Origin of the sequence: uncultured Imperialibacter sp., assembly GCF_963974565.1 — a bacterium.
Taxonomy (GTDB): Bacteria; Bacteroidota; Bacteroidia; order Cytophagales; family Cyclobacteriaceae; genus Imperialibacter; species Imperialibacter roseus.
In genome coordinates this window covers 172115-287457 of record NZ_CAXBCJ010000008.1, presented here as the reverse complement: position 1 = coordinate 287457, position 115343 = coordinate 172115, and the positions used below count along the sequence as shown (strand labels likewise).

Genomic DNA, 115343 nt, shown 5'->3' with positions numbered 1-115343 from the left:
GGGTCAAGTCCAAAAGGAGGACTGACTGCTACAGCAAGTCCAAACGGGCTGTTTTATGGTGTGTGCTACAGTGGGGGCCCGGATGAAAACTCCGGCACCATCTATTCCTTTGACCCCACGTCGAATGAGTTAGCCCTGGTCCATGATTTTGTCTATGAAGAAGGTGGCTATCCGACCAGCGGGCTCATTCTAACCACCGATTCTATTCTCTATGGAGTAACAAGCGAAGGTGGAAACCTTTCCGGCAACCTGGCGCTGGGTACATTATATAGTTTCGATCTGAAGTCGGGAGTTTACACTCAGCTATACAATTTACCCCTTTCTAACGGCGAAAAGAGTGAGCTTATTTTGCTCAACAACAAGCTGTATGGCACCGTGAATGACGGTGGCCAGTACAACAAGGGAATGATTTATGAGTATGACCTCACTTCGGGAGTATTCAGTATTATTTACGAGTTTGACGCAGAAGGCTACCTGCCAGTGGGGCATCCAATCGTTGCCAGCGACGGTAAGCTTTACGGGATGACAAAAGCTGGTGGCTCGGGTAACTATGGAGTGATTTACAGCTTCAGTATCAACAGTTCTGCCTATACTGTAGAGCATGAGTTTGTTGCGGGATTGGCGGGTGGTAGTCCTGCCGGAACACTGGTGGAAGGTGCCAATGGTATTTTTTACGGCACTACCGAGAACGGAGGGGATCAGACAGGAGGCATTTTGTTTAGGTTTACACTCGCCAGCGGAAACATCTCAGTTCTGCGTGAGTTTTCGGATGGTTTTGATGCTTACTTCCCTTTTGGGGAATTAACATTGTCTTCAGAAGGCATCCTTTACGGGCAAACTTCCCAGCAGCAACAGAATATATCTGATGCAATTGGAGGCATTTTTACCTACGACCTCAATAACTCCACCTATGCCAGGCTCACCGATTTTCCTGGCGACATACCTAACGATGCGCTCAATACCTATTGTCTGTATCCAGTTTACGATGTTGTGGGGTCAAAACAAGTTAATCTTTGCCCGGGAGAAGACCTGGCGATTTCAGTTAGTACCGACAACACCGACACCTTCGTTTGGAAGAAGGACGGCGTTGAGGTTCCTGCTGCTACTGCCAATATATTTTTCAAAAGCGCAGCAACGGTGTCTGATGCTGGTACTTATACGTTTGAACTTACCAACGCCTGCGGTACTATTAGCGGCGAGGTGAAGGTTTTCGTAAGTGACATATCTGCCACTTTCACAAAGACCGACATCCTTTGCTTCGGAGAAGCGACCGGAGTAATAGCCATTGTGCCATCTGGAGGTGTGGCTGGTTATGAGTTCAGCCTCGACGGCATCAATTTCCAGACAACTGATTTCACGGAACTGGCGGCCGGTACTTACGATATTACCATCAGGGATGCCAATAACTGTTCAATAGAAATTCAGCAAACGCTTTCGCAACCTGCTGCGGCGTTAAGTGCCTCCTTTACTTCTTCAGCCGTTGATTGCAACGGCAATAATACGGGAAGTATTGAAGTGGACGCAAATGGCGGAGTGGGGCCTTACGAGTACTCGTTAGATGGGGCGAACTTCGTTAGCTTCGCATCGTTCGGAGCCCTTCCGGCAGGTGCCTACCCGGTGACGGTAAGAGATGCCAACGGATGCTCAGTAACTGAAACGGTAGACGTAATCGAGCCAGTGGCATTGTCCGTTGCACTGGTTGAGCAGCCGATTTCCTGTGTTGGTTTAGTAGACGGAAGCCTCTCTGCTACTGGTCAGGGAGGAACTGCTCCCTATGAGTATAGCATCGATGGTACCAACTTTCAATCGGACGTGCTATTTGGACAATTGACGGCTGGAGACTACACCATTACCATAAAGGATGCCAATGGCTGCATAGCTTCCGCTGATGCTTCTATTATTGAGCCCGAAGTTTTTACCGTCTCTGCTTCAGTAGCGAATGCCTCTTGCCATGGCACTGCCAGCGGCTCCATTTCCATTGCTGTGACCGGCCCTGACGCCACTGCTTACACTTATAGCATCGACGGAGAGGCGTTTCAGGATACCCCTACTTTCGGATCTCTTGTATCCGGCAGCTATACGATTAGTGTGAAAAGCGCCGCAGGGTGCGTGGTTGAAACGGACGCAACGGTCAGTCAGCCTGACCAGCTTTTAGCTTCCACAACTGTGGTCAACACCACTTGTGGAGAAAACAACGGGTCTGTCAGCATTTCCGCCGCAGGAGGTTCTGGCACTTATTCCTACAGCCTGGAGGGAAGCGATTTCGTTGCGGATACTTCATTCGCTGGTCTTGCCGCTGGGAACCATACAGTACAGGTGAAGGATGAAGCCGGTTGCGTCACAGATGTTGCATTTACCGTAGCAGCAAGTACTGGTATTGCGCTGACACTGACAGAAGCAGAGGGATTGGTAACGGCGACGGCTGAAGGTGGAACAGCCCCCTATCAATTCTCAATAAACGGCGCAGAGTTCCAGGAAGGCAATGTTTTCAACCTTGCTCCCGGCGACTATTCCATCAGTGCGCAGGATGCCAATGGCTGCGGCGCAGGTCAGGAAATAACCATTGAAGTGGAAACTGGCATTGGCGACCAGTTTCTGCAAAATGAGATGCTTGCATATCCTAACCCATCCAGTCAATCGATCTCTTTTAATGCTACCACCATAAAAACTGTGCGCTTATTTGACCTGTCGGGTAACAAGGTGATGACAGTGAATAATTATCGAACACGGGAAAGTATCGATCTGTCTCATCTTGTGCCTGGCGTGGTCATCGTGGAACTGGAACTATCAACCGGCAAAAGGATAAAACAAAGACTGATTATCGAAAGATAGTCCACAACAACCGTGATCATTACGAAAGACCCTGCCATTGGCGGGGTTTTTTGTTGTCTATTACATAACATCATTACCTAAAACCTGATATTCTCACTATCTTGATTGTTCAAAAAACTAATAGCCAATGTCTACCTACTCACGCCGCAAATTTTTAGATACCATGAAACTGGGTGCTGGTGCTGCACTCGGAGCTTCTTTGCTCACTTTTCCATCTGCCACTGCTTTGGCTTCTGTTTCTTCATTTCCCCGCCGCAGGCAAGGAAAGAAGTTGGGGATCGCTCTGGTTGGGCTGGGTTATTATGCCAAAAATCTGTTGGCACCAGCGCTGGAGAAAACCGAAGACTGTTACCTGGCCGGTATCGTCACAGGCACGCCTTCGAAGATTCCCGAATGGAAAGAGAAGTACAATATTGCCGATAAGAATGTTTACAGCTACGACACATTCGACAAAATCAAGGACAACCCCGACATCGATATCATTTATGTGGTGCTGCCCAACAGCATGCACAAGGAATACACCATCCGTGCTGCCAAAGCTGGTAAGCATGTGATTTGCGAGAAGCCCATGGCGCTCAACCCCGCTGAATGTCGGGAAATGATCGCTGCCTGCGACAAGGCGAAGGTGAAGCTGGCCATTGGGTACCGACTGCACTCGGAGCCGCATACACAGGAGATCATGCGTTTGGCGAGAGAAAAAGATTTTGGAGCTGTGAAACTCGTTGAAGCAGCCGACGGCTTTAAAATAGGCGATCCAACTCAGTGGAGGTTAAAGAAAGCCCTTGCCGGAGGCGGTGCCATGTACGATGTGGGTGTGTACTGCATCAACGGCGCTCGTTATGCCACGGGCGAACAACCCATTGCCGTTACGGCCCAGGAGTACAAAACCGACCCTGTCAAATTCAAGGAGGTGGATGAAACGATCACCTGGCAAATGGAATTTTCCAGCGGAGCAGTCGCTACTTGTACCACCACTTACGCTGCATCAACTGAAAGACTTTATGTAGCTTACGAAAAAGGTTGGGCTGAGCTTCGTCCGGCTTTCGGATACGGGCCCATCAAAGGCAAAACAAACAAGGGAGAAATGGACATTCCTCATACAATCCATCAAGCCCTGCAAATGGACGATTTCAGCCGCTGTGTGAAAGAGAACAAGGAATCACCGGTCACCGGCTATGAAGGCCTGAAGGACTTGCTGGTAGTGGAAGCGATTTACAAGTCGATTGCTTCTGGTAAGAAAGAGAAAGTAATGCCTGTTTAAATGATCATTGAGGCAGCTACGGCCCGGAAGCCAGCTGCCTTACATTATACCGGTTATTGCGAGGGACGAAGCAATCTTCTGGTTGTAAGCAGAATCATATTGTACGGTGATTTTCTTCGAATATTGAAAAATTCAGAATGATTGGTAAACAACAAACCATCGAAAACCTACTGCCCCACAGAACTCCTTTCCTGTTTGTTGACGACATTGTTTCGGTAGACAAAGAAGAGATCGTGGCAGTCAAAACCTTCGATAGTGAAACTAACCTTTGGCTGAAGGGAAGTTTTCCGGAGCATAACTTCGTGCCAGGCACTATCCTGATTGAGTCGATGGCGCAGTGTGGAGGTGCCGCCATCAAGCAAATGGGTATTATGGACGGCCTGTTTGCCCTGACCAGTATTGAACACGCAGAGTTTTTCAAAGGAGTTGAATACGATCAGCCAGTAAAATATGTGATCAAAAACATCCGCATCAGCGACAAGCTGATCAAGCAGTCTGGCATCGCCTATGTAAACGAGCTGCTGGCTTTGGAGGCAACCTGGTTGTGCGTGAGGATGGGGTGAATCGAGGCCGGCTTTTTCTATTCATGAATTTGCCCGCCACCATTTCCTAACAATCCCTATTTTTACCCCATGAAGCTATTCTTCAACCGGCTGTATGTAGGATACGCCCTGCTGGTATTTTCTATTACGTTTCTGATTCTTTTTCCCTGGTTCCTGCTGGGAATCTATTACCCGCCGGCATCCAGAATGGTGCTAAAGGTGAACTATTGGTGGGCGATTGTTTACTTCTTTCTGATTGGATTGCCCATTAGTGAGGAGTGGCGCTTCAAACGGGACGGCCGCCAAAACTACATCTTCTGCTCCAACCATTTTTCCTACCTCGACATCCCCGTGATGGGGTTTGTTCATTCACCTTGTGTTTTTGTCGGCAAAAGCAGTATTGCCAAAGTACCGTTGTTCGGCTTTATGTTTAGAAAGTTGCACATCATGGTCGACAGGGAGAGAGCCAGAAGCAGGGCCGAAGTCTACAAAAGAGCAGCCATGGCACTGGATGAAAAGAAATCCGTGATCATTTTTCCCGAAGGAGGCATTAAGGTCGTGCATTCGCCAAAGATGACACCTTTCAAGGATGGGGCCTTTCGTATGGCCATTGAGAAACAAATTCCAATTGTTCCAGTGACCATTCCATACAATTGGATAATTTTACCGGACGACAATCGTTTTGTCATTCGTTTCAAACGCCCTAAAATTGTGCTCCACGAGCCCATCGACACCAAAGGGATGACAATTGATAAGGTGGACGAACTGAAGGATGAATGTTTTAGGGTGATAGATGAAGAACTCAGGAATCGCTTCCCTGAAAAATTTGCAAAAGATACTGAATGAAAATAGATAAAGACACCTTGCACAAACTGGCTCACCTGGCCAGGCTTGAATTGGATCCTTCCAACGAAAAGGAAATGCTCAACAGCCTGAGCGAAATCCTCACTTGGGTGGAAAAGCTCAATGAGTTGGACACAAAGGCTGTGGATCCCCTGGTAAGCATGTCGTATGAACTGAATGCTTTCAGAGAGGACAAGGTAACGGAAGAGCTTCCACGGGAAGAAGGTCTTGCCAACGCACCTCAGCATGACGACAAGTTCTTTATCGTACCCAAGGTAATCGAATAATATGAACGAAAGCTGGGCTTTCTGGAAGGAGTGGCCTTTCGAACTCAGGCGGCTTTTTGTTGCCATAGCAGCCATCGCCAGCCTCCTTATACTAACCGTTTTAGGTTTCGAAATTGCGGGGCACCACCTCGTGCTCGACTGGTACCTCACTTCCGAAACAGAGACTGTTAAACTTGCGCTGGACCATGTTTCCGTTGGGCTTTTCGATCTGGACATCCCCGCCGATGTATACCTGGTCAAGCAGCATTTCGAGGGCAGCACCTGGATCATCCGCCCCTGGGCGGGTGTGGTTTATCTGGGGCTTCTTTCTCTGTTTTACAGCCTGCTGCTGGCTGCTTCTACTTACCTGCCCCGGTTTTGGTACATGGTAGCTTCCGTGGTTTTCATAGGTTTACTGATTTCGATGCGCCTGGAGCAGCTCCTTCTTTTTGGCTGGTTCGACTACAAACCTCTGGCGATTGGCATACTGCTTTTTCTGCCGCTTAGCTATTATTTTCATGCTTTTAAAAACCATATTCCTTTGGTGAAAAGGTTTTTTGCCTTTACCGGAGCATTCACGCTCCTTGCAGTAATTATTTACTTTGGTTCTCAAATTGAAGATCCCTTTTATACGCTCGCTCAATACAATTTCACAGCTCCTGTAATCATTGTCGTTGTGTTTGCTTTGTTGGTGGGCCACGAAGTTGTCTATTTCATCCTGCGAATGATCACCAGTGGCAAGGCGCAGGCAGGCTCAAAAAACTGGGTGCACTTTTTCACATTCAGCATATTCTATCTTGTTAACGTGGGGCTGGCCTACGCACACAACGGCCGCTACCTCACTTGGGATATTCTCTATCTCAACGAATTTCTGATGCTCGGCCTTGCCGCCGTCTTGGGTCTTTGGGGGTTGAAAGCCAGAGAGGCCAAGTACGAACGGACAGCTCCTTTTTATCCTGTCGCTGCTGTTTTCTATGTCGCCCTATGCGGGATTAGCTTCACTACTATTGGCTACCAACTGTTGCAGGGCAACGACCCCGTGCTGGAAGCATTTGAAGACGCCATTCTGTTCAGCCAGCTTGGCTTTGGCGTTATCTTTTTGCTATACATTATCGTCAACTTCATCACACCTTTGATGAGGAACATGGCTGTGCACCGCATTGTCTTCAAAGAAGGGGCCTTGCCATATCCAACTTACCGCCTGGCAGGCGCCATTGCTGTAACCGCTTTGTTTTTGCTGTCCAATCGTGTCGCACTCAATCAGTCAATTGCAGGGTACTACAACTCATTGGGCGATTTGTACAAGGTGAGAAATGAGCAGCTGCTGAGTGAACAGTACTATCTTCAGGGGGCATTGTATGGTTATCAAAACCACAAGTCTAACTATCAGCTGGGCTTCATTGCCAACAGCAAAGAGAAGCTGGGTGAAGCACTGTATAGATTTGAACTGGCAGCTGGTAAGAACCCTTCTCCTCACGCTTTTGTCAATCTGAGCAACCAATATCAAAATACCGACCAATTCTTTAAAGGCATTTTCGCTTTGCAGAAGGGGAAGAGCAAATTCCCTTCTAATGGCTACATCGGCAACAACCTTGGCGTTCTTTATTCTTCGACCAATATTCTCGACTCTGCGACATTTTATTTGCGGCAGGGTCTCGGCGAAGAATTTTCCCGCCGTGCTGCTAACACCAATCTTGGATATGTGTCGTTCAAGGCGGGCCAGCAAATTGGTGCCGATGAAATAGAGGAGGTAGTGAACGACCAGCTTCCTTTTGGCTTCCTGACCAATGCATTGGCAGCCATGGCTAAAAATGCCACGAACCAATTACCAGAAGTAGTGAAGCCTTTTCTACCCGACTCAACACTATCTGGCTTCACTTTCCCCTTTGTTTACAACGCTGCCATAGTAGATATGGGGCAGACGGAAGGAAAACTGACCGACAGGTTGCCTGCTATGGTGGATGCTTCTTCGAATGCAGGCTTTTACGGCCCCTTGTCCATCGCACATGCGCTGCATCTTTACTACCAAGGCAAGGCTTCCCAAGCCATTCAGATCCTCAACCGGGTGCAGCAAGGGTTTCCCACCTACAGGGGCTATTGTTTCCATTTGATGAGCGTGATGGCGCTTGATCAGGGAGCAGCTATGAAAGCAGCTGAGTATTTTGAAAGTGCTTCTGCTGAAAGCTATCCTGATGCTGATATCAACCAGGCGATTGCATTATCTGAAGCTGGAAACTGGGAGCAGGCGACTTTGAAGTGGATTTTGTTGGAAACCCATGAGGGCACGTCAACGCTTGCTGAATCTATGCTCAAATTGTCGGAGACATCGGATTTGAGCAGCTTGGCAACCGACCAACAACGATACCAGTACTTTCGTTGGTTTGGGCGGCGACTAAACGAAACGCAGCAGGATGATGTTCTGGCCGCTTTCGAAAGCGAAAGCATGAAGAAGGCAGCCTTGGTTTGTCTTGCACAGGCTTATTTCAACGCCGGAGACACACAAGCCGCACAGCAGCTAATAGACAATCCATTGCTGAACGACTGGGCACAGTCCGAAATGACGATTTTGGAATTGGAACTGGCGATTAAAGAGGGTGGGCTGCCAAAACTGGGTAATAGTGATTTGATCAACAGCCTGCCGCCAAAGTATGGCCAGGTGTGGGTAAGAGCTGCTCAGGCCGTGAAGGTGAACGATGCAACTGCTTTGAAGGAGGCGATTGTTAGTAATCCTTTCAATGCCACCCTCGCAATGGCTGCCGCCGAATTTTTACGGGAAATGAAAGAAGACGAAGCAGCTTACGATGTGCTTGTAGCCAGCATTGAGACCAATCCCTACAACCCGGAAATAATCAGGAAATACATTTGGCTGGCACTCGATATGGGATTCCAAAACTACGCTGAAAATGGAGTGATTCAACTCCTCGACCTGCTTCCACCAGAAGAATACAAGGCCTTCGAAAGAGAATACGCCGACCGGGTCGCAGAAATAGAAGCAGAACGGGAAAGCTGGAACTTCGATTGATTCCGATTTAAGACATTATACCTATCCTTGCAGGCAAGGAGACCAGGCATTTAACTTAAAAGGGCAAATGATTTGGGTACTTCAAAGCCTCATCGGGGCGATATTCTTTAGCGTTGGGTTTCAACCCGACGCTGTTTCAGTTGCAGTCCGTCCCAAAATCCCACTACGGTGATCTTTTTCAGCGCTGGGTTTCAACCCGGCGCAATTTCGGTATAGTATAGTGCAATTCCCATCTGGACTAGCGCTGGCTTTTGCCCCGGAAGCCGATCAACGCATTTCAAAGCCCCATCGGAGCGATCTTTTTCAGCGTTGGGTTTCAACCCGACGCTGGAAATTTGATTGCCATTTAGGAACGTCATGCCTGCGAAGGCAGGCATCTCAATTAAAAAGACAAGAGGTTACCGCTGTTCCCCCAACATCACCTCCAAAAACTTCCGCAACGCTGGATTCTCGTTGTCCTTCTTCCACATCGCCGACAACCTGGCCGTTTGCTTCCCATTTTTCAACTCGATAAACTTCACTTTCAGACTGAAACCCTCTTTCAATGTCGTCGGTACTATTGCAATCCCAAGCTTATTCTCCACCAATCTGAAAATTGTACTGGCGTGTACCGAACGATGTGAAACCTTCGGACGGAAGCCGCTGGCTTCGAATATATTCATGAACTGATTAAAATAGTCGACGCTATAATCGCTCGAAAACAAAATAAAGTTTTCTTCCTTTAGCTGATGCAAATCCACAAAGCTGTCTTCATTCATTGGGTGATCATGAGGGAGCACCAGAGAAAATGTATCCTCGAAGACCGTAATTAATTGCATTTCCTTCGGTGCATGTTCCAGCCTTACAAAACCGATATCGAGCTTTTCGTGCATGACCCCTTCCAGTTGTTCCTGGTTAGCCATTTCCGTCAATGTGGTATGAATCGAAGGGAATCGCTTGTTAATTTCAAGTAGCACCCTTGGAATAACATTTTGCATGGCCGATCCTACAAAGCCAATCCGTACCTCACCGTCGTCTCCGGCTTCAATCATTTTGAGCTGCTTGACTATGAAGTCCAGATTGTTGATAACACCCTTGAGCTCTTGTTGAAGGTATTTCCCAGGTGCCGTCAGTGCTACGTTCCGCTTGTTTCTTACAAACAGTTTTACGTCCAGCTCTTCTTCCAGCTGCTGTATCTGGCGGCTAAGCCCCGGCTGGGTGATAAACAGCTTTTCGGCCGCTTTCCTGAAATGAAGCTCCTCCGCCACTTCCAGAAAATACTTGAAATGACGAAGCTCTAACTGATTACTTATAGGCATTAGTTATTGATATAAAAGGTATTTTTAGTAATTAAAGGTAGTGAGTAGATTTGAGAAATGCTTACATCGGTTAGAACTGATTGATTTTCATAGGTCTAGGGGTCAGTTCGTTCCGAATAGGCAACTTTAACCCAAATTATGCCCACGTCAGTGAATTTTCACCCTGGAGAGGACCGGCTGTCTGTCGGTCTTCTCATGAGGGTTTGCCAACAGGAAGTCGGTGTTGAGATCGCCAGAGCCGCCAGAGAAAAAATTGAACAGAGCCGAAGTTATGTTGACCAAATTGTAGAAAGCAATAAGGTTGTATATGGCATAAATACCGGTTTTGGGCCTTTGTGCAATACCCAGATAGCCGCCGGCGACACTCGAAAACTGCAGGACAATATCCTGCGCAGCCACAGTGTGGGGGTAGGGGCTCCCGTTCCTTTGGACATTGTCCGGCTGATGCTCATTACCAAGCTACAGTCCCTGAGTCAGGGCTATTCCGGCATTTCTACCGAAGTGTTGGAACGCATGATCTGGCACCTCACAACCGGATACTTACCCTACGTTCCGTCGCAAGGCTCAGTAGGTGCGTCCGGTGATTTGGCACCCTTGGCTCACATGTTCCTTCCTTTAATCGGGCTCGGAAAGGTGTGGGACGGAAACAACTGGGTCGAAACTGAAGCGATATTCCAAAAAGAGGGCATCAAGCCTATTGAACTTGGCGCAAAAGAAGGTTTGGCGCTGATCAATGGTACCCAGTTTATTGCTTCCTATGCCGTACTCGGTTTGCACCGTCTTCATAATTTGCTTGAAACAGCCGACATCATCGGCGCCATGAGTCTCGAAGGCGTGCTTGGTTCGGCCAGCCCGTTCGATCCGGCACTGCACAAACTCCGGGCCTTTCAGGGCTCAACGCATGTGGCCCACCGGCTTAAAATAATGCTGCAGAACTCTGAGATGGTGGAGTCACACGCCAACTGTGGCAGGGTGCAGGATCCTTACAGCTTCCGCTGTATGCCACAGGTGCACGGTGCTTCCCGCAATGCATGGCTGCACTTGAAAGAGTTGACTGAAATAGAAATCAACAGCGTCACCGACAATCCCGTCATCTTTAGTGCAGAAAAAACCATCAGCGGAGGCAACTTCCATGGGCAGCTGCTGGCCATGCCACTGGATTACGCTACACTGGCTGCCGCCGAAATTGGTAGTATCTCCGACCGTCGAACCTACCAACTGCTGGAAGGAGATGTCGAAGGCCTTCCGAAGCTACTGATGCGCAATACCGGTATCAATTCCGGTTTCATGATTCCCCAATACACCTCTGCTGCTTTGGTGAGCGAAAACAAAAGCCTTTGTTTCCCTGCCAGCGCCGACAGCATTCCTACGTCACTCGGTCAGGAGGACCATGTGAGTATGGGCTCCATCAGCGGCCGAAAACTGAACACCGTGCTGGATAACCTCGAAAATATTTTGGCCGTAGAGTTGGTATGTGCCGCACAAGCTTTCGACTACCGCAAGCCGATGAAGTCGGGGGTGATCCTGGACGCCTGCCATGAGCTGGTGAGACAAAAAGTAGACCACGCAGAAGAGGACAGGATATTTGGCGATGACATCGCTGTAGCAAGGGAGATAGTTGCGTCGGGGGAACTAGTCCAACTCGCCAACGAGGTAGCTTTGGAAAACCATATTGATATTGGAGGGCAACTGGGTGACCGCTTTACTCTTAAATAGATTACTTTGTTGAGGAGAAACGTTAAATTGTAAATAAGAAAAGAAGGTAACCATGAAGGACATCATATTATCACTGCCTGATGATCTTGCTTCCAGGCTTAGCGATCTCTCAGAAGATGAAAAAAGACAGGTCAATAAGTTGATCGAAGATACATTGTATCCGACGGGAGGAGATCAGACAGTCATGGCTATAACTTTGTTGGAAAAGGGGTTCAAGATTCCTCTTATTGCTAAACTAACCCGGCTCGACGAATCTTTTCTTGAAGACCTGAATGCTGGGGTCAAACTTCCCAGGGCTTGAAGGTTGTTTTGGACACAAATGTGCTGATAAGCTGGGTATTTGGTAAGGGGTCTGCCATTAACCTTATGGTCGAAGAGGTACTGACAGGGCATCATTTATTTACCTGCGATGAAATTCTGGATGAGGTGAACGAAAAGCTGGCTTCGCCACGGTTGCAGAAATATATTGACTCCGAACGGGCCCAACAGCTTGTGGCTCACTATACATCCAAGGCAACCAGATTTGAAGTGATAAACCATGTTCAAGTGTGCAGAGACCCCGATGACGACATCGTTTTGGCACTTGCAGTAACCGCCGAAGCAGACTGTATCATAACTGGGGACAACGACCTCCTGATTCTTCATCCTTATCAAAATATTCAGATAGTAACACCGGCAACTTTCTCTGATAAATTTTTGTAGTTGCTTTTTCTAACGCTAATAGCAGCCAAATCGATAGCAAAAAATGAATCTTTCAGCCTTTCTTAATACTTACGCCAGCCACCCAAGCTACAAAGCGCCCACTGGCTCAACCCTGAACGCCAGGTCGTGGCAAACTGAAGCGCCATTGCGCATGTTCCTCAACAACCTAGACACCGAGGTGGCCGAAAATCCTGCCGAATTGGTAGTGTACGGCGGCACTGGTCAGGCGGCCAGAAATGTGGAAGCAACGAAAAAAATCATTGAGATGCTCCTGCAGTTGGATGACGAGCATAGCCTGCTGATCCAGTCCGGAAAACCTGTTGGTGTACTTCGGACACACCCCGAAGCACCAAGGGTGCTGATAGCTAACAGCAATCTGGTGCCAGCGTGGGCCAACTGGGAGCATTTTCAGGAATTGAAGGAGCGGGGACTGATGATGTATGGCCAAATGACCGCAGGAAGCTGGATTTACATTGGTTCTCAGGGCATCCTTCAGGGAACCTACGAAACCTTTGTGGAATGTGGCAAGCAGCATTTTGGTGGCGGCCTCAAGGGGAAACTGCTGGTTTCCGGGGGCCTTGGAGGAATGGGAGGTGCTCAACCGTTGGCAGCGACCATGGCAGGGGCTACTTTCCTGGGCGTCGATATCGATCCCGAAAGAATAAAGAAGCGCCTGCACACCCAGTACATTGATAAAATGACCGACTCCTATGACGAAGCGGTGAAATGGGTGCTGGAAGCCAGGGAAAGGAAGGAAAGCATCTCGGTCGGCTTAGTGGGCGACATTGGCGACGTGCTGGAAAGGCTTTTGAAAGACAATATTACGCCCGATGTACTCACCGATCAGACATCTGCGCACGACCCTGTTTTCGGCTATGTGCCCAATGGGCTGTCGCTGACCGATGCGGAAATTCTTCGAATGAAAAATCCGGTGAAATACAAGGAGCGGTCATTGAAAAGCATGGCCCGCCATGTTGGCTTTATGCTCGAAATGAAGAAAAGGGGTGCCAAAGTATTTGACTACGGCAACAACCTCCGTGAATTTGCCCGACAGGGAGGTGAAGCCAATGCTTTCGATTTCCCCGGGTTTGTGCCTGCTTATATCCGCCCGTTGTTTTGCGAAGGCAAAGGCCCTTTCCGTTGGGCTGCCCTTTCTGGTGATCCTGATGATATTTACACAACCGACAAGGCGCTGATGGAAGCTTTTCCGGAAAATGCCCACCTCATCAACTGGTTGCAGCAAGCCAGAGAGAAAATAGCCTTTCAGGGGCTGCCCTGCCGTATTTGCTGGCTGGGCATGGGAGAGCGGGAAAAGGCCGGGCTGATCTTTAACGACCTGGTGAAAACAGGCAAAGTAAAAGCTCCGATCGTCATTGGCCGTGATCACCTCGACTGTGGTTCTGTAGCATCACCCAACAGGGAAACGGAAGGCATGCTCGACGGCTCCGATGCGGTGTCCGATTGGCCATTGCTTAACCTCATGGGCAATACAGCAGGCGGTGCCACGTGGGTTTCTTTCCACCACGGGGGAGGTGTTGGCATGGGCTATTCTCAGCATGCCGGCATGGTGGTGCTGGCCGATGGTACCGAAAGAGCCGAAAAATGCCTTCGTCGTGTGCTTTTCAACGATCCGGCCATGGGCGTTTTCCGCCACATGGACGCCGGCTACGAACTCGCCAACGACGTCGCCGCCACCCATCATTTGAAATTTTAGTTTGTATTATACTAAAATGTAAATTTAGCAGAAAAGGCCAGCCCTGTAGGGGCGACATATCATAGCGATGGGTTTAAACCCATCGCTCCAAAGACATATATCAAAAAAAATGCATACCCCCCAACTCACCGGCCCGTTCAAACAAGTCGTCACCCTGGCCAACCTGCCAACAAAGGGCCCAATAACGGACGATCAGCTTCAGGTGGTACCGAACGCAGGTATTGTGCTCCACGGCGATCGTATTGTCGAGATAGTTGACTTCGAAGAAGGAACGAAAAAGCACAAGAATGTTTTTGAAATGGAAGGCGACTATGTGGCTCTTCCCGGCCTCATCGACTGCCACACCCATATCTGCTTTGCGGGCTCTCGGGCAAAAGACTACCAGCTGAAGGTGGGTGGTGCAGGCTATCAGGAGATACTCAAAGGCGGCGGTGGTATCCACGACACTGTGCAAAAGACGAGAGCGGCTACTCTGGCAGAATTAGAGAGGCTGGTAGCCGGGCGGGCCACACGGCACATCACAGAAGGTGTGACAACCATTGAAGTGAAAAGTGGTTATGGCCTTAACCTGGCCGACGAGCTTAAGATGTTGGAAGCCATCAGCCGCACGTCAAAGGAATATTTGCTCGACCTTATCCCCACTTGTCTGGCGGCCCATGTCAAGCCGGGTGAATTCGACCAGGCTGACGAATACCTCGATTTTCTGGTCAACAACCTATTGCCTCAGGTAAAACAGGAGGGTCTTTCCAATAGGGTAGATATTTTTGTGGAAGACGGTGCTTTTGATGTGGCGCTTAGCCGAAAGTACCTAACACAAGCCAAAGAATTGGGTTTTCACCTCACTGTGCACGCCGACCAGTTCAGTTCCGGCGGTAGCAAGCTGGCAGCAGACATCGGCGCTCTCAGCGCTGACCACCTCGAAGCTTCCACCGATACCGATATCAAGCACCTGGCTGGGAGCAACACCGTTGGCGTCGTATTGCCGGGTGCTTCCATGGGTTTGGGCCTGCCATTTGCTTCAGCCAGAAAATTGCTCGACTACGGGGGCTGTCTTGCCATCGCCACCGACTGGAACCCAGGCAGTGCTCCTATGGGTGATTTGCTGATGCAGGCGGCGGTGTTGGGAGCTTCGCAGAAGCTTTCCATGGCCGAAACCTGGGCAGGCATCACCTTCCGGGCAGCGAAAGCCCTTGACCTGGACGACCGAGGAAGCCTAATGTCCGGCAATTTGGCAGATTTTATTGCTTTTGAAACAACGGACTACCGGGAGGTGCTATATCACCAGGGTAAAATGAAACCAGTGGCCGTATGGAAAAATGGGCGGCTGGTTGAATAAAAAGTGGGCGAATAAACTGTCATTTGCTCAGTAGGTTTAACACCCAACAATATTCACTATCGGAGCCTTCATTAAATCTTTTAACTTCGCTCCACATAAACAAAACGATTGGCTTTCTGATTTAAAGGCATGTACAGATTACCTGACAGAAACATTTGGCGAGGAAGAACTGATAAATATGATGGGCCGGATGGCGCCCGCTGGCACCATGTCATTCAAATGCTCGATCTGTCAAGACCTATTGCTTCGGCTGCGGGTGAAAGAAAATTTGCGCTGCTAGGCTTTTGTTCCGACGAAGGAGTAAGAAAAAACTTTGGTAGGAGAGGAGCCTCTGAAGGGCCATATGTTATCAGGAAAATGGCAGCCAATTTACCCTGGCACGGCAAATCATCTGTTTCCCTTTTCGATGCCGGCGATGTGCTTTGCCCCAATGGCAACCTGGAAACGGTTCAGAGGCTATTAGGACAAAAAGTGGCGACACTGCTAGATACCGGCTATTTCCCTATTTTGCTGGGAGGTGGACATGAAATCGCCTACGGACATTTTCTTGGGGCTTTTGCCCATTGTCCGGATAAGAAGATCGGTATCATCAATCTCGATGCACATTTCGATCTGCGAAACGACCCGCATGCACCCACCTCGGGGACGCCATTTTTGCAAATAGCTAATTTCCTTGCCCAGGAAGGAAAGCCGTTCGACTATATGTGCCTCGGCATTCAGCCGTCCGGCAATACCACTGCCCTTTACAAGACTGCCCACCGCAAGAAAGTAAAATACCTGGAAGCAGGAACGCTCTTTCAGCTTTCTACGGCCGAAATAGAAAAGGTGATCCATAAATTCACGAAGCCCCTCGATCATATTTACCTCACCATATGCCTCGACGTAATGGATGGCGCATTTGCTCCGGGTGTCAGTGCTCCGGCTGTAATGGGGCTGGCACCACAGCAGGTAGCCGAGCTACTGCGCATCATTATGGGCACAGGCAAAGTGCTTACCTGCGATATTGCAGAAATGAACCCAGCCTTTGATCAGGACAATAGAACAGCGAAACTAGCGGCAAACCTCGTATTTCGAATCATGAGCGAACTAAAACCTACAAAGTAGCAAGCGCTTCTTCGTGCCTTTGAGTCTTTGAGTCTTAAAAAAAGAACCTTCCCTAACACTGTGAAGAGGATTCTACTACCTAAGTGTGTGTTGAGGGAAGGTCACAATCAATCGAAAACCGAGAGCAAGATGGTCAGGCTTTCGAGGTTTGTAATCCCCCAAACTGAGGGAATTTTCAATTTCTCCGAAGAAATGATTTTTTTTTACGTCCGATGAAAGTTTTTTTTAAGCTGTTTTTGAGCCTTGCCATCCTCAGGATTTATTCCCGTGCTAATCTACTCGGGTTTATTTCAACCCTCTAAAACTTTCATTTCTGCAAATCCTCTTTTTTTGGATTAAAAAAGAACCTATAGAGGACTCATTTGTAAATTACTGACTAACAGGCCGTTATATGAAATTATAATCCTTCTGCTTATAATTGAGAGGAAATAGGAATTAACCCCAATAATGATTGATATGGAACGACACCTTAATCACACAGTTGTAGCAGATCTTGAAAACGAATTGAAAGATACTTTCGCTAACATAGAAATGAGTGACCTGAACCTTCAGGACATTACAATGGATGAGTTTGTTGAGCAGTTGAGCAAAAAATCAAAGCTTAGCAAAGAGGAAGTAACTGAGATGGTAGAAGAAAAGATCAACTACATCTACTCAAAGAGACTAGGATAATACCTTTTCTACTTAAATTACACCCTGATTAATGAAGAGGCTGCCCAAAAGGCGGCCTTTTTTTTATGAGTGCTTTTCACTCCAGCACGATCGATTCCCAACATCTGGAACTGTCTTTTGTATTTCTCAGGTTCAAATCTGAACACAACTGTACGGTATTCGTACACATTTCTTCATAAACATGAACTTTAACTGATTGATAATCAAATATTTAAATAAATGGCATATTCATTGGTAAATAGGAGATGGACTTGAAAAAATGGATATGTTTATAATGAGAAAAGTGAATGTGTGGCACCTTCTGTTTGTGCTCTTGTTTTCAATATTGGTGAGCCCGGCCTTTTCGCAAGCCGAACCCGAAGTTCTCACTCTAGAAAGGGCTATGGAGCTGGCGCTTCAGAATAATATAGATTTGAAGAGAGCGCAAAACAACGTAATTGCAGCCACGTCAAACAAGCGGCAAGCAGTGATGAATTTTCTCCCGAATCTTAATGGCTCTATTGGCTATACTGTTTCTAATGGAACTAACTTTGACAATAACTCCGGCCAGTTCGTAACGACAACTTTTGAGCAGTCAAGCCCTACTTTAAGCTCTAATATGAACTTGTTTAGCGCTTTCTATAATCATCATTTGTTGCATAGAAGGGAGAATGAGTTGGAGTCGTCAGTTTACGCACTTAGGTACTCTGAATTAATTGTCAGGGCGAATGTCTTGCTAAGGTTTCTGAACGTTTCACTTGATAGAGAAAATATCAAAAACTCCGAACGCAGGCTTGAACTGCTTCAATCGCAGCTTGAACGTGAAGAAAAGCGTGAATCTGTCGGTGTAGCCAGTTTGGAGAATGTGTACAACTTCAGATCCCAGGTTGCAAACCAGAAGCTAACGCTTGTGGGCCTCGAAAACCAGTACAAAAGTGATTTTCTAGCGCTGATTCAAACGTTACAACTAAATGATCCTGAGAACTATGTGCTTCAGGATATCGAAGTGCAGGTTTCTGCGGAGGATACTCAGGTGGAACCATTTCAGCAAGTAATGGCGGAAGTTTTAGAGAACTCTTACAATGTCAAGAGCTCTTTTTATACCATGCAAGCGGCAAAAAATGCCTTGAAGGTGAGCCGCACCAGTTACTATCCTTCCGTTGGTATTGGAGCCGGAATCGGCACTCGATACTCAACCAACAATGATGGAGAGTTGTTCTCTCAGTACAAGACGTTTACAAACAATTACTACGGATTCCAGATAAGTGTGCCAATTTTCAACAACTTTTTGGTTAAAAACCAGGTTGCGCAGGCAAAGGTGGGAATGTTTAACGCTGAATTGAATTACAAGCAGGCAATTTTGGATATAACAAATAGAATTCAGAGGGACTATCTGGATTTAGTTTCATCCATTACCTCCTATGAATCTGCTTTGGAAAACTTCGAAGCACAGGAGCAGACATTCAATTTTGTTCAAACCCGATTCGACACTGGTGCGACAGATTTCTATACATACCTTGAAAGTCTGAATAATAAGAACAATGCCGAGATTACACTTATTAATGCCAAGTATAGTATTGCATTTAGGAATAAAATTCTCGATCTGTTCAGAGGAATGTCATCCACTACAGAGTAGTACATCTGTATAACTGATATCAACGAAGGAGGTCAAAGCCTCCTTCTTTTTTTGTCCCAACCACACGATGGCCAATCAGCAGGACATGCAAATACGTGTCAGGTAAACTGATCTCGTTTTTCTCGCTACTGTATAGATCCTGGATAAAAACACTGTCGTTACTTGTCAGGTAGAGCTGATTCTTCGAAAAGCAAAAAAAGTCGCAAGACGGGCTGTCGATGATGCCCTGATAATTTCCGAGGTTGTCAAAATAAACAATGCCCCCGCTGTCCAGAGAAGCAAACAGCACGTTCTGATATTCCCTGATGAAAAGAATCTTACCATCAACGGGTATTGATGCGTTGAAAGGGATTTTCGACTGAATTTTTTGATCAATAGGGTCAAATTTAATCAAGCCGTTGTACGACTCGTCGATCAGCCAGAACGAGTTATCCTGCGAGGGGCAGGCGAGCCGTATAAAGCTCTGAGACTTGCCAGTGAGGTCATACTCAGTAGTAGGCGACATGAACCTGTCGAGTATGACGATAGATTGAAATTCTTCGTAAAACAGAAAAGTCTTTAGCGGATTCCAGGGATCAATCAGCGTGACCTGCCCCAGCCTTCTCGGAGAGTAGTTCACAATCTGCCTGCCCGTGGTGTCGTATTTGGCAACCGTACCGTTCTTGAATGCAAGATAGAAGTCGCCTCGTCTGTCAACCGACTGAGCCGTGACAACTGGCCCAGGCACATTTTTTTCAATCACTAGCTGGGCCTGGCACACCAAAACAGACTCGAGTAGGGCCAGACATAGGACAACTGCCTTATTCAAACCTTTTGAGCGCAACTTTTTTTCCGTCAAATACCGCATAAGTACAGTGGTTGATCCACTCTCCTAAGTTAATGTATCTGCTGCTCTTCCCAACTTCCAGGTCAAGGGGCAGGTGTCTGTGCCCGAAAATATAGAAGTCGTGGTGCTCTTTGGCTTCAGCTTCTTTGCAATATGTCCAAAGCCACTCGTCATCCCCCAGAAAGGCCTCGTCATACTTCAGGTTGCTGATCCTGCTGTTGCTCGACCATTTGTGAGCGATGGCCATTCCCACATTGGGGTGCAGCCATTTGAATGCCCATTGGCAAAGCTTGTTCCTGAAAATCTTCTTAAGAAATTTATATCGATAGTCGCCTGGCCCAAGGCCATCGCCGTGCCCCACCAGCAGCTTTACACCATTGACGACGTAGCGCTTGTTTTCATGGTACACGGGTATTCCAAACTCTTCAGTAAAGTAGCTGGCCATCCACATATCGTGGTTGCCTGAGAAAAAGATGACAGGAATGTCTTTATCGACCAGTTCAGCAATTTTTCCCTGAAACCGGGCAAAGCCTTTGGGGATCACATGGTTGTACTCAAACCAGAAATCAAAAATATCGCCAACAAGAAAGATGGCGGCGGCAGAGTCTTCGATACTTCCCAGCCATTCCACCACTTTGTTCTCCCTTTCCCGGCTCTTTGTTTGGTTGGGGGCTCCAAGGTGAAAATCACTGGCGAAATAGATCAATTTCCCGTCCGGGAGGGTACCGTTGTCAAACTGCATATGGGTACAAAATAAAAAGATCAGGCGTTAACCTGATCTTTGAATCAAATATTATTTAAAGAAGATCACTTTTTGGTTGTATCCTCAACTACGTCTGAGGTTTCCTCATTTGTAACTTCCTCTGCTACCGACTTTTTCAAAGCTTCAACTTCATCATCGGTTTTTTCTTCGCCTTCGACTACTGCTTCTACTCCCTCTCCGTTGGCGTTATTGTTGGTAAATGCCTGGTAGGTGGTTTGCTTTTCAAAAGGGCGTTTACCTATCAGCCTTTCCAAATCATTCTGAAAAATGATTTCCTTCTCCAGAAGTTCTTTAGCGATAACCTCAAGCTCCTTTTTGTGATGAGTCAGCATCTTCTTCGTACGCTCATAAGCAGTAGAAATAATGTTTCTCACTTCAGAGTCTATCGTTTCAGCGGTTGATTCCGAATAGGGCTTGTTGAAGGCATATTCCGACTGCTTTGAATCATAGAACGACACGTTGCCAATTTTGTCATTCATACCATAGATCGTTACGATGCTGTAAGCCATCTTGGTTACCCTCTCCAAATCGCTCAGCGCCCCGGTTGATATCTTACCAAAAATAATCTCCTCAGCGGCACGACCACCCAAAGCCATACTCATCTCATCAAGCAACTGCTCAGTTTGGTACAGGAACTGCTCTTTCGGCAGATACTGCGCATACCCAAGCGCCGCAATACCACGGGGAACGATGGATACTTTCACCAACGGATCGGCGTGCTCAAGGAACCAACCGGCCACTGCATGACCAGCTTCATGGTAGGCAACAATTTTCTTTTCTTCCGGCGAAATGATTTTTGTCTTCTTCTCCAAACCACCAATAACTCTGTCAATGGCATCCTGAAAGTCTTGCATGTCAACGGCTTCTTTGTCTCTTCTGGCTGCGATAAGTGCGGCCTCGTTACACACGTTGGCAATTTCAGCACCGGCAAAGCCCGGAGTTTGTGCAGCCAGTTTTTTCACGTCTACGTCTTTCGACATCTTAATAGGCTTCAAATGCACTTTGAAAATAGCCTCTCTGCCAATTACATCTGGCTTGTCAATACTAATTTGACGGTCAAACCTGCCCGGGCGCAGCAAAGCGCTGTCAAGCACGTCAGGGCGGTTAGTAGCCGCCAGGATGATAACACCTGAGTCCGTGGCAAAGCCATCCATTTCAACCAGCAGCGAGTTCAGCGTATTCTCTCTTTCATCGTTGGAGCCAGGCACCTGGCCTCTGCCCCTTGAGCGACCAATAGCGTCAATCTCGTCTATGAACACAATACATGGCGCTTTCTCTTTCGCTTGCTTAAACAGGTCACGTACCCTTGCAGCACCTACACCAACAAACATTTCAACAAAGTCAGAACCCGAAAGTGAGAAGAAAGGCACAGCAGCTTCACCAGCTACCGCTTTCGCCAAAAGTGTTTTACCCGTGCCCGGAGGGCCTACAAGCAAAGCTCCCTTTGGTATTTTACCACCCAGCTTAGTAAACTTGGCTGGATTCTTAAGAAAGTCTACAATTTCTTTTACCTCTTCTTTGGCCTCGTCAAGTCCTGCCACATCCACGAAGGTGATCTTTACCTTGTTTTCTGCATCAAACAATGCTGCTCTTGATTTTCCAATATTGAAAATCTGTCCGCCAGGTCCACCGCCACCGGTCATCCGGCGCATCAAGAACCAGAAACCGAACAGGATCAGGAACAAGAAACCCCAATTAAAGAAAATGTTGGTGATGTCAGATCCCTCCTCGATTTTGTACTCAATTCTCTGGTTGTCAGGCAACCCTTTCTCAATCTCCCTAAACTTCTCATCGAAGTTGTCGGCCGAAATGATCTTGAATTTGTAATGTGGCCCCTGGCTGAGCGAGAAAGGATTTCTCTGCTCCAACTCTACTTTGTACTTACTGTTATTGAGTGCTTCTTCTTTTAATGTTACTTCAACAAGGTTTTGCGTTCTTAAAAGCACCACCCCTTTCACATCATTGCTGAGCAGCATTTGCTCGAACCTTTTTTGCGAAATAGTTACTGATGAAGAGCTGTTGTTGAAATAAGTAATTCCCAGCACTACCGCCAGAAGCGTTAGAATCACCCAAATTTGATAATTGGGTCTCTGCGGAGGCTTTGGAATTAGGTTTTTCCTCGGTCTATCTTGATTTGCCATTCTTTAATCTTTCTAAATCTAAATCTATTGTACAGATTGATAAAACGCTTTTCTATCGCTAATGTTCCTTAAATGGATGAGCTTTCCACCGGAGTGATCACTGCATCTCCCCAAAGCTCTTCCAGCGAATAGAAATCACGCTTATCTTTTTTGAATATGTGAGCTACCACATCTATGTAATCCAAAAGGATCCACTCTTTGTTTTGCTTGCCTTCTTTTTTCCAGGGGGACTGTTTTGAAGCTTTAAAAACGAATTCTTCTACAGAATCACAAATGGCATCTATTTGAGTGTCCGAGTTGCCAGAACAGATAATGAAATAATCAGCTACAGCATTTTTCACATTTCTCAGATCCAAAACTACTATGTCGTGGGCTTTCTTTTCTGCCATTCCCTGCACCACCAAATCATTGAGTTCAACCGTTTTAGGTTCAACTGGCATTTTGCCCTTTTTTACTGTCATTCAAAACATTTTACTTTGTCTACAAAACTACGAAAAAAGATTGCACAAAATTTTCTCCAAAAATCTCTTTATCGGCAAAAAGGTTGTTTACCTGCCAAAATGTCACTCAACCAACTCGATAGCTACACAATTGGCCGAAATAGAGCATGTCAGCGAAGGTGCAGTTGTGATAGCCGACGAGCAATTGGCAGGCCGGGGTCAAAGAGGCAACACCTGGGAGTCGGAGCCAGGTAAAAACATCATGATGTCGGTGGTGCTGAAACCCACGTTCTTAAAGCCCTCGCAGCAGTTTTTTTTAAACATCATTGTATCAACCGCAGTTAAAAAGACGCTAAGCGAATTTGGGCTTGAGAATGTAAAAGTCAAATGGCCTAATGATATATATGCAGGCAACAAGAAAATTACCGGCATCCTGATTGAAAGCACGCTGAAAGGAAGCATGATCGAAACTTCAGTTGTGGGAGTAGGGTTAAATGTGAATCAACTGGTATTTACCTCAGAGAAAGCAACCTCAATGGCGCTTGAAGTGGGAAACGACCTGGACAAGGAGCTTGTGCTGGAGAAGCTGTCCCGGAATATTGAGTCTTTGTACCTTCAACTTAAGGGTGGCGCCTCTGAAAAACTGAAGGCAGACTATTTGAAGTCCATGATTGGATGGGGAGAGCGGCGGTCATACCGTGACAAAGAGGGGACGTTTGAGGGCGAAATTCTTGGCGTTTCTGAACTTGGAAAACTTAAGGTCGAGCGAGGCGGGAACGTAAGGGAGTACGACTTAAAAGAGATAGAGTTCTTATGGAAGTAGTCACTCCTTAAAAACTTCTTCCGTTTGGCTTACAAAAAGTTATGCGCTACTTTTGCATCGATTTATAAATCAATATTATCATAAAATGATTGAAACAAGTCTTAATTACAAAGTAAAAGACATTTCACTGGCCGATTGGGGCAGGAAAGAAATCCGTCTGGCAGAAGCCGAAATGCCTGGTTTGATGGCACTTCGGGAAGAATATGGCGTTTCCAAGCCTCTTAAAGGAGCCCGTATAGCAGGTTGTTTGCATATGACCATTCAAACAGCCGTTCTTATTGAAACGCTGGTTGAACTGGGTGCGGAAGTTACCTGGTCTTCCTGTAATATCTTTTCTACACAGGATCATGCCGCCGCTGCTATTGCCGCCGCTGGTGTTCCCGTGTTTGCATGGAAAGGCATGAATGCCGAAGAGTTTGACTGGTGTATCGAGCAGACACTATTTTTTGGTGAGGACAGGAAACCTCTCAATATGATCCTTGACGATGGTGGCGACCTTACCAATATGGTGCTGGACAAATACCCTGAGATGGTACCAGGCATTAAAGGTCTTTCTGAGGAAACTACCACAGGTGTTCACCGCTTGTATGAAAGAATGAAAAAGGGCACCTTGCCCATGCCTGCGATCAATGTGAACGACTCTGTGACCAAGTCTAAATTTGACAATAAATATGGTTGCCGTGAGTCGTTGGTGGATGCCATTCGCAGAGCTACCGACGTGATGATGGCCGGTAAAGTGGCTGTTGTTGCTGGATTTGGTGACGTAGGAAAAGGTTCCGCCGAGTCGCTTAAGAGCTGTGGTGTCAGGGTGATCGTATCTGAGATCGACCCTATCTGCGCTTTGCAGGCAGCTATGGAAGGGTACGAAGTAAAGAAAATGGCCACTGCCGTTAAAGAAGCTGATATCATCGTAACCGCTACAGGCAACAAGGACATCATCAAAGAAGAGCACTTCAGAAGCATGAAGGACAAGGCTATTGTTTGTAACATTGGCCACTTTGACAATGAAATTGACATGGCATGGCTAAACAGCAACTACGGTCAGACAAAAGTTGTAATAAAGCCGCAAGTAGACCTTTACAATATCGAAGGATCAGAGATACTTGTTTTGGCTGAAGGGCGTTTGGTGAACCTTGGTTGTGCCACTGGTCACCCATCGTTTGTAATGTCAAATAGCTTTACCAATCAGGTGTTGGCGCAATTGGAGCTTTGGACAAATACCGACAAGTACGAAAATGCGGTGTACACATTGCCTAAGCACCTCGACGAGAAGGTAGCAAGGCTGCACCTGGCTAAAATTGGTTGCGAACTTGATACACTTAGCCCCGATCAGGCCGAATACATAGGGGTTTCTCTTGAAGGCCCATACAAGCCTGATTATTACCGTTACTAAAATTACTGACATAATTTCATGACAGAGAAAAGGCCCGCAAAAGGGCCTTTTTTTATTATTTTGAATGAAAGTAGGTGAAAACAGTCCGTATTTCGCAAATTAGGCTGGTTAACAAACTTGGGTGATTTGTCGTATTATGTAAAAAGAGATTGATTCTAAATAGCCCGCCAGTTGGGCAAGGAATTTGCTGAATTCATTGACATGTCAACAACCGTAACAGAAACCATGGAAGGGCCAAAGCGGCACAGCTATAGTGACTCAAAGAAGATGAAAATCTTTAACGGGGAATTTTTGCCGCATATTGACTCGATGTACAATTTTGCCTACCGTCTTACTTTTGACGACGATGAGGCAAAGGATCTTGTGCAGGAAACTTATTTTAAAGCTTTTCGATTTATAGATTCCTTTCAGGAAGGAACCAACGCCAAGGCGTGGTTGTTCCGAATCTTGAAGAACAGCTTCATCAACGACTTCAGGAAGAAAAGTAAGGAGCCTGCCAAAGTTGATTATCAGGAAGTTGAAACTTATTACAACTCAGATGATGTTGATGAACATATAACGGTCGACCTGCGAGTAGACGCTCTGCAAAACATGATTGGTGACGAGGTCTCCAATGCGCTGAATGCGCTGGACGTTGACTTCAGAACAGTAATCATACTTTGTGACCTGGAAGGTTTTACCTACGAGGAGATGGCGAAAATTCTCGACATCCCGATAGGTACCGTGAGATCGAGATTGCACAGAGCCAGAAATCTACTGAAGGAGAAGCTAAAATCATATGCTCAGACAATGGGCTACAAATAATTTTTTTCGTAATTTTCGTGATTGAAATTGACAGAGAATGGAACAAAGTTCTGCAAAGGAAGGCTGCAAGGAGTCAGTGAAATGTATTGAAATTTTGCATCTGCTACTTGATAATGAGGCGTCGCCAACTCAGGAGGATTATTTGCGGAGTCACCTCGACAGTTGCCTGCCCTGTTTAAAAAACTACAAAGTTGAAACGGAGATTAGAAACATCTTGCGTACTAAGCTTGAGAAGCGTGAAGTCCCTGCAGATTTGCTCAACGCCATAAAATCGAAAATTTCTGTTTCTCTTGCCCCTGAAGGTTAATGCGCAAAGCAATTATTTTTACTGCTCCGTCAGGCTCTGGTAAAACAACTCTGGTAAAACATCTTTTAGATCATATCCCTTCCCTTGCCTTTTCTATTTCGGCCACAACAAGGAAACCTCGAAACCAGGAGGTGAATGGAAAAGACTATTACTTTCTCTCGTTTAGCGATTTTCAGAGTAAAATTGAACGGGACGAATTTATAGAATGGGAGGAGGTCTACAACGGATCTTTTTACGGCACACTCAAAGAAGAGATAGACAGAATATGGGCTTTGGGAAAAGATGTTATTTTTGATGTGGAGGTGCACGGTGCGCTCAACCTCAAGAAATACTTTGGAGACGATGCCCTGGCGGTATTTGTGAAAGTGCCTGATTTAAGCACCCTTCAGGAACGACTTCAAAAGCGTGACACAGAAACAGTAGACACGCTCGAAAAGCGCCTCCAGAAGGCTAAATATGAAATGACCTTCGAAAAGCGACTGGATGTGACCGTGCTCAATGATGACCTGCAGAAGGCTAAAGACATGTCGCTCCAAATTGTGAAAGATTTTTTAGCTTAGCTTTTCGAATCACTTTCGCTGGCGTGTGACGAGGTACTGCCAGGAACAAAACATCAATCTATTGGATATCGGTCTCTATTTTGGTTCATTCAATCCTATCCATGTTGGGCACCTCATTATTGCCAACACTATGTTGGAGAATACCGAAATTGAAGAGGTGTGGTTTGTTGTCAGCCCTCAGAACCCACTGAAGAAGCGAAGCAACCTGGAGCATGAGTTTGACAGGTTTGACCTGGTGCAGGCGGCTATACACGACAACTATCATTTCAAAGCCACTGATGTCGAGTTTCATATGCCCAAACCCAGCTATACAGTGGATACCCTGGCATATTTAACCGACAAGCTCCCGCAGCATAAATTCAAGCTGATAATAGGGGAGGACAATCTCGCCTCTTTTCCTAAATGGAAAAATTTTAATGTCATTTTAGAGAACCACGGGCTGCTCGTGTACCCACGGCCCCAGTCGAACCCGTCAGGCCTCAAAGATCATCCAAATGTGAAAATTGTTGATGCTCCTTTACTGGACATATCGGCCACATTCATTCGGAAACAAATAAAAATGGGCAAGTCGGTGAAGTACCTGATCCCCGACAGCGTGAATGAAATGATAGAACGGAAGAAGCTTTATCTGTGAAACGGAAGGTTATTTCCCTTAGTTGTTGAACCCGACAGTATTTTTCGCTAGGCCCCCGCCGTATCCTCTTGAAGTGGTATGGCCTGTAATTTAATGGAACCAGTTAAATCAGAGCAGCCTCATATATGGGCTACTCTTACGAGTGCAGTGGTTCCGAAACTCAGAATACATATTGCTTAAATTCAGTTCACATTGCTTCAGTTATCCGCTTTTTTTAGCTGAAAATGAGGAGCCTAACAAAACACATTTGTAGGAATCGGGCTATTTACGCACACAATGAAAATTTCGAATAGCCAAGTCAGTATCTGCAAACCTTAGACAGAATTCGCTTTACAACCCTGTGCTGTATTGTTTTCCGCCAAATAAAGTCCTCTTCCCACATTGACGGGCTTTCTACTGATTCAGTTTTATAAACCGCACGACGGTAGTCGTATTGTGTTGTTTCACAACCGCAAAGTATTTCCCCTCATGTAAGGTATCAACCTCCATTGTGATTGTTGCCTGGCCTTTAGTAGTATATGATTTGACTGTTCTTCCGGTCATATCAATGACTGATATACTGACAGGTTGATTGCTGTCGAATCTATCAAACTGAATGGCAAGTGTATTAAATACCGGGTTTGGATACAGTTTCACCCCAGATGTGCCCCAAGATCCCTCAACGGAGGTAATTACTACCTGCTTTGGTTCTGACATTTCGCTTAAACAACCGTTTTTTGTTATCCTGACCGTATAACTCCCATCCACAGTTACTATGTGGTCTGCACTAGTTGCTCCTGTGATTGTTACACCATTTTTGAACCATTCATAACTGTCTCCTCCTTCTGTTTGCAATATGATCGCTTCCGGATTTGATGCGTTTATCGTTATTTCCGGCTTAGGAGGACTCGTTATCTGAAGTTGAGCAGGGTTAGAAATTGTACCCTGACAGCCCCCTCCAAGAACGCATCGATAGCTGCGGCCATCCAGGAGGCTTGTAACTCCGCTGAGGGTCAGGCTGGCTGTATTGACATTGGAATAGATGCCTGTGGTGGTTAAGTCTGTAAATCCTTCCCCGCTGTCTTCCTGCCATTGATACGTTAAACCATCACCTGAAGAAACTTCTACAAAAAAAACTACATCGGTGCCACCGCATTCGGAGACATTTATTGGGTGACTGCTGATGACGACTGGGTTGGTAACGACCAATTCAGCTGATTCGGAAATAGCTTGATTTGAGGTGCCGCTTTGGCAAGAAGTACTGACGACACACCGGTATTTTTGGCTACTTTGGCTGCTCGAAATATTTGAAATCGAAAGATTTGCTGTATTAACACCGGAATAATTACCGTCTTCTGTAAGATCATGGAAATCAGTTCCGTTGCTTTCCTGCCATTGGTAGACGACGGTATTGGTGCCTGCGTCTATCGAAAAGGTTGCTTCTTCACCTGAACAGACCTGGGCGGTGGAAGGATGTCTTATTATTGCCACACTTGCGGGCTGGACGGTAAGATGCGCTTCATTGGAGAAGAGAGGAGAGGCGCAGCTGTTCGAAACAGAACAAACAAATGCAGCCTCGTTAACAGCAGAGGTTACGTTCGTAAGCGTGAGGGTCGATGTTTTGGTTCCAGAGTACATACCTCCATCTGATAAAGCACTCCCATTTACAGTCCATTGATAATTCAACTCTGACCCGCCTGCCTCAACAGCGAAGGCCACTGTGCCTCCCTGGCAAATAGTTTGTGCTACTGGTGACGTGATAATACTTGGGAGAGCATTTACTTTTAATGTGACGACATCCGTAAACGACTCTGGAGTACAGGTGCCTATTCTGCAACGAAATTTGTTGCCATTCAAGGCCGCCGGGATGTTTTGGATGGTAAGCTGGCGTGAATTGGTGGTTAGGTAGGTTTCGTTGGTTGTTAAATCGACAAAATTTCCGTCACCTGCAACGTCCGCCTGCCACTGGTAGGTGGTAGAGGTATTTTCGACTGAAAAAGAAAGAGTTGTGCTTGCTCCCTCGCAGACCGTTTTGCCAACTGGCTGACTAGTGATATTGGGAAGGAGAACTACTGACAACTTCCGGGGAGCGACATTTACTTCACTACATAGCCCTTTTTCTGTACTCAAAACACAACGATAATTTCGACTATTAAAACTGCCTCCTGCATTTGAAATACTGAGTTCGTTACTTTGGGATCCAAAAAAAGTATCGTCGTCTTCTATGTTAACGAACCCTAAGCCAGTGTCTTGTTGCCACTGATATAGGACTCCAGGCCCGCTTGCTTCCACAGAAAACTTGGCCGTCTCATTTTGACAAACTGTTACATTATCTGACTGCGATATTACGGAAGGCCTGCTGTCTACAATAAGTTCGGCCTCAAAAGAAGCATGTTCGGTTTGGCAATCCCCGACTAAACACCTGAATTTGTAGCCGCTCATATCAGTAGTGATTCCGCTGTTGGCTATATGAAGTGTACGGGTAAGCACTCCGGAGTAAGGAGAAGAATCTTCCAAATTCACAAAACCTGACCCATTATTCATCTGCCACTGATATGGAACTGGTGCACTTCCCAAACCCGTAGTTATATTGAATACTGTTTCGCCTGACAATGAGGCACATAATGAAACATCAGAAGGTTGAGAAGTAAACGAGACATCATCGTAAACTCTCGCTGAAGCCACAGTAGAGTAGATAGCGCAATCATTCGCAGTTTTCACCTTTATCTTGTATATGTAAGAATCGGGAAAGTTGGCTGGGGCGTCGGCAATTGAAAGTGAGGAGGTGTGAACTCCTGAATAGGTGCCGGACGCTATATTAGCAGAACCAGCATTTGCTCCATCTGAAAGGTCGGCGTAGATGGGGCTCCCCACATATCCCTGCCATTGATAGCTGAGGCCGTCTCCCAGCGCTTCTACAGTAAATTCCAGATTGCCATTTCCAAAGCATTGATAAACGCTAGCTGGCTGCTGGGTTATGACTGGGTTAAGGTTTACAGTGAGGGTAGCAGAGGCTGAAGAAACTGGAGGTGAACAAAGCGAAGCCACCAGTCGATACTGAAAGCCGTTCATCGATGCGGTTACTCCAGTGAGAGTAAGTGTTGTCCCGGTTACTCCCGAATATATCCCTCCATTTGACAGATTTGCAAAACCGGATCCCTGGTTTTCCTGCCATTGGTATCCGCCGAATCCACCCGTTACAGTTGCACTAAGAGTAGTATTGGTACCCTCACAGACTGAAGAGTTGAGCGGATCAGCAGTTATTACTTGCAAAGCATTTACAGTGAGTGATGCCAGCGCTGAGGTGTTAAGGCATGATGCATCCTGAACAATACACCGGTAAAGATATGAACTCATTTCTGCCGTGGCTCCGGTAATGGCGAGTGTTGAAGTAGCTGTACCAGAATAGACCCCGCCGTCGGTGACGTTTGAATAGATTCCAATCCCGTTGTTGGTGTTTACTTGCCACTGGAAAGTTAAGCCCGTGCCAGATGCGATTACATTGAATGATGTATTGCCTCCTTCACAAATTGCCTTATTTGCAGGTGGTGTGGTAATCGACACAGTTGTACATGATCGAAGCCTGGCTATGTTTTTTTTGGCTAATCCGTAGTATGAAACAAAGCTGCCGGCAGAGATTACCTTGCCGTCAGATTGCACAGTAATGGTATTTATTTCATAGGAGCTTCCTTCAAACCCGTTGCCGCCAATAAATACATCTGTGACACCTGAAGCAGAAAGTCGGATCAGCCCGTTGGTGAAAAAACCTCCCGCTAAAATCTTGCCGTCAGGTTGAATGGCGAGTGACTTAATAAGTGAGTTAAAAAGAGGAGGAGTAAACGTGCCATCAACTGCACCGGAGCTCCCTACTCTCGTTAAAAAGCCAAAACCGCCACTATTGCCTGCGGCGAGTATTTTGCCATCAGCCTGAACAGCTACCGCATAGATTTGGGTGACCGAGCCGGCAGCGGAGAATGTACCATCTAAGGCCCCGCTTGTATTTAAGCGAACGAAGTTACTTGTGCTTGTTCCATTATAGGATGTGAAGCCTCCCCCAGCAATTATTTTTTCGTCGGATTGAATAGCTATGCTTCTGACGTAGGAATTAAATCCGGTGCCCGGGTCAAACGTTTCGTCCAGGGTTCCGTCGGCATTCAAGCGGGCGATGCTTTTTCTTGATGTACCGTTATAACTTGAAAAATCGCCCCCAACAATAATGCTCCCATTCGACGCTACAACTGCTATGGAAGCCACAGTACCGTTCAACCCTGTACCTGTTGAGTTGAAAGTGCCATCAAGTGTCCCGTCAGCATTTAAGCGGGCAATAGAATAACGGGTGGTTCCATCGAAGGAACTGAACAAGCCCCCGATCAAAATTTTGTCATCTGACTGAATAGCTATTGCCAAAACTCCCGCATTTAACCCAGTGCCGATGTTTGCAGTAAAATCTGGATCAATCACGCCGTCTGTTCCTAATCGAGCTATACGGTTGACAGTTGTTCCATTATAGGAGGTAAAGTAACCTCCAACAATGAGTTTTCCATCTGCTTGAAGTCCAGATGCATACACGGTATTATCGAAGCCTGTTCCTGTAATGTAGGAATTGTCTGGTTCGGCAATTTGAGCTCTTATCGTGGTAGACAAGCAAAGAGCAATCGAAATCAACAGTAGCTTCTTCATAGTTGTTGTAAAAGAATAATTCTAAATCTTCGATAGCGAAACCTCTTCGATATTACAGACTACTCAATTCCTAAGGCATTGTAAGTTTCAAGCACAATTCCACAATAGCTCGTGCTTCAAATAGTACGTTTTTTGAGAGTCTGGAGAGGGCTAATAAGTAAATCTAGATAGCCGGAAGATATGTTTGCGACCAATCTTGCGAGCAGGCCTGTTTTCTTTGTGAGGATATAATATTCCTTTACAAACGCCACTAAGATTGACGATCTCGATGGACATGAAACTGAACTTGCCATCTAACAGAAACAAAATGGATGCTGCGGACGGGGTAAATTCCCGTTCTTCTTGAATTATTCAATAACTGTTGGAGTGTGATTTCCTAAAAAATAGTATTCAACAAAATAGCTGGCCTAATCATAGAAGGTGTTGAGGTACGCTAGTATCCTCTTCCTATTGGCTTGAGCTTAATGGTGTATTTTGCAACCTACTGTGGGTAATTCGACGGAGGATACGATTGAAGAAGGTGCCAGGCACAGCTGGATGATCCTATGACGATAGCTGAAATCTTATTGAAACGCATCTTTTGCAAGCACCCTAATTTGAAACATAGGATTGCTTGATGGCTCAAATGTGTATAGAAGTTTAAACCGTCATGATCTCCACCTCTTTTGCATCTACCAGCTTGTCGATTTTGACTGAGTGCGAATCGGTAAGTTTTTGAACTTCATCTTCAGCCCTTTTTACATCGTCTTCAGCAGCCCCTTCTTTCATCAGCTTTCTAATCGATTCGTTGGCATCCTTCCTGATGTTTCTCACACTCACTTTGGCTGTTTCTGCCTCCGCTTTTACTTGTTTGACGAGGTTCTTTCTTCTCTCTTCAGTCAGAGGAGGAACGTTGATCATGACCATTTCCCCGTTGTTTTGAGGGTTTAGGCCCAGGTCGCTATTGATGATCGATTTCTCAATTTCCGAAATCATATTTTTTTCCCATGGCTTAATGGCAAGTGTCCTTGCATCGGGCGTATTGACAGATGCTACTTGCTGTATTGGAGTCATGGCACCATAGTAATCGACCATGATACCATCAAGCATGTTGGGCATTGCTTTCCCAGCCCTTATTTTTGCAAGCTCTGCCGAAAAATGAACAATGGCTTTGCCCATCAAATCTTTAGCTTCCTCTAGAAATAGTTGTATCTCCTCATTCATTCTTAAAAAAGTTAATTTATCAGAGTGCCCACTTCCTCGCCTTTCACAACATTAATGAGGTTGCCGGGCTTGTTCATATCAAATACAATAATCGGTAGATTGTTTTCCTGACATAGCGTAAAGGCGGTCATGTCCATTACGTTCAATCCTTTTTCATAAACTTCCTGAAAAGAAATCTGAGCGTATCTGGTGGCATTTGGATCTTTTTCGGGGTCAGCTGAATACACACCATCCACACGGGTGCCTTTCAGCACAACATCGGCTTCAATTTCAATGGCCCTTAGGCTGGCAGTGGAGTCCGTAGTGAAGTAAGGATTGCCTATGCCAGCGCCAAAAATCACAATTCTGCCTTTTTCGAGATGCCTGATAGCTCTCCTTCTGATAAAAGGCTCACAAACTTGCTCCATTTTTATACCTGACATAAGGCGGGTAAACATGCCATGGGCTTCAAGTGCGCTTTGCAGTGCCATAGCATTAATCACTGTTGCCAGCATCCCCATATAGTCGCCCTGAACCCTGTCTATCCCAATAGTAGATGATTGCACGCCACGGAAGATATTACCACCACCAATAACAATGGCTACTTCAAGGCCCTCATCCTTTACTTTTCTTATTTCCTGGGCATATTGTTCAAGTTGTGCGGGGTCAATGCCATATTTCTGACCACCCATGAGTGCCTCTCCGCTTAGTTTTAGTAATATTCGTTTGTATTTCATAGAGCCGGTCTTCCGTGCTTTTGTATGGGGTAAAAGAATGGTTAAATCAGGCAAATATAAATGAAAGCCTTCGACTATGCCTTAGGAAAATGTAATTAGTACCTGATTTTTTTCAACGCTTTGCCCTTTTTCAACAGAGATAGCCTTGATAATTCCGTCACCAGGCGATTTAAGCACATTTTCCATTTTCATAGCTTCCAGAATCAAGATGGGGTCGCCCTGATGAACCTCCTGGCCCTCCCTCACTTTTATTTCGTGGATAAGCCCGGGCATAGGCGCTTTCAGGTCGTTGGCTTTTTTTGCAGTGGTATTTGAGATGCCCAGTTTTTCAAGTAAAATATCCATCTTGTCTTTGACAGTCACCTCCACCTTTTTTCCGTTTACCAATAGCGAAACCATTTTCGAAGCCTTGTCGGTGGCAACTATTTCTACCTCAAAAGCCTTTCCACTCTTTATTACGTGATAGTGATTTGGTTTCACCTCAACTACCTCATGATTAAATAAGTCGCCATTCAGGTAGACCTCCCCATTTGTTTGGTAGTCAACGTCGATTTCTTTTTGACCTTTTATAAGTACCTTCGCCATGAATTCTTTTTTGGCAAAATACGACATAATATTTTGTGATGATATGGGCAGGAACACTTTAGAAGGAAAGCTTGGGTCGGGAACAGCATTGCTCTCAGTCGCATGTATATTATTAACAATTGTTGGCTGCAGGTCTTCCTATCAGGCTTCGTCAAACGCCGCTGGGGCTGAAGAGGCCATTGTTGAAATAGATTTGCCGCCCTACCAACCCGCCAGTCCCAGGTTTTTCGATATCCTGCACACCCGGCTTGACCTGGAATTCGATTGGGAAAACAAATGGGTGATCGGTCAGGCTGACATCACCCTGAGGCCTTACTTCTATCCTCAGAACCAACTGATGCTGGATGCGAAAAGCTTTGAAATCATTGGCTGTGATTTAGTGGAACACTCGGCCGCTGTTCCTTTGGAGTTCCATTACGACGGTGAGGCCGTTTATATTTATTTGGAAAAGGACTATAAGAGATCGGACACACTGTCAATCAGAATGAAGTACATCGCTAAGCCATACGAGCGGGCAGCACAACCCGGACAGGCAGTAGCCTCCGACCGGGGCTTGTTCTTCGTTAACCCATCTGGTGCCGACACGCTGAAGCCTAAGCAATTGTGGACGCAAGGTGAGACACAATTCAATTCCCGCTGGTTTCCTACCATCGATGCACCTAATGAAAGATTTACACAGGAGATATTCCTGACTGTGGACTCTTCGCTAACCACACTATCCAATGGTGTGCTTCAATCCTCTGATTATTTGGGAAACGGCCTTAAGAAAGACCATTGGAAACTCGATAAGCCACATGCGCCTTACCTGGCCATGATTGCGGTTGGCAACTTTGCGAAGGTTGACGATTGGGCCGATTCACTCCAGCTATCTTATTATGTGGAACCAGCTTTTGAAAAATATGCCAAGGACATCTTCGGAAACACGCCAGAAATGATTGCTTACTTTTCTCAGGTGCTGGACTATCCTTATCCCTGGGCCAAGTACGACCAGATTGTCGTCAGAGACTATGTGTCTGGGGCTATGGAGAATACAACGGCATCCGTTTTCATGGAAGACCTTCAGGTGAGCAGGAGGGAGCTGCTTGACGATCATTGGGACGGCATCATCGCACATGAGCTCTTTCACCAGTGGTTTGGCGACCTGGTCACCTGTGAGTCATGGGCTAACCTGGCACTCAACGAGGGTTTTGCCAACTACAGCGAATACTTGTGGAACGAACACAAGTATGGCAAGGAAGAAGCGGACTATAATTTATGGATCGAAAAGGATAACTACCTGGCCGAAGTTGGCAGCGGTAAGTTGGATCCCATTATTAATTATTTCTACGAAAACCCTGACGACCTTTTTGATAGCCATCGTTATTCAAAAGCTGGCCTTGTGCTGCACATGCTTCGCAACTATACGGGGGATGAAGCTTTTTTTGCGTCACTCAACCATTACTTAAAAGCGAATGCCTATCAGTCAGTCGAAATTGATGACCTTCGGAAGTCCTTTGAGGCTGTGACAGGAGAAGACCTGCAATGGTTCTTCGAGCAATGGTTCGAACTACCCGGGCATCCGGTTTTGGAGGTATCAACGTCCTATGCCAATGATAGTCTCACTATCAACATCAACCAATTGCAGGTGTCCGATTCGATCGGGCTCTTTGTTTTCCCTCTGGATATTCAAATTTGGGAAGGAGCCACCAGCACAACCCATGAATTGCTAGTCGATGCTCCCGAGATGACGATGACTTTGCCGCTGTCAAAGGAGCCAACATTGGTGGAGGCTGACCCGGAAAGGGTTTTGCTAGCCGAAATTTATCAGCCCAAAACAAGCCAGGAGTTGCTGATGGCCTTTTTTAATGGTAGTTCCTTTGCTCTTCGAAGAGAGGCACTGGAAACACTCTTTTCTGAAGGTGACTCCATTTCGATAGGCAATGCTGCGATGCTCGGTTTGGCAGACGTATCCCCACGCCTGCGAGAGATGACGCTGGATAATTTGGTTGGCCGGGGCCACCTGACTAATCCTGACATTGCAAGGGCTGTACAAAAACTCACTACCGACAGCCGTTCGCTGGTGAGGGCAGCAGCATTCAGTGCTTACAGCGAAACAGAATCGGGCGATATAAACGAGGTGATGATGAAAGCACTTGCCGATTCTTCTTATAGTGTAATAGGGGCTGGTCTTGAGGTGCTACTTCAGGATTATGTGGAAGATCCTATTTGGCTCAGGGACTTTCTTGGCTTAACACACCTTAATATAGCAGCACCTATTGCAGGTTACTACAATCAGCAGGTGAAAGAGGGGCATCTTGACTGGTACAATAAGAACCTGCTTAGCTTTCATGGCATGGATCGCTGGATGTTTCTGCAGTACTATATAGAGTACGTCGTGTTGACAGATCTCTTCAAGGATGAGTCAACAGCGAAGGTGCTTACGTATATTGCTACGAACGACAACGAATATTATAATCGAATTGCCGCTTTCCAGTCGATGACACTGGTGATTCCAGAAACCCCCGAAAACAGGAAGATACTCGCCTCAATTGCAGCAAAGGAGGAAGACCAGCGAGCGAAAGCGGTTATGAACAGCTTACTGGCTGCCGAAGGGAACTAAAGAAGTTGAAGTTCGCCAGGAATATTTTCTACTTTTTAAATCAATTATTTGAATAAAACCAAAAAGCGTATAATTTTGCACTTCCTTTTAGAAACAGGCCCTTAACAGGCCTTTTTTTAACGGTTGTTCTTAGTCATTTTGTTTGATATGGGGGAATACCAAAGCGGCCAACTGGGGCAGACTGTAAATCTGCTGACTTATGTCTTCAGAGGTTCGAATCCTCTTTCCCCCACAGCGAAAGTTCTTTGTTTAGGACGTGTAATTGTATAACTTGCACGCCCTCTGAGCGAGGGACGTCAAACTTAGTACATTATGCGGGCGTAGCTCAGTTGGTAGAGCGACAGCCTTCCAAGCTGTAGGTCGCCGGTTCGAACCTGGTCGCCCGCTCTAGACAAAGAACATAAGAGGTGGAGTCATTCATCATTTATGTTCTTGTTTAATTTATGAACCGTAGTGCTAGGATACCTGTGACGCTGATAATTTCTGGTTCAGGTAGCAGCTCAGCGGGTCAGGCATTGGCGGTGGAAGCCAAAGTCTTTTTTGCCGTTGTAGCTCAGAGGTAGAGCACTTCCTTGGTAAGGAAGAGGTCACGGGTTCAATTCCCGTCAACGGCTCTCTGTATTTTGAACATCTATTAACTGATATATTAATAACTAAATCGAGGATTATCAAATATGGCAAAAGCAAACTTTGATCGTTCTAAACCGCACGTAAATATTGGCACCATCGGTCACGTTGACCACGGTAAAACCACTTTGACGGCTGCTATTTCTGCAGTTCTTGCGGGTAAAGGACTGGCCGAAATTAAAGACTTCTCAGCGATCGATAACGCTCCAGAAGAAAAAGAAAGAGGTATTACTATCAATACTTCGCACATCGAGTACCAAACTGAAAAGAGACACTACGCTCACGTGGATTGTCCTGGTCACGCTGACTATGTGAAGAACATGGTTACTGGTGCTGCGCAAATGGACGGAGCGATCATCGTAGTGGCTGCGACTGACGGACCAATGCCTCAAACTAGAGAGCACATCCTTCTTTCTCGTCAGGTAGGTGTTCCTGCGCTTGTGGTTTTCATGAACAAAGTCGATTTGGTAGATGATCCAGAACTTCTTGAGCTTGTTGAAATGGAAATCAGAGAGCTTCTTACTTACTACGACTTCCCAGGCGATACTATTCCTGTTATTCAGGGATCGGCTCTAGGCGCACTTAACGGTGAAGCTAAGTGGGTAGCTAAAGTAGAAGAGCTTATGAACGCTGTTGATGAGCACATTCCACTTCCTGAAAGAGCGATCGACAAGGATTTCCTTATGCCTGTTGAAGACGTGTTCTCAATTACTGGTCGTGGTACAGTTGCCACTGGTAGAATTGAAAGAGGTGTAACCAACACAGGTGATGCAGTTGACATCATTGGTATGGGTGCTGAAGGTCTTAAGTCTACCATCACTGGTGTTGAGATGTTCCGTAAGATTTTGGATAGAGGTGAAGCTGGTGACAACGTAGGTCTGCTACTTAGAGGTATTGAGAAGTCTCAAATCCGTCGTGGTATGATCATCTGTAAGCCAGGTTCTGTGAAGCCTCACGCTCACTTCAAGGCCGAAGTTTACGTTCTTTCTAAAGAAGAAGGTGGACGTCACACTCCTTTCTTCAACAGATACAGACCTCAGTTCTACTTGAGAACTACTGACGTAACTGGTGAGATTACTCTTCCTGCAAACGTAGAAATGGTAATGCCAGGTGATAACATCACTATCGAGGTGAAATTGCTTAACCCGGTTGCTCTTGAGAAAGGTCTAAGATTCGCCATCAGAGAAGGTGGCAGAACCGTTGGTTCTGGTCAGGTGACTGAAATTCTTGACTAAGTTTTTAAATAGCTGAATGCGTTTCATCTTAATGGTGAAACGCATTTGCATATAATAAAACATTATCATACCTTTGCAGTCCGTTTTTCGGGCTGCATTCGTTAAACGGGTGTAGTTCAAGGGTAGAATAGCGGTCTCCAAAACCGTTGATGGGAGTTCGAATCTCTCCACCCGTGCTATAAAAACCGGAAGAATATATGAATAAACTGGTTGCGTTCGTAAAGGAGTCTTATGACGAGATGAGGACCAAGGTAACTTGGCCTAAATACTCTGAACTTCAGGGTAGCTCCGTGCTGGTGTTGGTGGCATCACTAATATTTGCTTTGTTCATCGGTGTTGTAGATTTGGCGTTTGAAAACGCATTGAAATGGTTTTATAACGCCTTTTAATAGGCAGTATAAATATAGTGAAGGATGGGAGAAATTAATTGGTACGTGGTAAGAGCGGTAAGCGGGCAGGAGAAGAAAGTCAAGACCTACCTGGAGACTGAGATTACCAGACAAAATCTGGAGGAAACGATTCCTCAGGTTTTAATTCCGTCCGAGAAAGTATACGAAATGCGTAATGGTAAAAAGCGAGTAAGAGAGCGTAACTTTTTTCCCGGTTACATCATCATCGCCGCCGACCTTTCGCATGGAGAAATACTTCACACAATAACGAATATCCCTGGTGTAATAGGGTTTCTGGGTTCCAGAGACAAAACGAAAGCACCAGTACCTCTAAGGCAGAATGAAGTGAACCGGATACTTGGAAAAGTAGACGAAATGGATGAAGCCGAAGAGAAATTAGATACACCTTTTATAGTAGGTGAAATAGTGAAGGTGATGGATGGGCCATTTAGTGGTTTCACAGGAACGGTTGAGGAAGTATTCGAAGAAAGAAGAAAGCTTAATGTGATGGTGAAAATATTTGGCCGGAACACACCAGTTGAATTGAATTATTTCCAGGTAGAAAAACAGGATTAATAAAATGGCTAAAGAAATTAGCGGGTACTTGAAACTTCAAGTGCGTGGTGGACAAGCCAACCCTGCACCCCCGATTGGTCCGGCTTTAGGTAGCAAGGGTCTTAACATAATGGAGTTCTGCAAGCAGTTTAATGCTAGAACGCAGGAAAAGCAAGGTATGGTTCTTCCGGTATTAGTAACCATCTATACCGACAAATCTTTTGACTTTGTAATCAAGACGCCTCCTGCGCCAGTGTTGATAATGGAGGCTTCAAAGGTTAAGAAGGGATCTGCTGAACCCAACAGGGACAAAGTAGGATCAGTTACATGGGATCAGGTAAAGCAAATTGCTGAAACTAAGATGCCTGACCTAAACGCATTTACCGTAGAGTCTGCTATGAAAATGGTAGCCGGTACTGCAAGAAGCATGGGTGTTAGGGTAACAGGAGCTGCTCCTTGGGATAATTAATCAGAGAGAAATGGCAAAGCTTACTAAGAATCAAAAGGCCGTTGCGGCCAAAATAGATGCCAGCAAGGAGTATGGCGTTGATGACGCTGCCAAACTGGTAAAGGACATCACCTTCACTAAGTTCGATGCTTCTGTTGATCTCGACATCAGACTTGGAGTAGACCCTCGTAAGGCTGACCAAATGGTAAGAGGCGTAGTTGCCCTGCCACATGGTATCGGTAAAGAGGTAAAGGTATTGGTGCTTTGCACGCCTGACAAAGAGCAGGAAGCAAAGGACGCAGGTGCCGACTTCGTTGGTCTTGATGACTACATTAAGAAAATTGAAGGTGGTTGGACTGATATCGATGTAATCGTTACCATGCCAACCGTGATGGCTAAAGTGGGTAAATTGGGAAGAGTGCTGGGACCACGTGGTTTGATGCCTAACCCTAAATCAGGTACCGTTACTTTGGATGTTGGAAAAGCGGTAAAGGAAGTGAAAGCTGGTAAAATCGACTTTAAAGTTGACAAAACCGGTATCATCCATGCCAGCATTGGCAAGGTGTCTTTCCCAGCCGATCAGATCAGGGACAATGCGATGGAGATGATCCAGACTATTGCTCGGTTGAAGCCAAGTTCTTCTAAAGGCACGTACTTCAAAAGTATCCACCTTTCAAGCACCATGAGTGCAGGCATCACTATTGATAAAAATACGATAGGAGGGATTTAATCATGACAAGAGAAGATAAGGCAGTGCTCATTGAAGAGCTGAAAGAGAAGTTTTCCAACAATGGTCACTTCTATATTACTGATGCTTCCGGTCTTTCCGTTGCTGAAGTGAACAACTTCAGAGGTAAGTGCTTTGATAGCGGCGTTGAATACCGTGTAATCAAGAATTCACTTATCAGAAAGGCACTCGAGTCACTTGAAGGTGATTTTTCACCACTCAATGACACAGCTTTGAAAGGATTTTCAGGCGTTCTTTTCTCAAAAGAAGACGCAAAGGCTCCTGCAAAACTTATCAAAGACTTCAAAAAAGCTGATAAAGAGAGTCGACCTAAATTAAAGGCTGCTTCCATAGAAAAGGATTTATTCATCGGCGAACAGCATCTTGACATGCTTATTAGCTTGAAGTCTAAGTCCGAACTGATCGGAGAGGTAATTGGATTGCTCCAATCTCCGGCCAAAAACGTGATTGGCGCTCTTCAGAGTGGTCAGCACAAACTGGCAGGTATCGTAAAGACCCTGTCAGAAAAAGAATCATAAACGAACGTAGAAACAATTTAATTATTTTCAAAAATGGCAGATTTGAAAGCATTCGCAGAGCAACTGGTTAATCTTTCTGTAAAAGAAGTTAACGAACTTGCGGCAATTCTTAAAGATGAGTATGGCATTGAGCCAGCCGCTGCTGCAGCTCCGGTAGCAGTTGCAGGTGGTGCTGCTGCAGGTGGTGGAGACGCCGCTGCAGAAGAGAAGAACTCATTTGATGTTATCCTTAAGTCAGCGGGAGCTGCTAAGCTTGCAGTTGTTAAGCTTGTGAAGGACCTTACTGGACTTGGCTTGAAAGAAGCTAAAGAACTAGTTGATGGTGCTCCTAAGGCAGTGAAAGAAGGCGTTGCTAAAGATGAGGCTGAAGCCCTTAAGAAGCAACTGGAAGAAGCTGGAGCTGAAGTAGAATTGAAATAATTTACTTTGCCACTTTTAGGTGGTGGCTCCAAGATAATAGACCTGGCTAGTGCGTCAGGTCTTTTCCTGTTTGTGCTAATTTAGCTACAGGAAGAAATTTACAACAGGGTTTATCCTTCTATTAAGAACTAAATCTTTAAAGCTTTGGCTAATAAAAAGACATCCGAAAGAATCAATTTCTCTTCCATTAAGCCAGTAATAGATTATCCTGATTTTCTTGATGTGCAACTCCAGTCTTTCAAAGACTTTTTCCAATTGGAGACGCCTGCAGAAAAGAGAATCCAGGAAGGACTTTTCAAAGTATTCGCTGAAAACTTCCCTATTTCTGACTCAAGAGAGAATTTCGTTCTTGAATTCATTGACTATACTGTAGATCCTCCAAAGTATTCTGTAGACGAGAGTATCGACAGAGGTCTTACCTATTCGGTTCCGCTTAAAGCGAAATTAAGACTTTCCTGCAACGATGCAGACAATGAGGACTTCGAGACGATTGAGCAAGAGGTTTTCCTTGGAAATATTCCTTACATGACGGAGAAAGGCTCCTTCGTGATCAATGGTGCTGAGCGTGTTATCGTTTCTCAGCTTCACAGATCACCAGGCGTTTTCTTTGCTCAGAGTAAGCACACTAACGGTACCAAGCTTTATTCTGCCAGGATCATACCTTTTAAAGGTTCCTGGATAGAGTTTGCCACTGACGTGAATAACGTCATGTACTCTTACATTGACAGGAAAAAGAAGTTCCCGGTGACCACTCTTTTGAGAGCCATTGGATACGGTACTGATAAAGACATTCTGGACCTTTTCGGTCTGTCTGAAGAAGTCGAAGCCAATCAGAAGAACCTGAAGAAAATTGTCGGCAGAAAGTTGGCCGCCAGGGTGCTACGTACCTGGACGGAGGACTTTGTGGATGAAGATACAGGTGAGGTTGTTTCTATCGACAGAAATGAGATTGTTCTCGAAAGAGATTCTATCATAGGAGAAGAAGACCTTGACACGATATTGGAGTCCGGCACTAAGTCGATCATCCTGCACAGGGAAGATGTGAACGTGACAGATTACGCTATTATATATAACACGCTTCAGAAGGATAATTCTAACTCTGAGAAAGAAGCAGTGGAGCAAATCTATCGCCAGCTTAGAAATACAGAGGCGCCTGATGAACAAACAGCCAGAGATATTATCCAGAGTTTGTTCTTCAGTGACAAGCGTTATGACCTTGGTGAAGTAGGTCGTTACAGAATCAACAAGAAACTAGGTCTCGATATATCTTTCGACGTTCGGGTGTTAACAACCGAGGACATTGTTAGGATTGTGAAGTACCTGATCGGATTGATCAACTCCAAAGCTGTAGTTGATGATATTGACCACCTTTCTAATCGTCGTGTTAGAACGGTAGGTGAGCAGTTGTACAGCCAGTTCTCTGTTGGTTTGGCCCGTATGGCCCGTACCATCAAGGAAAGAATGAACGTGCGTGACAATGAGGACTTCAAGCCTGTTGATTTGATCAACGCCAGAACGCTGTCTTCAGTTATCAACTCGTTCTTTGGTACCAATCAGCTTTCGCAGTTTATGGACCAAACCAATCCTCTTGCTGAGATCACTCACAAAAGAAGGATGTCTGCCCTCGGGCCAGGCGGTTTGTCAAGAGAGCGTGCCGGTTTCGAGGTTCGTGACGTACACTATACTCACTACGGTCGCCTTTGTACCATTGAAACACCGGAAGGACCAAACATTGGTCTTATCTCTTCCTTGTGTGTGCATGCGAAAGTAAACAGCATGGGATTCATCGAGACGCCTTACCGGATGGTAGAGGGGGGTATCGTTGGAAACGACGTGTTCTACCTTACAGCCGAGGAAGAAGATACGCATTATATTGCCCAGGCCAATGCGCCAATTGATGACAAGGGTAAGTATCTGAACGACAAAGTAAAGGCTCGTTTTGAAGGTGACTTCCCTGTTGTGGAACCACCTACGCTGAAGTACATGGACATTGCTCCTAACCAGATTGTTTCTGTTGCGGCGTCAATGATTCCATTCCTTGAGCATGATGATGCAAACCGTGCTTTGATGGGATCAAACATGCAACGCCAGGCAGTTCCACTTCTTCGTCCACAGGCTCCAATTGTTGGTACCGGACTCGAAGGAAGAATTGCAAAAGACTCAAGAACGCTGGTGACAGCCGAAGGAAATGGCGAGGTTGTTTTTGTAGATGCTAAGAAAATAGTTGTTAGATACGATAGAGACGACGAGGGCGAACTAATCAGCTTCGACAACGAAAACGTAGAATACAACCTTATAAAGTTCAGAAGAACTAACCAGGACACTTGTATCAACCTGAAGCCTATTGTTTTCAAAGGGCAGAAGGTGGTCACTGGTCAGATACTCTGCGAAGGATTTGCGACAGAACAGGGCGAGTTGGCTCTTGGTCGAAACCTTCAGGTGGCATTCATGCCATGGCAGGGATACAACTTCGAGGATGCAATTGTAATCTCTGAGAAAGTAGTTCGTGACGATATATTCACTTCTATTCACATTGAAGAGTTTGAGTTGGAAGTAAGAGACACGAAACGTGGTGAGGAAGAACTTACTTCTGAAATCCCTAACGTTAGCGAAGAGGCTGTTAAAAACCTTGACGAAAACGGTATTATCAGGATTGGTGCAGACGTAAAAGAAGGCGATATCCTTATTGGTAAGATCACACCTAAGGGAGAAACAGATCCAACTCCTGAAGAGAAACTCCTTAGAGCAATCTTCGGCGACAAAGCTGGTGATGTGAAAGATGCTTCTTTGAAAGCTTCACCATCGCTAAGAGGTGTTGTTATTGACACCAAGTTATTCTCTCGCCCCAAGAAGGACAAAGACCTTAGAAGCAAGTCTAAGAAAGAAGTGGAAGTACTTAAGAGTAAGTATTCCAATCAACTTCTTGAGCTTCGTAACCGAATGGTGAAGAAACTGACTACGCTTCTTGAAGGCAAGACGTCGCAAGGTGTTAAGCATAAGTTCGGTGATGAATTGATCTCCAAAGGGGTGAAATTCAATGGTCGTAACATCGATGAGAATCTGTTCCCACCTAAGAACGTTTACAGAGACGAAAGTAACTACAACGTTCCCGAGGAGGCTAACCTGATTTCCGATGTAAATCTTGATAACTGGACAACAGATGCTCATGTAAATGAGAACATCGTAAAGCTGGTCAAGAACTACATGAAGGCAAGGAATGAAGTTGCCGGTGATTTCAAGAGAGCAAGATTCACTCTTGAGGTTGGTGATGAACTGCCTGCTGGCATCGTTCAGCTTGCCAAGGTTTACGTGGCTAAGAAGCGTAAGCTGAAAGTAGGTGATAAAATGGCCGGTCGTCACGGTAACAAAGGGGTGGTTGCAAAGATCGTTCGTGAAGAGGATATGCCGTTTACAGAGGACGGAACACCAGTTGACGTGGTTCTTAACCCACTGGGTGTACCTTCTCGTATGAACATTGGTCAGATATACGAAACTGTACTTGGTTGGGCAGGTTTGAAGTTGGGTCGCAAGTATGCCACTCCAATTTTTGACGGCGCTTCAATGGAGCAGGTAGCAGCAGAGTTGAAGGAGGCAGGTTTGCCTGATTTTGGTAGAACTTACCTGACCGATGGTCTTACCGGTGTTCGTTTCGATCAGCCTGTTACAGTCGGTGTGATTTATGTGCTGAAACTTGGTCACCTCGTTGATGACAAAATGCACGCTCGTTCAATCGGACCTTACTCTCTTATTACCCAGCAGCCGCTTGGTGGTAAGGCACAGTTTGGTGGTCAGCGATTTGGTGAAATGGAAGTTTGGGCACTTGAAGCATTTGGTGCATCCAACATCCTTCAGGAAATCCTTACCATTAAGTCCGATGATGTTGTTGGCCGTGCCAAAGCATATGAGGCGATAGTGAAAGGTGAGAACATGCAGAAGCCTGGAATTCCGGAATCATTCAACGTATTGGTTCACGAACTCCGTGGTTTGGCACTTGAAATCACTCTTGACTAAAAAATCCCAAGGGGCTTAGGCCCCTCAACCATATATAAATAACATTATGGCGTTCAGAAAAAATAAGAAAATTACAAGCGACTTCTCTAAGGTTACTATTAGTTTGGCGTCTCCTGAATCTATTCTGGAGAGCTCTCATGGTGAGGTTACACAACCCGAAACCATCAACTATAGAACCTATAAGCCTGAAATGGGTGGTCTTTTCTGCGAAAGAATTTTCGGACCTGTAAAAGACTGGGAATGTCACTGTGGTAAGTATAAAAGAATACGTTATAAAGGGATTATCTGCGACCGCTGTGGTGTAGAGGTAACAGAGAAGAAAGTACGCCGTGAGCGCATGGGCCATATTGAACTGGTAGTGCCTGTTGCTCATATCTGGTATTTCCGCTCTCTTCCAAATAAGATCGGTTATCTGCTTGGTCTTCCGACCAAAAAGCTGGATCAGATCATCTATTATGAGAGATATGTAGTTATTCAGCCAGGTTTGAAAGCTGAGGATGGTATCAACTACCTCGACTTCCTTACAGAAGACGAATACCTCGATATTCTCGATAAAATTCCTAGAGAGAACCAAAGTCTTGACGATTCTGATCCTAATAAGTTCATCGCTAAGATGGGTGCGGAAGGATTGGAAATGCTTCTTTCAAGAATTGAGCTTGACTCACTTTCATACGATCTTCGCCACCAGGCATCAACCGATACTTCTCAGCAGCGTAAGGCGGAAGCCTTAAAAAGGCTGAAAGTGGTTGAAGCATTCAGAGATGCTCGCACCCGTATTGAAAACCGCCCAGAGTGGATGGTGATCCGTATGGTGCCGGTTATTCCACCTGAATTGCGTCCTTTGGTTCCGTTGGATGGTGGTAGATTCGCTACTTCTGACTTGAACGACTTGTACAGAAGGGTAATCATCAGAAACAATCGTCTGAAGAGACTTATTGATATCAAAGCACCGGAAGTAATCCTTCGTAACGAGAAGAGAATGCTTCAGGAAGCGGTTGACTCATTATTTGACAACTCAAGAAAAGTGAACGCTGTGCGTTCGGATGGTAATAGAGCTTTGAAGTCACTTTCAGACATGCTGAAAGGAAAGCAGGGCCGTTTCCGTCAAAACCTTCTCGGTAAAAGGGTTGACTACTCTGGTCGTTCAGTAATTGTGGTAGGGCCGGAGTTGAAAATGCATGAGTGCGGTCTGCCTAAGGATATGGCTGCTGAGCTTTTCAAACCATTCATTATCAGGAAACTGATTGAAAGAGGTATTGTAAAGACTGTTAAGTCTGCCAAGAAAATCGTCGATCGTAAGGATCCGGTTGTTTGGGATATTCTTGAAAACGTATTGAAAGGACATCCTGTGCTCCTTAACCGTGCTCCAACGCTGCACAGGTTAGGTATACAGGCCTTCCAGCCTAAGTTGATAGAAGGAAAAGCGATTCAGCTTCACCCGCTGGTTTGTACTGCCTTCAACGCTGACTTTGACGGTGACCAAATGGCCGTTCACGTGCCACTTGGCCACGAAGCAATTCTTGAGGCGTCAACGCTGATGCTTGCTTCTCACAATATTATGAACCCTGCCAATGGTGCTCCTATTGCGGTGCCTTCTCAGGACATGGTATTGGGTCTGTACTACATCACCAAAGGCCGGAAGTCTACCAAGGATCATCCTGTAATGGGAGAAGGTAGAACCTTTTATAATGCCGAAGAAGTTATCATCGCTATAAACGAGGAGAGACTTTCGAAGCATGCCTATATCAAAGTGAGAACAAAAGTTCTTAACGAGAACAATGAGCTTGAAACCAAAATCATCGAAACAGTAGCTGGACGAGTTATTTTCAACCAGAACGTTCCTGAAGAAGTCGGCTATGTGGATGAGCTTCTGACCAAGAAGAAACTACAGTTGATCATCGGTACCGTGTTCAAAATCACTGGTATGGCGAGAACTGCTAAGTTCCTTGATGATATCAAAGAGCTTGGCTTTAAGTCTGCATACATCGGTGGTCTGTCTATCGGTTTGAATGATATCAAGATTCCTGAGGAGAAGGAAACGATGATCGAAACTGCGAAAGCAGAAGTAGACGTGGTTTGGAATAACTACCTGATGGGTCTTATCACAGATAACGAACGTTACAACCAGGTAATTGACATCTGGACTCGTATCAACTCTCAGTTGACAGGCACACTTCTTAAGCAACTGGAAGAAGACGATCAGGGATTCAACTCGATCTACATGATGATGCACTCAGGTGCTCGTGGATCTCGTGAGCAGATTCGGCAGCTAGGTGGTATGCGTGGTTTGATGGCTAAGCCCCAAAAGAACCTTCAGGGTTCTGTTGGTGAAATCATCGAAAACCCGATTCTTTCTAACTTTAAGGAAGGTCTGGACGTAATCGAGTACTTTATCTCTACCCACGGTGCTCGTAAGGGTCTTGCCGATACTGCCCTTAAAACGGCTGATGCGGGCTACCTTACCCGTCGTCTCGTGGACGTGGCGCAGGATGTCGTGATCAATGAAGACGACTGTGGCACACTGAGAGGTATCGTTGTTACTGCCTTGAAAGATAACGAAGATGTAGTGGAGCCTTTATCTGAGAGAATTCTTGGTCGGGTGACAGTACATGATGTATTTGATCCGATCACTGATGAACTTATCGTGTCAGCAGGTGATGAAGTAACTGAGGAGTTGGCAGCCAGAATTGATGCTACCAGCATTGAAGAAGTAGAAATTCGCTCAGTGCTTACTTGCGAGACCCGCCTGGGAGCTTGTGCCAAGTGTTACGGTCGCAACCTTGCCTCTGGCCGCATGGTAGAGATAGGGGAGGCTGTTGGCGTAATCGCCGCTCAGTCGATTGGTGAGCCTGGTACACAGTTGACACTACGTACCTTCCACGTGGGTGGTACGGCGTCCAACATTGCAGTGGATGCCAGCATAAGGGCTAAGTTTGACGGTATCGTTGAATTCGAAGGGCTACGTTCAGTGAAAACTACCAATGATGAAGGAGAAAGCATCAATGTGGTGATGGGGCGTTCCGGTGAAATGAAAATAAAGGATCCGAAATCTGATAAAATATTCATCAGTAACCACGTTCCTTATGGTGCATTCCTTAAGGTGAAAGACGGAGAGAAGATAGAAAAAGGCCAGGAGCTTTGTTTCTGGGATCCTTATAATGCTGTAATTCTCTCAGAATTCGATGGTACTATCGATTTCGATGCTATTGAAGAAGGCATTACTTTCAAAGAGGAGTCTGATGAGCAAACAGGTCACAGAGAGAAAGTAATCATTGATACAAAAGATAAGACGAAGAACCCTGCCATTGTTGTCAATGGAAAGGGAGACGAGTCGAAAGGTTATAACATTCCGGTAGGCGCTCACTTGGCGGTTGAAAAAGGCCAGAAGGTGAAAGCTGGACAGATTCTGTCTAAGATACCTCGTATGACTTCTAAGTCAAGAGATATCACCGGTGGTCTGCCAAGGGTAACGGAATTGTTTGAAGCACGTAACCCTTCCAACCCGGCTGTGGTGAGTGAGATCGACGGTGTGGTAACTTATGGAGGCATCAAGCGTGGTAACCGTGAAATCTACATCGAGTCTAAGGACGGAGTGAAGAAGCGTTACCTGGTTTCACTTTCCAAGCACATCCTTGTTCAGGACAACGACTTTGTGAGAGCTGGCGATGCCTTGTCTGATGGTGCCATTACACCTGCAGATATTCTTTCTATCAAAGGACCTACAGCTGTTCAGGAGTATCTTGTAAACGAAATACAGGAAGTATATCGTCTGCAGGGTGTGAAGATCAACGATAAGCATATTGAGGCCATAGTGAGCCAAATGATGCAGAAAGTTGTGATTCTGGATCCGGGAGACACTAGTTTCCTACCTGGACAAACTTGCGACAAGTTTGCTTTCCGTGAGGAGAACGATAACATTCTTGACAAGAAAGTAGTGATGGACGCTGGTGATTCGGAGAATCTTAAGCCAGGTCAAATCATTTCTTCTCGCAGGCTGAGAGATGAGAATTCCAGCCTGAAGAGACGTGACCTTAAGATCGTCGAAGTACGTAGCGCTGAACCTGCTGTTTCCAAGCCATCGCTTCAAGGGATTACCCAGGCGTCGTTGGATACAGAAAGTTTCATATCAGCTGCTTCTTTCCAGGAGACTACCAAAGTATTGAGCGAAGCCTCTATCCGAGGCAAGGCCGATCACCTGAAGGGGCTTAAGGAAAACGTAATCGTAGGCCATCTGATTCCAGCCGGTACAGGAAGACGTAATTTCCAAAGGGACGTGGTTGGTTCCAAGGAAGAATACGAGGCACTGACCGCTAGGGATAGAGACAGAGAGCAACAAACTGAGGAAAGATCTTTCGAGGTCAGCAAGTAAGTAGTTATGGCAAAAGAAGAAAAGGACCCTAAAAAGAATCCTAATCAGATTAACATAGAGCTTTCAGAAGAGATTGCTGAAGGCGTTTATGCTAACCTAGCCATGATTGCTCACTCAAATAGTGAATTCGTTATAGATTTTATAAGACTGATGCCTGGTGTACCAAAGGCAAAGGTTAAATCGAGAATTGTCATTACTCCAGAGCATGCCAGGCGTCTCCTGGCTGCTTTGGAGGAAAATGTCCGAAAATACGAAGATACCTTTGGCACAATTAAAACAACCAATGAGCTACCCAAGTTTCCAATGAATTTTGGAGGCACAGTTGGTGAAGCATAGTTGAATAATTATTCGCCATCAATTCTTTGCACTAAAAATTATAAATCCATATCTTTGCGTTCCATTTTTTGGAACACAGAAAAATACAGTCTAAATGCCCACTATACAGCAATTAGTAAGAAAAGGTAGAACGGCCGTGACATGGAAATCCAAGTCACCTGCTCTTGATTCATGTCCTCAAAGAAGAGGCGTGTGCACAAGGGTTTACACTACCACTCCTAAAAAGCCAAACTCTGCCATGCGTAAAGTAGCCAGGGTTCGTCTTACCAACAGTAAGGAAGTGAACGCCTACATACCTGGTGAAGGTCACAACCTTCAGGAGCACTCAATTGTGCTTATCAGAGGTGGTAGAGTAAAAGACCTTCCTGGTGTAAGGTATCACATCGTTAGAGGTGCCCTTGATACCGCTGGAGTAACAGGAAGACTCCAGAGTCGTTCTAAGTATGGTGCTAAGAGACCTAAAAAGAAATAATTAATCGCAATGAGAAAGGCAAAACCTAAGAAAAGATACATCCTCCCTGACCCTAAGTTTGGGGATACTTTGGTAACCAAATTTGTGAATAATTTAATGCTTAGCGGGAAGAAAAGCGTTTCTTATTCCATTTTCTACGACGCCATTGAGGCTGTTAGTAAGAAGACAAGCGAAGATGGTCTTGAAGTGTGGAAAAAGGCGCTTAACAACGTAACTCCTGCTGTTGAAGTAAAAAGCCGCCGTGTAGGTGGTGCTACTTTTCAGGTTCCTTTGGAGGTACGTCCAGAGAGAAAGGTCTCTTTGGGAATTAAGTGGCTTATTAAATACGCCAGAACTCGTGGTGAAAAAACTATGACTGATAAATTGGCCGGCGAAATCATCGCTGCTTCCAAAGGCGAAGGCGCTGCTGTGAAGAAAAAGGATGATACTCACCGTATGGCTGATGCAAATAAAGCTTTCTCCCACTTTAGATTTTAATTGAAAAGGCGTAATGGCAAGAGATCTTAGATTCACCCGTAACATTGGTATTGCTGCTCATATTGATGCTGGTAAAACAACAACAACAGAGCGTATACTCTTTTATACAGGTGTCAACCATAAAATAGGAGAAGTTCATGATGGTGCTGCCACTATGGACTGGATGGAGCAAGAGCAGGAGAGGGGTATTACTATTACTTCCGCTGCTACTACTGTTTTCTGGAAATATAAAGGAGACGATTATCACATTAACATTATAGACACCCCTGGCCACGTGGATTTCACTGTGGAAGTAAACAGGTCTTTGAGGGTATTGGACGGTTTGGTGTTTTTGTTTAGTGCGGTTGATGGTGTTGAGCCTCAGTCAGAAACTAACTGGCGCCTGGCTGACAATTACAAAGTTGCCCGTCTTGGATTCGTCAACAAAATGGATCGCTCCGGCGCCGACTTCCTTGCCGTTTGTAAGCAAGTGAAAGAAAGATTGGGTACTAAAGCAGTTCCGCTTCAGTTGCCTATCGGATCTGAGGAGAAATTCAAAGGTGTTGTCGACCTTGTTGAAAACATCGCCATGGTGTGGAACGAGGATGACTTCGGAATGACATTTAGCGAAGTGCCGATTCCTGAAGATATGAAGGATGAAGTGAAGGAGTACAGAGAGCATTTGCTAGAGGCAGTTGCTGAGTACGACGAATCTTTGTTAGAAAAGTATTTTGAAGATCCTGAGTCTATTACAAGAGACGAAGTTGTAAAGGCACTTAGAGCTGCTACTGTAGACTTGGCTTTTGTGCCAATGCTTTGCGGATCTGCTTTCAAGAATAAAGGCGTTCAGACAATGCTTAACTATGTGATGGAACTTCTTCCTTCACCGATGGACAGAGAAAGCATTAAAGGGATCAACCCCGATACCGATGCTGAGGTTTCAAGAAAACCTGCTGTTTCAGAACCTTTTGCGGGCTTGGCGTTTAAAATTGCTACTGACCCTTTTGTAGGCCGCCTGTGTTTTGTAAGGTCTTACTCGGGCATGCTTGAGTCTGGTTCTTATGTTTACAATACGAGGTCGGGTAACAAAGAGAGGATATCCAGAATATTCCAGATGCACGCCAACAAGCAGAACCAAATCGAAAGGCTTCACGCTGGTGATATTGGCGCTGTAGTTGGGTTCAAAGATATTAAAACTGGTGACACACTTTGTGATGAAAAGCACAAGATAGTGCTTGAGTCTATGGTGTTCCCTGAGCCGGTTATTGGCTATGCCATTGAGCCTAAAACTCAGGCAGACGTTGATAAACTCGGAATGGCCATTGCCAAACTTATTGAGGAAGATCCAACCCTTCAGGTAAATACCGACGAGGAAACAGGTCAAACAATCCTTAGAGGTATGGGCGAGCTCCACCTTGAAATCATCATCGACCGTCTCAAGAGAGAATTTAAGGTTGAAATTAATCAGGGTGCTCCTCAGGTGGCTTACAAAGAAGCACTTAGAGCCACAGTTGAGCACAAGGAGGTCTATAAGAAGCAGACCGGTGGTCGTGGTAAATTTGCGGATATTGTGTTTGAGCTTGGGCCAAAAGATGAAGATCACGCAGCTGACGGCCTGCAGTTTGTAAATGCTATTGTGGGTGGTGTAATTCCAAGAGAATTCATCCCAGCCGTGCAGAAAGGTTTTGCTGACTCGATGAAAAACGGCCCGCTGGCTGGATACCCTATCGATACAATGAAGGTGAGGCTATTCCACGGATCGTTCCACGATGTGGATTCTGACGCACTTTCATTTGAAATGGCAGCAAGAATTGGTTTCAGAGAAGCCGCAAGAAAGGCTAAGCCAGTATTGCTTGAGCCGATAATGGCTGTTGAAGTAGTTACTCCTGATGAGTATACAGGCCCTTTGACAGGTGACTTGAACAGAAGGAGAGGTATCATGAAAGGTATGGATACCAAAGGTACTTCGTCTGTAATCAAAGCAGATGTTCCTCTTTCGGAACTTTTCGGCTACGTAACTGATCTTCGTACAATGAGTTCAGGAAGAGCGACTGCCTCTTTGACATTCGCACATTATGATCAGGTGCCTCAGAATATAGCCGACGCCGTGATTACAAAAACTAAAGGTGCAGCTGCCAAATAAGAAAATCATGACACAGAAAATAAGAATCAAACTTAAGTCTTACGACCACAATTTAGTTGACAAGTCATCTGAAAAGATCGTAAGAGCCGTAAAGACGACAGGTGCTATAGTTAGCGGTCCAATTCCGTTGCCTACAGAAAAGGAAATCTTTACTGTGCTTCGTTCACCCCACGTGAACAAGAAGTCAAGAGAGCAATTCCAGCTTTGTACTTACAAGCGCCTGGTAGATATTTATTCAAACAGTACAAAAACAGTAGACGCTTTGATGAAGCTTGAATTGCCAAGCGGTGTCGACGTTGAAATTAAGGTCTGACCTTTAATAGTATTGTTTCGTAAAGAACCAATAATGATCAGAGTTATTGGTTCTTTTTTTGTGCATAGATATTTTAAAAATTTAGAGTTAACAGTTTTGTAGGACAGAGCAAATTACTATCTTTGCAGTCCTTTTTGGCGGATAAACGCCGAAAACGTTGATAAAGAACTTATAACCAATACGATGTCAGGAATTATTGGAAAAAAAATTGGAATGACTAGTATCTACGGTGCCGATGGACGTAACGTTGCATGCACGGTGATAGAGGCTGGTCCCTGCGTTGTTACCCAAGTGAAGAATGAGGCTACTGATGGCTACAAGGCTATCCAGTTGTCTTATGACGAACGGAAGGATAAGAACACTCCTAAGGCCCTTAAAGGCCACTTTGCTAAGGCTAAAACTACTCCTAAAAAGAAGGTAGTTGAGTTTCGTGACTTCCGTGAGGAATTCGAAGGCCAGGTGAAGATAGGGGACAAGATCATGGTCGGCGAAGTATTCAAAGAGGCCGAGTTTCTTGATGCAATCGGAACATCAAAAGGAAAAGGCTTCCAGGGTGTTGTTAAGCGCCACGGTTTCGCTGGTGTTGGCGAGGCAACTCACGGTCAGCACAACAGACTTCGTGCTCCCGGTTCCATCGGTGCATGTTCGTTTCCATCAAGGGTTTTCAAAGGCATTAGAATGGCCGGAAGAACAGGTGGTGACAGAGTGAAGGTGATTAACCTTCAGATCATGAAGATCATGCCGGAGAAGAATTTAATTGTAGTCAGTGGCTCCGTTCCAGGTGCTAAGAACTCATACGTAATCCTAGAGAAGTAACATGGAACTAGTTGTAAAAAAATATACCGGTGAAGACACCGGAAGGAAAGTTAGTCTCTCAGATGCTGTATTTGCAATCGAGCCTAATGACCATGCTATCTATTTAGATGTAAAGCAGTTTCTAGCTAATCAGAGACAGGGCACTCACAAGTCTAAAGAGCGTAACGAAGTTTCTGGGTCAACCAGAAAGATAAAGAAACAAAAGGGAACAGGTACTGCCCGTGCAGGTAGCATCAAATCGCCCGTCTTTGTTGGTGGTGGTCGTATATTCGGACCAAGACCCAGAACGTACGGATTTAAGCTAAACAAGAAAGTAAAAGCACTTGCCCGTAAGTCTGCATTGACTTATAAGGCCAAAGGCGAATCGATTTCTGTTATAGAAGATTTCACTTTCAGCGCTCCTAAAACAAAAGACTTCATAAAGATGCTTGAAGTTTTGGCGCTTGCTGATAAGAAGACCCTTGTGGTGTTGCCTGCAGTAGACAAAAACATTGTTTTGTCAGGCAGGAACCTGGAGAGATCAAAGGTCGCCCTTGCAGCTGACGTTACTACCTACGATCTGCTTCATGCTGATCACGTAGTTTTCGTTGAGAGCTCTATTCAAACAGTTGAAAACACTCTTAATTAAAGACCATGAGCGTATTAGTAAAACCCTTGGTTACTGAAAAGGTGTCTTCTATGAACGAGAAAGGCAAGTATGGCTTTGTTGTGAAGAAGGGTGCCAATAAGGTAGAGATAAAGAAGGAGATAGAGAAAATGTATGGTGTGAAGGTTGAAAATATCAACACCATGGTCTATCAGGGAAAGAGAAAAACCAGGTATACAAAGTCACGTGTGCTTGAAGGCAGAACTGATGCCTACAAGAAGGCCATTGTGACCGTTGCCGAAGGTGAAGTAATTGATTTTTACGCAGGAATATAAAGGAACGGGAAAATGGCAGTAAAAAAATTAAGACCGATTACACCAGGCCAGCGTTTCAGAATGGCGCCTGACTATTCTATGATTACAACCAATGTGCCTGAAAAGTCATTGGTGGCAAGCAGAAAGAAAAGTGGTGGCAGAAACGCCGGAGGTCGCATGACTATGCGCTACTTAGGTGGTGGTCATAAGCAGAAGTACCGTATGATTGATTTCAAGCGTGACAAGCATGATATTCCTGCTACCGTAAAGTCAATCGAATACGATCCAAACAGAACAGCTTTCATAGCTTTGTTGGCTTACGCTGACGGCGAAAAAAGATACATCCTGGCACCTGAAGGTATTCAGGTAGGACAAACCTTGTTTTCAGGGGAGTCAGTAGCTCCGGAAGTAGGCAATGCCTTGCCAATGTCGAAAATTCCTCTTGGTACAATCATTCATGCTATCGAACTGAAGCCTGGTAAGGGCGCAGCTATGGCAAGAAGTGCTGGGGCTTACGGTCAACTATTGGCCCGTGAAGGAAAGTATGCCACTATCAAATTGCCTTCTGGTGAGATGAGGATGGTGTTGGCAGTCTGCATGGCAACAGTCGGAACTGCATCTAACGGCGAACACATGAACGTCGTGCTTGGTAAGGCTGGCCGTAACAGATGGTTGGGAAGACGCCCAAGAGTTCGTGGTGTTGTAATGAACCCTGTCGATCACCCGATGGGTGGTGGTGAAGGTAGAGCTTCTGGTGGTCATCCAAGATCTAGAAATGGTCTGTTGGCGAAAGGAAAGAAAACACGTCGCCCGAACAAGTATTCTGATAAGTTAATCATCTCTAATAAAAAGAAATAAGTAATGGCTAGATCTCTTAAGAAAGGCCCATATATAGATTTCAGACTGGAGAACAAGGTGGAAACCATGAACGAGGCTGGCAAGAAGTCGGTAATCAAAACATGGTCAAGAAGATCTATGATCTCACCAGATTTCGTTGGCCATACCTTTGCGGTTCACAACGGAAACAAGTTTATACCAGTGTATGTTACTGAAAACATGGTGGGTCACAAGCTAGGTGAATTTGCACCAACCAGGAATTTCAGGGGTCACATCGCCAAAAAAGATAAAGGTAAAAGATAAGGATATGGAAGCAGTAGCTAAGTTGAAGAACGTTCCTACCTCTCCACGAAAAATGAGATTGGTTGTTGATCTTATCAGAGGCGTACGTGTAAATAAGGCTTTGACTATACTTAAGCATGAATCAAAGCATCCTGCTGCACGTTTGGAGAAACTGTTGTTGTCTGCTATTGCCAACTGGCAGCAGGGCAACGAAGATGCCAAACTTGAGGAAGCTGATTTGTATGTGAAGGCCGTATCTGTTGATTCAGGTCGGATGTTGAAAAGACTGAGACCAGCACCACAGGGTAGAGCTCACAGGATAAGAAAGCGTTCAAACCACGTAACATTGGTTGTGGACAGCCTGGCACCTGCGGCAACAGCGCCTGAAACAAAAGCAACCGAAAACACAGAAAAGTAAAACGCATGGGACAGAAGGTAAACCCAGTCGGTTTTAGACTCGGAGTCATTAAAGGATGGGATTCAAGCTGGTTTGGAGGCAAAACTTTTGCTGACAAATTGGTAGAAGACACCAAAATCAGAAAATACATAACTGCAAGGATTCCCAAGGGTGGAATCGCTAAGATAGTTATCGAGCGTACGCTTAAGCGGATAACGCTTACTATCCACACTGCTCGTCCTGGCGTTGTTATTGGAAAAGGTGGTTCTGAAGTCGACAAGATCAAAGAAGAGCTGAAGAAGATAACTGGAAAAGATATCCAGATAAATATATTCGAAATTAAAAGACCAGAGCTTGATTCACTTCTGGTAGGTGAGTCAATTGCTCAACAGTTGCAGGCTCGTATTTCTTACAGAAGAGCCATGAAGCAAGCGATTGCTTCTGCAATGAGAGTGGGAGCTCAGGGAATTAAGATAAAGGTATCAGGACGTTTGGGCGGTGCTGAAATGGCACGTACTGAAATGTACAAGGAGGGTAGAATTCCTCTACACACACTTCGTGCTGATATTGACTATGCAATTTCTGAAGCGCAGACTGTTTACGGTAAGATTGGCATCAAGGTTTGGATATTCAAAGGTGAGGTGTTCGGAAAAAGAGACCTTTCCCCTAACGTAGGAATAACAAACGACGCCAACAGTGGTAACTCTGGTGGAGGCCCTGGCAACAGACGTGATGGAGGTGGTAGAAGAAGAGGTGGACCCGGCGACGGCGCTCCTAAACGTAAAAGAAAATAATAACTAGTTAATTAGCTGACAAATGTTACAGCCTAAAAGAACTAAATTCAGGAAGCAACAAAAAGGAAGAGTAAAAGGTATTGCCCAAAGGGGTCATACACTTTCTTTCGGAACTTTTGGATTGAAGTCATTGGAATCTGGTTTTATTACCTCACGCCAGATTGAAGCATCGAGGATCGCCGTTACAAGGGCAATGAAAAGGGAGGGTCAGGTTTGGATCCGCATATTCCCCGACAAGCCTATTACCAAAAAGCCCGCAGAAGTACGTATGGGTAAAGGTAAAGGTGCACCTGAGTACTGGGTGGCCATCGTAAAGCCAGGAACTATTATGTTCGAAGCTGGTGGTGTGCCCATCGAGACAGCTAAAGAAGCGCTAAGATTAGCGGCTCAGAAGCTTCCTATAAAAACTAAATTTATTGTCAGAAGAGATTACGCTGCAATACAATGAAAAATTCAGAGCTAAAGTCGCTTTCTGTAGAGGAGCTAAACGCACGACTCGCAGCAGAGAAAGAGAGCCTTCAAAAGTTGAAGTTCGCCCATGCTGTTACTCCTGTTGAAAATCCGATGAGGATCCGCCACAACCGTAGGGTTGTTGCCAGGATTCAAACCGAGCTACACTCAAGAGAGCTATCAAAATAATTGGAGTATGGAGACCAGAAATCTACGTAAAGAGAAAACAGGAAAGGTTGTTAGTGATAAGATGAATAAGTCTATCACGGTGGCAGTTTCTCGTAAGGTGAAGCACCCTATCTATGGAAAGTTCATAGGTAAAACAACCAAGTTTTTGGCACACGATGAGAAAGATGAGTGTGGCATTGGTGATACTGTACGCATAGCAGAAACGAGACCTATGAGTAAAAGGAAGCGTTGGAGATTGGTAGAAATTATCGAAAGAGCAAAATAAGATGATACAGCAGGAATCCAGGTTATCTGTTGCAGATAATAGCGGTGCCAAAGAGGTACTTTGTATACGTGTGCTAGGTGGAACGGGTAAGCGTTACGCTTCAATCGGAGATAAGATTGTAGTGAGCGTTAAGTCTTCCATTTCTTCAAGCAGTTTGAAGAAAGGTACTGTTTCCAAGGCCGTCATTGTACGCACCAAGAAGGAAATCAGAAGAAAAGATGGTTCATACATCAGATTTGAAGATAACGCAGCTGTGTTATTGACGGGTAATGACGAACCAAGAGGAACTCGTATTTTCGGACCTGTTGCCAGAGAGCTTCGTGAAAAACAATTCATGAAAATCGTTTCATTGGCGCCTGAAGTACTATAACATATGAAAACTAATTCAAAGCCTAATAAGCTACATGTCCGCAAGGGTGACACTGTAAAAGTGATCGCCGGCAACAGTAGAGGAAAAACTGGCAAGGTGCTGGAAGTAGTGCCTGGCGATAGCAAGGCCTTTATTGAAGGATGTAATATTATTACGAAGCACGTAAAGCCTTCTGCTCAGAACCCAAATGGCGGGATCGAAAAGAAAGAGGCTCCTATTCATTTGAGCAACCTGATGGTGGTGGATCCGTCAACAGGAAATGCAACGAGAGTTGGGAGAAAAGAAGACAAGAACGGCAAGCTTCAAAGATACGCAAAGAAAACTGGGGAGGTAATTAACAATGGCTAGTCCTAGATTAAAAACGAAGTACCAGGAGGAGATCATGAAAGCCTTGATGGAGAAATTCCAGTACAAGTCTATCATGCAGGTTCCTAAACTGACCAAAATCACAGTAAACAAGGGTATTGGCGCAGCTGTAGCTGACAAGAAACTTGTGGATGTAGGAGTTGAAGAGCTTACTACTATCACTGGTCAGAAGGCAGTTCCTACCAAAGCCAAAACATCTATATCTAACTTCAAATTGCGTGAAGGGATGCCAATCGGAGCGAGAGTAACGCTTCGTGGTGATAAGATGTATGAGTTTCTTGACCGTTTGATGTCAATTGCCCTTCCAAGGGTTCGTGACTTCAAAGGTATCAAGGACAGTGGGTTCGACGGCAGAGGGAACTACACATTAGGGGTGAAGGAGCAGATCATTTTCCCTGAAATCAGTATTGACAAAATCAATAAGATATCTGGTATGGATATCACGTTTGTTACTACTGCAAATAGTGATGAGGAGAGTTATGAATTGCTGAAGGCATTTGGAATGCCATTCGCATCAAAAAATAAATAACATGGCTAAAGAATCAGTTAAAGCACGGGAGAGAAAAAGAGAGCATTTGGTAGCAAAGTATGCTGCTAAAAGAAAGGCACTTAAAGAAGCAGGTGATTACATCGGCCTGGATAAGTTGCCCAAGAACGCTTCTCCGGTACGTCTTCACAACCGTTGTAAATTGACGGGGCGTCCAAAAGGATATATGAGGAAGTTTGGTATTTCTCGTGTAACATTTCGTGAGATGGCTTCTGATGGTAAAATACCAGGCGTGACCAAGTCAAGCTGGTAATTATTTGCCCAAGGCATATTGTTAAGAAAGAAAATAATTTATACCTTTGCAGCCCTGTTAAAAAGGGCTTAATTATTTTACTGTATGGTTACAGATCCTATAGCAGATTATCTAACACGAGTTAGAAATGCAATAAAAGCAAATCACAGAATCGTTGAGGTTCCTGCTTCTAACATCAAGAAGGAGATCACCAAGGTTCTAATGGATAAGGGATATATCCAGAACTTCAAGTTCGTTGAAGATGATAAGCAAGGTGTTATCAAGATAGCGTTGAAATACAATGCTGTTACGAAGAAAAACGCCATTTTATCTCTTGAGAGAATAAGTAAGCCTGGTTTGCGTAAGTATGCTCACGTTGAAAAAATTCCTCGTGTTCTTAATGGCTTGGGTGTAGCTATCATTTCAACCTCACGAGGTGTAATGACAGACAAAGAGGCCAGGACACAGAATATTGGTGGAGAAGTACTTTGTTACGTTTATTAAGATATTGATGTCATGTCAAGAATAGGAAAGAAACCAGTAACTGTGCCTGCCGGGGTAACCATTTCAATAGATAAAACTGTTGTTACGGTTAAAGGACCTAAAGGCCAGTTAACACAAGATATAGATCCTGACATCCAGGTTAAATTGGAGGGATCAGAATTGGTTGTTGAAAGACCAACTGAACAAAAGCGTCATAAAGCTATGCACGGTTTGTACAGGTCTTTGATCGCTAATATGGTTGAGGGAGTAAGTAATGGTTACAAAGCAGAGCTGGAGCTGGTAGGTGTAGGTTATAAAGCCTCACATCAGGGAAACGTTCTTGAATTAAACCTTGGCTACTCTCACAATATATTTTTGGCTCTGCCAGATGAAGTTAAGTTGAACACTGAAACTCCAAAAGGTAAGAATCCAACGATAAGTCTAGAAAGTATCGATAAACAGCTTATTGGACAAGTTGCTGCCAAGATCAGATCACTAAGAAAAGTAGAGCCTTACAAAGGTAAAGGTGTTCGCTTTGTGGGAGAGCAAGTTCGTAGAAAAGCTGGTAAAACTGCTGCTAAAAAATAATTAAGATGGCCACCAGTAAAGGAGACAGAAGATTAAGAATAAAAAGAGGAATCCGTAACAAGATTAGCGGAACTTCTGACAGACCCAGGCTTTCGGTTTTCAAAAGCAACAAGGGAATATATGCTCAACTAATTGATGACCTGAGTGGTCACACACTCGCAGCATCTTCTTCAGAAGATGTGGGTCAGAAGGGAAAGATCAACAATGATGTTTCTAAATTGGTTGGGAAGAAAATTGCTGAAAAGGCTAAGGAAAGCGGCTTGGCAACTTGTGTTTTTGATCGTGGTGGTTACCCATACCATGGACGTGTAAAAGCACTTGCTGAAGGAGCCAGAGAAGGTGGTCTTAAATTCTAATTGAACATGACACAGTCAAACGTAAAATCGGTAAAAGCGTCCGAAATAGATCTTAAAGAACGAGTAGTTGCCATTAACAGGGTAGCGAAAGTAGTGAAGGGTGGACGTCGTTTTAGCTTTTCAGCTATCGTAGTAGTAGGTGATGGCAATGGAGTGGTAGGCTACGGATTGGGTAAAGCCAATGAAGTAACCGATGCAATCACTAAAGGTATCGACGATGCTAAAAAGAACCTTGTTAAGGTTCCGATATTGAAAGGAACGCTTCCACACGAATCGAACGGTAAGTTCAGCGGCGGCAGGGTTTTGATTAAGCCAGCTGCACCTGGTACAGGTGTAATTGCCGGTGGTGCGATGCGTGCGGTATTGGAGAGTGCAGGCGTTCACGATTGTTTGGCTAAGTCAAAAGGTTCGTCAAACCCACACAACGTGGTAAAAGCAACTTTTGACGCTCTGACAAAAATGCGTGATGCGTTCACCGTGGCTGACCAAAGAGGTGTCGAACTAGAAAAAGTTTACAAAGGATAATTCTGATGGCAAAAGTTCAGATTACACAGATAAGAAGCACAATAGGTCGTCCTGCAGTTCAAAAGGCGACAATTAAGGCTTTGGGCCTTGCAAAAATAAATCGTTCTGTAGAAAAGGAACTTACTCCTCAGATCGCAGGAATGATTGCTAAGGTTACTCATTTAGTTGAAGTTAAAGCTCTTTAAGATTATGGATTTAAGTACACTAAAACCTGCAAAGGGGTCTACCCAGAGTAGAAAGAGAATAGGAAGAGGTCAGGGCTCAGGAATGGGCGGTACTTCCACTCGTGGTCACAAAGGTGCTCAATCCAGGTCTGGCTATAGCAAGAAAAAAGGATTTGAGGGTGGTCAAATGCCACTTCAACGCCGTGTGCCGAAGTTTGGTTTCAAGAATAGAAACAAGGTTGTTTCAAAACCAATCAATCTTGACGTACTTCAGACGCTTGTAGACACCTACAAGGTGAAAGAGGTAACTCTTGACACGCTTATCGAGCATGGATTGGCTTCTAAGAACGATACTGTTAAGGTATTGGGCAGAGGTGAGTTGAAAGCAAAAGTAGATGTATCTGCAAGTTCTTTTTCAAAAGTTGCTCAGGAAGCAATTGAAAAGGCAGGTGGTAAGGTAACCGTACTTTAATAGAATGAAGCGATTTATTAGCACCATAAGGAATATCTTTAGCATAGAGGATCTCCGTATTCGAATTTTGAACACGGTTGGATTTCTGCTGATCTTTAGATTGGGATCTTATATAGTTCTTCCAGGTATCGATCCATCTAAACTTGCTGGGGAAGCCCAGGGGATATTTGGTCTGCTTGATACCTTCTTAGGTGGTGCCTTTAGTAATGCCTCCATATTTGGGTTGGGCATTATGCCATACATTTCAGCTTCTATCGTTTTGCAGCTGTTGACTGTGGCTGTCCCTTATTTCCAGAGACTGCAAAAGGAAGGTGATAGCGGCAGAAAGAAGATTAATCAATATACAAGAGTATTGACCATATTTATCACGCTGGCTCAGGGAATCGGGTATTTAACTGCCACTATTCCAGCAGAAGCTATTGTGATGGCCAACAGGACGTTCTTTACAGGTAGCTCAATTGTCATTCTTACAGCCGGCACTATTTTCTGTATGTGGTTGGGTGAGAAAATTACTGACAAGGGTATAGGTAATGGAATCTCAATGCTTATCATGATAGGCATCGTGTCGAGGTTCCCCGCAGCAATCATTGCTGAATCTCTGTCGAGAGGCATGAGTCAGGGGCTTATCCTTGTGCTTGAGATTGTTGCACTGTTCTTTGTAGTAATGGCGGTTGTTATGTTGACACAGGCCGTTAGAAGAATACCAGTTCAATATGCGAAGCAGGTAGTGGGTAATAAGGTATATGGCGGTCAGCGTCAGTACATTCCGCTAAAAGTGAATGCAGCTGGTGTAATGCCAATCATTTTTGCCCAGTCGCTTATGTTCCTCCCCGCACTTATTGCGAGTATCTGGGCTGACACTAGTGACATGGCACAATACATAGGGACAACGTTTTCTGACTTCCAGTCGTGGCAGTACAATGCATTGTTTGCATCGTTGATTATAATTTTCACGTTCTTTTACACAGCCATCACCATCAACCCTAATCAGATTGGTGATGATATGAAGAGAAACGGAGGTTTTATACCAGGCATTAAGCCAGGAAAGGCAACTTCTGAATTTATAGATGGAGTGCTTACAAGAATTACGCTGCCAGGAGCCTTGTTCCTTGCATTGGTGGCTATTATGCCGGCATTTGCGAGTATGGCAGGCGTTACACGTGAGTTTTCACAGTTCTACGGCGGAACGTCGCTGTTGATCATGGTGGGGGTTATTTTAGATACTTTACAGCAAATAGAAAGCTACCTTCTTATGAGACACTATGAGGGTATGATGAAGTCGGGTAGATTAAAAGGCAGATCTCAAAACGTAGCTGTAGCGTAATTTATAATATGGCGAAACAATCATCTATAGAACAGGACGGTACGATAGTAGAAGCACTATCCAATGCGATGTTCAGAGTGGAGTTAGAGAATGGGCATCAGGTAGTAGCCCACATTTCAGGTAAAATGAGGATGAACTACATCAAGATTTTGCCAGGCGATAAAGTGAAAATGGAAATGTCGCCCTATGATTTGACAAAAGGGAGAATAGTATACAGATATAAATAAGTAGTCATGAAAGTAAAGGCATCTGTAAAGAAACGTAGCGTAGACTGCAAGATAATCCGCCGTAATGGTAAGGTGTACGTTATCAATAAGAAGAATCCAAGGTTTAAACAAAGACAAGGTTAATTATGGCTCGTATAGCTGGAGTTGATATTCCCGATAATAAAAGAGGAGAGATAGGTTTGACCTACATCTTCGGAATTGGTCGTAGAACGGCTCAGAAAATACTTGCTGAGGCTGGGATCAACTGGGACAAAAAGGTGTCGGAGTGGACCGAGGAGGAAGCGAACGCAGTTCGTTTGATCATCACTGAGAATATTAAGGTTGAGGGTGTACTGAAATCTGAAATTCAGCTGAGCATCAAGCGTTTACTTGATATTGGATGTTACAGAGGACTACGTCACAGAAAAGGGTTACCTGTTAGAGGTCAGCGTACCAAAAACAATAGCCGTACTAGAAAAGGTAAGAGGAAAACAGTGGCTAACAAGAAGAAGGCTACTAAATAATAACTTTTAGCAATGGCTCAGAAGAGAAAAGACAAGGCGAAAAAGCGTGTTGTAGCTGTTGAAGCAGTTGGGCAAGCACATATAAGGGCTTCATTCAACAACATCATCATTGCGATGACCAATAATAACGGACAAGTTATTTCTTGGGCTTCAGCAGGTAAGATGGGCTTCAGGGGTTCGAAGAAGAACACTCCATACGCAGCACAAGTAGCAGCACAAGACTGTGCAGCTAAGGCATATGATCAAGGACTCCGCAAGGTGGAGGTATTTGTGAAAGGCCCTGGATCAGGCAGAGAGTCTGCTATCAGGACTATTCAAAATGCTGGCATCGAAGTTACTGTGATTAAAGATGTGACCCCGCTTCCTCACAACGGATGTCGCCCGCCTAAAAGACGTAGAGTTTAATTAAAGACTGTAGAAAGAAATGGCAAGATATACTGGTCCAAAAACCAAGATTTCGAGAAAATTTGGAGAGCCCGTTTTGGGTGGTGGCAAAGCCCTTCAGAAGAAGGCTTATCCTCCGGGACAGCACGGCAGAAGCCGTCGTCGTAAGCAGTCTGAATATGCGATCCAGCTACTGGAGAAGCAGAAGGCTAAGTACCTCTACGGATTGTTGGAGAGACAATTTGCTAAGACATTCAATACTGCTCAACGCAAGGACGGCATCACTGGTGAGAACCTGCTGAAGCTTCTTGAAAGCAGGCTGGACAACACTGTTTACCGTTTGGGCATTGCCCCAACAAGAAGAGGAGCACGTCAGTTAGTCCTTCACAAGCATATCACTGTAAATGGTGAAGTAGTAAATATCCCAAGTTATTCTCTTTCAGCTGGAGATACTGTAGGCGTTCGTGAAAAATCTAAGTCTTTATTGGCTATCACGGAGAGTCTTGCAGCACGTTCTTCCAATAAATTTGGCTGGCTAGAGTGGGATGGCTCGCAAATGACTGGTAAGTTTATTCAAGCTCCATCGAGAGATGAAGTTCCTGAAAACATCAAGGAGCAGCTTATCGTCGAATTGTATTCAAAATAATTTTATCAATTAAACACTTTCTATTGCTATGTCAATACTAGCATTTCAAATGCCCGAGAAAGTGGTTATGGAAAAGGCCGATGATTTTCATGGGCTTTTCACCTTTAAACCGCTCGAGAAAGGATACGGAGTTACCATTGGTAACGCACTGAGAAGAATACTTCTTTCCTCTCTTGAAGGCTATGCAATTACAGCAATAAAAATACCAGGTGTTTTGCATGAATTCTCTACAATTGAGGGAGTTATGGAAGACGTAACAGAAATCATCCTGAACCTCAAAATGGTTAGGTTCAAGAAGATTGCTGACATGGTAGACAATAAAGTCACTGTCTCTATTTCGAAGCAAGCTAAGTTTACAGCTGGTGACATCGGCAAGTTCACTTCTTCATTTGAAGTATTGAACCCTGAGTTGGTTATCTGTAACCTTGATCAAAGTGCGCAATTCGAAATAGAAGTTACAATCGAAAAGGGTAGAGGCTACGTGGCCGCTGATGAGAATAAACCTTCTGGCGATCAGGTGTTCGGATACATTCCGATTGACTCTGTTTTTACCCCTATTAAGAACGTAAAATATAGCGTAGAGAATACCAGGGTTGAGCAAAAGACAGACTACGAGCAGTTGATTCTTGACATAGAAACTGACGGTTCTATTCACCCTGAGGCAGCTCTTAAGGGAGCAGCAAACATACTTATCCAACATTTCATGTTGTTTTCTGACCAGAGCATGGTGCTTGAAACAGCCGATGCTAAGGAGCCAGATGCTGTTGATGAGGAGCTTCTTCACATGCGCAAGCTTCTGAAGACAGCACTGAACGACCTGGATCTTTCTGTTAGAGCTTACAACTGTCTGAAGGCTGCTGATGTTAAGTCATTGGGAGACCTTGTAAGACTTGAAATTTCTGACATGATGAAATTTAGAAACTTCGGTAAGAAGTCGCTTGCTGAGTTGGAACAACTTGTACAGGAGAAAGGGCTTACTTTCGGTATGGACCTGGGTAAGTACAAATTAGAGGAGGATTAATTTATCATGAGACACGGTAAAAAAATAAATCACTTAGGTAGGACAGCAAGCCATAGAAAGGCGCTCCTTTCTAACATGGCGTCTTCGCTGATTCTTCATAAGCGCATAACAACTACTGTAGCTAAGGCTAAAGCACTTAGAAAGTATGTTGAGCCATTGATCACCAAGACAAAAGACGATTCTACTCACAACAGAAGGATTGTTTTCTCTTATCTGCAAAACAAGTATTCTGTACAGGAGCTTTTTGGCCCTGTGGCTGAAAAAACTGCAAGCCGCCCCGGTGGCTACACAAGGATTATCCGTTTGGGTAGCAGACTTGGTGACAATGCAGAAATTTGTATGATGGAGCTTGTTGACTTCAATGAATTGCTGATTGGAGAAGCAACTGCGAAGCCTAAGGCTAAGAGAACACGTCGTAGCAAGGCTGCTGCTGGTGCTGATGATGCTAAATCGTCTGCTACAGATGCAGTAGTTGTGGAGGAGGCTCCAGTAGCCGAAGCGGCTGTTGAAGAAGTTGCTGCTGAAACTACTGAAGAAGCGGCTGCGGAAGCACCTGAAGAGGGTACTGATGAGGCTAGCGCTGACGACTCAGCTGAAGAGGAGAAGAAATAATCATAAAATAGAATATTTCAATTGAAAGGGTTGGCTTTTGTCAACCCTTTTTTGTTTTCAAGCGGTGGGTCTTAGAAAATTCTTTCTATTTTTGTGCCTGCTTATTCGCCTCTATTCTCAAGCTGGCTAATTAGTTTTGAATGCTTGTAGGCTTTCAAATAAATCACATTAGTTATATAAAGGTAAACACTGCATACTCATGAAATACACACCGAATCCACGTGCTGTTTTACTTCTGGAAGATGGAACCTTGTACGAAGGCGATGCCATCGGTAAAATTGGAACGAGCGGAGGAGAGATTTGCTTTAACACTGGCATGACCGGCTATCAGGAGATTTATACTGACCCGTCATACTTCGGCCAGATTGTAGTGAACACAACGTCTCACATCGGTAACTATGGAGTGAATGCGGATGAGCAGGAATCGGCTACACCTAAAATCAGCGGAGTGGTTGTGAATGAATTTTCGAAGCTGTATAGCCGCAAAACGGCTGATTCGAGCCTCAACGACTATTTTATCAAACACAACACAGTCGGTATTTCTGGGCTTGATAGCCGGAGCCTTGTGAGGCACATAAGGAGCAAAGGAGCGATGAACGCAATTATCTCTTCCGAGATTTTTGACAAAGCGGAATTGATGGCTAAGCTTAAGCAGGTGCCGTCAATGGACAAGCTTGAGTTGTCTTCTAAAGTGACCACAAAAGACGCATATACCTATGGTGACGAAAGCAGCAAAATAAAAGTGGCGGTGCTTGATCTTGGTATTAAGCAATCGATTCTCAAGAACATGGCAGCCCGGGGCATATATTGCAAGGTGTTTCCGGCACAAACCACGTTCAAAGAAATGGAGGCATGGCAGCCAACAGGGTACTTCATTTCAAACGGCCCTGGCGACCCTTCAGTGATGGATTACGCCGTCACCACAGTAAAAGAAATTCTTGCAGCGGACAAACCGTTGTTCGGTATATGTCTTGGTCATCAGATTTTAGCGCTTGCTTGTGGTATCAGCACATTTAAGATGCACCATGGCCATAGAGGACTTAATCACCCGGTGAAGAACCTGGTGTCGGGGAAAAGCGAGATCACGTCGCAAAACCATGGGTTTGCAGTAAACATGGACGAGCTGAAAAGCTCTTCCGTTGCAGAACTAACACACATACATTTGAACGACAGTTCGGTGGCGGGCATGAAATTGAAAGGTAAGAAAGTATTTTCTGTCCAGTACCATCCGGAATCATCTCCGGGACCGCACGACTCCAGGTATTTATTTGATCAGTTCGTTGAACATCTAAACTAAAAACATAATGAGTTTAATTGAAGGAATTCACGCAAGGCAGATTCTTGACTCCAGGGGCAATCCTACCATTGAGGTAGATGTCTACACTGAAAATGGAATTATGGGCAGAGCGGCCGTGCCCTCTGGTGCTTCTACAGGCACACACGAAGCTGTTGAGCTTAGAGACGGTGATAAGTCGAAATACCTTGGAAAAGGTGTGCTTAAGGCTGTTGAAAACGTGAACGAGAAAATAGCCGGCGAACTGATAGGCCTTAGTGTTTTCGACCAGAAGCTTATCGATAAGATAATGATTGAGCTTGATGGCACGCCGAACAAAGGCAAACTCGGTGCTAACGCCATTCTTGGTGTTTCTCTGGCAGTTGCTAAGGCAGCAGCGCAAGAGTCAGGACAGTCTTTGTTCAGATACCTTGGCGGACCTAACGCAAGCACGTTGCCTGTGCCAATGATGAACATCATCAATGGTGGTTCTCACTCAGATGCGCCCATCGCATTCCAGGAATTTATGATTCGCCCTGTAGGTGCACCTACTTATAGCGATGCGCTGAGAATGGGTGCTGAAATTTTTCATGCCCTTAAGAAGATTCTTCACGACAAAGGATTGAGCACTGCCGTAGGAGACGAAGGTGGTTTTGCTCCTAACCTTTCAGGTGGAACAGAAGAAGGCCTTGCCGACATTCTGAAAGCGATTGAGAAGGCTGGATACAAGGCTGGAAAAGACGTAATGATTGCGTTTGACTGTGCTGCTTCTGAGTTTTACGAAGACGGCAAATACAACTACAAGAAATTTGAAGGTGACACTGGCAAAGTAAGAACAACCGCTGAGCAGGTTGAATACCTGGCAGAGCTTGTTGAGAAATACCCTGTTGATAGCATAGAAGACGGTTGTGCTGAAAACGACTGGGAAGGCTGGAGACTTTTGACCGAGAAAATCGGACACAAGTGCCAGATTGTTGGTGACGACCTTTTGGTGACTAATGTGAAGTTTCTTGAAAGAGCGATCAACGAGAAGTGTGGCAACTCCATTCTTATCAAAGTAAACCAAATCGGTTCTTTGACCGAGACGCTTGCTGCTATTGAAATGGCACACAAAGCTGGCTGGACGGCTGTTATTTCTCACCGCTCAGGTGAAACGGAAGATGCTACCATCGCTGATATTGCCGTGGCTACCAATGCCGGACAGATCAAGACTGGTTCTCTTTCACGTTCCGACAGGATGGCTAAGTACAATCAGTTGCTTAGAATCGAAGAAGAATTGGGAGAAACAGCTTATTTCCCTATTAAAAAATAATTAAGGTCATTACGTAAAATCCCGGCTATCGTGCGCTTCGCATGTTGCCGGGATTTTTTTATTTTTGGGAAATAGACTACATTTCCAGTATGATTTCGAGGTTTTTCAAGAATCTGCCCCCCTACACGAGGAACTTCTATTTCCTCTTCACCTTCTTTTTCCTTATCTGGATGCTTTTCCTGGACTCCAACGATGTTTTTACGCAACTGCGCCTAAGCCGGAAGTTGGTTGATCTGGAGGCTCAGAAGGAGTATTATCTGGAGAAAATCGAAGAGGTGAGAAAAGACAGGCATGAGCTGCTTAGCGATAGCGACCTGCTCGAGAAGTTTGCCAGAGAGCGCTACATGATGAAAAAGCCCACCGAGGACTTATACATCATAGTGGCGGAAGAGTAGACAGGTGTTATTACGAAATACAACGTTGTTTACCGTATGAAATCATTAGTAGCAGCTTTTATTCTATTTTTCATTTCGTTTTCATCGTTTGCTCAAAAGGAATACGATCAGGAGAACAGCAGTTTCTTTGACAGGGTATACCTCGGCGGCAACTTTGGAGCTCAGTTTGGCTCTGTCACGTTTGTCGACCTTTCTCCGCTGGCAGGTTATATGATTACGCCGAAGCTTTCAGCAGGACTTGGAGTTACCTACCAGTACATCAACTTCAAGTACTATAATGCGTCTTATTCGAACTACGGATGGCGTACCTTTGTGAGAAGGAATATTGGTCGCCAGTTCTTTGTACACGGTGAATTTGAAAACCTCAACCTGCAGTTTTACAATGCCAATGACGACGTGGTAAGGCAGTGGGTACCCGGTTTGTTTGCGGGCGGCGGACTTTTTCAGCCAATAGGCAGAAATGGCGGCGGTTTTATGATTAGTGCACTATACAATCTGCTGTACGACGACATCCGATCTCCCTACAACAGCCCCATAGTATTAAGGGTAGGCTTTACCTTCTAAAAAGCCACGCCAAGTTTCTCGCCGAGCTCTCTTAAATCTTTCTCTACTGGAGGCAGCAGCGGGATACCGCTTTCCATTCTTTCCTTTTCCATTTCTCTTTCCGGGTCGCCTGGTATCAGTACCCTGTCCTGCCCTTTTACTGTTTCTGCTTTTCTGAACGTGCTGATCCACTTGTCCATGTGCTCCTTGAACTCGTCGGCGGGACGGAAAGCATCCACCCGCATGGCACCAAAGAAGTGCCCGATGCCTTCTCCAACAGGATCGGCAGGAGGGGAGAGAAAGGCTACAAATGGAGGCACCCAGGGGCCGTAGTTGGCACCCGACAGCACAGCCGAGAATATATCGACGATGGCACCCAGCGAGTAGCCCTTGTGCGAGCCGTGTTCCCGGTCGCCGCCGAGTGGAAGCAGCGCACCACCGTCTTTTACACCATTGGCATTAGTGGTGGGGGTTCCGTCTTTTTCCTGCACCCAGCCAAGAGGAGCCTCAAGGTTCTTCCTTTGCAAGATTTCCAGCTTGCCATTGGCAGCGGTGGTAGTGGCCATGTCGGCAACAAACGGCGGTTGTGTTTTGGCAGGAATGGCTACAGAAATGGGATTGGTACCTAGCAGCCTGGTAGTGCTAAATGTTGGAGCAACCAGCGGGCTGGCATTGGTCATTGAAATGCCAATCATGTCTTTTTCCAGTGCCATCATGCTGTGGTAGCCGGCAATGCCAAAATGGTTGGATCCTTTCACCGAAACCCAGCCGGTGCCGACTTTCTCTGCTTTTTCAATAGCCACTTTCATGGCATAGGGTGCCACTACCAAACCCAGACCGCCGTCGCCGTCTACAACTGCTGTTGAAGGTGTTTCGTGCACAATCCTGATGTTTGGTCTGGCATTGACTCTTTTCGCTTCCCAGAGCCTCACATAGCCTGAAAGACGGGCTACACCATGGGAGTCAACTCCTCTAAGGTCGGCACTGAGGAGTACTTTAGCTCCGAGGGTGGCGTCTTTCTTAGAATGCCCGATGGCAAGAAGTATATTTTCAGTGAAGGAAAGTAAATGCTGATATGTAAACATGTGGTCTGATTTCTAGAGGGTAAAAATAGAGATAGAAGAGGTGCTACCCAATCAGAAACAGAATATTTGACCAAGAAATTTCTAAGGGATTATAACTCAAAGTCGTTTAGTTAAGAGCATTCTACCCTTCTCTTAAAAGGGATGTTAATCATCATTTAGTCGCCCTTTAGGGCCGGGGTAAAAATGGAAATGGGACACCAAACCCCTTAACTAAACTACAATGGATTAAACCCTCTTTTTGTAGAGCGAATGGATGGTCTTTAGGAGGACGCCTTCTTTCAAAGCATAGGCAGAAACCCGGATGTTTTTGATGTCGAGCTTTTGGTTAATAAAGTGAATGAGGATGCTGGCCACCACAATCATGTCGACCCGCATTTCAATCATACCAGGCACGTTCATTCTTTCCTGCCTGTTGAGAGTGATCATCTTCTCATAAATACCCTCGAAGGCATCCAACGTAAAGGGAAATTCGGTACCGAGTGGGTTCTTTTCGATTTTGTTGTCGAGCATGTAAATGTCGCTCAATGTGTCGAAGGTGCCTGATGAGCCCACGAGGGTTTGCGGTTTGTACATTTGGCATGCTTCGAAGAGCGGTTCGAGGTTCATGGCCAGGTAACTCTGAAGTCTGATGACTTCTTCTGGTAGAATGGGGTCGTGGCTGTGGAACTGGTCAATGAGGCGTTGCCCACCAATTTCAAAGCTTCGCTTCCAGAAGATCTCCGACTGGTTGCCAATAATGAACTCAATGCTGCCACCGCCAATGTCCATGATGAGCACAGGCTCATCTGTCATAGGAATAGCCTTTTTTACACCGTAGTAAATGGTTTCGGCTTCTTCATCGCCTGAGATAATCCGGACTTCGATGCCCAATTCACGCTGAACCCTGCCAGCAAACTCTACACCGTTTTTTGCATTTCGGATGGCACTGGTGGCTGTGGCAAAAACCTCATCTACTTTTTCAGCCTTCAGCACTTCGTTGAATCTTTCCAGTGCTTTCAGCGCCCTTTGCGTGGCCTCTTCCGTAATCAGACCGTGTGAAATACCGCCTTCGCCAATTCTTACCAGCAGCTTCTCTTTAAAAAGGACGGTGAAATCATGGTCTCTCACTTCTGCAACGAGCAGGTGAAAGGTATTCGTACCCATGTCAATGATTCCGACTTTCATGATTTAGTCCCTCAGCTGTGCTAAAAATTGGCGCAAGATAACATTTTATCATACCAGTAAGCATATACCGCCAAAATTTAACCGCCGAGGTATATACCGTTCATTTGAGTTCGTTTTTAGTGTATTCCACAATATCTTTGACAATTAACCTTCATGTAATGAAACAACCACAGCCCAAAATTCATTTGCCGACCATTGATGAAAAGTATGAGAGACTAAAAGAGCTGAATGAGCAGGCGCTGCAGGGTGGCGGAAATGCCAGGGTGGCCAGACAGCATGAAAAGGGAAAGCTCACAGCCAAGGAACGGATTGAGCTCCTGATGGACGAAGGTACCTTCGAGGAAATTGGCAAGCTGGTGGTTCATCGGTCCTCGGATTTTGGGCTGGACAAAGAGAAATACCTGGGTGATGGCGTTGTCACAGGCTATGGCAACGTAAATGGCCGGATGGTATACGTGTTCAGTCAGGATTTCACTGTTTTTGGCGGTTCGCTTTCTGAGACGTTCGCTGAGAAGATTGTGAAGATCATGGACTTGGCCATGAAGAATGGTGCACCCGTGATCGGGCTCAACGACTCAGGTGGCGCCAGGATACAGGAAGGGGTGGTGTCGCTCGCAGGTTATGCGGATATTTTCTACCGAAACACAAGGGCTTCTGGCGTGGTACCTCAGATTTCGGCCATCATGGGGCCATGTGCCGGTGGTGCGGTGTATTCGCCAGCTATCACCGACTTCATTCTGATGGTGGAGGACACTTCCTACATGTTCGTGACCGGGCCTAACGTGGTGAAAACGGTGACCCAGGAAGATGTGACCTCTGAAGAGCTGGGGGGCGCAAGCACCCATTCAACCAAAAGTGGCGTGACACATTTCTCCTGTGCCAACGAGGTAGAGTGCATCAACAATATCAAACAGCTTTTGTCGTACATGCCACAAAACTGTGAGGATGAGGCCCCGGCAGTCAGCTACCATTCGTCCGATGAGAAGAGGCCCGCACTCGATAAGATCCTCCCCGACAACCCTAATCAGCCGTACGACATGCGTGAAGTGGTGGCTGAAATAGCCGACGAGGAGAGCTTTATGGAGGTGCATAAAAACTATGCTGAAAACATTATCGTTGGGTTTGCGAGGATAGGAGGGAGAAGCATTGGCATCGTTGGCAACCAACCTGCGTCGCTGGCGGGCGTGCTCGACATCAATTCCTCTACTAAGGCTGCCAGGTTTGTGCGGTTTTGTGACTGCTTCAATATCCCACTGCTAGTGCTGGTAGACGTTCCGGGCTTTTTGCCAGGCACTGACCAGGAGTGGCATGGCATCATCAACCACGGAGCCAAGCTGCTGTATGCGTTTTCGGAGGCAACGGTGCCTAGAGTCACTGTAATCACCCGAAAGGCCTATGGTGGCGCCTATGACGTAATGAACAGCAAACATATTGGTGCCGACATGAACTTTGCCTGGCCGACTGCTGAAATAGCCGTGATGGGAGCGAAGGGAGCTGCCGAGATTATTTTCAAAGGTGAAATCGCCAAAGCGGCGGATCCAGCTGCCAAACTCGATGAGAAGGTAGCGGAATATACCAACAGGTTTGCCAACCCTTACGAGGCAGCGGCAAGGGGTTATATCGATGAAGTGATCATGCCTCACAACACCCGTGTGAAGGTGATGAAGGCTTTTGAGATGCTGAAGAACAAAGTAGACACGCTTCCAAGAAAGAAACACGGCAATATTCCGCTTTAGTATGCATGAATGCTCGCTGGATATAAATAACAAAAACAAGAGATAAGCAATTGACAATGGACAAGAAGAGCAGAGATTTTCTATTCAAATACTTAAATAATGCATCACCGACCGGTTTTGAGTCGTCGGGCCAGCATATATGGCTGGAGTACATGAAGCCTTATATTGACACCTACATTTCCGACACCTACGGAACGGTAGTGGGTGTGATCAATCCCGATGCGCCTTACAAGGTGGTGATTGAGGCGCATGCTGATGAAATCGCCTGGTTTGTGAACTATATTACCGACGATGGCTATATCTACGTGAGAAGAAACGGTGGTTCCGATCACCAGATTGCACCTTCCAAAAGGGTCAATATCCATACCGACAAAGGGGTTGTAAAAGGGGTGTTTGGCTGGCCGGCCATACACGTAAGAGACTCGGCTAAGGAAGAGAGCCCTACGCTGAAGAACATCTTTGTGGACATTGGAGCTACCTCAAAAGACGAAGTGGAAAAGGAAGGTGTGCATGTGGGCAGTGTGATGACGTTCGAAGACGAGCTGATCGAGCTTGGCGAGCATTACCTGTGCGGAAGAGCGCTCGACAACAGAGTGGGTGGTTTTATGATCGCCGAAACTACCAGAAGAATTGCGGAGTCGAAGGTGAAGCTGCCGTTTGGTCTTTATGTGGTGAACGCAGTGCAGGAAGAAATTGGTCTCAGAGGGGCTGAAATGATTTCCAGGCGCATCAAGCCAGATGTAGCCATCATTACCGACGTGTGCCACGACACCCATGCGCCTATGTACGACAAAAAGCAGCAGGGCGACCTGAAAGCAGGTAAGGGACCAGTGTTGACTTATGGGCCGGCAGTGCAGAATAACCTGCTGAAGATGGTGATTGATGTGGCCGATAAAAACAAGATTGCTTTCCAGCGGGCCTCAGCTAGCAGAGCGACAGGTACTGACACCGATGCTTTTGCTTATTCGGCGGAAGGTGTGGCCTCGGCACTTATTTCTTTGCCGCTGAAGTACATGCACACCACGGTAGAAACCGCCCACAAAGACGACGTGGAAAACGTGATCAAGCTCATGCACGATTTTCTTGTGCAGCTTCCTGCCGGGCATGACTTTCGGTATATCAAATAATTAAAGAGGTTACTATATGCATGAGCGCAGATAGTAACCTCTTTAATTTCTTCTTTCTGCGGAAGCGTAGAAAGTAACCTCTTTAATCTCCCTCGTTTGAAGCGAGGGTGTGTGAGACATGCACTTGTAGTGCATAAAATCAGGAAGAAAAGAAGACCGTTGTTTGATGCGTTAGAAACGCAAATCCCGCCCACTCTCGTTGCAAAAGAGGACGATTGAGGTGCCAACAATTAAAGAGGTTACTATTTGCATAAGCGCAGATAGTAACCTCTTTAATTTCTCACAAAACCCCCTCAGGGACCTCGCTAATCGGCTTGATCATGATGTCTTTGTAAAACAGCTCTGCGCCTTCCGATTGCAGTTGAATCTTTCCTTTCTTCAGTGGCTGTTCGCCAGTTTCGGTCAGCTGGCGGGAGTTGTACAGCGCCATCACCACCTGGCCATTCACGATATGGATGGCAGTGTCACCGAAACAAATCAACTCCAGGGTATTCCACTCACCTGTTGGCTTTTCACCATCCGGATGTTTGGTGGCGTGCCTGCCGATATCACTTTTCTCGCTAAAGGCCCGCATGGTGGCAGTGGCATCATAAATATAGTTTTCGCCTTCCTGGCGGGTAGGCACGTCCATCACGCCGCCAGCCACACCCCAGTAGTCGCCAGTGTCACCTTCCTGCACCTGAAACTCTTGCGAGCGCATCCAGAAGCCTCCATCAGCCCCATGCGCCCCTACGGCGTGGTACAGCAAGCCGCTGTCTCTTTTGCTATTGTCCTTGGGGCGGTGTTTGACCTCTCCCCATTTGAACTGTAGCTTCAGGTGGTAGTTGCTGAATTCGCTGGTGGTAGAAATCCCTCCCCACTGCTCGCCTGAAATGCGAATGACGTTTTGTTGATCAATTTTTGCTATGGTGAAGATTCCTTTAGGGTCTTTGTTCAGGCCCACTGGTTCACCGGCCGGTCGAAACGCAGAATCATTGACTTGTGTCCATTCCTGGCCCAGGTAGGTGTCCCAGCCGGTTAGGTCTTCTCCATTGAAAAGGATCTGCCAGTCTTGTTTTTCGGATGGGCCTTGGCAGCCGAATAGGATAATGAAAACAAGCAACGAAAGTGTAGGTATGAGTTTGATCATGGTAAAGCCGTGTTGTGAGCTGTTGAAGTTACGGACAATATCGGTTTTTTCTTTGAGTTGGTAAGAGCAGACCCTTTAAAGCCTGTTTTCGTATATTAAACAAACGGGATGGCTTTCCTCTTCTCCCTGCCACCCGTTCCCCTCTAGCGCAAGATTCACTTCGTTCTTACGGTGGACGAGAGTGCATCTTGCCGTGGTTATCTGTCCATATAGGTGTGGAATGACATCGGTATAGCGCTGGGTCCACGTGTGCCTTGCCTAGTTTAACGACCTCAACTCCCACACATCACTTCTCAGTAGCGCAAAACGCAGGAAATTGCTAATTAGCACAGTACTCGTAAACAGCCATTCAACGATGAGAATACTGCTCGCCTTCTTCATGCTGCTTGTCAGCACCAGCTCTTTCAGTCAGGAAGCCATGCGCCGCTGGCGCAAAATGAACCAGGTGCGAAACGATAAGTTTGACCTGGTGCTGCCCGAAGCCATGAGGGAAAACAATATCGATATGTGGATCATCATGAACCGGGAGGGAAATTTCGATCCGCTGTATCCCGACATGGGCGAAGGCTACGTCGGCAGTGTGGGCTACTACATCTTCACCGATCGTGGGGGCGACCGTATCGAGCGATCCGTGCTGGGCATCGACGGTTATCTGCTGGAAGAGGGCGGGGCTTACGATTACTTCGGGTCGGCGAGTGAACTCAAGGCATTTGTGGAGGCTCGAGACCCTAAGAGAATTGGCCTCAATATGTCAAAGAATATTGGTGGTGCGGATGGCCTCAGCCATTCTGGCTATCTGGAGCTGGCGGAAGTGCTGGGGAAGAAGTACGAGCAGCGTTTTGTCTCGGCAGAGAAGCTGGCGTCCGACTTCAGGTCGAGGCGGGTGGCGAGTGAAATAGCGATTTATGGGGAGGCAGGGGAGCTGTCGTATACCCTTGCCGAGCGGGCGTTCTCCAACGAGGTGATTACTCCTGGAGTAACCACTCTCGAGGACGTAGCGTGGTGGCTGAAGGAGCAGCAGTTTAAACACAACCTGGAGTCGTCGTTTGGTATGCCTTCAGTGTATGTAACCGGCCCTGACGGCATCGCCGCCACTTCCACCGACCGCATTATTCAAAGAGGTGATGTACTTTTCATCGACTGGGGTGTAGGTCTCATGAACATGTACACCGACATGAAGCGGATGGCTTATGTGTTGAAAGAAGGAGAAACCGGAGTACCTCCTGGCATCCAAAACGCCTTCGACCAGGCCGTGAAAGTACGGGATGTGGTAAAGCAAACCATCAAACCTGGAGTGACGGCGCAGAAAGCTGAGGATGCCGTTTACGAAGCACTGACCAAAGCAGGTTTTAATAAGATGCCGGGGTTCAACAAACCTACTGAGCTTGACAAAACGGATGTAATCATTGGCTGCCACTCGGTGGGCAACTGGGGTCACGGCATCGGGCCGTCCATTGCTTTTTTTAATCCGGTACAATTGGGATATGAGATCAAGCCCTCCAACCTGCTTTCTCTTGAGTTTTTCGCTTACACCAAAGTACCCGAATGGGGAGGGAAGAAACTGCGGGTGGCGCTGGAAGACGACGCTGTGATTACTGCCAGAGGAGTCGAATGGCTGTACCCCATCAATCCCAGGGTGCTGTTGATTAAGTAACTTTTTCTCAGGCAACGCCAGATTGACTTAATCACCTGTATTCAGTTTGTATCAGGAAAAAGGTTTGCATTTGATTATCAAAACAGGGATCGTTGAATGCCTGCCCGTGTCGGAAATTTGCCAGCTCTTTCGGTTTTTTACCGCACCGCTGTCGGAAACATTATAGAATTCGCCGGATTTATTGTAGCCGTCGCCCTCCCATGCCAAGTACCTTTGTATCCGCAAAAGCAAGAAGCGATTCAAATTTGAATCCTGCCCCTTGAGGGCAATGTATTATTTTTTAAACAGATTAGCACCGCATTTTTTTAGCGGTAGAAACCAGGGCAGGTTAGCAATAACCTGCCCTTTTTGCGTTGATTAGCGGTATTGCGTTACTTTTGAATGCTCTGAGCCTACTTTTTTGCCGAGACATCGTGTGTCTGATGATTGAAAGACAACTACATGGATGTCGCTTCTGGTTGGCATTATTTGTAGTATAATTGTATTCTCAACCACTACACAGTATCAAATTGTTATGAAGCCAGCTACTCAGTATACCAAAAGCGGCCGTATCAATATTGCTTACCAGGTTTTTGGCTCCGGATCAATCGACCTGGTTTATATTCCTGGATGGGTTTCCAACATTGACTGGATGTGGGCTTGCCCTGAGCTGGTTGACTTTCTGAAGGAACTAGGCAAAATCGCCAGGGTCATTTTGTTTGACAAAAGAGGCACGGGTCTGTCGGACCGTGTGGTGGAGCTTTCCACACTGGAAGAGAGGATGGACGACATTCGTGCCGTAATGGACGCCGTTGGGTCGCAAAAAGCTGTTTTGTTTGGGCATTCTGAGGGCGGCTCAGTGTCGGCACTCTTTGCTGCTACCTACCCCAATCGAACCATTTCACTCATTACTTTTGGCGTGTTTGCCAAGCGCCGCTATGCCCCTGATTATCCCTGGGCACCTACCGACGAGGAGCGCCAGGTGGTGTATGACATGATCGAAAACAATTGGGGTAGTGGGGATATGGGGCTTGAATCGCTCGCTCCCTCCAAAGCCAATGACAAGGTTTTCATGGATTGGCTGGCCAGCTACTTTCGTTCAGGGGCTAGTCCCAGTGCTGCCATGGTGCTCACCAAAATGAATACGGAGGTAGATATTATTGACATTCTGGGTACTATCAAAGTGCCGACGTTACTCATGCAGCGCACCCACGACATTGACGTGAAAATTGAGGAGGGACGGTTCATTGCTGAGCGTATTCAGGGAGCCAAGTTCGTGGAGTTTACGGGAAGAGACCACCTTTTTTGGGTGGGCAATACTAAAGAGGTGCTGGAAACGATGAGGGCTTTTATCTTAGGGGTGAAGCCCATCAGAAACTATCAGGAGCAGCTTTTCACTATAGTTGCCGCCCGTATTATCTCGTTGGAAAATGTTGATGCCAATCCTGAGGAGCTCATCCGCCAATTTGTGGAGCAGTACCGGGGCAAGGTGGTTCAATACAACCGCCAGACATTCATCGCTATATTTGAAGGGCCAAGCAAGGCCGTTCATTGCAGCATCGATCTCGTGGATGCCATTCAGAGCATGTCTGCCCAGCTGGCCATTGGTATTCACATCAGAGAAGGGGCTGTAGATGAGGCTCACTTCATCAGCGGTGAAACCGAGGCCTTTGTCGACGCCATGCTTCAACTGGCGAAACCCAACCAGATACTCGTCACACAAACTGTAAAAAGCCTGCTGTCGGGAGCGGGTGTGAGTTTCACGCAGTATAAGGCGGTGTACGAAACGCTTTCGGGCGAGTCGTTTTTGCTGTTCAGTGTAACCGATCCACTCAGTGCCGATGAAAAAGCGGGACAAATTTCTCCAAAGAAGGTGTTGCAAAATGATTCCTTCCTGGAAAACGTGCTGCAGAGTATCGATACTCATTTGGAGAACGAGCTTTTTGGCGTGGAAATGCTTTGCCGGGAGATTGGCATCAGCGAGCGCCAACTCCAGCGCAAGCTGAAGGCAGTCACCAATAAGTCGCCCAATCAGCTGATTACCTCTGTGCGGTTGCACCGTGCGAAGGAGCTGCTCATGGGTAGTGAGTTTGGGATTGCAGAAGCCGCCTTTAAAACAGGCTTTGCCAATCCGTCCTATTTCTCTAAATGTTTCAAAAAAGAGTTTGGATCAAGTCCCTCCGATCTTTTACTTCTAAGCCGCTGATTATCAGCGTAGGAACTACCACGTTTTGTCGGTTTTGTTATACCCTATGTCGGAAATGTTAACACAATTGGCGGTATTGTGCTAGCCACACCCTATTGGTTATATCTAATTTTGTCATCAAATAATACTAGAAATACGGCTCCTAAATGCTGCCAGTGGGCTTTTGGCTTACGTTGGGGAAGAAGATAAATGGCAACCTTTTGGCTATTCTTCTTTTTTTAGAAACCGGGCGGGGTTGCTAGCAAAACTATTTTTTAATGATGAAAACAAGATTAATTCGTGGCACTGTCAGCGTGCTATTTTTTCTCACCACAATGTCGTGCACCTGGGACCAGGCTGAACCACAGGTAGATTGCTCGGTGTCGCCAGTGGAAATAGACGTATTGGAAAGCGTAGCGACCGAATGTGGTGCAGCCATTGGGAGCTTTAGGGTCAATGCGGCTGGAGGCGAGCCTCCTTATGTATATACGTCAGAAGCTGGCACAAATGCGGACGGCGTCTTCAGTAGCCTCGAAGCTGGAAACTATGTGGTGGTAGCGACTGATGCGAAAGGCTGCGCAAGTGAGGTAACTATTCCGATTCAAAATCTGGAGGGAGTGAACCTGCAGGAAATTGTGGTGGAGGAGTCGGGATGTGGGTCAACAGAGGGGAAAATTGAGGTGGTAGCCTCTGGGGGCGTGGAGCCCTACCTCTACAGTATCAACGAAGGCCAGCCTCAGACGGGGAGGACTTTTTCTGGCCTGACCAGGGGTACTTATACTGTGAAAATAGCAGACCAGCTGGGTTGTGAGATCGTCGAGAGCGTGGAGGTGTTGGCGGGCGTTAGCTACGAGAATTCTGTCAAAAACATTATTGAAAACAGCTGTGCGGTTTCGGGTTGCCACAACGGCAGCATCTCTCCCGACCTGAGGTCTTTCTCTACTATTCAAGCCAGGGCCAGCTCCATCAAAGCAAGAACAGCGAGTGGATCGATGCCCAGAGGGTCGACACTTACTCAAGCACAAAAAGATGCTATTGCCTGCTGGGTGGATGATGGCGCCTTACAAAATTGATTAATAAATGACAGCAGTATCAATAACCAACAAGCGGCATACGAGAAAATCGTGTAGCTCCCATTTTTTAACAGTTGAAAGTAAAGACAGAAGAAATATGAAACGTGAAATATTAACAATCATTCTTGGCTTGATCACAGCGGGCCTGGCGATGGCGCAGGGCCCGATGGTGGATCGCAGCGGAACCGCCACCTTCTTTTCTGAAGCACCGCTGGAAAACATTGAAGCCACTAACAAGGAGGTGCTGGGTGCAATAGACCTTGAAAAAGGAACGCTGGCAGTTTCGATGCTGATGAAGGGGTTTCACTTTGACAAGAGCCTGATGGAGGAACACTTCAACGAAAACTACGTGGAGTCGGACAAATTTCCGAGAGCGACTTTCAAGGGCGTTATCAGCAACTTCGCTGCACTCGATTTTTCGAAAAACGGGAGCTTTGAAGCAGAAGTCGACGGGGAAATAGAAATCCACGGAGTGAAGAAGCCACTGAAGACAGCAGTCAAATTTGATGTTTCTGCTAAAGACTTGAAAGCTACTACCTCCTTCAATCTGGCGGTGGCTGATTTCGATATCGAGATACCCACCATCGTGTTCAAGAACATTGCGGAGGTAGTCGAAGTAAAGGCATTTTTTAATTTCTCACGTCCAAAATGATGGTAAAGCAGATCACTTCAACCCTTATCTCGCTGGCATTGGCTTTGCCGCTGCTTGCCCAGGATGATCTTCTGGCTGGTCTGGAAGCAGAGCAGGCCGATCAGAAAACGCTGGTGGATGCCACCTTCAAAGGCACCAGACTGATCAATGGTCATTCCATTGAAACCAGAAAACAAGGTGTGATGGATTTTATCATAGCGCACCGGTTTGGTACTATCGACGGTGGAGCCTATGAGCTTTTTGGGCTGGACAACGCCCTGGTACGCATAGGGCTGGAGTACGCCGTCAACGACAGACTCTATGCGGGAGCAGGCAGGAGCTCTTTTGAAAAGACCTATGATGGGTTTGTCAAATACCGCCTGCTTCGTCAGTCGATAGGCAAAGGGAGTGTTCCGCTGTCCGCCACGTGGCTGAGCTCTATGGCATTGAAGACCCTGAAGGATCCTACGTACGATCTGCAGTTTACCGACAAGCTTGCTTTTACGCATCAGCTTTTGCTGGCCAGAAAGTTTAACAACGGCCTTTCGCTCCAGCTGATGCCCACCTGGGTGCACCGCAACCTGATTGGCGAAACGGATCTGAACAATGACATCTTAGCGCTGGGTATGGGTGGACGCATCAAACTTTCGCAGCGAGTGGCACTTTGTGCAGAATATTACTATCAGTTTCAGCACCTCAACGAAAATACACAGAATGCGCTGGCCGTAGGGGTCGATATTGAAACGGGAGGGCACGTGTTCCAACTCCAGTTCACCAATGCCACCTCAATGGTGCCTAAGGGCTTCGTGTCAGAAACGACCAACGATTTTTTCAAAGGCGAAATTCACTTCGGTTTTAATGTCTCAAGAACTTTTCAACTGAACTAGCATCCAGCTTATTAACACGGACTAATTGATTTGAGCCGACGAGAAATATCCCTCAGTTCAATATTTCATAACGCCGTGCGCCCCAACTCTACCCGAAACCAGACCCGGTTTTGAGACAGAAGAGTATTGTCTGACAGGCACTACATGAACAAGAAACTATTTAAGCAGCAAAGAATTTGGCCGAACACCAAACGAATTATTAAACCAGATTAAAGAAAAATGAAAAACTTAGTAAAGCAATTGAATGCAAAATTTGTACTAGTGTTGCTGGCAATGGCAACCATTACGGCATGTGGTGATGATAGCGAAAATCCTGATGCGGAGGAAGCCACAGCCATCCAACTATCAACTAACGCAACACTCGGCCAGATTTTGACTGATACCGATGGTGTCACATTATATGTTTTCGCAAAAGACGTGTCGGGAAACAGTGCTTGTGTAGATGGCTGTCTTAACAAATGGCCTATTTACTATGCGAAAGAACCGCAGATTGGCACAGGCCTGGAAGCTGGCGATTTTGCAGTGATCACCCACAGCAATGGCTCCAAGCAAACAACCTACAAAGGCTGGCCGCTTTATTACTTTTCTCCGGCTGGCGACGGCGTGCTTGAAACAGCAGGTGCTACCGCCGGCGACGGTGCCGGAGGGGCCTTTTTTGTGGCCAAACCCGACTATTCCATCATGATGGCAAATGCACAACTGGTTGGCAACGACGGGAAGAACTACACTTCAACGTATGAAGAAGGAGAAGGAGCTACTGCTTTCTTCGTGAATGCATCGGGCAGGACACTGTATGCATTTACCAACGACTCAAAAGACGTTAACACTTTCACTGCCAGCGATTTTTCTAACAATACAATTTGGCCCGTGTATGCCAAAGAACTCAAAGCAGTTGTTTCTGCTGCCAGCCAAAGCGACTTTGGTTCAATCGACGTATTTGGTGAGAGCCAGCTTACTTACAAAGGATGGCCTTTGTACTACTTCGGGCAGGATACTGAAAGAGGAGAGACCAAAGGAGTGAGCGTGCCGTCACCGGGTGCTTGGCCAGTTGTAAACACTGAGACGGTGGGGGCAGAGTAATTCCGTTGACGGATATCTGAGAAAGACCTTTTGTTGGGTGAGACAATGTGCAAGAAGTGCTCATTTGAATCACTCATGACCGTGCTATAAACAAAAAAGGGTAGCCTGTTTCAGGTTGCCTTTTTTACTTTGGTAGCCATTTCAAAACTTTCGCCCGCCTGGTTGCACCAGATTGAAGTGGTCAGGGCGCACTATGTTGTCCCATGGTTTTCATAAAGTCCTTAATGAAGGAATGAGCGAAGTGCATTGAGCACGAAATAGGTTATGAGGCTTGGAATCTCCGCCACAAGAGTTAATTTAGTCTGGTGCTAATAAGTGCAGTTCAGCTTTGTGAAAGATGAAAAATTGCAATTGTGCTGCCACCTGCTACCACCCAAAAAATGACCGACAAACTAACCCGCTTGGAACTAGAAGACAAAATTGCTGAACTTAAAAAGCAAAATGAAATTTTGCGATCGCAACTTTCGGCTCAAAACCAGCAGAAAAAAGGACAAAAAGAATCTTTAGTAGAGCAAAATAAGGTGGCAGATGGGTACATCCATACAATCCTCGACAACATGGGTGACTCCGTATTTGTAAAGGATGATAAAAGTAGGTTGGTACTGGTTAATGACGCCTTTTGTAAAATGTTTGGCCTACCTCGTGAAGAAATTATGGGTAAAACCCTTGCCGAGCATGTTTCTCCTGATGAGCGGGAAAGTTTCTTAAAAATTGACAGCCAGGTTCTTGCTGACGGAAAGGAAAACATAAATGAAGAAACACTAACAGTGAGGGGAGCCGTAACGATGATCATTTCCACCAGAAAGTCACGCTATGTTGATGCCAGTGGAAAAAGATTTCTTGTTGGCGTAGTTCGGGACATCACTGCCAGCAAAAAAGCCGAGCAAGCATTGAAGCAAAGTGAAATGCGATTAATAGAGCTGAATGCGACCAAAGACAAACTTTTTTCCATTATGGGCCACGATTTAAGGGCACCATTGAATAATATTTTAGGGTTATCAGAATTATTGATTGAACGGGTAAGAAAATCGGACACGGGAAAATCGGCGGAGTATTTAGAGATCATAAAAGTATCAGTCAAGAACACACTGGCCTTACTCGATAACCTATTGAATTGGGCGAAATCGCAGACAGGAGAGATCAATTATAAACCGGAAAAAATAGATTTATCAACGACTATTCGACACGTGATTGAGCTGTTAGACCCAATTGCAAGAACCAAGAATATATCTCTAAGTCAGATCGCTTCGGAGGGAATAGAAATATACACCGACGAAAGGATGTTGAAAACCATATTGAGAAACCTTATTTCTAATGCTATCAAGTTTACCAAATCCGGAGGCAGCATCATCGTGTCGGTTGTGTTGGAGCAAAACCAAGTTCAATTTTCTGTGTCCGACAATGGACTTGGAATAAAGGAGGAAGTTAGTAAGAAGTTGTTCAAGATGTCTGCAAACACATCTTCGTTGGGCACTGCAAACGAAAAAGGTTCTGGCTTAGGGTTAGCCCTTTGCAAGGAATTTGTAAAAAAGCTCGGCGGCGACATTTGGCTCAAGAGTAAGGAAGGGGATGGAAGTGATTTCAGGTTTACGCTACCACTGAATAGCCCTGAATAGATTTTACAGAGCGCCGATTTTTGAATATCGCTAGCCAGAGATACCCAACTCTTAAGAGGAAAATGAGCATGCTAATAAAAAAGGTGGCCTGTTTCCAGACCACCTTTTCACTTTAAATATTTATGCCATCATTAAGCCAAATCGAAACGGTCGAGGTTCATCACCTTGTCCCAGGCTTTCACAAAGTCCTTGATGAACTTCTGCTGAGAGTCGCTGCAGCCATATACTTCAGCCAGGGCACGAAGCTCCGAGTTGGAGCCAAAGATCAAGTCGGCACGAGTGGCTGTATATTTTACTTTGCCAGTCTTAGCATCGTGCCCCTCGAATACGTCCCCATCTGCCGAAACAGCTTTCCATGTGGTGCTCATATCGAGCAGGTTCACAAAGAAGTCGTTGCTCAATGAGCCAATACGATTGGTAAATACACCATGCTTGGATCCGTCGAAGTTGGTGCCAAGCACACGCATGCCACCCACAAGCACAGTCATTTCTGGTGCAGTGAGTGTTAGCAACTGGGCCTTATCAATCAGTAGCTCTTCCGCAGATACGGTGAATTTTTTCTTCAAGTAGTTGCGGAACCCATCGGCCTGTGGCTCAAGTGCCGCAAAACCTTCTACATCGGTTTGCTCTGCCGACGCATCAGCACGTCCGGGAGTGAAAGGCACAGTGATGGCTTGTCCGGCGTTTTTAGCAGCCTGCTCAACACCTGCGCATCCAGCCAGCACAATCAAATCAGCCATCGATACTGGCTTGCCAAAATCCTTTTGGATGCCTTCCAGTTTTGCCAATACTTTTGCCAGTTGAGCCGGGTTGTTCACTTTCCAGTTCTTCTGCGGTGAAAGTCGAATGCGTGCTCCATTGGCACCACCACGCTTATCGGAGCCACGGAAGGTGGAGGCAGAAGCCCAGGCAGTTGACACCAGCTCTGATACGGACAGTCCTGAAGCAAGTACTTTCGCTTTCAGGGAAGCAATGTCGTTATCATCTAGTTTGTGTGTCGCAGCTGGGATCGGATCTTGCCAGATCAGGTCTTCTTCCGGAACCTCAGGTCCGAGGTAACGGGCACGAGGTCCCATGTCACGGTGAGTAAGTTTGAACCACGCTTTGGCAAAGGCATCTGCGAACTCATCGGGGTTCTCCAGGAAGTTCCTTGAAATCTTTTCGTAGGCTGGATCCACTCTTAGTGCCAGGTCGGTAGTAAGCATTGATGGTGACCTGCGCTTCGACGGATCAAAAGGATCGGGCACGGTACCTGCACCTGCGTCACCCTTAGGCTTCCACTGGTGCGCACCTGCCGGGCTCTTGGTCAATTCCCATTCGTAGCCAAACAAGTTCTCGAAGAAGTTGTTGCTCCACTTCGTTGGTGTGGTTGTCCAGATTACTTCCAAACCACTGGTGATAGCATCGCCACCAACACCTGACCCGTAGCTGTTTTTCCAGCCGAAGCCTTGTTGCTCAATACCGGCCGCTTCTGGCTCAGGCCCTACGTGCTGGCTTGCGTCAGCTGCGCCGTGGGTTTTACCAAATGTGTGTCCACCTGCAATCAGTGCCACGGTTTCGTAGTCATTCATTGCCATACGACCGAACGTCTCACGGATATCTTTGGCAGCTGCAAGAGGATCAGGCTTGCCATCCGGCCCTTCCGGGTTAACATAGATCAGTCCCATTTGTACTGCGGCCAGTGTGTTCTCGAGTTCTCTTGAGTGCGTGCCCCCGTCTGCATCATCATCCGATACAACCACAGACTGCTGATTTTCGACACCTTTCGAACCATGAGCATAACGCTTATCGCCGCCCAGCCAGGTGGTCTCCTGACCCCAGTAAACGTCTAGTTCTGGCTCCCAAACGTCTTCACGACCACCAGCGAAACCGAAGGTTTTGAAGCCCATGGATTCCAGGGCTACGTTGCCTGTGAGAATCATCAGGTCAGCCCAGGAGATTTTCTTTCCGTATTTCTGCTTGATAGGCCAGAGTAGCCTGCGGGCCTTGTCAAGACTCACATTGTCGGGCCAGCTGTTGAGGGGAGCAAATCTTTGTTGGCCGGCTCCTGCGCCACCACGGCCATCGGCAATGCGGTATGTGCCGGCGCTGTGCCATGCCATACGAATGAATAAACCGCCGTAGTGACCAAAGTCAGCGGGCCACCAGTCCTGTGAGTCGGTCATCAGGGCAGTTAGGTCTTTCTTTAAAGCCTTTAGGTCAAGGCTTTTAAACTCTTCAGCGTAGTTGAAGTCTTCACCCATCGGATCAGACAGGGAAGAATGCTGACGAAGGATGTTTACTTTCAGTTGGTTGGGCCACCAATCACGATTTGATGTGCCACCACCTGCGGTTTGATTGAGTTCGCCATTCAGAAACGGGCACATTTCTGCTCCGTTTACATTGTAGGCTCCTCCAGCGTGTGTTTTATTTTCCATTATTGACAGATTTTTTTGTTCGATATCCAAATCTACAATATTCTAATCGATAGTATAAATCTATATTTTCTATATCGTTATAGATATGAATTATATCATCACTAAAAAGTGATTAAGATCATTTTCTGCATGAAGGAGAAGCTTGAAGGTAGAAGAATGTTAGATTGAATTGAAAGGGCGAGGCGCTTGAAAGGCTGACAAATCATGATAATTTCGATCATATCGGATTGTTTTTCCGGCTGTCGATTGAACAAATAGGCGACGAAAAGCCTACTTCAGCTCCTTCAAATCCCTCAGCCAAAAAGCATGGGCGTGGTGAGTCATTCCAATTTTTGGATAGTAGTCGACAGCAGCTGGAGCCGACAGTAGTATCACGTTAGATTTGGGTGCCAGCATCTTTGTCCGGCGAATGAGCTCCTTGCCAATTCCTTTGTGCTGGTATTCGATGTGCACCGCCAGGTCGCTCAGGTAGGTGGCATACACCCAGTCGGTGAGGCTGCGGCTTACGCCTACCAGCTTTCCATTGTGCCTTGCGGTAACGGTGAGGTTGGCATGTCTGAGCATCTCTTCTATGCGCTCAGGCTCGTTCACGGGACGCCGCTCACCGAGGGTAGAACTAATGAGCAGCTCCGTGAAGTCCTTCACGGTTAAATCCTGCTCTTGCTGGTAGACGATTTCCATTGACTATGCTTCTTTAATATCCAGCCCGTATTTTTTGCAATCCTCCCAAAACCCTGGGTACGACTTATTCACCACCTCCGGCTCTTCAATGATCAAAGGCACTTTTTGAGCCAGCGGCGCAAACGCCATGGCCATGCGGTGGTCTTCGTAGGTGCTAATCGTTACGGGGCCTTCAGGAAGTTCGGTCGGAGGCTCCAATTCCCAAAAACCAGGCGTTTCCTCTACCAGCGTAGCCCCAAACTTTGCCAGCTCAGTTTGCATGGCCGCAAGCCGGTCGGTTTCTTTAATGCGCAGGCTTTCAAGGCCCGTCATCGAAATAGGGCTTTTCAGGCCTGTGGCTACCACCATTACTGTCTGGGCCAAATCGGGGCAGGTCTTAAAGTCGATAACCATGGGTGAAACGCTGTTCTTTTTCTCGATCAGGAACTCTTCTCCACTGAACCTGGTGGTGAGCCCCAGGCCGTGCATGATTTCCCTGATGCGGATGTCGCCCTGATAGGAGTTTTCTCTTAACCCGGTAAGTTTTACTTTGCTGCTTTTGGAAAGCGACACCATGCTTAGCCAGTAACTGGCGCCTGACCAGTCCGACTCAATGGTATAGGAATTTGCAGTGTATTTCTGCGGTGCAATGGCGATGGTATTTTCCTTCCACTCGTTCTTTACTCCAAACTGCTGCATGAGGCCGAGTGTCATTTCTATGTAGGGTCTGCTGAACACGTCTCCCACCAGTTCGATGGTAAGACCGTTAGGCAACATAGGGGCGATCATTAGCAAGGCTGAAATGTACTGGCTGCTGATGTTGCCTTGTATTTTCAGGGAGTCCGTTTTTTGCTGAGTGATTTTTGAGACTTTAAGTGGTGGATAGCCGTCATTCTTCAGGTAATCGATGCTCGCTCCCAGCTCTCGCAGGGCATCTACCAATAGCTTGATGGGCCTTTGCTGCATGCGTTCTGAGCCCGTTATAGTTTGATCTTTTCCCGTAAGCGCCAGGTAGGCGGTTAGAAAGCGCATGGTTGTTCCAGCGTCCAGCACGTCCCACGTTTTGTCTTTTGAGGCCAGTAAGCGCATCATCGTTTGCGTGTCACGGGCATCAGAAAGATTGTTGAGGTTAATTTTTTCATCAGAAAGTGCTTGTATAATCAGGGCCCTGTTACTCTCACTTTTGGAGGCGCTCAGGTTGATAGTGGATGCTGCGGGAATGGCGGCGGAGGTGTTGATCGAAATTTTATTCATGGTATGCTTAGTGGAAATACCCGATTTAATTGTCTTTATGTTAGTCTGGTAAAGGTGACGTAAAAATAATTTTCAAAACCTTCGGCAGTCTGGCATCGTTGTTGTGATTAAATGCTTTAAACCCTTTTTTATTATGAACAGATCTAAAACCATAACTACCATCGTTGCAGGTGCAGTTATTGGTGCAATTACAGTATTCGGCGTTACTCCTATCAAAGGAATGGTTACTAAAGCCCGTGTTTCAAAATCGGCTAAAACCACACCTGTGAAGAAGAGAGACGAAGACGATCATTTTTTTATTTAGCAGAAGAAAGATTCACCACTGAGTTGAACTCAGTCAAGGCTTCCCTAACTTCCCCTAAAGTAATAATCACATCGTATTCTGATTGACCAATGGCACTCAACAAGCTACCCTTAATGGTAGCTTTTTCATTTTTCTTATCCTGTAATATTAAGCTTTCAGCTTTTTTAATCGTTGCCTCACCTATCTGCTCCGGACGGTAGGTTGCCAGTAAGTACTGCGTAATCTCTTTGTAGCTTCCTTGTGAAAGCCCTGTCTTTTTTGTCGACAGGTAGGCTTCAGCAATCATCCCGATAGCAATGGCCTCGCCGTGGAGCAACCTGTTACCGGAGTTGAGCAGGGCAGTTTCTATGGCATGGCCAATAGTGTGCCCAAAGTTGAGGATTTTTCTCAGACCATTTTCTTTTGGGTCTTTGTCGACCACACCACTTTTTACTTCAATAGAGTGCTGAATATGGTCGTTCCAGGGTTGCTCACCGAATGTCTTCGCAGTGAGAGTCTTCCAGTAACTGGCGTCTGCAATCAGGGCGTGTTTCAGCACTTCTGCAAAGCCGGACCTGAGCTCTCTTTCCGGTAATGTGGCCAGAAAATCAGAGGATACGATGACTCTTTCCGGCTCCTGAAAAACGCCGATGTGGTTTTTAAGGCCGTGGAAGTCGATGCCCAGCTTGCCGCCGACACTGGCGTCTACTTGAGCCAGCAGGGTGGTGGGCAGGTTCAGAAATTTGATGCCCCGCTTGTAGGTGGCAGCACAGAAGCCGCCCATGTCACCAATTACGCCCCCGCCAAGGTTGACGAGCAGCGCTTTCCTGTCGCACTCCAGCTTGGTAAGCTCGTTCCAGATGTGTTCACAAGTCCGTAGCGTTTTCTCCTCTTCACCGCTTTTTATTTCAATCACCGAGTGCCCGGGAAGGTGAGCCGCTACTTTTGGATAGCAATGCTGCCTGGTGTTTTCGTCCACCAGCACAGCCACCTTTGAATAGGATTGGACTGAAAAAAACCTCCCCAATGACTCGGGGAGGTTGTTCGTTATTTCTACGTTACCGAGAATCATTTTTACTTTTCTCCGCCTGCAGGTACTTTAGCCATAATCTCAGTTTGCTGTTTGATAGAAGCAACGTGGATCAGCTTGTAGGTTTCTTCTACAAAGTCAGGAGAAAGGGAAAGTGACTTGCCCCACTCAGCTCTGCTCTTGTAAATTTCATTCCAGCGGTCTACCTGGAAGATAGTTACGTTGTTGTCACGCTTGAACTCACCCATTTTCTCTACCAGGCGCATCCTGTTGGCCAAGGCTTCAAGGATTTCACGGTCAGCGTTGTCAATCTGATCACGCATTTGCTCCATGAAATGATTGAAAGTGGCGTCAGTTGAATGAGCGCTTTTTGGCTTCAGTTCTCTTACCATTTCACCCAGTCGGGCAGGCGTCACCTGCTGCTTGGCATCACTCCATGCGTTGTCCGGATCTCTGTGCGACTCGATCATCAAGCCGTCATAGTTCAAGTCCAACCCTTTCTGAGCTACATCCAGAAGCATTTCTCTGTTGCCGCAAATATGGCTGGGATCACCAAACAAAGGCATTTCAGGGAACTCCCTTTTCAATTCGATAGGAAACTGCCATGCGGGCACGTTGCGGTATTTCGTCTTCTGGAAAGAAGAGAAACCACGGTGGATGGCACCAATTTTAGTGATACCGGCCTTGTTAATTCTTTCGATTGCCCCAAGCCACAATGCAAGATCGGGGTTGATAGGGTTTTTGATCAGTACAGGCACATCAACGCCTACAAGAGAGTCGGCAATTTCCTGCACAGTGAAGGGGTTCACTGTTGAGCGGGCACCTACCCAAAGGATGTCGATGCCAGCAGCAAGACAAGCCTCTACGTGGTCGGGGTTGGCTACTTCAACAGCAAATTTGACACGCAACTCTTTCTTCACGTTCTGGATCCAGCCAAGGGCTTCTTTGCCTATGCCCTCAAATCCGCCCGGACGAGTTCTTGGCTTCCACACACCAGCTCTCATCACTCTGATACCTTCCTTATACAGTTGGGTACAGGTGTCCATGAGTTGCTCTTCTGATTCAGCGCTACAAGGCCCTGAAATAATCAATGGTCTTTCTTTTACCGGAGACCAGGATTCAAATTTGTCAATAGTAAGCTCCATACCCACCTCACTTATTTTTTATAAACTAAAAACGATCAAACTAGTCTTTTACTTATTATTGCACTCCAATTAAACACATTAACCATGCCCGTTACCCATCCCTTTACCTTCGAAGATACCGAAGTAGCTTTTGCTTCTAAGTCGGACCGGGAATTGAAGAAGATGTATTGGCTATTCGCCGCTATGAACAGTAACTTTTTGGTGCGCTTTGGAACACAGGGCGTAATATTAGCACTAAAAATGAAAATGCCCATCAAAAAACTCATAAAAAGTACTGTTTTCGGGCATTTCTGTGGTGGTGAGACCATACAAGAGTGCAAACAAACGATTTCTGAGCTTGGTGCTTCAGGTATCGGCACCATACTCGATTACTCTGCCGAGGGGGAGAAAACAGAGGCTGGATTTGATGCCAATAAGGAGGAAATACTGCAGACAGTCATGAACGCTGCCACCAGTGCTCACATTCCTTTTGCCGTGATGAAAGTATCAGGTTTGGGCTCAGAAGAGTTGATGACCAAGTCGCAGGATGGCAAACAACTGAATGGCAAAGAGCAGAAGGCATTTGACAATATTCACCGTCGGGTTGAAGAGCTCTGCAGCAAAGCCCACGAGCTAAATGTCAGGATATTTATTGACGCAGAAGACTATGCTTACCAGGGGGTGATAGACGGGTTGGCGCTGGAAATGATGCGGAAGTACAACAAAGAGCAGGCAATTGTTTACACTACACTGCAATTTTACAGATGGGATGCTTACGACAAGCTGGTTGGTTTGCACGAAAAAGGGAAAACAGAACGGTTTTACCTGGGCGTGAAGCTGGTGCGTGGTGCTTATATGGAGAACGAGCGTGAGCGGGCGGAGGAGCTGGGCTACAAGGATCCCATTCAACCGACGAAGCAAGCCACGGATATTGACTACAACAGGGCACTTGATTTCTGCGCAGCGAACCACAAGCGGATTGCGTTTTGCTCGGGAAGCCATAATGAGCAGTCGAATGCCTTGCTCACTTCACTGATGCAACAATATGGCATAGCCAAGGATGATCCGGGGGTGTTTTTTGCGCAGCTCTACGGCATGAGCGACAATATTTCGTTTAAGCTATCGAAGGAGGGCTACAACGTGGCAAAGTATGTGCCTTACGGCCCGCTGGAAAAGGTGATGCCCTATCTGATCAGGCGGGCAGAGGAGAATACGTCGGTAGCCGGGCAGACGGGTAGGGAGTTTAGCTTTATTAAGAAGGAGTTGGACAGAAGAAGCAGTTTGAAATCTGCTTAATAGAAAGCGTCCAACTAATAATGGACTCAGCCATGCTTTTTTTCCACATTCAGTTAACTTTGCCCCTCATTTGATAATCAGCTAACTGGCTGATACTGATTAAACCTTACATAAGTCGATGCATTTAAGCGAGCAGGAAATTTTGCGCCGGAAAGAGAGAGAAGAACTCATAGCAGCCGGTATTAATCCCTACCCTTCCGAAACCTTCGAGGTCAGCGTGGCTGCAGAGGAGATTCATGAATTCTACGAAAAGCGCAAGACCGACTATAAAAATATATCGATGGCCGGCCGCATTATGAGTCGGCGCATCATGGGGTCAGCTTCTTTTGCCGAGTTGCAGGATGCCTCAGGGCGGATTCAAATCTACATTCGGAGAGATGATATTTGTCCCGGTGAAGACAAGACGCTTTACAACGATGTTTTCAAAAAGAAAATAGGTATTGGTGATATCGTAGGCATCAGAGGGTTCGTGTTTACGACGCAAACCGGTGAAATATCCGTGCACGTGACGGAGTTTAAACTGCTTACAAAAGCACTGAAGCCGCTTCCTATTGTAAAAGAAACAGAGGACGAACACGGCAACAAAGTGCTCCACGACGCCTTCACTGATCCGGAACAACGTTATCGCCAACGCTATGTGGATTTAGTGGTGAATCCTCACGTGAAGGACACGTTTATTAAGCGTACCAAGCTGGTGAACTCTATCAGGGAATACCTGAACAATAAAAGCTATCTGGAGGTGGAAACACCCATTCTTCAGCCGTTGTATGGCGGCGCTGCTGCTCGTCCGTTCAAAACGCACCACAACACGCTGGACATGACGCTCTACCTGCGCATTGCCAATGAGTTGTACCTGAAGAGGCTGATTGTGGGTGGGTTTGATGGCGTGTACGAGTTTTCAAAGGATTTCAGGAATGAGGGCATGTCTCGTTTTCACAACCCTGAGTTTACCCAGGTGGAGCTGTATGTAGCTTACAAAGATTATAACTGGATGATGGATACTGTGGAGGAGATGATTGAGAAAATCGCTCTTGACCTCCATGGAACCACCCAGGTGCAGGTGGGGGAGAACGTTATCGACTTCCAGCGTCCGTGGAAGCGCTTCACCATGTTTGAGGCGATACAGCATTTTACTGGTATTGACATTAGTAGCATGGATGAGGCGGAACTAAGGGCTACTGCAAAGAAATTGGAAGTACCTATTGATGACTCTATGGGTAAAGGCAAACTGATTGACGAGATCTTCGGTGAACATTGCGAACACAAGCTGATCCAGCCGACTTTCATTACCGATTATCCGGTTGAGATGTCACCGCTGGCGAAAAAGCACCGCAGTAAAGAGGGGCTTGTGGAACGTTTCGAAGCGATCTGTAATGGCAAAGAGATTTGCAATGCGTTCTCCGAGCTGAATGATCCGATTGATCAACGTAAGCGTTTTGAAGAGCAGCTTGAGCTGGGCAAAAGAGGCGACGATGAAGCCATGATGCTCGACGAGGACTTCCTTAGGGCACTTGAGTACGGTATGCCTCCAACCGCTGGGCTCGGTGTTGGTATCGACAGGTTGAGCATGATCATGACCAACTCACCATCCATTCAGGAGGTGTTGTTCTTCCCTCAAATGAGGCCTGAGAAGAAAGTGGCTGAGCTAATGGAAAAAGACTATGAGAAACTGGGGGTGAGGGCCGAGCTGGTACCGATACTTCAAAAACTCAACATGTCTACCAAAGAGGCCATTGCTGATAGTAAAGACAGCAAGCTTTTCAACGATGTGTGCGGCATGCGCAAGAAACTGAAGCTGAACGACGTTACTAATCCAACCATGGACGAGGTGAAGGCCTGGATAGAGGCTGCCTCGAAATAAGCTAATGAAAAGAAATAGCATCCCAACTGAATCCTGCTTTCTTAAAGTGTTGGGCTTGGTTGGGATGTTTGCTTTGATGGGGTGTGGTACGAATGTTCCCCACGATGTTAGTGGCTACGTTGACTAGTTTATTCGTGAGGCTGAACTACGGGGCCATGATTTTTCGAATGTCCGTCGAGGTTTGACGATTGAATTCATCAATCTGCCAGACAATAAAGCAGGGAGTTCGAAACGGACATTTTTCTCCAAAACCATCAAGCTAGCTCCACTCATTTGGAAGCAAATGAATGACAGACAAAGAGAAATGCTTGTTTTTCACGAGCTGGGTCATTGTGTTTTAGAGCGGCAACACAAAAATGAAAGGTTACTTTTAGGCGAATGTGCCAGTATCATGAAAGAGGGAGGAGAAGATGCGTGCGTAGATGATATCTTCAGCGACTCGTGGCGCTCCTATTATATCGATGAGCTGTTCGATCCAGCCGTGCAGGTGCCAGACTGGTACCGGACTCAAGACCTCACTAAATTGGTCATTGGAGATACGTTACTTCTAAAGGAGGACTCATTGCAGTATGAAAGTTTTCAGACCAGACATTTTGGAATAGCCGATGCGGTGGCAATTGACGAATCAAGCGATTACCTGCTTACACTAACATACGACTCACTCAACTTTATCTACGGGTTTCAATGGGATGCTATCACCGTTGGGTTGTATCAGGAAAGTGGAGAATATTCGATCAACAATAAAGGCAAAGAAATTTGGGATAATTATTCGCTTTACACAGATAAGATAAAATTAGAGACACCCATTAGCCTTTCCCTCTTAAATCTGGGAGCTTTTTATCACTTCTATTTGAATGGGGTTGAAAAGCACATTATGAGCACAACCTATTTTCAAAGTGGTTCTTTTGTGGTGCCGGGAAACATGTATGTCGCTACCTATGGCGGAAGCAAGCCAACGGCGAAGCTTTCAGTAGTGCGAGTTGGCAAGCAGTAAGCGAGCTAACATGCAATAATATTTGATACTCTCAGATGAGACTATATCCTCAGACCACCGCAGTATGCAATGGCCTGAGGATATTCTATCAGGACTTAGTGAAACTAAATTCTATCACGATTTTCATAGTCCCAACCTCAGTTGATTCCTGCTGGCTGATGCGGCCTACAAGTTTGCTTGATGTCAACGTTTGAACTTCAAAAGTCTGGTCGTCAACCGTCAGCATTTTGCCATCACTGCTCAATGACCAGGTGCCTGTTTCCGAATCTTCGCCTGGCTGACTGCTGACATAGGTATTGTCGGCCTTAAATTCAATGGTAACATTGGTTATGTCGGACTCTTCCTCGGCGTTAATAGAAAACCCGTCGGCAATTTCCTGTGCCTCTGCTTCGCTCAACTCGAATTCCGCTATAAGGTACGCAACCACGTCTTGTCCATTGATTGACAGTTCTATCACGTCTACTGAGCTGTATTTCCATGTGCCAATAAGCGGAGACGATACGCCCTCGTCATCTTTGCCACCGCAGGCAGCCAAAAGTGTCAAAACAACAAACGGCAAAAACAGGATTTTAGTAAATCTTCTCATAGGATTGGTTTTTTTGAAAAGTAATTATTGAAATAATAAAGTGCTTCGAAAGCTTCAACCAGATGGGCTCAAAAAATGAGCATTTGAAACTAACGACAGGTTAAACATGCTAAAATCATTTGAAAGCTGAAAGGGAAAATATCCAATACTGCCTTTTTGAAGGCTAAAGTGAGTGATTGGAGGGGACGGACGTGGGAGCTCCGTTAATTTTTAGCAATCCGATGATATGAGAAATAAGAGAAAGAAATGAACTGAAACTCTGCGAGCTAGCTGATTGGTTTAATCATTAACATTGGGGCTTTCAAATTCCCGCAAGCGCCGCTATCACGGCATTTCCCACTTCTGATGTAGTAGAGGTGCCTCCCAAATCTGGCGTTAGTGTTTTCTTTTCCACCATCACTTTTTCAATGGATTTCAACACAGCCCTTCCCCAATCATTATACCCAAAAAAATCAAGCATTTGGCTGGCGGACCAAATAGCGGCGAGGGGGTTAGCTATTCCCTTGCCTGCAATGTCGGGCGCCGATCCGTGAATTGGTTCAAACATTGAAGGGTGTAGCCTTTCCGGGTTAACATTTGCACCCGCAGCAAGCCCCATACCGCCGGCAATGGCCGCTCCCAGGTCGGTGATGATGTCTCCAAAGAGATTGGAGGTTACCACTATCTGGAACCGTTGCGGCTGCTTCACAAAGAACATGGCAGCGGCGTCTACCAGGTAGGAGGCGGTTTTTACTTCCGGATAATCCTTGCCCACCTCTTCAAATACCTGATCCCAGAAGACCATGGAATAGTTCAGGGCGTTGGCCTTGCTTATGCTGGTTAAGGTCTTTTTCTCTTTTCTGGCCAGCTCGTAGGCGTACCTGATGATTCTTTCTGTCCCCTTTCTGGAAAAGACGCCGGTTTGAAGCACCACCTCTTCGGGCTTTCCTTTGAACAGCCAGTCGCCTGCTCCGGCATACTCACCTTCGCTGTTTTCTCGGATCACGATCATGTCGACCTCTTCTCTTTTCACATCTTTCAAAGGGCAGGGAGCACCCTCCAAGAGTTGAACGGGACGAATGTTGACGTACTGATCGAAGCCCTTTCTGATTTTCAATAGTAGTTCCCTCAGCGAAACATGATCCGGCACTCCGGGGAATCCAACAGCACCCAAATAAATCGCTTCAAAATTCCTAAGCTGATCCATGCCATCATCGGCCATCATTTTGCCATGGTTGGCATAGTACTCACAACCCCATGGGAAATGTGTAAAGTCAAACTTCATGTTGCCGTCAAGTGCTTCAACTTTCCTCAACACTTTGATCCCTTCTGCCAAAACCTCAGGCCCTATTCCATCTCCCGCTATCACGGCTACTTTGTGAGTTTTCATTGCTTTTTTTCTATTTAGAATTGGTGTATCCTGCCTTCTTAGGCGTTGGTCAAGGTTTGCCCCTGTTCATTCATTTCTTTTTTCAGACTTCGGGTCGCCAGCCAAATAAGTACTATGGAAAGGATGAAGAGAATGCCGGCAATGACTGACAAAATATAGACGCCGTCGGTGAAATTTTTGATAGCGAAGAGGAGGAGTGAGCTGAGGGTGACGGAAAACATGAAAAACATCGGGACGAGCACAAAGTTGGGATTGATTTTATTTTTGATGAGCCACACGGCCACGGCCAGAAGAGCCAATGCTGCAAGCAACTGATTGGCCGATCCGAAAATTGGCCACAGCGTAGTGAACTCCCCAGAAGTAAGCAACAGAACTGAGCATATGACAACCACTAAAGTTGCCAGGTAGCGGTTCTTGGCAAATGCCTTTCCTACCTTGTGGTCGACATCTTCGAAGTACTCCTGAACTGTAAAGCGAGCCAGCCTGGTGCAGGTATCGAGCGTGGTGAGTGCAAAGGCTGATACTGTTAATGCCACGAATGAAATGGCTAACTGTGCGGAGATTCCCGAAGATGAAATGATGTTACCCAGTCCGTCGGAAAACAAGGTCACTGGCCCTTCGATGACTAATCGACTAGCGTATTCTCCCCGACTAATAATGATGACCGTTCCAACTGAGATGATAGCTAAAAATGACTCAATCAACATGCCACCATATCCCACCACCTTGGTGTCGTTTTCTTTGTTGATTTGTTTGGAAGTGGTGCCGCTGGCCACCAGCGAGTGAAAACCGCTGATGGCACCGCACGCCACGGTAACAAACAACACTGGGAAGAGGTAGCCGAGGTTTTCAGAATTGATTTGGACGTTGTTGTCCATTTTAATCTCCGGATTCGCAATAAAGACACCCACCACGGCGGCAATCATGAGGCCATATAAAAGAAAGCTGTTTAGATAGTCTCTCGGTTGCAGGAGAAATGAGACCGGTGTGACAGAGGCCACGAAGGCGTAGGCCAACAGTAACACAACCCACAGTTTGTAATCCAGTAAGAAGGGTATTTGCATGCCCAGATAAACAAAATAGTACATAGCAAGCACGCCAATAACGGTGTTGATCAAAAAGGCATGTTTGACGTTTGCGGTCGCTTTGTTAACAATCCCGAAAACTACAGCCAGCAGCATGAACAGGATGGATGCAGAGGCTACTCCTGGGTTATTGATAAAGGTTTTGGCTATGATATCAACAAAAACCGCAGTGATTAGAATAAGCGTGGCGAAGCTGAAAATCAGGAAAAGGCGCTTTCCTCCTTGCCCGATATATTTTTGGATAATCACCCCGATAGACTTGCCGCCGTGCCTCATAGAAGCAATCATGCTGGTGAGGTCGTGTACTGCACCAAAGAAAATGCCTCCGAGCAATATCCAGATCACAGCCGGAATCCAGCCGAAGGTAACAGCGATGATTGGCCCGACTATTGGCCCGGCACCCGCAATTGAGGCGAAGTGGTGCCCAAGGACAACGGGTGTTTTGCTTGGGATATAGTCGATCCCATCTTCGAAGGAGTGTGCCGGCGTGGTGTTTTTGTTGCTTATGTTTAATTTTTTGAACACGAACTTCCCGTAGGTGAAATAGGCTACAAGCAGCACAATGGCAGATATTGATAAAAGAATGATGAGGTTCATAAGTAGTGTAATTTAAGCTGAGCCAACAGTTGCCAGCAGCAGGATATTTTATGTGTGAAATTAGGGTAGTTGCCTTTCGCTGTGAAGTAGTACAATGTGATCAAGCCTTACCCTGAATTAGGTGAAGTTTATTTTTCGAAGAAGATGTGTGAATGAGCTGCCAGTTGAGGTGAGAAAGTGAAGATCGGGCTAGACTGGTCAGGTGAGTGCTAAAAGAGAAATGAAGCTAAAGGTTTGAAATAGTGTAGTTTAGCTGGCAGCCAGGAAAAAGAGTGACGCAGAAACTATGAGGTCAGTGTTTGATTTCAACACCCCTCTGAAATGCTTGAGCGCAAGCTGCATTTGTGTTTCCACTGTCTTCACCGAAATCCCAAGCTTTTCTGCAATTTGTTGATAACTCAGGCCTTCCATTCGGCTAAGGATAAAAATCTCTTTCCTTTTTTTCGGGAGCACCTGCAGGGCTATCTCATAAAGCTTTTCAAAGTCATGGTATATAACATCATCCTCTGTTGAGTTACTAGTAATGTCGGCTACATGGAGCCGGTATTCCTGATAAGCTTTATGATGAATTTTTTTCTTTAGGCTATTGAGGATCGTGTTTTTAGCAATGGTAAAAATGTACGACTCAAAAGCGCCGTCTCTGTTAATGGATTTTCTATTAAACCAAAGCTTCAAAAATACTTCCTGTACAATTTCTTCGGATTCTTCCTTGTTATGAAAGTAGCTCAAACCGAAATGGTAAATCCGCTTGTTATATAGGTAAAATAGGGTGTCAAGGGCCTTTTTGTCACCTATTTTAAGTTGATCAATTATCGTAGCTAATGATTCTTTCATAGGATGAGTGCTATTACAAAATATGCAATACTGGGCAACAACATCGTCATAAAAATTAGAAATCGATAGTTTGGGTTGCTTTTTTTTGATGAAAGGCAATTTGCTCAGAACCTGGCAGGTCGGTCTTTCTTTGGCGGCGTTTGCTCAACCATACAGCCACATGCACTTGTGTCGTGTGATGGTCATGGTAAGGCATAGCCTGAGTAGTTTTGGGCAGGTCCATCCCATGTTAGTTTCACGTATACACAGTCGAAGTGAATTTTTTTACAACGCTTTTCAGGGTAGAAAGCCAGCACATTGTATTACCACTAAGCAACAAAAGCAAAAATGGACAAAAAGCTGTTGGAAAGGTATTTTCAGGGAGAATGTAGCATAGAAGAGGTGAAGTATATCCTTGAAAGCCTGGAGTCTGGAAAATTGGATGAGCACATGTCTGACCAGATTCTGGAATTCAATCGGAAAAGGGATACTGAGAAGAGCGCCGATGAAGAAGGAATGCTGAGGAAGATTCATGACCTGATCAATATGGAAGATTTGGTTGAGTACGTGAAGAAAACGGACAGTATTACAGCTACTGATGAAAGTCCATTTAGACAAGTTTACGTGGCAAAGGATAAAAAATCCAGTTGGTTGAGAAGGGCATCTCTTGCAGCAGCGGCTGTGTCGTTGCTGATTATAGGAATGTTTTTTTACAGCAGGGGAACATTTGACAACCCACCGGAGGTGGTAGAGACTGTGCCGCAATTGCAGAAGGAGACACACAAGGGCCAAAAATTGACTATTCACCTGTCGGACGGTACGGAAGTCATTCTCAACTCTGGCAGCAGTATCTCTTACCCGGAGGTATTTGGTGATGCTGAGCGAGTGGTGAGCCTGGTGGGTGAAGCTTTTTTTGAAGTGACACCTGATAAAAGCAGGCCCTTTATCGTCAGGTCGTCCAATTTAGAAATGAGGGTTTTGGGCACGTCGTTTAATGTGCAGTCTTTCCCGGAACTTGATATATACAATGTGGCATTGGTAACGGGGAAATTAATGGTAGGTAGAGTAAGGAAGGGTAATGATGGCACTGAACACGAGACTTTACTCTTAAGCCCTGGTGAAATGGCCGACCTAAACGTGCAGTCGGGTAAGCTTAGCAGACAGTCGTTTAATGTAGAGGAGAAGACCTCATGGAAAAGAGGCATCATTTATTTCAAGGATGCCGACCATCGGAAGGTGATTAAGATACTTGAGAATTGGTTCGATGTGGAAATAACTACTGTGGGGAGACCTGATCAGGAGTGGAAACTGACTTCGAAATTTGAGAGAGATAACCTAAAGAATATCATGGATGTTTTGCAGGCGTCGCAAGACATTACTTACGAACTAAAGGGAAACAAAGTCAAAATATTTTTCTAAGCCTATGAAAACAGAATCGATAGAAAGTGGATAAAAAAAATCGGCAACCAGAAAGCTGCCGACTTAGTCGCAAGTATTTTTTATGTATCAGATAAAAAATATTGCCAGATAAATTATTTCATACTTAAACTACAAAGTTATGTTAAAAAGATTTCTACACCAAACCCCCTGTGTGTTCAGGCGACTGCTATACGGGTTATTTCTTCAATTTTTTGCATTTACGTTCAGTTTCGCATCCGTTCAGGAAACCAAGAGTGTGCGAGATTATCCATTGAATATTGAATTCAATAAAAATACCTTAGTTGAGACTTTCCAAATTATCGAGTCGGCAACAGATTACCATTTTGCATATGACAGGGGCAAACTTGATCCTAATGTTAAGTTTTCGGGTAAATACAAAATACCACGAACTGTTGGCGACGTGCTGTTGGATATTGCCAAAGAAACTGGCCTGAGTTTTAAACAGATAAATAAAAACATCACAGTAATTAATGCCAATAAAGACAGGGAGTCTTCACCTTCTCTTGAAGTAATTATAGAAGATGTGATAATAACGGGGAAGGTAACTTCCGAGGAAGGCGAGGCGCTTCCAGGTGTTAATATTATTGTAAAAGGGACCAATATCGGTACGGTAACGGACATTGACGGCAATTACTCTTTAAAGAGCCCGGAAGGTAGTACCACCCTGATATTTTCATTTATTGGCTATGCAAGTCAGGAAGTGCCGGTAAATGGGCGCTCCGTAATTAACATCATGCTGACCTCGGACATAGCTCAGCTGAGTGAGATAGTGGTGGTGGGTTATGGAGAGATGGAGAGAAAAGACGTCACAGGCTCGATTTCATCTGTGGGAAGCGATGAGATAAAAGATTTGGGGGCCACCAGGGTAGACCAGGCATTGCTGGGAAAGGCTGCCGGCGTTCAGGTAATGCCAGTTTCTGGTGAGCCCGGAGCGCCGCCGCAAATCAGGATAAGAGGGGTAGGCAGTATTTCCGCTGCAGGTGATCCCCTGTACGTGGTAGATGGTTTCCCCATGCAAAGCATTCAAACCATCAACCCTAATGACATCGAGAGTATCGACGTATTGAAAGATGCCTCGGCTACTGCCATTTATGGATCGAGAGGCTCCAACGGTGTGATAATAATTAATACCAAAAGAGGAAAAGAAGGAAAGCCAACCTTCAAATACGACGCCTACTTTGGCTTTCAGAAAATCGCAAAAATGCCTGAATTTCAATCCGCAAAAGAGGAAGCGCAGCACTACTTTGACGGGATAAGAAACAGAAATATTGACGAGGGCAATGACGTATCCGGCCCGGTAGAAACCTGGAAAATCGCTGTTCCGGTTACTGTTGTTGAAGTACTGGAAGGAAGAACGCCTACTCAGCCCGGTGTCACTCTCGACTTCAAAGATCCATTCGATGAAATTCTGGTAACAGCGCCCCAGCAGCAGCACCAGCTATCTTCCAACGGAGGCAGCGAAAATGTAAAGTATGCCATCAGTGGCGAATACTTATCTCAGGACGGAATTATTTTGAACAGCAATTTCAAAAGGTATTCATTGCGCTCCAATATCGATTCTAAGTTGACCGATAAGTTGTCCATTAAAACAAGTATTAACCCGTCTTATGTTGACAAAACCAACGTAGGAGGAACCAGCTTTGACGGTGTTAACAGCAACACTGACATTTTGTACAACTCCCTGGTAATTCCACAATACTATTCATTGTACAATCCTGATGGTTCTTATTTTCCTTTTGGTGGCGGACTCGACGCAGTGGTTACAACCCAAAATCCCGTTGCTTTAGCTAATGAAGTGATTAACAGGCAAAAGGGAATAGGTTTACTTGGCAATATCAATGTAGAGTACGCCATCCTTGATGAACTGAAAGTGAATGTGGCGGCAGGCACAAACCTCCAGGCAATTAAAGGCATGAGTTTTAAGCCGCAGCTTCCGGCATTTTTCAACAATCCGGCTGTAGGCTCCGACTATTCTGCCCTTCGCTTAAACTGGCTTACTGAAACTACCCTTAACTATAACAAAAGTTTTGGCGATCATAATTTTTCGGGATTAGCAGGTTTTACTACCCAAAAAGAAACAGTTGAATCAAATAGTCTGACTAGTAACAGGTACCCAAACAACCTTGTCCCAACTTTGAGCGCCGTGAGTGGGATTATCACCGGTGGTACGTCAAACTATTACGAATGGTCTTTGGTATCCTACCTGGGAAGGGTCAACTACAACTACCTGGGAAAGTACTACTTCACAGCTTCATTGAGAACAGACGGCTCGTCTCGCTTTGGCTCTGAGAACAAGTTTGGCGTTTTTCCTTCGCTGGCTTTAGCCTGGAGAATCTCTGACGAAAGCTTCATGCAATCCATGCCTGCTCTTTCTGAAATGAAGTTAAGAACAAGCTACGGCAGCACAGGTAACAACAACATTGGTAATTATGAGCACTATGCTACCATCAATTACGACAAGTATACCCTCGGCGGCGGTGCTGTTGGTGGATATGCGCCAGGCAGGCTGGCCAATCCTTCTCTAACCTGGGAAACGCAAAAGCAAATAAACGTAGGCGTCGACCTAAGTTTTGTTGATAACAGGCTTGGCTTCAATATCGATTATTTCAATTCCAGGAATTATGACCTGCTTTTGAATGTGAACGTGCCTGATGTTACGGGTTTCAGCACTGCGTTGAAAAATATTGGGGAGGTAAAAAACAGCGGATGGGAATTTGTAGCAAGCACTGTAAATACTACAGGGGATTTCAAATGGACAACTAATTTTAACATCTCCACTTATAAGAACGAAGTAGTTAAGCTTGGGCCGGAAGGAGACCCAATTATCTCTGGGGGCAACATAACCATGATAGGTCAGCCCATTGGTATGTTTTATGGCTGGTTATCTGATGGTGTTTTCAAAAACCAGGCGGAGCTGGATGCAGGGCCTATTTTTAATCCGGGTGCCAGAGATGCCTCAAGAGTGGGTGACGTAAGGTTTGTGGACGTGAGCGGCCCGGAGGGAGTGCCTGATGGAGTCATCAATAGTCTTGATAAAACCATTATGGGCTCCCCTTATCCGGATTTCTATTATGGAATGACTAACAACCTGTCGTATAAGAATATTTCTTTAACTATAGGTATTCAGGGGTCGAAGGGAAACGAGATTTTAGCGATCTCCAGAAATCAGTTGGCTAACAACAGATCCAGATTCAGACAATTGTCGATCATGAACGACTACTGGAAGTCAGAAAGTGAGCCAGGCGATGGGTCGCCTAGACCTAATGATACCCCAACAGGCAACTTTCGTGGGCAATTCAGTCAACTGTGGCTGGATACAGGAACCTATTTGCGTATTAATAATATAACGCTTGGTTACCTGCTGCCAGAGGCCTTCGTTGAGCGCCTTAACCTGAGCTCGCTCAGAGTTTATATTAATACAATTAATCCTTTTCTGTTTACGAAGCATATTGGTTTCAACCCTGACGTGAGCAGGAGTGGAAGCGCCCTGAACCCAGGCAACGAACAGTATGATTATCCCGTGGCGAAAAGCATCAAGCTTGGGCTAAACGTAGGATTTTAATTTACTCACCCTAAATGAAATAGAAATGAAAAACATAATTAGCATAGTCACATTCGTATCGCTGTTTATGATGTCATGTAACAAGGACTTTATTGACATAGCACCGGTAGATACAGTAAGTATAGATGCTTTATTTAAGACAGATAAAGATTACAATGATGCGGTAGTAGGCATTTATGGTTCGTTGCAGGATCAATACCAGGACATGTGGTTGTTTGGTGATATGAGAGGCGACGATTCATGGGATGAGTTGGTTAAGAATACCGCTGCGGCCATGGATAACTTCACTATCAACAATGACGACAATGTGCTGCGTGACACATGGCGCAACTATTACGTAACCATCAGCCGCTGCAACATGTTGCTCGCTAGAATTGAACAGGCCGACCCCGCTGTTGTTAAGAATAAAGACTTGTACATAGGTGAGGCCAGGTTCATTCGTGCCCTTGCTTACTTTGATATGGTAAGAATCTTTGGTGATGTACAAATGATTACCAAGCCTATCACCATTGAGGAGTCGTACACAAAGGGACGTGAAAGTGTCGAAAAGATATACAACGAAGTCATCATTCCCGACTTGCTGGACGCTGAAACGAAGTTGCCAGGCAGCTATTCTGGGTCGGACGTTGGCAGAGCCACTATGGGAGCTGCCAAGTCAATTCTCGGCAAAGTTTACATGACTCGTCACGAATTCGTAAAGGCGGAGGCCAAATTGAAAGAAGTGACGACGATGGGGTATGCACTACTTGAGAACTACAATGACTTATTCGATTACATGCAAGATGAACACCACAGCGAATACATCTTCGATATCGAGTATGAGGAGGGCCTTGGGGGTGAAGGAAACTGCTTCACCACTAACTTTACTCCAAAGAACCCTGAATTGGCCGAGTTTTATGGTGTTACCGGAGGTCAAAATGGGAACAACAATGCGCCTCCCCACTTATTTGAAATTTTTGAACCAGGTGACGTAAGAAAGGATGTTACTGCTGCCAACGGGCATACCGATGCCGACGGTAACTTTATTCCCCTGATTCCCACTTCCAACGACGTGGCTACATTTACCAAAAAGTACATGGTTCGCTTGCTTACCAGCTGCGACAGCCGTGCCAATTGGAAGGTGATTCGTTATGCCGATGTTTTGCTGCTTTATGCAGAAGCACTTAATGAAAATGGCAAAACTGTTGAGGCACTTGGTTACCTTAATCAGGTGAGAAACAGAGGTGGGCTCGACGACTTGACCGGCTTGTCACAAGCTGAAACACGTGATCGGATTTACCTGGAAAGAAGATTTGAGCTTTCGTTTGAAGGCCATCGATGGTTCGACCTGGTTAGGACCGGCCGGGCTCTGGAGGTGATGGCACCACTTGGAATGAAAGACTACATGACAGTTTTCCCCATCCCGCTTGCTCAGATTCAGTTGATGAATGACCTGGAAATTTTCCCGCAGAACACTGGATATAATTGAACGGATGCATTTCTATAGCAAATAGTATGAAACATAAGAAACACATATCATGAAGAAGAACATTAACATTATTAAGGTTGTAATCCTTGGCATGCTTTTGATAGTCTCGGCGGCGTGGATATCTCTGCCAGGCGAAGAGCCGTCGGCAGGAAGCGATGACTTGGCGGCTACAACGAAACGATACCTGTATGTTGCCACCCCGGGGATAAGAGACTATCTGGGGTATGGGGGGCATGGAATACTTGTCTTCGATATGGACAATAACCATCGGTTCGTGAAAAGAATACCGATGAAGGGTTATCACAAAGATGGCACACCATCTAATGTAAAAGGTGTAGCGGTAAGCCTGGCCACCAACAGTATCTATGTCAGTACGCTGGAGACCCTGCAAAGGATAGACATTACTTCTGAGAAAGTAGTGTGGGAGATACCTTTCGAAGGTGGATGCGACCGAATGTCGATTTCACCGGATGGTAAAACAATGTACCTGCCATCATTGGAAAAAGACTTTTGGAATGTAGTTGACTGTGCGTCAGGTGAAATCAAGAGCAAAATACAGGTTTTCACCCGTGCCCATAATACCATCATTGGCATGTCTGGTACCAAAGCCTATCTGGCAGATATTGGCACGCCTTTTTTGAATATTGCTGACACTAAGACCCATACACTTGTGAGCAAGGTGGGGCCATTTGGTGGAGGTATTCGCCCATTCACAGTCAATAGTGATGAGTCGCTTGTGTTTGTTAACGTCAACGAGTTGCTGGGTTTTGAAGTTGGAGACCTGAAAACAGGCGAAAAGTTGGCCAGGGTGACGGTGGAAGGCTGGGAAAAAGGACCAGTCAGGAGACATTCCTGCCCAAGTCACGGTATAGGTCTCACACCTGACGAGAAGGAAATTTGGGTGAGCGACGGACATAACATGCGCATGCATATTTTCGAAAACAAGCCTCCATACAAGCAACTCACCACTATTCCTTTGCAGGACATGCCAGGGTGGGTGACTTTCAGCCTTGATGGTAAGTATGCCTATCCGTCAAGCGGCGAAGTGATCGATGTAAAAACCCGCAAAATTGCGACGTTGCTTACTGATGAGGATAACAACTATGTGGCTAGTGAGAAAATGGTCGAAATTCAATTCGTTGACAACAAAGCGGTGAAAATTGGTGACCAGTTTGGACTGGGTCGTGCTCCTCATTAAACGATTAAGTAGGTAGGTGAAAGCAGGGGGGTATACAGTATCAGCTGATCATAAGCAGTCTGATAAGTGAATGCCGGTCGAATCATAGCTATTGGCAATCATTGCTGTATAACCCCTCCCTTTTTTGTCGATTCAAACAGCACCCCAAACCTATTCCATGTCGGGCGGCAGTTCATTTGGTTGCCATATGTAAATTGTTTTGTATGATTTGTTTTTGATTACAGTGAGACAGTGAGCAATGTTGCTCAATACTATAGGTAACGTTTTATTAAGCTAACTCTAAAGTTGTAATGCTATGCATAGTTTTTCTCGCCGTTTGTTATCTGCAGTGACGCTATTAACGGCGCTCAGCATGTGTTTTGAGCTGCAGGCGCAATCAGGCAAAGCCCTCGGAAAAAAGGAGTCAAAGGAATGGTTCAAAGAGCGTAAATGGCTGAGCAACGATAATCTGGTTCCTCATAAGTCCATTGACCAACAAGAGCTGGCCAGGCAGTACAGTGCCCATAAAGATTGGTGGGATAAGGCCTTTGCCTATATGCAGCGAGACGACCTTGCCAGCATTAAGCCGGGCAGGTACCCCATTGACGGTGAAAACGTTTTTGTGATTGTCAGCGATGGCCCGACTAAAGAACTTGCGAAGACGAAATATGAGTCACACAAGGTTTACGCCGACATTCACTATGTTTTTGACGGCAAGGAGAAAATTGGCATAGCCCCAGTGGAAGGATCCACGGTGACTGAACCGTATGATGCTGAAAAGGAGATCATGTTTCATGAAGCCAAAGGCAAATATTACGAGGAGAATCCTGAGACCTTTTTCGTCGTTTTCCCAGGTAAAGATGCCCATCGGCCTGGCGTAAAAGTAGAAGGGTACGATACGGTGAAAAAGATAGTTATTAAAGTCAGGGCTGGTGGCTGATTTCGCCGCAAGAGGTTGGCTGATTTAGTGCGACTGCCGGGTTGACCAAGGCTCACGCCGATCCACTTCACGCAAAGTATTTTAATAAGGATGTGCAACGCCTAAAATTTAGGTGACTGGGTGAGAATTGTATAAGGTTTTTTAAAAAAAAAACGCCAATGAAGCTGGTTTTTCTTGATACCAAAACGATTGGAGATGTTCCCAATATCAAATCATTGGAGCGCTTCGGTGAGGCCATTTATTATGAAACTACCTCTTCGGATCAAACGCTGGAGAGAGTTCGGGAAGCGGATATAATTATCACTAATAAGGTGGTTATCGACAGAGGCACCGTTCACGAAGCCAAAAGATTGAAGCTGATTTGTATTGCCGCCACAGGCACCAACAATGTGGACATAGCAGCGGCTAATGAACTGGGAATTCCCGTAAAAAACGCTGTCGACTATTCTTCAAAAAGCGTGGCTCAAGGGACGTTTGCCATCTTGCTCCAATTGATAAACAAAGTGCCCTACTACGACAATTATGTGAAGTCAGGGGCCTATTCAAAGACGGATATTTTCACGCACTTTGAAAAACCTTTTTGGGAATTAAGCGGAAAAAGATTCGGTATTATAGGGCTCGGCAGCATTGGATTGCAGGTGGCAAAAATTGCGGAAGCCTTTGGGGCCGAAGTGGTTTACTATTCCGCCTCGGGTCAAAGTTATGAGGTACCCTACCCTCGTCTGGAACTGGAAGAGTTTCTTGCCACTGCCGATGTTGTAAGTATACATGCCCCTTTGAACCAGCACACCAGCAACCTGATCAACTACGAAAGACTTGGTCTCATGAAACGCTCCGGCTTGTTGATTAATGCTGGTAGGGGAGGTATAGTCAATGAAACAGACCTGGTGAGGGGACTCAACGAGGGACTTATTGCCGGGGCTGGTATCGATGTGTTTGCCAGAGAGCCGCTGGACCCTCAAAGCCCACTTTTATTGGTAAATGAAAAGGAAAAACTGGTGATGACGCCGCATTCCATCTGGGCAAGCATGGAAGCTCGAACATTGCTGATTGATAAAGTGGGGCAAAATATTCAGGAATTTTTGGGAGGAGTTGATAAATGAAAACTGGTGGGCCATTTGAGCCAGCCAGGTAACTTAAATCTATTCAGATAACATACTATGAAAATAAGAGCTGCAGTATTACATGATATGGGCGCAAGCAGACCCTATCATGAAAGCAAACCTCTGACCATAGAGGAGGTAGACCTGGCTGGCCCCGAAGCGGGTGAAATTCTCGTGAAGATACATGCCGCCGGACTTTGCCATTCTGATTTATCGGTAATGGACGGAAACAGGCCCCGCCAAATGCCCATGGTGCTGGGGCACGAAGCCGCCGGAGAAGTGGTAGAGCTGGGGCCAGGAGTCACTGACCTGGTGGTGGGTGACCATATTGTATTTTCATTTGTGCCCATTTGTGGGCACTGCATGCCTTGCATGACCGCCAGGCCCGCTTTGTGCGAAAACGGCATGGCCGCCAACAACAGCGGTGTTTTGCTAGGTGGAGGCACAAGGCTAACCAACAAGGAAAATGCAAAAGTACATCACCATATGGGGGTGTCAGGTTTTGCTGAATACACTGTTGTGTCGAGGCAGTCGGTAGTGAGAGTAGTGAAAGACCTTCCATTCGACATAGCCGCCCTATTTGGCTGTGCCGTCATGACGGGCGTGGGTGCAGTCATCAACACAGCCAGGCTATCGATGGGCGAGTCTGTCTTGATCACTGGCATGGGGGGTGTGGGCTTTGCCGCACTGCTGGGCGCACTGGCAGGAGGTGCGAGCAAGGTGATTGTCGCTGACGTCAACAAAGAGAAACTAGCCAAGGCGCTGGAGCTGGGGGCTCATGAAGCCATTGATACCTCGGAGCCAAACGCACTTGAAAAAACAAGAGACCTGACCAACGGCGGCGTAGATATTGGGCTGGAGTTCGCAGGAGTGGTTGCTGCGCTGGAGTTTACTTACAATGCTACGGCACGAGGCGGAAAAACGGTGACGGCCGGTTTGCCACACCCAAGCAAGAAAATGGAATTTGCTCCTGTGAAACTGGTAGCTGAAGAAAGAACGCTACAGGGCTCCTACCTGGGCAGCTGCATTCCGGCCAGAGATATTCCTGCCTATATCGCTTTGTATCAATCCGGCAGGCTGCCAGTAGACAAACTCATGACTCACAAGCTTGTGCTCGATCAGGTGAATGAAGGCTTTGAAAGGCTGGCAAAGGGAGAGGCCATACGCCAGATAATCACTTTCTGACCCGGGCATGCCCAGAGTTGAATTAACTTAAACAGACAAAAAAGTGGAGACTAGCAAACTAATAAGAACAGAATCCTACGTGAATGGCCAGTGGGTGCGTGCTGCCAGCGGAAAGACTTTTGACGTGACGAACCCAGCAACGGGCGAAGTACTGGCCAGCGTGACCGACATGGGTCGTGAGGACACACGCAAGGCCATCGACGCAGCCAATGCAGCGTGGCCCGCATACAGGAACCTCACAGCCAAAGAGCGGTCTGCATTGTTGCGCAAATGGTTTAACCTCATTTTGGAAAACAGGAATGAATTAGCCAAACTAATGACCCTTGAATGTGGGAAAGTATTGAACGAAAGCCTCGGCGAGGTGACTTACGGTGCCGGTTTTGTTGAGTGGTTTGCCGAAGAGGCTAAGCGCACTTATGGTGATGTGATCCCTGCCAATAGCAACGACAGGAGAATTGTCGTCATCAAGCAATCGATCGGTGTAGCAGCTGCCATCACTCCATGGAATTTTCCGCTCGCTATGATCACAAGAAAAGTTGGCCCTGCCCTGGCGGCGGGCAGCCCGGTAGTAGTGAAACCGCCAACGGAGACTCCCCTTACCGCTCTGGCCATTTCTCACCTTGCTGAGCTCGCAGGCTTTCCTCCGGGCGTATACAATACGGTTACCACATCGGACAACAGCGAGGTAGGGAAGGAGCTTTGTGAAAACAAAAAAGTGCGAAAGCTGTCATTTACAGGCTCCACTGCCGTAGGCAAGGTGCTCATGAGCCAAAGCGCTTCAACCCTTAAAAAGCTGTCGCTGGAGCTTGGTGGCAATGCGGCCTTTATTGTTTTTGACGACGCCGACATTGATGAAGCAGTGAGAGGGGCTATGGCGTCCAAGTTTCGCAATAGCGGCCAGACTTGTGTATGCGTCAACCGGCTTATGGTGCAGGACGGCATTTACGATGAGTTTGTAGAGAAATTTTCAAAGGCTGTAGCAGCGCTGAAGGTAGGCAATGGCCTGGAGGAAGGCGCTGAGATTGGGCCACTCATCAATGAAAAAGGGCTGGCCAAGGTAAAAAATCATATGGACGACGCCCTGGCCAAAGGAGGTAAAGTAGTAGTGGGGGGCAAGGCATTGGAGGGCTTGTATTTTGAGCCCACCGTCCTTGCCGAAGCCTCTCAGGAGATGATCATTTCCCGGGAGGAGGTGTTTGGCCCGGTAGCTCCTGTGTTCAGGTTCAAAACAGAGGAAGAAGCCATCCGGATCGCCAATGATACCGATTTTGGTCTTGCATCATATTTCTACAGCCGGGATGTTGGCAGATGCTGGCGGGTAGCTGAAGCCTTGGAAACGGGTATGGTGGGCATCAATGAAGGTATGATATCCACCGAAGTGGCACCTTTCGGCGGAGTGAAACAATCGGGTATTGGCAGAGAAGGATCCAAATACGGCATGGACTACTTTATGGAGATCAAATACCTGTGCTTTGGTGGCCTTAAATAAGTACTAGAAAGTTAAGCAAAGCGGAAAATGAAAACATCAAAAATTGACATACCAGGAGTGAAAATAAACGGAGCGGTGTCGAAAGGCTACGAAGCCATTCTTACCCCCGAAGCCATTGAATTTGTGGCGGCGTTGCACCGTAGTTTTAATAAGAGAAGGACACAGCTTTTGCAGGCCAGAGAAGTAAGGCAAAAGGCCATTGACGCTGGCGAGCTGCCCGATTTTCTCGGGAGCACCAAAAAAATCCGTGACGGAAACTGGCAGGTAGCACCCATTCCCGCTGACTTGCAGGACAGACGAACTGAGATTACCGGCCCTGTGGATCGAAAAATGGTAATCAATGCACTCAACTCTGGTGCCAGGGTGTTTATGGCCGACTTTGAAGATGCCAATTCGCCCACGTGGGAAAACTGCATCGATGGCCAGGTCAATCTGAAAGACGCCAACTTGAGGGAAATAGACTTTACAGCCCCTAATGGTAAACTTTATGCACTGAAGGAGGAGGTTGCTACTCTTGTAGTCAGGCCCAGAGGCTGGCACCTGACCGAGAAGCATGTTGAGGTAGACGGCGAGCC

Annotated in this window: 110 protein-coding genes and 4 tRNA genes (2 of these 114 running past the window's edge); 93 read left to right on the top strand and 21 right to left on the bottom strand. The window is 46.0% G+C overall.

The window, feature by feature from the left end; all coding sequences use genetic code 11:
• From AAC052_RS13845 to AAC052_RS13820, 6 genes are all read left to right on the top strand, one after another.
• Nucleotides 1-2832: the 3' portion of a choice-of-anchor tandem repeat GloVer-containing protein gene (locus tag AAC052_RS13845; RefSeq protein WP_339813937.1), read on the top strand. It extends 1296 nt beyond the left edge of the window; 2832 of the gene's 4128 nt are visible here — the last part of the coding sequence; its start codon lies beyond the left edge, outside the window; it ends in the stop codon at nt 2830-2832.
• A gap of 127 nt (nt 2833-2959) precedes the next feature.
• On the top strand, nt 2960-4093 hold the full coding sequence (locus AAC052_RS13840; protein WP_339813935.1) for a Gfo/Idh/MocA family oxidoreductase: 1134 nt from the start codon (nt 2960-2962) through the stop codon (nt 4091-4093).
• A gap of 137 nt (nt 4094-4230) precedes the next feature.
• Nucleotides 4231-4656: a beta-hydroxyacyl-ACP dehydratase gene (locus AAC052_RS13835; protein ID WP_339813934.1), complete on the top strand. Its 426-nt coding sequence runs from the start codon at nt 4231-4233 to the stop codon at nt 4654-4656.
• Nucleotides 4657-4725: 69 nt separating this feature from the next.
• Nucleotides 4726-5481 carry a lysophospholipid acyltransferase family protein gene (locus AAC052_RS13830; RefSeq protein WP_339813932.1) on the top strand — a complete coding sequence of 252 codons (756 nt, stop codon included), beginning with the start codon at nt 4726-4728 and terminating at the stop codon, nt 5479-5481.
• Nucleotides 5478-5765, top strand: coding sequence for an Asp-tRNA(Asn)/Glu-tRNA(Gln) amidotransferase subunit GatC (gatC, locus tag AAC052_RS13825; RefSeq protein WP_317487996.1), 288 nt, complete (start codon nt 5478-5480; stop codon nt 5763-5765). The genes AAC052_RS13830 and gatC overlap by 4 nt, the downstream gene beginning before the upstream one ends.
• A 1-nt stretch (nt 5766) precedes the next feature.
• Nucleotides 5767-8766 carry a hypothetical protein gene (locus AAC052_RS13820; RefSeq protein ID WP_339813931.1) on the top strand — a complete coding sequence of 1000 codons (3000 nt, stop codon included), beginning with the start codon at nt 5767-5769 and terminating at the stop codon, nt 8764-8766.
• A 398-nt stretch (nt 8767-9164) separates the two neighbouring features.
• Here the strand turns inward: AAC052_RS13820 and AAC052_RS13815 are convergent, their stop codons facing one another.
• The gene (locus AAC052_RS13815) at nt 9165-10064 is read right to left on the bottom strand and encodes a LysR family transcriptional regulator (RefSeq protein ID WP_339813930.1); all 900 of its coding nucleotides are present in this window, start codon (nt 10062-10064) and stop codon (nt 9165-9167) included.
• Nucleotides 10065-10202: 138 nt separating this feature from the next.
• Between AAC052_RS13815 and hutH the strand changes: the two genes are divergently transcribed.
• The 8 genes from hutH to AAC052_RS13775 all read left to right on the top strand — a co-directional run bounded on the left by hutH (nt 10203) and on the right by AAC052_RS13775 (nt 18923).
• Nucleotides 10203-11780: a histidine ammonia-lyase gene (gene hutH / locus AAC052_RS13810; protein WP_339813928.1), complete on the top strand. Its 1578-nt coding sequence runs from the start codon at nt 10203-10205 to the stop codon at nt 11778-11780.
• Nucleotides 11781-11832: 52 nt separating this feature from the next.
• Nucleotides 11833-12081: a hypothetical protein gene (locus tag AAC052_RS13805; protein WP_339813927.1), complete on the top strand. Its 249-nt coding sequence runs from the start codon at nt 11833-11835 to the stop codon at nt 12079-12081.
• Nucleotides 12078-12482, top strand: a complete 405-nt coding sequence (locus AAC052_RS13800) for a putative toxin-antitoxin system toxin component, PIN family (RefSeq protein ID WP_339813925.1) — start codon at nt 12078-12080, stop codon at nt 12480-12482. Before AAC052_RS13805 ends, AAC052_RS13800 begins: the two co-directional genes overlap by 4 nt.
• Nucleotides 12483-12525: 43 nt before the next feature.
• A complete protein-coding gene (gene hutU / locus AAC052_RS13795) occupies nt 12526-14196 on the top strand; it encodes a urocanate hydratase (RefSeq protein WP_339813924.1) in 1671 nt (556 codons plus the stop codon).
• 109 nt (nt 14197-14305) lie between these two features.
• On the top strand, nt 14306-15532 hold the full coding sequence (gene hutI / locus AAC052_RS13790) for an imidazolonepropionase (protein WP_339813923.1): 1227 nt from the start codon (nt 14306-14308) through the stop codon (nt 15530-15532).
• A 129-nt stretch (nt 15533-15661) separates the two neighbouring features.
• Complete coding sequence (hutG, locus tag AAC052_RS13785) at nt 15662-16636, top strand: formimidoylglutamase (RefSeq protein ID WP_339813921.1); 975 nt, start codon at nt 15662-15664, stop codon at nt 16634-16636.
• Between the two features lie 456 nt (nt 16637-17092).
• Entirely contained in the window at nt 17093-17308 is a 216-nt protein-coding gene (locus AAC052_RS13780; protein WP_317487989.1) for a hypothetical protein, read from the top strand.
• Nucleotides 17309-17582: 274 nt separating this feature from the next.
• A complete protein-coding gene (locus AAC052_RS13775) occupies nt 17583-18923 on the top strand; it encodes a TolC family protein (protein ID WP_339813919.1) in 1341 nt (446 codons plus the stop codon).
• 19 nt (nt 18924-18942) lie between these two features.
• On the opposite strand, the gene AAC052_RS13770 is transcribed toward AAC052_RS13775, so the two are convergent.
• The 4 genes from AAC052_RS13770 to rsfS form a co-directional block, all read right to left on the bottom strand.
• A complete protein-coding gene (locus AAC052_RS13770) occupies nt 18943-19770 on the bottom strand; it encodes a hypothetical protein (protein WP_339813918.1) in 828 nt (275 codons plus the stop codon).
• Nucleotides 19724-20491: a UDP-2,3-diacylglucosamine diphosphatase gene (locus tag AAC052_RS13765; protein WP_339813916.1), complete on the bottom strand. Its 768-nt coding sequence runs from the start codon at nt 20489-20491 to the stop codon at nt 19724-19726. Before AAC052_RS13765 ends, AAC052_RS13770 begins: the two co-directional genes overlap by 47 nt.
• 65 nt (nt 20492-20556) lie before the next feature.
• Nucleotides 20557-22653, bottom strand: coding sequence for an ATP-dependent zinc metalloprotease FtsH (gene ftsH, locus AAC052_RS13760; protein ID WP_317487985.1), 2097 nt, complete (start codon nt 22651-22653; stop codon nt 20557-20559).
• 68 nt (nt 22654-22721) lie between these two features.
• Entirely contained in the window at nt 22722-23114 is a 393-nt protein-coding gene (gene rsfS, locus AAC052_RS13755; RefSeq protein ID WP_317487984.1) for a ribosome silencing factor, read from the bottom strand.
• 40 nt (nt 23115-23154) lie between these two features.
• On the opposite strand from rsfS, the gene AAC052_RS13750 reads away from it, so the two are divergent.
• The 6 genes from AAC052_RS13750 (at nt 23155) to nadD (ending at nt 27614) form a co-directional block, all read left to right on the top strand.
• On the top strand, nt 23155-23916 hold the full coding sequence (locus tag AAC052_RS13750) for a biotin--[acetyl-CoA-carboxylase] ligase (RefSeq protein WP_339813914.1): 762 nt from the start codon (nt 23155-23157) through the stop codon (nt 23914-23916).
• 85 nt (nt 23917-24001) lie between these two features.
• A complete protein-coding gene (gene ahcY, locus AAC052_RS13745; RefSeq protein WP_339813912.1) occupies nt 24002-25309 on the top strand; it encodes an adenosylhomocysteinase in 1308 nt (435 codons plus the stop codon).
• Nucleotides 25310-25534: 225 nt separating this feature from the next.
• Nucleotides 25535-26113, top strand: a complete 579-nt coding sequence (locus AAC052_RS13740) for a sigma-70 family RNA polymerase sigma factor (RefSeq protein WP_151998053.1) — start codon at nt 25535-25537, stop codon at nt 26111-26113.
• 37 nt (nt 26114-26150) lie between these two features.
• Entirely contained in the window at nt 26151-26420 is a 270-nt protein-coding gene (locus tag AAC052_RS13735) for a zf-HC2 domain-containing protein (protein WP_339813910.1), read from the top strand.
• Entirely contained in the window at nt 26420-26980 is a 561-nt protein-coding gene (gmk, locus tag AAC052_RS13730; protein WP_339813908.1) for a guanylate kinase, read from the top strand. The genes AAC052_RS13735 and gmk overlap by 1 nt, the downstream gene beginning before the upstream one ends.
• Before the next feature lie 61 nt (nt 26981-27041).
• Nucleotides 27042-27614, top strand: a complete 573-nt coding sequence (nadD, locus tag AAC052_RS13725) for a nicotinate (nicotinamide) nucleotide adenylyltransferase (protein ID WP_317487979.1) — start codon at nt 27042-27044, stop codon at nt 27612-27614.
• 393 nt (nt 27615-28007) lie between these two features.
• Here the strand turns inward: nadD and AAC052_RS13720 are convergent, their stop codons facing one another.
• The 4 genes from AAC052_RS13720 to AAC052_RS13705 all read right to left on the bottom strand — a co-directional run bounded on the left by AAC052_RS13720 (nt 28008) and on the right by AAC052_RS13705 (nt 34777).
• Nucleotides 28008-32273, bottom strand: coding sequence for a T9SS type A sorting domain-containing protein (locus AAC052_RS13720; RefSeq protein WP_339813906.1), 4266 nt, complete (start codon nt 32271-32273; stop codon nt 28008-28010).
• A gap of 639 nt (nt 32274-32912) precedes the next feature.
• Nucleotides 32913-33476, bottom strand: a complete 564-nt coding sequence (gene frr, locus AAC052_RS13715; RefSeq protein ID WP_317487977.1) for a ribosome recycling factor — start codon at nt 33474-33476, stop codon at nt 32913-32915.
• A gap of 11 nt (nt 33477-33487) precedes the next feature.
• Complete coding sequence (gene pyrH / locus AAC052_RS13710) at nt 33488-34192, bottom strand: UMP kinase (protein WP_151997924.1); 705 nt, start codon at nt 34190-34192, stop codon at nt 33488-33490.
• Between the two features lie 81 nt (nt 34193-34273).
• Entirely contained in the window at nt 34274-34777 is a 504-nt protein-coding gene (locus tag AAC052_RS13705) for a biotin/lipoyl-containing protein (RefSeq protein ID WP_317487976.1), read from the bottom strand.
• A gap of 43 nt (nt 34778-34820) precedes the next feature.
• Between AAC052_RS13705 and AAC052_RS13700 the strand changes: the two genes are divergently transcribed.
• The 51 genes from AAC052_RS13700 (at nt 34821) to AAC052_RS13450 (ending at nt 71710) form a co-directional block, all read left to right on the top strand.
• Nucleotides 34821-37376, top strand: a complete 2556-nt coding sequence (locus AAC052_RS13700; RefSeq protein WP_339813903.1) for a M1 family metallopeptidase — start codon at nt 34821-34823, stop codon at nt 37374-37376.
• A 149-nt stretch (nt 37377-37525) separates the two neighbouring features.
• A tRNA-Tyr gene (locus AAC052_RS13695) sits at nt 37526-37608 on the top strand.
• 82 nt (nt 37609-37690) lie between these two features.
• Nucleotides 37691-37763 (top strand) — tRNA-Gly (locus AAC052_RS13690).
• A gap of 155 nt (nt 37764-37918) precedes the next feature.
• Nucleotides 37919-37990: transfer RNA gene (locus tag AAC052_RS13685), tRNA-Thr, on the top strand.
• 60 nt (nt 37991-38050) lie between these two features.
• On the top strand, nt 38051-39238 hold the full coding sequence (gene tuf, locus AAC052_RS13680) for an elongation factor Tu (RefSeq protein ID WP_317487974.1): 1188 nt from the start codon (nt 38051-38053) through the stop codon (nt 39236-39238).
• A 105-nt stretch (nt 39239-39343) separates the two neighbouring features.
• Nucleotides 39344-39414, top strand: a tRNA-Trp gene (locus AAC052_RS13675).
• A 21-nt stretch (nt 39415-39435) separates the two neighbouring features.
• Nucleotides 39436-39627, top strand: a complete 192-nt coding sequence (gene secE / locus AAC052_RS13670) for a preprotein translocase subunit SecE (protein ID WP_151997928.1) — start codon at nt 39436-39438, stop codon at nt 39625-39627.
• A gap of 24 nt (nt 39628-39651) precedes the next feature.
• Nucleotides 39652-40203 (top strand): transcription termination/antitermination protein NusG, encoded by a 552-nt coding sequence (nusG, locus tag AAC052_RS13665; RefSeq protein WP_151997929.1) that lies wholly within the window; start codon nt 39652-39654, stop codon nt 40201-40203.
• Nucleotides 40204-40207: 4 nt separating this feature from the next.
• Nucleotides 40208-40651, top strand: a complete 444-nt coding sequence (gene rplK / locus AAC052_RS13660; RefSeq protein WP_151997930.1) for a 50S ribosomal protein L11 — start codon at nt 40208-40210, stop codon at nt 40649-40651.
• A gap of 10 nt (nt 40652-40661) precedes the next feature.
• Nucleotides 40662-41360 carry a 50S ribosomal protein L1 gene (gene rplA, locus AAC052_RS13655; protein WP_339813901.1) on the top strand — a complete coding sequence of 233 codons (699 nt, stop codon included), beginning with the start codon at nt 40662-40664 and terminating at the stop codon, nt 41358-41360.
• 2 nt (nt 41361-41362) lie between these two features.
• On the top strand, nt 41363-41896 hold the full coding sequence (rplJ, locus tag AAC052_RS13650) for a 50S ribosomal protein L10 (protein WP_317487972.1): 534 nt from the start codon (nt 41363-41365) through the stop codon (nt 41894-41896).
• 33 nt (nt 41897-41929) lie between these two features.
• Nucleotides 41930-42316, top strand: coding sequence for a 50S ribosomal protein L7/L12 (gene rplL / locus AAC052_RS13645; protein WP_151997933.1), 387 nt, complete (start codon nt 41930-41932; stop codon nt 42314-42316).
• A gap of 144 nt (nt 42317-42460) precedes the next feature.
• Nucleotides 42461-46327, top strand: coding sequence for a DNA-directed RNA polymerase subunit beta (rpoB, locus tag AAC052_RS13640; RefSeq protein WP_317487971.1), 3867 nt, complete (start codon nt 42461-42463; stop codon nt 46325-46327).
• A 46-nt stretch (nt 46328-46373) separates the two neighbouring features.
• A complete protein-coding gene (gene rpoC / locus AAC052_RS13635; RefSeq protein WP_317487970.1) occupies nt 46374-50696 on the top strand; it encodes a DNA-directed RNA polymerase subunit beta' in 4323 nt (1440 codons plus the stop codon).
• A gap of 6 nt (nt 50697-50702) precedes the next feature.
• A complete protein-coding gene (locus AAC052_RS13630; protein WP_151997936.1) occupies nt 50703-51032 on the top strand; it encodes a DUF3467 domain-containing protein in 330 nt (109 codons plus the stop codon).
• Between the two features lie 94 nt (nt 51033-51126).
• The gene (rpsL, locus tag AAC052_RS13625) at nt 51127-51504 is read left to right on the top strand and encodes a 30S ribosomal protein S12 (protein WP_151997937.1); all 378 of its coding nucleotides are present in this window, start codon (nt 51127-51129) and stop codon (nt 51502-51504) included.
• Nucleotides 51505-51513: 9 nt separating this feature from the next.
• Nucleotides 51514-51981 (top strand): 30S ribosomal protein S7, encoded by a 468-nt coding sequence (gene rpsG, locus AAC052_RS13620; RefSeq protein WP_151997938.1) that lies wholly within the window; start codon nt 51514-51516, stop codon nt 51979-51981.
• A 13-nt stretch (nt 51982-51994) separates the two neighbouring features.
• A complete protein-coding gene (gene fusA, locus AAC052_RS13615) occupies nt 51995-54103 on the top strand; it encodes an elongation factor G (protein WP_317487969.1) in 2109 nt (702 codons plus the stop codon).
• 7 nt (nt 54104-54110) lie between these two features.
• Nucleotides 54111-54416: a 30S ribosomal protein S10 gene (rpsJ, locus tag AAC052_RS13610; RefSeq protein WP_151997940.1), complete on the top strand. Its 306-nt coding sequence runs from the start codon at nt 54111-54113 to the stop codon at nt 54414-54416.
• 183 nt (nt 54417-54599) lie between these two features.
• A complete protein-coding gene (rplC, locus tag AAC052_RS13605; protein ID WP_151997941.1) occupies nt 54600-55232 on the top strand; it encodes a 50S ribosomal protein L3 in 633 nt (210 codons plus the stop codon).
• A gap of 1 nt (nt 55233) precedes the next feature.
• Nucleotides 55234-55860, top strand: a complete 627-nt coding sequence (gene rplD, locus AAC052_RS13600) for a 50S ribosomal protein L4 (protein WP_151997942.1) — start codon at nt 55234-55236, stop codon at nt 55858-55860.
• A gap of 5 nt (nt 55861-55865) precedes the next feature.
• The gene (rplW, locus tag AAC052_RS13595) at nt 55866-56153 is read left to right on the top strand and encodes a 50S ribosomal protein L23 (RefSeq protein WP_317487968.1); all 288 of its coding nucleotides are present in this window, start codon (nt 55866-55868) and stop codon (nt 56151-56153) included.
• Between the two features lie 12 nt (nt 56154-56165).
• Nucleotides 56166-56990, top strand: a complete 825-nt coding sequence (rplB, locus tag AAC052_RS13590; protein ID WP_317487967.1) for a 50S ribosomal protein L2 — start codon at nt 56166-56168, stop codon at nt 56988-56990.
• Nucleotides 56991-56993: 3 nt separating this feature from the next.
• Entirely contained in the window at nt 56994-57272 is a 279-nt protein-coding gene (gene rpsS, locus AAC052_RS13585; RefSeq protein WP_151997945.1) for a 30S ribosomal protein S19, read from the top strand.
• A 4-nt stretch (nt 57273-57276) separates the two neighbouring features.
• A complete protein-coding gene (gene rplV / locus AAC052_RS13580) occupies nt 57277-57669 on the top strand; it encodes a 50S ribosomal protein L22 (protein ID WP_317487966.1) in 393 nt (130 codons plus the stop codon).
• A gap of 5 nt (nt 57670-57674) precedes the next feature.
• Nucleotides 57675-58442, top strand: coding sequence for a 30S ribosomal protein S3 (rpsC, locus tag AAC052_RS13575; protein WP_151997947.1), 768 nt, complete (start codon nt 57675-57677; stop codon nt 58440-58442).
• A gap of 22 nt (nt 58443-58464) precedes the next feature.
• Nucleotides 58465-58890, top strand: a complete 426-nt coding sequence (gene rplP, locus AAC052_RS13570) for a 50S ribosomal protein L16 (protein ID WP_151997948.1) — start codon at nt 58465-58467, stop codon at nt 58888-58890.
• Entirely contained in the window at nt 58887-59081 is a 195-nt protein-coding gene (gene rpmC / locus AAC052_RS13565; RefSeq protein WP_151997949.1) for a 50S ribosomal protein L29, read from the top strand. The genes rplP and rpmC overlap by 4 nt, the downstream gene beginning before the upstream one ends.
• 7 nt (nt 59082-59088) lie before the next feature.
• Nucleotides 59089-59346, top strand: coding sequence for a 30S ribosomal protein S17 (rpsQ, locus tag AAC052_RS13560; protein WP_317487965.1), 258 nt, complete (start codon nt 59089-59091; stop codon nt 59344-59346).
• 1 nt (nt 59347) lies between these two features.
• Nucleotides 59348-59716 carry a 50S ribosomal protein L14 gene (rplN, locus tag AAC052_RS13555; protein WP_151997951.1) on the top strand — a complete coding sequence of 123 codons (369 nt, stop codon included), beginning with the start codon at nt 59348-59350 and terminating at the stop codon, nt 59714-59716.
• A 3-nt stretch (nt 59717-59719) separates the two neighbouring features.
• Nucleotides 59720-60064, top strand: a complete 345-nt coding sequence (rplX, locus tag AAC052_RS13550; protein WP_317487964.1) for a 50S ribosomal protein L24 — start codon at nt 59720-59722, stop codon at nt 60062-60064.
• On the top strand, nt 60057-60611 hold the full coding sequence (gene rplE, locus AAC052_RS13545; RefSeq protein ID WP_151997953.1) for a 50S ribosomal protein L5: 555 nt from the start codon (nt 60057-60059) through the stop codon (nt 60609-60611). Before rplX ends, rplE begins: the two co-directional genes overlap by 8 nt.
• 1 nt (nt 60612) lies before the next feature.
• Nucleotides 60613-60882: a 30S ribosomal protein S14 gene (gene rpsN, locus AAC052_RS13540; protein ID WP_151997954.1), complete on the top strand. Its 270-nt coding sequence runs from the start codon at nt 60613-60615 to the stop codon at nt 60880-60882.
• A gap of 84 nt (nt 60883-60966) precedes the next feature.
• Nucleotides 60967-61365: a 30S ribosomal protein S8 gene (rpsH, locus tag AAC052_RS13535; RefSeq protein ID WP_151997955.1), complete on the top strand. Its 399-nt coding sequence runs from the start codon at nt 60967-60969 to the stop codon at nt 61363-61365.
• Between the two features lie 12 nt (nt 61366-61377).
• Nucleotides 61378-61932: a 50S ribosomal protein L6 gene (rplF, locus tag AAC052_RS13530; RefSeq protein ID WP_151997956.1), complete on the top strand. Its 555-nt coding sequence runs from the start codon at nt 61378-61380 to the stop codon at nt 61930-61932.
• Between the two features lie 5 nt (nt 61933-61937).
• The gene (gene rplR / locus AAC052_RS13525; protein ID WP_151997957.1) at nt 61938-62288 is read left to right on the top strand and encodes a 50S ribosomal protein L18; all 351 of its coding nucleotides are present in this window, start codon (nt 61938-61940) and stop codon (nt 62286-62288) included.
• A gap of 6 nt (nt 62289-62294) precedes the next feature.
• Nucleotides 62295-62813, top strand: coding sequence for a 30S ribosomal protein S5 (rpsE, locus tag AAC052_RS13520; RefSeq protein ID WP_151997958.1), 519 nt, complete (start codon nt 62295-62297; stop codon nt 62811-62813).
• Nucleotides 62814-62818: 5 nt separating this feature from the next.
• Nucleotides 62819-62998, top strand: coding sequence for a 50S ribosomal protein L30 (gene rpmD / locus AAC052_RS13515; RefSeq protein ID WP_151997959.1), 180 nt, complete (start codon nt 62819-62821; stop codon nt 62996-62998).
• Between the two features lie 4 nt (nt 62999-63002).
• On the top strand, nt 63003-63449 hold the full coding sequence (rplO, locus tag AAC052_RS13510; protein WP_317487963.1) for a 50S ribosomal protein L15: 447 nt from the start codon (nt 63003-63005) through the stop codon (nt 63447-63449).
• A gap of 4 nt (nt 63450-63453) precedes the next feature.
• Nucleotides 63454-64773, top strand: a complete 1320-nt coding sequence (secY, locus tag AAC052_RS13505; protein ID WP_317487962.1) for a preprotein translocase subunit SecY — start codon at nt 63454-63456, stop codon at nt 64771-64773.
• 8 nt (nt 64774-64781) lie between these two features.
• A complete protein-coding gene (gene infA, locus AAC052_RS13500; protein ID WP_151997962.1) occupies nt 64782-65000 on the top strand; it encodes a translation initiation factor IF-1 in 219 nt (72 codons plus the stop codon).
• A gap of 6 nt (nt 65001-65006) precedes the next feature.
• Nucleotides 65007-65123, top strand: a complete 117-nt coding sequence (rpmJ, locus tag AAC052_RS13495; protein WP_151997963.1) for a 50S ribosomal protein L36 — start codon at nt 65007-65009, stop codon at nt 65121-65123.
• A 2-nt stretch (nt 65124-65125) separates the two neighbouring features.
• Complete coding sequence (gene rpsM / locus AAC052_RS13490; protein WP_151997964.1) at nt 65126-65503, top strand: 30S ribosomal protein S13; 378 nt, start codon at nt 65126-65128, stop codon at nt 65501-65503.
• A 12-nt stretch (nt 65504-65515) separates the two neighbouring features.
• On the top strand, nt 65516-65908 hold the full coding sequence (gene rpsK, locus AAC052_RS13485; RefSeq protein WP_151997965.1) for a 30S ribosomal protein S11: 393 nt from the start codon (nt 65516-65518) through the stop codon (nt 65906-65908).
• Nucleotides 65909-65927: 19 nt separating this feature from the next.
• Entirely contained in the window at nt 65928-66533 is a 606-nt protein-coding gene (gene rpsD, locus AAC052_RS13480) for a 30S ribosomal protein S4 (RefSeq protein WP_151997966.1), read from the top strand.
• Between the two features lie 28 nt (nt 66534-66561).
• On the top strand, nt 66562-67554 hold the full coding sequence (locus tag AAC052_RS13475; RefSeq protein WP_317487960.1) for a DNA-directed RNA polymerase subunit alpha: 993 nt from the start codon (nt 66562-66564) through the stop codon (nt 67552-67554).
• Between the two features lie 6 nt (nt 67555-67560).
• Complete coding sequence (gene rplQ / locus AAC052_RS13470; protein WP_317487959.1) at nt 67561-68166, top strand: 50S ribosomal protein L17; 606 nt, start codon at nt 67561-67563, stop codon at nt 68164-68166.
• A 199-nt stretch (nt 68167-68365) separates the two neighbouring features.
• A complete protein-coding gene (gene carA / locus AAC052_RS13465; RefSeq protein WP_317487958.1) occupies nt 68366-69463 on the top strand; it encodes a glutamine-hydrolyzing carbamoyl-phosphate synthase small subunit in 1098 nt (365 codons plus the stop codon).
• 7 nt (nt 69464-69470) lie between these two features.
• A complete protein-coding gene (gene eno, locus AAC052_RS13460; protein WP_339813898.1) occupies nt 69471-70751 on the top strand; it encodes a phosphopyruvate hydratase in 1281 nt (426 codons plus the stop codon).
• Nucleotides 70752-70840: 89 nt separating this feature from the next.
• Nucleotides 70841-71146: a septum formation initiator family protein gene (locus AAC052_RS13455; protein WP_317487957.1), complete on the top strand. Its 306-nt coding sequence runs from the start codon at nt 70841-70843 to the stop codon at nt 71144-71146.
• Between the two features lie 36 nt (nt 71147-71182).
• On the top strand, nt 71183-71710 hold the full coding sequence (locus AAC052_RS13450) for a hypothetical protein (RefSeq protein WP_317487956.1): 528 nt from the start codon (nt 71183-71185) through the stop codon (nt 71708-71710).
• Here AAC052_RS13450 and AAC052_RS13445 read toward each other — a convergent pair.
• Nucleotides 71707-72774, bottom strand: a complete 1068-nt coding sequence (locus AAC052_RS13445) for an Ldh family oxidoreductase (protein ID WP_339813896.1) — start codon at nt 72772-72774, stop codon at nt 71707-71709. The genes AAC052_RS13450 and AAC052_RS13445 overlap by 4 nt on opposite strands.
• Before the next feature lie 225 nt (nt 72775-72999).
• On the bottom strand, nt 73000-73938 hold the full coding sequence (locus AAC052_RS13440; protein WP_339813895.1) for an exopolyphosphatase: 939 nt from the start codon (nt 73936-73938) through the stop codon (nt 73000-73002).
• Between the two features lie 158 nt (nt 73939-74096).
• On the opposite strand from AAC052_RS13440, the gene AAC052_RS13435 reads away from it, so the two are divergent.
• Nucleotides 74097-75674, top strand: a complete 1578-nt coding sequence (locus AAC052_RS13435; RefSeq protein WP_339813894.1) for an acyl-CoA carboxylase subunit beta — start codon at nt 74097-74099, stop codon at nt 75672-75674.
• A gap of 56 nt (nt 75675-75730) precedes the next feature.
• Nucleotides 75731-76801 carry a M42 family metallopeptidase gene (locus tag AAC052_RS13430; RefSeq protein ID WP_339813892.1) on the top strand — a complete coding sequence of 357 codons (1071 nt, stop codon included), beginning with the start codon at nt 75731-75733 and terminating at the stop codon, nt 76799-76801.
• Between the two features lie 280 nt (nt 76802-77081).
• On the opposite strand, the gene AAC052_RS13425 is transcribed toward AAC052_RS13430, so the two are convergent.
• Nucleotides 77082-77930: a DUF1080 domain-containing protein gene (locus AAC052_RS13425; protein WP_339813890.1), complete on the bottom strand. Its 849-nt coding sequence runs from the start codon at nt 77928-77930 to the stop codon at nt 77082-77084.
• A gap of 355 nt (nt 77931-78285) precedes the next feature.
• Between AAC052_RS13425 and AAC052_RS13420 the strand changes: the two genes are divergently transcribed.
• The 7 genes from AAC052_RS13420 (at nt 78286) to AAC052_RS13390 (ending at nt 87035) form a co-directional block, all read left to right on the top strand.
• Nucleotides 78286-79584, top strand: coding sequence for a M24 family metallopeptidase (locus tag AAC052_RS13420; RefSeq protein ID WP_339813888.1), 1299 nt, complete (start codon nt 78286-78288; stop codon nt 79582-79584).
• A 514-nt stretch (nt 79585-80098) separates the two neighbouring features.
• Nucleotides 80099-81769 carry an alpha/beta fold hydrolase gene (locus AAC052_RS13415; RefSeq protein WP_339813886.1) on the top strand — a complete coding sequence of 557 codons (1671 nt, stop codon included), beginning with the start codon at nt 80099-80101 and terminating at the stop codon, nt 81767-81769.
• Nucleotides 81770-82026: 257 nt separating this feature from the next.
• Nucleotides 82027-82821 (top strand): hypothetical protein, encoded by a 795-nt coding sequence (locus AAC052_RS13410; RefSeq protein WP_339813885.1) that lies wholly within the window; start codon nt 82027-82029, stop codon nt 82819-82821.
• A gap of 97 nt (nt 82822-82918) precedes the next feature.
• Entirely contained in the window at nt 82919-83473 is a 555-nt protein-coding gene (locus AAC052_RS13405) for a YceI family protein (RefSeq protein ID WP_339813884.1), read from the top strand.
• Complete coding sequence (locus AAC052_RS13400) at nt 83470-84339, top strand: DUF5777 family beta-barrel protein (RefSeq protein WP_339813882.1); 870 nt, start codon at nt 83470-83472, stop codon at nt 84337-84339. Before AAC052_RS13405 ends, AAC052_RS13400 begins: the two co-directional genes overlap by 4 nt.
• A 219-nt stretch (nt 84340-84558) precedes the next feature.
• Nucleotides 84559-85419 carry a hypothetical protein gene (locus AAC052_RS13395; RefSeq protein WP_339813881.1) on the top strand — a complete coding sequence of 287 codons (861 nt, stop codon included), beginning with the start codon at nt 84559-84561 and terminating at the stop codon, nt 85417-85419.
• 380 nt (nt 85420-85799) lie between these two features.
• Entirely contained in the window at nt 85800-87035 is a 1236-nt protein-coding gene (locus AAC052_RS13390) for a PAS domain-containing sensor histidine kinase (protein ID WP_339813880.1), read from the top strand.
• Between the two features lie 131 nt (nt 87036-87166).
• Here AAC052_RS13390 and katG read toward each other — a convergent pair whose 3' ends face one another.
• The 3 genes from katG to aroA all read right to left on the bottom strand — a co-directional run bounded on the left by katG (nt 87167) and on the right by aroA (nt 91366).
• Entirely contained in the window at nt 87167-89401 is a 2235-nt protein-coding gene (katG, locus tag AAC052_RS13385; RefSeq protein ID WP_339813946.1) for a catalase/peroxidase HPI, read from the bottom strand.
• A gap of 321 nt (nt 89402-89722) precedes the next feature.
• Nucleotides 89723-90133 carry a GNAT family N-acetyltransferase gene (locus AAC052_RS13380; protein ID WP_317487942.1) on the bottom strand — a complete coding sequence of 137 codons (411 nt, stop codon included), beginning with the start codon at nt 90131-90133 and terminating at the stop codon, nt 89723-89725.
• Nucleotides 90134-90136: 3 nt separating this feature from the next.
• Complete coding sequence (gene aroA / locus AAC052_RS13375; protein ID WP_339813876.1) at nt 90137-91366, bottom strand: 3-phosphoshikimate 1-carboxyvinyltransferase; 1230 nt, start codon at nt 91364-91366, stop codon at nt 90137-90139.
• Nucleotides 91367-91499: 133 nt separating this feature from the next.
• Between aroA and AAC052_RS13370 the strand changes: the two genes are divergently transcribed.
• Nucleotides 91500-91670, top strand: coding sequence for a hypothetical protein (locus tag AAC052_RS13370; protein ID WP_317487940.1), 171 nt, complete (start codon nt 91500-91502; stop codon nt 91668-91670).
• Here AAC052_RS13370 and aroB read toward each other — a convergent pair.
• Both aroB and AAC052_RS13360 read right to left on the bottom strand, forming a co-directional pair.
• Nucleotides 91663-92721 (bottom strand): 3-dehydroquinate synthase, encoded by a 1059-nt coding sequence (gene aroB / locus AAC052_RS13365; RefSeq protein WP_317487939.1) that lies wholly within the window; start codon nt 92719-92721, stop codon nt 91663-91665. The genes AAC052_RS13370 and aroB overlap by 8 nt on opposite strands.
• A 2-nt stretch (nt 92722-92723) precedes the next feature.
• Nucleotides 92724-93824 carry a bifunctional 3-deoxy-7-phosphoheptulonate synthase/chorismate mutase type II gene (locus AAC052_RS13360; RefSeq protein ID WP_339813874.1) on the bottom strand — a complete coding sequence of 367 codons (1101 nt, stop codon included), beginning with the start codon at nt 93822-93824 and terminating at the stop codon, nt 92724-92726.
• Nucleotides 93825-93908: 84 nt separating this feature from the next.
• Here AAC052_RS13360 and AAC052_RS13355 point away from each other — a divergent pair, with 84 nt between their 5' ends.
• The 3 genes from AAC052_RS13355 (at nt 93909) to AAC052_RS13345 (ending at nt 97954) form a co-directional block, all read left to right on the top strand.
• Complete coding sequence (locus AAC052_RS13355; RefSeq protein ID WP_339813873.1) at nt 93909-95099, top strand: proline dehydrogenase family protein; 1191 nt, start codon at nt 93909-93911, stop codon at nt 95097-95099.
• A gap of 118 nt (nt 95100-95217) precedes the next feature.
• Nucleotides 95218-96960, top strand: coding sequence for a lysine--tRNA ligase (gene lysS, locus AAC052_RS13350; RefSeq protein ID WP_317487936.1), 1743 nt, complete (start codon nt 95218-95220; stop codon nt 96958-96960).
• Nucleotides 96961-97243: 283 nt separating this feature from the next.
• Nucleotides 97244-97954, top strand: coding sequence for a hypothetical protein (locus AAC052_RS13345; RefSeq protein ID WP_339813872.1), 711 nt, complete (start codon nt 97244-97246; stop codon nt 97952-97954).
• 88 nt (nt 97955-98042) lie between these two features.
• Here the strand turns inward: AAC052_RS13345 and AAC052_RS13340 are convergent, their stop codons facing one another.
• The 4 genes from AAC052_RS13340 to AAC052_RS13325 all read right to left on the bottom strand — a co-directional run bounded on the left by AAC052_RS13340 (nt 98043) and on the right by AAC052_RS13325 (nt 102425).
• Nucleotides 98043-98540: a lipocalin family protein gene (locus tag AAC052_RS13340; RefSeq protein WP_317487934.1), complete on the bottom strand. Its 498-nt coding sequence runs from the start codon at nt 98538-98540 to the stop codon at nt 98043-98045.
• Between the two features lie 301 nt (nt 98541-98841).
• The gene (locus AAC052_RS13335) at nt 98842-99909 is read right to left on the bottom strand and encodes a tartrate dehydrogenase (RefSeq protein WP_339813870.1); all 1068 of its coding nucleotides are present in this window, start codon (nt 99907-99909) and stop codon (nt 98842-98844) included.
• Nucleotides 99910-99947: 38 nt separating this feature from the next.
• Nucleotides 99948-101591 carry a carbon starvation protein A gene (locus tag AAC052_RS13330; RefSeq protein ID WP_339813868.1) on the bottom strand — a complete coding sequence of 548 codons (1644 nt, stop codon included), beginning with the start codon at nt 101589-101591 and terminating at the stop codon, nt 99948-99950.
• Between the two features lie 249 nt (nt 101592-101840).
• Nucleotides 101841-102425: an RNA polymerase sigma-70 factor gene (locus AAC052_RS13325; protein WP_339813867.1), complete on the bottom strand. Its 585-nt coding sequence runs from the start codon at nt 102423-102425 to the stop codon at nt 101841-101843.
• 327 nt (nt 102426-102752) lie between these two features.
• Here AAC052_RS13325 and AAC052_RS13320 point away from each other — a divergent pair, with 327 nt between their 5' ends.
• The 9 genes from AAC052_RS13320 to aceB form a co-directional block, all read left to right on the top strand.
• Nucleotides 102753-103823, top strand: a complete 1071-nt coding sequence (locus tag AAC052_RS13320; RefSeq protein ID WP_339813865.1) for a FecR domain-containing protein — start codon at nt 102753-102755, stop codon at nt 103821-103823.
• 139 nt (nt 103824-103962) lie between these two features.
• Nucleotides 103963-107406, top strand: a complete 3444-nt coding sequence (locus AAC052_RS13315) for a TonB-dependent receptor (protein WP_317487930.1) — start codon at nt 103963-103965, stop codon at nt 107404-107406.
• 25 nt (nt 107407-107431) lie between these two features.
• Nucleotides 107432-108874: a RagB/SusD family nutrient uptake outer membrane protein gene (locus AAC052_RS13310; protein ID WP_339791886.1), complete on the top strand. Its 1443-nt coding sequence runs from the start codon at nt 107432-107434 to the stop codon at nt 108872-108874.
• A 49-nt stretch (nt 108875-108923) separates the two neighbouring features.
• The gene (locus tag AAC052_RS13305) at nt 108924-110072 is read left to right on the top strand and encodes a hypothetical protein (protein ID WP_339813864.1); all 1149 of its coding nucleotides are present in this window, start codon (nt 108924-108926) and stop codon (nt 110070-110072) included.
• A gap of 295 nt (nt 110073-110367) precedes the next feature.
• Entirely contained in the window at nt 110368-110991 is a 624-nt protein-coding gene (locus AAC052_RS13300; protein WP_339813862.1) for a YhcH/YjgK/YiaL family protein, read from the top strand.
• Between the two features lie 158 nt (nt 110992-111149).
• Complete coding sequence (locus AAC052_RS13295; RefSeq protein WP_317487926.1) at nt 111150-112094, top strand: D-2-hydroxyacid dehydrogenase; 945 nt, start codon at nt 111150-111152, stop codon at nt 112092-112094.
• A 57-nt stretch (nt 112095-112151) separates the two neighbouring features.
• Complete coding sequence (locus tag AAC052_RS13290; protein ID WP_317487925.1) at nt 112152-113279, top strand: zinc-dependent alcohol dehydrogenase family protein; 1128 nt, start codon at nt 112152-112154, stop codon at nt 113277-113279.
• Nucleotides 113280-113322: 43 nt separating this feature from the next.
• Complete coding sequence (locus tag AAC052_RS13285; RefSeq protein ID WP_339813860.1) at nt 113323-114768, top strand: NAD-dependent succinate-semialdehyde dehydrogenase; 1446 nt, start codon at nt 113323-113325, stop codon at nt 114766-114768.
• 27 nt (nt 114769-114795) lie between these two features.
• Nucleotides 114796-115343, top strand: the 5' end (the start) of a protein-coding gene (gene aceB, locus AAC052_RS13280; protein WP_339813858.1) for a malate synthase A. It continues 1057 nt past the right edge of the window; only the first 548 of its 1605 coding nucleotides appear in the window; its start codon is at nt 114796-114798; its stop codon lies off the right edge, out of view.

What these genes read in the sequence shown, in the direction of transcription:
- AAC052_RS13840 (WP_339813935.1), top strand. Translation starts at nt 2,960, where the DNA reads ATGTCTACCTACTCACGCCGCAAATTTTTAGATACCATGAAACTGGGT.
- AAC052_RS13835 (WP_339813934.1), top strand. Translation starts at nt 4,231, where the DNA reads ATGATTGGTAAACAACAAACCATCGAAAACCTACTGCCCCACAGAACT.
- AAC052_RS13830 (WP_339813932.1), top strand. Translation starts at nt 4,726, where the DNA reads ATGAAGCTATTCTTCAACCGGCTGTATGTAGGATACGCCCTGCTGGTA.
- gatC (WP_317487996.1), top strand. Translation starts at nt 5,478, where the DNA reads ATGAAAATAGATAAAGACACCTTGCACAAACTGGCTCACCTGGCCAGG.
- AAC052_RS13820 (WP_339813931.1), top strand. Translation starts at nt 5,767, where the DNA reads ATGAACGAAAGCTGGGCTTTCTGGAAGGAGTGGCCTTTCGAACTCAGG.
- AAC052_RS13815 (WP_339813930.1), bottom strand. Translation starts at nt 10,064, where the DNA reads ATGCCTATAAGTAATCAGTTAGAGCTTCGTCATTTCAAGTATTTTCTG.
- hutH (WP_339813928.1), top strand. Translation starts at nt 10,203, where the DNA reads ATGCCCACGTCAGTGAATTTTCACCCTGGAGAGGACCGGCTGTCTGTC.
- AAC052_RS13805 (WP_339813927.1), top strand. Translation starts at nt 11,833, where the DNA reads ATGAAGGACATCATATTATCACTGCCTGATGATCTTGCTTCCAGGCTT.
- hutU (WP_339813924.1), top strand. Translation starts at nt 12,526, where the DNA reads ATGAATCTTTCAGCCTTTCTTAATACTTACGCCAGCCACCCAAGCTAC.
- hutI (WP_339813923.1), top strand. Translation starts at nt 14,306, where the DNA reads ATGCATACCCCCCAACTCACCGGCCCGTTCAAACAAGTCGTCACCCTG.
- hutG (WP_339813921.1), top strand. Translation starts at nt 15,662, where the DNA reads ATGTACAGATTACCTGACAGAAACATTTGGCGAGGAAGAACTGATAAA.
- AAC052_RS13780 (WP_317487989.1), top strand. Translation starts at nt 17,093, where the DNA reads ATGGAACGACACCTTAATCACACAGTTGTAGCAGATCTTGAAAACGAA.
- AAC052_RS13775 (WP_339813919.1), top strand. Translation starts at nt 17,583, where the DNA reads ATGAGAAAAGTGAATGTGTGGCACCTTCTGTTTGTGCTCTTGTTTTCA.
- AAC052_RS13770 (WP_339813918.1), bottom strand. Translation starts at nt 19,770, where the DNA reads ATGCGGTATTTGACGGAAAAAAAGTTGCGCTCAAAAGGTTTGAATAAG.
- AAC052_RS13765 (WP_339813916.1), bottom strand. Translation starts at nt 20,491, where the DNA reads ATGCAGTTTGACAACGGTACCCTCCCGGACGGGAAATTGATCTATTTC.
- ftsH (WP_317487985.1), bottom strand. Translation starts at nt 22,653, where the DNA reads ATGGCAAATCAAGATAGACCGAGGAAAAACCTAATTCCAAAGCCTCCG.
- rsfS (WP_317487984.1), bottom strand. Translation starts at nt 23,114, where the DNA reads ATGACAGTAAAAAAGGGCAAAATGCCAGTTGAACCTAAAACGGTTGAA.
- ahcY (WP_339813912.1), top strand. Translation starts at nt 24,002, where the DNA reads ATGATTGAAACAAGTCTTAATTACAAAGTAAAAGACATTTCACTGGCC.
- AAC052_RS13740 (WP_151998053.1), top strand. Translation starts at nt 25,535, where the DNA reads ATGGAAGGGCCAAAGCGGCACAGCTATAGTGACTCAAAGAAGATGAAA.
- AAC052_RS13735 (WP_339813910.1), top strand. Translation starts at nt 26,151, where the DNA reads ATGGAACAAAGTTCTGCAAAGGAAGGCTGCAAGGAGTCAGTGAAATGT.
- gmk (WP_339813908.1), top strand. Translation starts at nt 26,420, where the DNA reads ATGCGCAAAGCAATTATTTTTACTGCTCCGTCAGGCTCTGGTAAAACA.
- AAC052_RS13720 (WP_339813906.1), bottom strand. Translation starts at nt 32,273, where the DNA reads ATGAAGAAGCTACTGTTGATTTCGATTGCTCTTTGCTTGTCTACCACG.
- frr (WP_317487977.1), bottom strand. Translation starts at nt 33,476, where the DNA reads ATGAATGAGGAGATACAACTATTTCTAGAGGAAGCTAAAGATTTGATG.
- pyrH (WP_151997924.1), bottom strand. Translation starts at nt 34,192, where the DNA reads ATGAAATACAAACGAATATTACTAAAACTAAGCGGAGAGGCACTCATG.
- AAC052_RS13705 (WP_317487976.1), bottom strand. Translation starts at nt 34,777, where the DNA reads ATGGCGAAGGTACTTATAAAAGGTCAAAAAGAAATCGACGTTGACTAC.
- AAC052_RS13700 (WP_339813903.1), top strand. Translation starts at nt 34,821, where the DNA reads ATGGGCAGGAACACTTTAGAAGGAAAGCTTGGGTCGGGAACAGCATTG.
- tuf (WP_317487974.1), top strand. Translation starts at nt 38,051, where the DNA reads ATGGCAAAAGCAAACTTTGATCGTTCTAAACCGCACGTAAATATTGGC.
- secE (WP_151997928.1), top strand. Translation starts at nt 39,436, where the DNA reads ATGAATAAACTGGTTGCGTTCGTAAAGGAGTCTTATGACGAGATGAGG.
- nusG (WP_151997929.1), top strand. Translation starts at nt 39,652, where the DNA reads ATGGGAGAAATTAATTGGTACGTGGTAAGAGCGGTAAGCGGGCAGGAG.
- rplK (WP_151997930.1), top strand. Translation starts at nt 40,208, where the DNA reads ATGGCTAAAGAAATTAGCGGGTACTTGAAACTTCAAGTGCGTGGTGGA.
- rplA (WP_339813901.1), top strand. Translation starts at nt 40,662, where the DNA reads ATGGCAAAGCTTACTAAGAATCAAAAGGCCGTTGCGGCCAAAATAGAT.
- rplJ (WP_317487972.1), top strand. Translation starts at nt 41,363, where the DNA reads ATGACAAGAGAAGATAAGGCAGTGCTCATTGAAGAGCTGAAAGAGAAG.
- rplL (WP_151997933.1), top strand. Translation starts at nt 41,930, where the DNA reads ATGGCAGATTTGAAAGCATTCGCAGAGCAACTGGTTAATCTTTCTGTA.
- rpoC (WP_317487970.1), top strand. Translation starts at nt 46,374, where the DNA reads ATGGCGTTCAGAAAAAATAAGAAAATTACAAGCGACTTCTCTAAGGTT.
- AAC052_RS13630 (WP_151997936.1), top strand. Translation starts at nt 50,703, where the DNA reads ATGGCAAAAGAAGAAAAGGACCCTAAAAAGAATCCTAATCAGATTAAC.
- rpsL (WP_151997937.1), top strand. Translation starts at nt 51,127, where the DNA reads ATGCCCACTATACAGCAATTAGTAAGAAAAGGTAGAACGGCCGTGACA.
- rpsG (WP_151997938.1), top strand. Translation starts at nt 51,514, where the DNA reads ATGAGAAAGGCAAAACCTAAGAAAAGATACATCCTCCCTGACCCTAAG.
- fusA (WP_317487969.1), top strand. Translation starts at nt 51,995, where the DNA reads ATGGCAAGAGATCTTAGATTCACCCGTAACATTGGTATTGCTGCTCAT.
- rpsJ (WP_151997940.1), top strand. Translation starts at nt 54,111, where the DNA reads ATGACACAGAAAATAAGAATCAAACTTAAGTCTTACGACCACAATTTA.
- rplC (WP_151997941.1), top strand. Translation starts at nt 54,600, where the DNA reads ATGTCAGGAATTATTGGAAAAAAAATTGGAATGACTAGTATCTACGGT.
- rplD (WP_151997942.1), top strand. Translation starts at nt 55,234, where the DNA reads ATGGAACTAGTTGTAAAAAAATATACCGGTGAAGACACCGGAAGGAAA.
- rplW (WP_317487968.1), top strand. Translation starts at nt 55,866, where the DNA reads ATGAGCGTATTAGTAAAACCCTTGGTTACTGAAAAGGTGTCTTCTATG.
- rplB (WP_317487967.1), top strand. Translation starts at nt 56,166, where the DNA reads ATGGCAGTAAAAAAATTAAGACCGATTACACCAGGCCAGCGTTTCAGA.
- rpsS (WP_151997945.1), top strand. Translation starts at nt 56,994, where the DNA reads ATGGCTAGATCTCTTAAGAAAGGCCCATATATAGATTTCAGACTGGAG.
- rplV (WP_317487966.1), top strand. Translation starts at nt 57,277, where the DNA reads ATGGAAGCAGTAGCTAAGTTGAAGAACGTTCCTACCTCTCCACGAAAA.
- rpsC (WP_151997947.1), top strand. Translation starts at nt 57,675, where the DNA reads ATGGGACAGAAGGTAAACCCAGTCGGTTTTAGACTCGGAGTCATTAAA.
- rplP (WP_151997948.1), top strand. Translation starts at nt 58,465, where the DNA reads ATGTTACAGCCTAAAAGAACTAAATTCAGGAAGCAACAAAAAGGAAGA.
- rpmC (WP_151997949.1), top strand. Translation starts at nt 58,887, where the DNA reads ATGAAAAATTCAGAGCTAAAGTCGCTTTCTGTAGAGGAGCTAAACGCA.
- rpsQ (WP_317487965.1), top strand. Translation starts at nt 59,089, where the DNA reads ATGGAGACCAGAAATCTACGTAAAGAGAAAACAGGAAAGGTTGTTAGT.
- rplN (WP_151997951.1), top strand. Translation starts at nt 59,348, where the DNA reads ATGATACAGCAGGAATCCAGGTTATCTGTTGCAGATAATAGCGGTGCC.
- rplX (WP_317487964.1), top strand. Translation starts at nt 59,720, where the DNA reads ATGAAAACTAATTCAAAGCCTAATAAGCTACATGTCCGCAAGGGTGAC.
- rplE (WP_151997953.1), top strand. Translation starts at nt 60,057, where the DNA reads ATGGCTAGTCCTAGATTAAAAACGAAGTACCAGGAGGAGATCATGAAA.
- rpsN (WP_151997954.1), top strand. Translation starts at nt 60,613, where the DNA reads ATGGCTAAAGAATCAGTTAAAGCACGGGAGAGAAAAAGAGAGCATTTG.
- rpsH (WP_151997955.1), top strand. Translation starts at nt 60,967, where the DNA reads ATGGTTACAGATCCTATAGCAGATTATCTAACACGAGTTAGAAATGCA.
- rplF (WP_151997956.1), top strand. Translation starts at nt 61,378, where the DNA reads ATGTCAAGAATAGGAAAGAAACCAGTAACTGTGCCTGCCGGGGTAACC.
- rplR (WP_151997957.1), top strand. Translation starts at nt 61,938, where the DNA reads ATGGCCACCAGTAAAGGAGACAGAAGATTAAGAATAAAAAGAGGAATC.
- rpsE (WP_151997958.1), top strand. Translation starts at nt 62,295, where the DNA reads ATGACACAGTCAAACGTAAAATCGGTAAAAGCGTCCGAAATAGATCTT.
- rpmD (WP_151997959.1), top strand. Translation starts at nt 62,819, where the DNA reads ATGGCAAAAGTTCAGATTACACAGATAAGAAGCACAATAGGTCGTCCT.
- rplO (WP_317487963.1), top strand. Translation starts at nt 63,003, where the DNA reads ATGGATTTAAGTACACTAAAACCTGCAAAGGGGTCTACCCAGAGTAGA.
- secY (WP_317487962.1), top strand. Translation starts at nt 63,454, where the DNA reads ATGAAGCGATTTATTAGCACCATAAGGAATATCTTTAGCATAGAGGAT.
- infA (WP_151997962.1), top strand. Translation starts at nt 64,782, where the DNA reads ATGGCGAAACAATCATCTATAGAACAGGACGGTACGATAGTAGAAGCA.
- rpmJ (WP_151997963.1), top strand. Translation starts at nt 65,007, where the DNA reads ATGAAAGTAAAGGCATCTGTAAAGAAACGTAGCGTAGACTGCAAGATA.
- rpsM (WP_151997964.1), top strand. Translation starts at nt 65,126, where the DNA reads ATGGCTCGTATAGCTGGAGTTGATATTCCCGATAATAAAAGAGGAGAG.
- rpsK (WP_151997965.1), top strand. Translation starts at nt 65,516, where the DNA reads ATGGCTCAGAAGAGAAAAGACAAGGCGAAAAAGCGTGTTGTAGCTGTT.
- rpsD (WP_151997966.1), top strand. Translation starts at nt 65,928, where the DNA reads ATGGCAAGATATACTGGTCCAAAAACCAAGATTTCGAGAAAATTTGGA.
- AAC052_RS13475 (WP_317487960.1), top strand. Translation starts at nt 66,562, where the DNA reads ATGTCAATACTAGCATTTCAAATGCCCGAGAAAGTGGTTATGGAAAAG.
- rplQ (WP_317487959.1), top strand. Translation starts at nt 67,561, where the DNA reads ATGAGACACGGTAAAAAAATAAATCACTTAGGTAGGACAGCAAGCCAT.
- carA (WP_317487958.1), top strand. Translation starts at nt 68,366, where the DNA reads ATGAAATACACACCGAATCCACGTGCTGTTTTACTTCTGGAAGATGGA.
- eno (WP_339813898.1), top strand. Translation starts at nt 69,471, where the DNA reads ATGAGTTTAATTGAAGGAATTCACGCAAGGCAGATTCTTGACTCCAGG.
- AAC052_RS13455 (WP_317487957.1), top strand. Translation starts at nt 70,841, where the DNA reads ATGATTTCGAGGTTTTTCAAGAATCTGCCCCCCTACACGAGGAACTTC.
- AAC052_RS13450 (WP_317487956.1), top strand. Translation starts at nt 71,183, where the DNA reads ATGAAATCATTAGTAGCAGCTTTTATTCTATTTTTCATTTCGTTTTCA.
- AAC052_RS13445 (WP_339813896.1), bottom strand. Translation starts at nt 72,774, where the DNA reads ATGTTTACATATCAGCATTTACTTTCCTTCACTGAAAATATACTTCTT.
- AAC052_RS13440 (WP_339813895.1), bottom strand. Translation starts at nt 73,938, where the DNA reads ATGAAAGTCGGAATCATTGACATGGGTACGAATACCTTTCACCTGCTC.
- AAC052_RS13435 (WP_339813894.1), top strand. Translation starts at nt 74,097, where the DNA reads ATGAAACAACCACAGCCCAAAATTCATTTGCCGACCATTGATGAAAAG.
- AAC052_RS13430 (WP_339813892.1), top strand. Translation starts at nt 75,731, where the DNA reads ATGGACAAGAAGAGCAGAGATTTTCTATTCAAATACTTAAATAATGCA.
- AAC052_RS13425 (WP_339813890.1), bottom strand. Translation starts at nt 77,930, where the DNA reads ATGATCAAACTCATACCTACACTTTCGTTGCTTGTTTTCATTATCCTA.
- AAC052_RS13420 (WP_339813888.1), top strand. Translation starts at nt 78,286, where the DNA reads ATGAGAATACTGCTCGCCTTCTTCATGCTGCTTGTCAGCACCAGCTCT.
- AAC052_RS13415 (WP_339813886.1), top strand. Translation starts at nt 80,099, where the DNA reads ATGAAGCCAGCTACTCAGTATACCAAAAGCGGCCGTATCAATATTGCT.
- AAC052_RS13410 (WP_339813885.1), top strand. Translation starts at nt 82,027, where the DNA reads ATGATGAAAACAAGATTAATTCGTGGCACTGTCAGCGTGCTATTTTTT.
- AAC052_RS13405 (WP_339813884.1), top strand. Translation starts at nt 82,919, where the DNA reads ATGAAACGTGAAATATTAACAATCATTCTTGGCTTGATCACAGCGGGC.
- AAC052_RS13400 (WP_339813882.1), top strand. Translation starts at nt 83,470, where the DNA reads ATGATGGTAAAGCAGATCACTTCAACCCTTATCTCGCTGGCATTGGCT.
- AAC052_RS13395 (WP_339813881.1), top strand. Translation starts at nt 84,559, where the DNA reads ATGAAAAACTTAGTAAAGCAATTGAATGCAAAATTTGTACTAGTGTTG.
- AAC052_RS13390 (WP_339813880.1), top strand. Translation starts at nt 85,800, where the DNA reads ATGACCGACAAACTAACCCGCTTGGAACTAGAAGACAAAATTGCTGAA.
- katG (WP_339813946.1), bottom strand. Translation starts at nt 89,401, where the DNA reads ATGTGCCCGTTTCTGAATGGCGAACTCAATCAAACCGCAGGTGGTGGC.
- AAC052_RS13380 (WP_317487942.1), bottom strand. Translation starts at nt 90,133, where the DNA reads ATGGAAATCGTCTACCAGCAAGAGCAGGATTTAACCGTGAAGGACTTC.
- aroA (WP_339813876.1), bottom strand. Translation starts at nt 91,366, where the DNA reads ATGAATAAAATTTCGATCAACACCTCCGCCGCCATTCCCGCAGCATCC.
- AAC052_RS13370 (WP_317487940.1), top strand. Translation starts at nt 91,500, where the DNA reads ATGAACAGATCTAAAACCATAACTACCATCGTTGCAGGTGCAGTTATT.
- aroB (WP_317487939.1), bottom strand. Translation starts at nt 92,721, where the DNA reads ATGATTCTCGGTAACGTAGAAATAACGAACAACCTCCCCGAGTCATTG.
- AAC052_RS13360 (WP_339813874.1), bottom strand. Translation starts at nt 93,824, where the DNA reads ATGGAGCTTACTATTGACAAATTTGAATCCTGGTCTCCGGTAAAAGAA.
- AAC052_RS13355 (WP_339813873.1), top strand. Translation starts at nt 93,909, where the DNA reads ATGCCCGTTACCCATCCCTTTACCTTCGAAGATACCGAAGTAGCTTTT.
- lysS (WP_317487936.1), top strand. Translation starts at nt 95,218, where the DNA reads ATGCATTTAAGCGAGCAGGAAATTTTGCGCCGGAAAGAGAGAGAAGAA.
- AAC052_RS13345 (WP_339813872.1), top strand. Translation starts at nt 97,244, where the DNA reads ATGAATGACAGACAAAGAGAAATGCTTGTTTTTCACGAGCTGGGTCAT.
- AAC052_RS13340 (WP_317487934.1), bottom strand. Translation starts at nt 98,540, where the DNA reads ATGAGAAGATTTACTAAAATCCTGTTTTTGCCGTTTGTTGTTTTGACA.
- AAC052_RS13335 (WP_339813870.1), bottom strand. Translation starts at nt 99,909, where the DNA reads ATGAAAACTCACAAAGTAGCCGTGATAGCGGGAGATGGAATAGGGCCT.
- AAC052_RS13330 (WP_339813868.1), bottom strand. Translation starts at nt 101,591, where the DNA reads ATGAACCTCATCATTCTTTTATCAATATCTGCCATTGTGCTGCTTGTA.
- AAC052_RS13325 (WP_339813867.1), bottom strand. Translation starts at nt 102,425, where the DNA reads ATGAAAGAATCATTAGCTACGATAATTGATCAACTTAAAATAGGTGAC.
- AAC052_RS13320 (WP_339813865.1), top strand. Translation starts at nt 102,753, where the DNA reads ATGGACAAAAAGCTGTTGGAAAGGTATTTTCAGGGAGAATGTAGCATA.
- AAC052_RS13315 (WP_317487930.1), top strand. Translation starts at nt 103,963, where the DNA reads ATGTTAAAAAGATTTCTACACCAAACCCCCTGTGTGTTCAGGCGACTG.
- AAC052_RS13310 (WP_339791886.1), top strand. Translation starts at nt 107,432, where the DNA reads ATGAAAAACATAATTAGCATAGTCACATTCGTATCGCTGTTTATGATG.
- AAC052_RS13305 (WP_339813864.1), top strand. Translation starts at nt 108,924, where the DNA reads ATGAAGAAGAACATTAACATTATTAAGGTTGTAATCCTTGGCATGCTT.
- AAC052_RS13300 (WP_339813862.1), top strand. Translation starts at nt 110,368, where the DNA reads ATGCATAGTTTTTCTCGCCGTTTGTTATCTGCAGTGACGCTATTAACG.
- AAC052_RS13295 (WP_317487926.1), top strand. Translation starts at nt 111,150, where the DNA reads ATGAAGCTGGTTTTTCTTGATACCAAAACGATTGGAGATGTTCCCAAT.
- AAC052_RS13290 (WP_317487925.1), top strand. Translation starts at nt 112,152, where the DNA reads ATGAAAATAAGAGCTGCAGTATTACATGATATGGGCGCAAGCAGACCC.